Consider the following 87,915-nt stretch of genomic DNA (forward strand, 5'->3'; position numbering starts at 1 on the left):
GAAAAGATCGAATCCATTGGTGGGAATGTTCGACCTGTTACGAGACAACTTAAACAACTTGAAGAAGAGATTCAAGTTGCTCGTCAAACGGTAAATGAATTAGAGCAGTAATAAATAACGTAAATGGAATGAATGTCACCTCGGGGACGTTCGTTCTTAACTAAACAAGCTCGTGCCTATAAACAAAAGGCACGAGCTTGTTTAGTTTTCATAAGAAGGTTGTGTAATTCGTTGTTCGGTCTTGACATCAAAAAAACTGAGCGTGTGCCATATCGACTTTGAATTGAACTTGGTCACCTCGATTAAGGCGATGGGTTGGTTTTACAGTGACTCGTAGCTCTTGTTGTTCGGCTTGTGCATAAATGACGCATTCAGAGCCTGTTAGTTCAATTAGATTTATCTTTGTATGAATGTGGGAAACTGAACGATCAGTCGAATCGACCAAGGACACGTGCTCTGGACGAATGCCGAGTAAGATCTCTTTTCCAATGCAGTGTTGAAGCGAACGATAAATTTCGGTAGGAACTTTAATGAACGTTTCATTGCCTACTTGGAAGTAACCGTTATGCAATTTGCCCTGTACGACATTCATTGACGGTGAACCGATAAAGCTACCAACGAAAATATTGTTTGGACGATGATAAACTTCAGAAGGTGTTCCGATTTGTTGGATAATGCCATCTTTCATTACAACAATTCGACTAGCCATCGTCATCGCTTCTGTTTGGTCATGTGTCACGTAAATAGTCGTTGTCTTTAATTGATGGTGAATTTGCATGATTTCTGAGCGCATTTGTACACGTAATTTAGCATCTAAGTTCGAGAGAGGTTCATCCATTAGGAAAACTTTCGGGTTTCTAACGATTGCGCGACCGAGAGCAACGCGCTGACGTTGGCCTCCAGATAAAGCTCTAGGCTTTCGATTTAAATAATCGTCGAGTCCGAGCAAGTGACTAGCAGAATGTACCCTTTGTTTAATTATATCTTTATTGAATTTTCTTAATTTCAATCCGAATGCAATGTTATCAAACACGTTCATGTGTGGGTATAGAGCATAGTTTTGGAAGACCATAGCGATGTCACGGTCTTTAGGTGGCGCTTCGTTCATTAATAGATTGTCGAGATAAAGCGATCCTTCACTAATAGTTTCGAGTCCTGCAATCATACGTAACGTTGTTGATTTTCCACATCCTGAAGGACCAACAAGAACAATGAATTCTTCATCTTGTACATGTAAATCAAAGTCTTTGACAACAGGGAGATCATTCTCGTAATACTTGTACAAATGTTCTAAGGCGATCTTTGTCATTGTTGATTCCTCCCTTTTATAGAATACATTTAGTGTAATCGTATTTGTGGTAACAACCTAGTTAAAACGATGTAAAGTTCGTAAAGAGAGGCTTACGCGTAGACGGATGAATGTTTCGTCCATAAGAAAAAAACCTGGTCTTAAAAGAGCCAGGTTCTAAGAAAGAATGAAACGTTGAATGGCTTTGGCAACTCCATCTTCATTATGATGAACCGTCGTCTCATCTGTAATGCTTTTGATGTAATCGTCAGCATTTCCCATAGCAATACTAAGGCCAGCAGCCTCAAACATTGGCACATCATTGTAATTGTCACCAATTGCAACGGTATGTTGTTGCTCAATTTTCAAGTGATCAGCCATGAACCGAATACCGCGACCTTTGTCTACATCAGGGGGCATAATTTCAAGGTTGTCTGTACCTGATGTTGTAAATTCGATATGGGGATGGCCTTCCCATGCATTCTTAATATCCTCGAGCTTTTCTGGAAACAGTGATAAAACGAGGAATTTATAAGGAATAAATGAATGCTTAGGAATGTCTTCAGGTGATGGTAATAAATTTAGACCCATCATTTGAATTTGACGATCGGCTTGTGTACGAATCGCTTGCTTAAGCTTCGTTGCATCTGAGTGAGACTCACCATATGCTTCAAGGTCATTCAAAAAGAACTGATACGCATCTTTCGTAGCATAATGACCTTCAGATGTTCCTAAGTGAAAGTAGAATTCATGATCATTAAGCCAATGAGCAACTTTCGTTGCAGTTGGAACATCCATACTAAAACGTTCAAGAATATTTCCATCTTTGTCAGCGATCACAGCACCATTCCCACAAACAAAGCCATCTGCGGCAATGCCTGCATCAGCGACAATATTCATTGCATCTGTCAAACTTCTACCCGTTGAAATGACAAACTTATGGTCTTTCTGAAGTTCCTTAATTGTCTCTGAAGTCGTTTCCGAAATGTGTCGATCAGAGTGAAGCAGCGTTCCATCCATATCAATAGCTACCATTTTCATTGACTTCACCTACTTATCTTGATGTCGGTTCTCTTCTAAATTGTAACGGTTTTCGTCAGATTTTGCAGGCTCTATGGATTGAAGGGCTTGTTCAAGTGTTAAGTAAGTACGTGTGTTTTTGAACCGAATACCAAGGCGTACGATGGTTTGTGAAAGCTCAGGGCGCATTCCAGACAGTACGACTTTGATGCCGAGTAGGCGTAAGGCTTGTATAAGATTCGATAAATGTTGTGCGAACCAAGTATTTATGGAGTTAATTCCTGATAGGTCAATAACAATGCAAGTTAAGCTTAATTCGGTCGCTCGATTTAAAGTTTGGTTTTGTAAGTAAGTAGATCGTTCATCGTCAAGATCACCGATAATCGGCAGAACGGCAACCCCTTTCCAAACTGGAACGAGAGGGATTGAAACGGCATACATTTCTTTTCGAGTAAGTTCAATCGTCTGAACTTGAAAACTCATGTATTGACGGCATACGTTTTCAAATAGTTCTTCCCATCTAGATGCAACATCAATGATCAGTCAAACGCTTGCTTCGAAGATAGAATATTCATTTCGACTTTTTTTTACGAGCAATTGTTGAAAGGCAGTCCGAAAAGAACGGAATAATAATAACAAGTGATCTGATGTAAATCGTTTACCTATACAGAAGTTCACGAATTGGCTTGACCATTGATCAAGGTCGATAGAAGTTGAGCCTATTATAATGTTGAACCAGTCTGTGGCGTACGGTTTAATTAAATCCCGAAACTCATCAAGGTCTCCTTGGTTATGTGAATGGAATTCATGTAACGTATCCTCGTACCATTCATCTAAATGGTCACGTAACGTAGTTAATAAATACTTTGATTGGTCTTCCAAGATGTCTTCCCCCCCTAATCAGAACAAAATATCATTATGAACGGTTCCCTATATCTATTGCGTTTAAACATATTTTGAGGAAGTTACTGGCTTTGTGGTAAAAATGTCTAGGAATTACGTTCGAATTTATAGAAAACTATAACCATTGTGGGAAAGTTTCAAAAGCACTGACAAAGCGCATATTTGTTTGTTAGAGTGGGTATTAATCAAGTAAGCAACAACAAAACGCAACTATTTTAAGGAGGAGAATATACAATGAACAAGAAACTTTTGTACGGAATGCTCTCTGGAGTTTTTGCGGTAGGTATGCTTGCAGCATGTGGTGGAGACATGGAAGGTGAAGATCCACTAGGTGAAGACCCAGCAGGTGAAGATCCAGCGGGTGAAGTTGAAGACACTGAAGATGACCTTTAAGAAAAAGTGGTGCGATGCACCGCTTTTTTTTGCGTAATACGAGAAAAATTCATGGATATTGATGATAGAAAACAGCTGGAATCACGAACCATGATCGTTTGTACAGGGATTTTTATCCAATCCCTGTAATTGGATTGTTACACAATTTAATGGAATATAGTTGGTAATATTATGTCACTGACACGAATGAAATCTCTATGAAATGTTCCTACGTATATTTCCTTTTCATACCTGATATTGCCAGCGGAAAACCTGAAATAGACCCTTTTCAACTCCGTATACACTCGGCATAATGAGTGTCGGAGGTGGAAGAAATGAAAAAAATACTTATTCGCTTTATCCGCATTTCTACTTGTACCTACGGGTGCACTTGCTCAAACTGAGGAGCAGCCTAAAACGCAAAGTTTGGATCATCATAAAAATGTCATCGTGTACAAGGCTGGTCTTTGGAATGGTGAATGGAAGACGTACTCAAACTCTCATTCTATGAAAGATTTAGAAGAGCTTGCAGCGTATTTAAGAGATCAATACAACATCTATTGCCCACCGCTTCAAGATGAATTAGAAGAAGATAAAGAGCAAGAAGAAGCACCAGAAGTGGACGAGCCAACTGAAGGTAACGAAGAAGAAGCACCAGAAGTAGACGAGCCAACTGAAGGTAACGAAGAGGAAGCACCAGAAGTAGAAGAGCCAGAAGAGAATGAAGGATCTGATCAAGATCAATCCGTCGATCAACATGCATTTGTTCAAGAGGTTATTGACCTTACGAACGATGAGCGTACGTCTCGTGGACTTTCACCACTTGAAGCAGATACGCAATTAAACGAAGTAGCAACAGTGAAATCAGAAGACATGAGAGACAACAATTACTTCTCTCACGATAGCCCAACTTACGGGTCACCATTTGACATGATGAACCATTATGGTGTTGAGTACCGCGGAGCAGGTGAGAACATTGCTGCAGGTCAACGCTCGCCAGAAGAAGTCGTCAATGGTTGGATGAATTCTCAAGGCCACCGTGAAAACATCTTAAATGCTGACTACACTCACATTGGTGTTGGATATGCTGAAGGTGGAAGTTACGGTTCTTACTGGACACAGATGTTTAACACGAAATAAATAATGAAACCCGAAGCCAAACGGCTTCGGGTTTTTTTGTACTTATAGTGGTAATACGTATCGGAAGACGGCGAAAAAGTGAGCCATCGAACCTGCAATGACGAATACATGCCATACTGCGTGGTGATAAGGAAAGCTTCGCCATACGTAAAATATGGTTCCGACTGTATAAAAAATCCCGCCTGCAAGTAAAAGCATCATGCCTGAATTCGGTAATACTGCGGCTAGTGCTGCCACACAATAACAATGATCCAACCCATACCAATATAGAATATGGTCGATAAAAATACGAACCGTTTCACAAAAAAAGCTTTAAATGCAATGCCGATGAGGGCAATACCCCAAACAATGCCGAACAATGTCCAGCTTAGTGCTCCTTCTAGGACCAGAAAGAGAAACGGTGTATACGTACCAGCGATGAACAAGTATATGGAAGAGTGGTCAAAGATCTCAAATAAATTTTTTTGTTCCCTTGTGGAAAACTGTGTAGTAAAGTTGAATTTACATAAAGCAACGTCATTGTTGCTCCAAAAATGGCAGCACTTACGATGTGGAGAGCTGTACCGTTGATGGAAGCGTACACGACGAGTAAAACTAAACCTGCAATGCTAAGCAATGAGCCAACGCCGTGTGTAATGGCATTTGCAAGCTCTTCTCGTCTTGAAAAAAAATATGCGTTTGTGACGCCAAATTCCCACCCCATTTATTCTTTTCCTTCATTATAACGAAATTATAGCCTATTGAATACCGTATGCGAAATCAAACCGTTTGGAATACAGCATCTTTAATTTGGAGGTCTTTATATGGATGAACAAAAATTAAAAGTATTGATCGAACGTGATGAGTGGATGATGGACATCCTTCAAACTGTCCAGCAATTGGAATTGCACGATTGGTGGGTGTGTGCCGGGTTTGTTCGTTCGAAGATTTGGGATACTGTACATGCATATACTGAGCGTTCGTCTATAGCTGACATTGATGTGATACATTTTGATAACCGTGAAGGTGGAGTGAGTGAGCAGGTGGATCGTGAACTTGAAGATCGACTTCGCTTACTGCGACCTAATCTGCCATGGTCTGTCAAAAACCAAGTAAGAATGCATGACCGAAACGGTGTGAGGCCATACCTTTCATCGACAGATGCAATGTCAAAGTTCCCTGAAACTGCTACTGCTCTTGGGGTGTCTCTAGACAAGGAAGGAAAACTAATCATCTCAGCACCACACGGACTCTCTGATGCTTTTCAGCTATATGTGAAACCTACCCCTGCTTTCCTTAAGAATCAAATGCTAATGCCGATTTATGAAGCACGTCTTGCTAAGAAAAAATGGCATAAAACATGGCCACGTCTTACATATTGGGAAACAAGTGAATACAAATAAAGCCATTTGTCTTTTGACAAATGGCTTTTCTTCGTTATTTAGCAAATACGTGTTGGCCGATACGTTTTGTTTCGTCACGAGTAGCATTCCAATGGTTCGTCGCAGTGTCAGGGTTGTAGAAGAAAATCGAACCTTCACCTTGTCCTTCAAATGCGAGTGCTTCACGTGCAGCAAGCTTAGATTCATCCGCTGCTGGTTCTTCAATTGTTCCATCAAGAACAGGGCTGAATGCATAGTAGCCATTCACAACTTCATAAATTACATCTGTAATCGTATCTGGATAACGGTCGTCCGCAACACGGTTGAGAACAACTGTACCAACAGCTACTTTACCTGCATAAGGTTCACCTTGTGCTTCAGAGTGAATTAAGCGAGCGAGTAGATCTAATTCTTCGTCAGATATTGAATCTGGTAATTGTAAACGTTCACCGATTGCAAGATTCGTATCAGGCTTTCCGTTTAACTCTTGGATTTCTTGCATCGAGACTCCGTAATCAACACCGATACTCCATAATGAATCACCATCTGTTACGGTATGAACGGAACTTGCTTGAGTTGTATTAGTAAACATAAAGAAAAATGCGAGTGGCATAAGGAAATATTTTAAACGTCTCATAAACTCGTAAAACCTCCTGTGTGATTTGTACGAGTGTTACCATAACAAGTCACTGTGATTGTTGCATTAGGAAAAAGAATCCAAAGGCCTATTGTGATATAACCAATGCTGTCATAATAGTAATTGCACTGCTTTGTTACATTTGCATTACATCTATGTTATCTAAGATATATTTCCTAATAATTAGGCGAAGTGTCTAAAAGAGTCAATTTAGGAAAACTTCCTCTGACTTTGTTAGAGGAGGAGTGAGTCATGGGAATCGGGTAAATAATATTACAAAAATAAAGCGCATGGCAGTACTCCAACGGAGTACTGCCATGCGCTTTTGTTTAGGAAAGCTTTTTAATCTTCGATAGAGTCATATGAGTCAAGGTCTGTGTCCGGTGTGTAAGGTTCGGAAGAATCTACATGGCCGAATACAGTGTCTGCACTTTCACCGTCAATTAAAACGAGCACAGAATCAAAGCCCGCTTGTTGAGCGGTGTGCGCGATTTGATTCATAATGCCAACTTCTAATCCAGAACCGACATTAAGAAAAGCGAATTCTTCTGAAAAAGAAACATGAGCAACACCATCATGGTCTTCTACAGATTGTACAGAAACATCTTCGTCTTCAGTAACCGAGACGAGTGCTTCATGGTCAGGTCCAGCTAGCCATTGTTCTAAAGCGCTCATGAGTAGTCCTTCTTGACCTTCACCGCTGATTGTATGTGTCTCTGTGTACATTTCTAATACTTGATCGTCGTAGAATACAAGTTCAAAGTCTTCTTCCATCATTTCTGCTTCATCAGTATCAGCAGCCGTTTCGTCATCGGATTCAGAACTTTCTTCATCTTCTTCATCAGCTTCTTCTACAGAATCATCCGTGTCATCTTCTTCATCGTCATCTTCATCTATGTCTTCGTCGTCAGCTTCTTCGTCATCTGTGTCTTCATCTTCAGGTTGTTCAGTCGTTGTGTCTTCTCCACCAGTGTCAGCTGGTGCAGGATCATCCTCAGCACAAGCACTTAACATTCCTACAGTTAGTAATGCTGCTGCAGAAAATTGAATCGGTCGTTTCATTCCACAATTCCTCCTTATTATGTAGCTCTCCACATATTCTAGTTTTAAATGTCATTCTTTGTCAAAGATAACCTGTACTTGTCATTTTATATATGAAATAAAAATCACTTCTTTTTCACTTTTTTTACGAACGAGTAAAAAAAGAAACATGCTATAATAATGGACGAACGTAATTAAAGTAGGTGAATTTATGAATCAACGTAGATCGAACCTAAAATGGTTAGCAGGCATTTTAATGTTTGTTGCTTTATATGCTGTTGCTATTGGGTCTTCGTCCTCGCCTTTTCATAATACAAAAATGAGCACGTTGCCGAGTAAGTGAGGTAGCGTGCTTTCTGTCATAATAAAAAAATTACGGAATAAATATGTAACTCGATAAGCTAAATAACGACTACAAAGGGGAACGGTAATCGTGTATGAAACGTTCGACCGCCTTTATGAACAATATCATCAATCGTTGTTCCAGTTCATTTTCTACATGGTTCGAGATCGCCATGTTGCAGAAGAACTTGTACAAGATGTTTATATAAAAGTATTTCATTCATATGATCGCTTTGATGGAAGAAGTAATGAAAAGACGTGGCTGTTTTCAATCGCAAAACATGTCACCATTGATTATATTAGAAAAGAAAATCGTCAAAAAAAGGAAATGGTTTGGCATGGTCGTCTCTGATGAAAAAATTGACATACAAGATCATCAACCTTTGCCTGAGCAAAGGACAATTGCAAAAGAAGAGCTAGAGGTTACTTACCGGGCTTTAGGGAAGTGTTCTGTAGATCAGCAACAAGTTTTGATTTTGCGATTCATTGAATCTTTTACAGTCAAAGAAACGGCAGAGGCATTAGGCTGGTCAGAAAGTAAAGTGAAGACGACACAACACCGTGCCATCTTGAAATTAAAGAAAACGTTGCGAGAGGAGGAAGAGAAGCATGAGTCATAATGGATATGAAGACGAAGAAGTAATCAAGAAGTTAGAAAAGCTTCGCGGTGTAGAAGATGATCGGAATAAGAACGAGATTTATAAAAGTGTAAAAGCTGAAACGATGACACGTTCAAATCGTCCGAAGCGTGATCGTTTTAGTCGACCGGTCATTGTTGGTATGTCTTCAGCTGCAGTATTAATACTTGCTATCATTGTGATTTCTCAAGTTCCTCTCCTTCAAGATGGTAGTGAGTTATCATCACAAGGGGGAAATCAAAATGAAGATCAACAACTTGCAATTACGAATGATGAAGAAGAAGAGTTTGATGCCACTGACAGCGAAGAAGACCAAGCGCAACATTATATAGAAGACTCGGAACAACCAGAAGAAATTGTCCCGCTTGAACCTGAACAAAACGATGAACCGTATGAAAGTCAAGAAGAGACGCCCGAAACAACAGAAGATGACATTGAGTTAAATGGGGAATGGGATCATTACGATTATCCGTTAGCAGCAAGCTCAGAGAGTCCTGGGATGTACACATTGCCATTTTTGGCACCAGATGAGCAGACGGTTGTAAATGTCACATTCACGATTGACGAGCAAAGTATTCTAGATGAAATTGATACATTGCTTAACGGGGTGGACCCAGAGCAATTTGGTTTAAGGGATTCACCAATTCAACGCTTAATTCAAGAAGGCAGTATGGATCGAGTACGTGAAGCTTTACAAGAAGTTAGCCGATTTGAAACGTTTGCTTCATTAGATTTACCGAGTGAAGTTGAAGAAGTGTTAAGTGCAGCCACTGAAGAGCGAGACGAAGCAAATGGTACTATTTATTACCTGTTGAAGATCAATATGTATACCTTGTTACAGGGAAGAGCTTGGATGTTGAGCGAGAAGAGGACCTCAGTTTCGAAGAGACGTTAAAGCGCATGGAGTTGGAAGAACAAGGCGACCGATACTTTTCGGTCATTCCTGAAGAGCTTGATTTGGAATCGGTAACCGAAATTGATGAAGAACGAATTGCACTTGCATATGACGGTCTTGAGGATGTTAATGAACATGAACTCATCATGTTTGTTGAAGGTGTATTGTTAACTGCAGCAGATTATGGCTATCGTGAGATAGAGTTTGAGGGAATTGAAAATCAAGATGTTCGAGACGTTGGTCCATACACGTTAACGAATACGTTGCATCCTCCGGTTGCACCAAATTACCTCGGTCCAATTGAGTTTCACTAAAAAAACACTGAGCAATTTGCTCAGTGTTTACTGTGATTCACTTGGAATACAAAACGTAACTTTGTCACCGAGCGTAATTGTAACAGGCGTTTTTCCGCCATCTTCACCGTCGATGTCGACGTTACCTTCTGGTTCAACATGCAATGTTAAGTGTTTGAGCTGATGGTGAATGAGATTGTTCTCATTTTCGTCGAGTTGGTCATTAAGTTTGGCTTCCTTCCAGGCTGATACTAAGGAAAGTCCACCTTCTTTAACGATGTAGACGTTTAAATAACCGTCATCTAACTCGTGTTGTGCAGGTAATCCGATGGAACCAATGTAATTTCCGTTAGAGACGAGGATCATAACGCTTCTCCAGTTAGATGCAGATCATCACTCGTTAACGTGTACGTATAATAAGTCGGATTCGTAACGGTTTGAAGTGCACTCCAAAAATAACTTAATCTGCCGATTGTTGCTTTTAATTCCTCGTTAATGTTTTCAGATGTGTCTGCAATTAAACCGACAGCAAAGAAATTCAAAAAGTAACGGTCATTCATTTTCGGGACGTCCACCGTTTTGGTCGTTCCGGTACATACTTGATCAATGGCCTCCTCGAGGTTCATTGATATGCCTAACGTGCGGGCAAAGTCGTTACACGTCCCACCTGGCAAAACAGCAAGGTTCGGTCGGTTTTGTAATGAAGGAATGCCGTTTATGCACTCATGAACCGTTCCGTCACCACCAAATATAAACAACGTATCTACGTCTTTGCCTGTTTCTTTTGCAATTCGTTCACCATCACCAGGCTTAGAAGTAGGACAAAGTTTTAATTGGAAGTCATGCGATTCAATTTGTGCTTTGATTTGTTCAATACTTAAGTGATCATTCGCTTGACCTGCGTGCTCATTATAAATGATTGCCGCTCGTTTCATGCGCAACCTCTCCTAAACTAAGTTTGAAAGTAAGCCAATCACGACGAGAATGATAAAAACGATCCCGACAACATTCATGATGGTAGACCCTTTAATGGGCATTCGTCGTTTCTTCTTCCAGCGATTCGGGTCAAACCCAATGTCATTTCCTTCTTTTCGCTCAGGGCGAACGAGTGGGATTGTAAAGAAGTTCCTTGCCTTTAGTAGAAAAGGGGCGGCAAGTGCCATTCCTGCTACGAGTCCAATAATGTGGGCAAGTATATTAATTCTCGGATTAAGAAATGTTAAAATCACGCCAATGACAACCATAACTGTAACGATCTGCCTACTGCTTGCGTCAATCAGTTCTTTTCTAAAGATCATCATATAAACGTACATACCGAGTAACCCATAGATTGCGCCAGAAGCACCAACGTGACTATAGTATAACGGCTGAAGGATAAAGGTTACGATGTTTGCGATGACTGCAGTACCGAGATAAAAACTTATAAATCGCGTGCGTCCAATCATTTTCTCAAGCGGTGGACCGAACAAAAAGAGAGCAAAAGAGTTAAACAACATGTGCATTAAGTCAGCGTGTAGAAAAATCGGTGTGATCAATCGCCACCATTGTCCTTCTGCAATCGCTAGATTTAACCCGACACCTAAATGTTGAATCCAAATCCTGGCGGGAAAATCCCAATTTGACCAAGGAAAACGAGAAAAAATAAAACGATGTGAATGGCAATTAACGTTGTCACGATCGGATAATTGCGTCTAAACGTATAGAAACTTTCATTGCGGACAAACATACAGCCACCTCATTGTACAAGAATCGTATTTAATCTTATCATATTGTGATTCATTCATTCGAATGAATCGATTAGGAGGATTGACGATGATTATTGGAAATGGAATTGACATCGTTGAACTAGAGAGGATTTCCATGCTACTTGAACGTCAACCTCGTTTTATTATGCGTATTCTTACTGCAAACGAACAACGGAGTTATGCTCAATTATCAAAAAGGCGTAAGGTCGAATATGTAGGGGGACGCTTTGCAGCGAAAGAAGCATTTGCAAAAGCATATGGGACAGGAATAGGTTCAGAAATTAGCTTTCAGGACATTGAAATAAATAATAACGAAAATGGCAAGCCAATGCTCACCTGTACCAAGCTTAAAGAGGCGCGAGAAGTGCATGTGAGTGTGTCGCACAGTAAGCATTATGCGATCGCAAACGTCATTATTGAAACGGATGTTTTTTTAGACAGGCTGGAATAACCGCATAGGTTGTCTCATATGATGTAATGCGGTTAGGAGGGGCCTGAAATGTTGGTAAGAACATGTGAATACGAGTGGTGGAGTGGAAAGCTAGAAACTCAATTCAAGAGATTGCGAGGTGGTGTCGTGATGAAACGATGGTTGAACAACACGTAACTTAGACACGCACTAAACATCTAGATTTTTCTTCATCACGATGACTAACGGACGGAACAAAGGCAATCCATCTCTAAACATCCAATGAATAACACTCGTCACTTTCTATGACCACATTTCTTTTTTTACAATGTGATAGGTTCCTCCTTTGTCGTTACATCGAAGACAAAGGAGAGAGGTTTGATGAAAAAGAAGTTCGGATTTTGTACGGTCGCTTTTTTATCGATTGCCTTACTTGCAGCATGCGGAGAAAAATCAGAAGAAGAAGTAGTTGAAGACCTCGGTGAAACACTTCAGACGATGAATGGATATCAAACGTCAGCTTCGCTTACGATGCAGACGGGTCAAGAACCAAGGGAGTACGATGTTCAAATTGCTCACGTTCAAAATGAAGAGAACCGTTATTACAGGGTGGAACTTCAAAATGAGAATGAAGAGCAAAATCAAATGATTTTAAGAAATGACGATGGTGTTTTTCTGTTGACGCCAGCGTTAAACAAAAGCTTTCGTTTTCAAAGCGATTGGCCGAGCAACAACAGTCAAATGTATTTGTATGAATCACTTGTGACCGATATTTTAAGTGATTCAGAGCGTTCCTTTGCGATTGAAGAGGACAAATATGTGTTTGAGACGGTAACGAACTACCAAAATCAGAATTTGCAACAACAAGAAATCGTTTTAAACGATGATCTAACTCCTCATGCAGTGCGGGTATTTGATCAGAATTATGAACCGCTCGTTGAAGTTGCTTTCCATGATTTTGAGTTGAATCCTGCAATTGATAGCAGTGAGTTTGATATGGATCGTCACTTACCTGAAGAAGCAGAAGCTCCAGTATCAACAGATGAGGTAACAGAGGAAGATGTGTTTGGTGTGTTCATGCCGTCGTATGAGCCTGCAAACACTGAGCTCTCAGAAACGTCTGAAGTTCAAACAGACGATGGAATTCGTGTCATCATGTCCTATGAAGGTGAACAGCCATTTACAATTATTCAGCAACCGCTATCGATGTCCACTTCATCAGACGTAACACCAACTAGAGATATGGGTACAGGAGATCCAGTTGACTTAGGTGAAGTGATCGGTATTCAGACTGATAATTCACTTACATGGTCAGTGGATGGTGTGGAGTTTGTGATTGCATCAGACACGCTTCACGTTGATGAAATGGCAGCTGTTGCCAGATCAATGACAGCCACTCACGAAAAATAATGGTGAGTCCACGTACGTGGACTCTTTTTTTTAACGTATTTACTACATATACGATTGACAGTCATAAGAATGCGTAGACATAATGAAGATAGACTAACGAACGCTAGGGGTAGACAGACGATGGAACAATTGTATCGAGAAACTTGGATCGAAGTGGACAAAGAAGCAATTAAACAAAACGTAGCGTCTCTAGATCGATTGCATCATGGTGAACGTCAGATCATGGCGGTTGTAAAAGCAAACGGGTATGGTCACGGAGCCATTGAAGTTGCAAAAGCTGCACTCGATGGCGGAGCAACGGTTTTAGGGACTGCACTTCTTGAAGAAGCGATTGAATTGCGTGAGGACGGAATAGTAGCGCCAATTGTTGTACTAGGACGTACTGATGCAAGTGGGGCAGGCGTAGCTGCAAAGCTAGACATTGCACTCGCAACATTTCAGCGAGAATGGTTAGTTTCGGCTAAGGAACATATTGAACCAGGTCACTCGCTCAAATTACACGTGAAGTATGACACGGGCATGGGAAGAATCGGTGTAAGATCGATTGAAGAAGTTCAAGAAGTTTTAACAGCGATTGATGAAGAATCCTGCTTAGAATTAGAAGGTCTTTTCACGCATTTTGCAACCGCAGATGAACTAGATCTTACCTATTATAAAGAGCAACAACATCGGTTTGACGAGCTAGTCAATGTACTAAGAAGCGAGAATAGGCACATCCCACTCATTCATTGTGCAAATAGTGCCGCAAGTATGAGGTTTAAAGATGCTTGTTATAACATGGTTCGTTTTGGCATATCGATGTATGGATTGTTACCCGCAACGGATCTAGAAGCGGAGTTACCTTTTTCGTTAGCTCCAGCGCTTTCTTTATATAGTCATTTATCACATGTAAAACATGTAAACTCAGGAAGTAAAATCAGCTATGGCGGAACGTACACAACCACACAAGATGAGTGGATTGGAACGGTGCCGATCGGATATGGCGATGGCTGGATTCGTAGTAATGCGAATGGTGGAGAAGTCATTATAGATGGGTTGCGTTTGCCAATTATAGGCCGCATTTGTATGGATCAAATGATGGTGCGCCTTCCCAAGGAAATGCCCGTCGGGCAACGGGTTACATTAATTGGTGAGGATAATAAAGAACGCATTACGATCGAAGAGATCGCTGATCGTTTAGGTACGATTACGTACGAAGTTCCATGTCTCATTACAAACCGTGTCCCGAGGCGATATGTTCAAAAAAACCTTGTCGTAATTTGAAGGAATTATGCGATGGGCGACGAATGGGTAAGAGAGGTATAAAGAGGTTTACTGTACTGTAATGCTTTTGCAATGAAAGACAGTCAATGCTATTATTGATAAAGGACATTACAGGGATTATAGTGTTGGAGGTGTCTTACCTTGTCTAATGATCGTTCTAGACAAATTACGATTAGCCTTCCCCAATATTTATTGCAAGAGGTGGACAATATGATTAAGTATGATGGTGTTGAACGCAACGAATTTATCCATCAAGCCGCAACTAAATATTTGTACGAACACAAAGCTGAAGGTGTTCGTGAACACATGCAACAAGGATATCTTGAAATGGCTACCATTAACTTATCAATTGCTTCCGAATCGTTTGGCTTAGAGGAAGAGTGTGAAATGAAGATGGGGAGAAGGTTAGTCAGCGGTATTTAAATAAAGAGAATTATGGCGTTATTATTCTAGATCTTATCCCATTTCAATAACGTTTCTTAATCGTTGCCAACGTATTTTCGTGTGGCAGCTTTTTCTTATTGGAAAAAGACAAACCAATCAGCAGTTGTGAGTTGATTTCATGGGCACAAAATGGAATAATGAAAATAGCGTACCCTGTGCGTAATTCTGTCAGGTGACAAGATTTTGTTAATGACGGTGGTGTGACTGATTATGCGTTCAATCGTATTACAACATATGATCGATAACAAGGATCACTATATTGAGCTGTGGAGAGTTTCGTTTGATGAGTTATTATTTTCCCGCTCTGAATCCACGATTAAACCTCAATATATTCAAGACGAAATGAAAGAAGAGTTTGTTTCAGTAATTTTCGATACGCTTACTATGGACAGGCATTCTAGGCGAGCGGCTGTAAAGCGTTTTGCAGAACGACTCATTCACGATGGCTGGGTCGTAAGTGAATTTATTATGAGCTTACAAAAGCTACGTCGCATTGTCATGAATGACATGTCCAATCATTACGATAAGGAAAAGTTTGTTGATCTATCAAGAGAACTTGAAGATTGGCTAGATGAACAAATTACCGATTTAACAACCGAATTTGCGAAGAATCACGAAGAAGTGAAAGCCATACAGAACGTTGCTTTAAAGGAGTTATCAGCTCCACTTATACCGGTTTTTGATAAAATCGTCGTAATGCCGTTAATTGGAACGATTGATACGAAACGTGCCTCGCAAATTATGGAGAATTTATTAGAAGGAATTATCGAACATCGTGCTCAAGTCGTGCTCATTGATATTACAGGTGTGCCTCTTGTAGATACGATGGTTGCACATCATATTATTCGTGCATCAGAAGCTGTAAGGTTAGTCGGTGCAGAGTGTCTACTCGTCGGAATTCGACCAGAGATTGCACAGACCATTGTTAATCTAGGGATTGATCTTGGCAACTTCACGACAAAGAGCACGCTTAAAAAAAGGTGTAGAAACAGCGTTGCAAATGACACAGCGCGAAATTATTACAAATGAAGAGCCTGCTACGGGTGGAGGGTTGGATTAATGCGTATTCCTATACTCAAACTAGGTCGTTACTTGTTAATCTCGGTACAAGTAGAATTAGATGACCAAACTGCGCTACAGTTTCAAGAAGATTTATTAAATAAGATCCATCAAGAAGGCTCACTAGGGTAGTCATTGATTTAACATCAGTCGATATGATTGATTCATTTATCGCGAAAGTGATCGGTGATGTTGTTGAGATGTCTAGTTTGATGGGAGCGAAAGTCGTTTTGACAGGTATTCAGCCTGCAGTAGCCATTACTTTGATTGATATGGGGGTTTCTCTTCAGGAAGTGCAAACAGCACTTGACCTGGAGCAAGGTCTTGAGCGATTGCAACAGGAATTGGGGGGTTGACGTATATGAGTAACCATTCCTGTATTGAAATAGCCAATGAATGGGGGATTGTTTCTGCACGCCAGGCAGGTCGTGAGCTTTCCAAAGAAATTGGTTTTGGGAGTGTGGATCAAGCAAGAATTACGACAGCCATCTCAGAGCTTGCAAGAAACATTTACTTGTACACTGAAATCGGTAAGATTGATTTAGAAGAGATTAGTGATAATCATAAAAACGGGAAAGTCCGTGGAATAAAAGTCGTTGCTAGTGATAAAGGTCCGGGAATTGAGAACCTTCGTGATGTTATGATAGATGGCTTTACGACTTCCGGAGGTTTAGGTGCAGGTTTGCCAGGTGTAAAGCGTCTAATGGATGAATTCGACATCGAGTCAATACCTGGGGAAGGAACTACGATTACGACGATTAAGTGGCTCCGTTAGAAGGAAGGATGTTCGGAGATGGACACTTACGAAACGCTACAACAGAGCTATAAAGAGATTTTGTTTAGTTTCTTGCAGAAGAAAAACGAACAAAGCTTATACGATGCTCAACAGTTCAGTAAAAAAAAGTGTTAGAGGAAAAAGTTTCTCCTGAAGAAATCGTTAGTATACATCTCGAGGTGATTCAGGAGCTCTATCCGGATATCCCCCTGAGACACAAGAATCATTTGAGTTTCTACTTGAAGTGATGATCGGTTATGGAATGGCTTATCGAGAGCATCAAATTCTTCGTAATCGTCAAAAGGAATTGGAATCTGAGATTGATGTTGCTGCGAACATGCAACATACCCTTTTACCAAGTGAGATTCCAGATGTCAAAGAACTCGATATTGGTGTAATTACAGTGCCAGCATCAAAGATGAGTGGAGATTATTATCACGTCATTAAGGATGCGAATGGGTTTATCGGTGTAGCCATTGCAGACATTATTGGAAAAGGAATTCCTGCTGCACTTTGTATGTCAATGATTAAGTATGCGATGGACAGTATGCCGAATTCGATCTTACAGCCAGGTGAACTTCTCGAATCGTTAAACCGCACCATTGAACAGAACATTGCTTCACACATGTTCGTAACGATGATGTATGGTAGTTATGATCCGAAGTCCCACATCTTTTATTACGGCGGAGCAGGTCATGAACCAGGTTTTTATTACAGCGAACAACAAGATCGCTTTGAAGAGCTATATGCAAAAGGATTAGCACTTGGATCTCAAAGGATGCGAAGTATCGTGAGTTTAGTCGTGAAATGTACGAAGGTGATTTTGTCGTTCTCCTTTCAGATGGCGTAACCGAATGCCGCACAGAAGAACGATTTATCGAACGTGAAGAAATTACGGCTCTCATTAGAAAATATAAGCATTTAAGTGCCCAAAAATCGTCGATCACGTCTATCGTGACTTAGAACGTTGGCAAGAATTCCAACTTCGTGACGATTTTACTTTAATTATAGTAAGAAGAAAGTTTAAAAAGAATACGTGATGGGTATATAATAACTGCGGCCTTAGGCCGTTTTTATTTATCATAAGATGATTAAGCATTCATTATATATTTCGTACGATTGATCGGGGAGGGGAATAACGTCATGAAACTTGACTTAAGAACAGAGGATTTGAAGGAAGCTAATGGTAAGAAATTATATGTTGCAGGAGAAATTGACGCTTATACAGCACCGCAACTTAAAGAGGCATTATCACAATTAACATCAAGAGATCAAGGCATTACAGTCGTTGATCTTGAAGGTGTAGACTATATTGATAGTACGGGACTCGGGATTTTTGTAGGTGCACTTAAAGATACGCATAGTCATGAGGGACAATTCAAGATCGTTTCCTTAAACAGTCGCGTGAAACGGCTCTTCTCAATTACAGGACTAGATGAGGTTATGGACATCGATGAAAAAGAGGAGGCCAATCAATGAGCTCGAAGAATGACAGCATAGAAATGAGCGTACCTGCGAAAGCAGAATATATTGGGATCCTCCGCTTAACTGCATCAGGGATTGCGAACCGGGTAGGCTATTCTTACGATGTAATTGAAGATATTAAAGTATCGATGGCAGAAGCGTGTACGAATGTCGTTGATCATGCTTACAAGGACGGAAGCGGCGATATTAAAGTGAAGTTCGATCTGTGTAATGATTATCTTCAAATCCAAGTTTCAGATGAAGGAACGGAGAAGAAGACGCTCGCAAAATCAAATGGTCCAGTTGATGCGAACAAACCAATCGAGGAGTTACAGGAAGGAGGCCTTGGGCTCTTCCTTATAGAGGCATTAATGGACGAAGTTGAAATCACACAAGATAATGGTGTAACTATTACAATGAAGAAGTTCGTACAAAGGGATGAGGTGGCTCAAGGTGCCGATGGAGTCGAAACGACAGCCAACAACTAAGGCTGACGAGCCTATTTATGACTTGATTGATCAATATCAAGCAGGCGCAGACGAAGAAGTTCAAACGAAGCTCGTCTTGCACTATGAGTCGCTTGTCCAGTCTCTAGCTCGTAAGTTTTCGCGAGGACAAGGTCATGATGATGATTTATACCAAGTAGGTATGATCGGACTGTTAGCAGCATTACGGCGTTACGATGCTTCTTTTAATCGTTCGTTTGAATCATTTGCTGTACCAACAATTGTCGGAGAGATTAAGCGTTTTATCCGAGATAAAACGTGGAGTGTGCACGTACCAAGAAGAATTAAAGAGCTTGGACCGCGAATTAAGAAGGCGGTTGAAGAGCTTACAACGGAATTGCAACGTTCGCCGCTCGTGAACGAAATTGCTGCTCGGTTAGAAGTGACGGAAGAAGAAGTGTTAGAGACGATGGAGATGGGTAAGAGCTACCAAGCCTTATCTGTCGATCGATCAATCGAAGCTGATTCAGAAGGAAGTGCTGTTACACTTCTAGATTTGGTCGGTAGCCACGATGAAGGATTTGAACAAACAGACCAACAGTTATTGCTCGAGAAAGCATTTGCTGTACTCACTGACCGCGAGAAGGAAATTCTTAAATGCACGTATTTTGATAACTTAAGCCAGAAAGAAACTGGCGATTTGCTTAACATCTCTCAAATGCACGTTTCAAGACTTCAACGAAGAGCTTTGCAAAAGCTACGCGAATCCATTCGTGTTGAGCCATCGGAGTGTTATTGAATGGGAAAAATAATCGAGGAACAATATGAGAATGCAGTAACTGCAGCATTTCAAGCCGGAAAAGGCGGCAATCCAGTTTGTGGTGATATGTTCATTACTGTTGAAACCGATCGTTACTTTCTCACTGCGCTTGCAGATGGACTAGGGAGTGGCAAAAGTGCTAGACGTTCATCGGAACTTGCGATGAACGTCATTGAGAAGCACTTTGATGCTCCAATGGAAGAATTATTCGCGAACGTTAATCAAGCGCTCGCACATGAGCGCGGAGTCGTACTAACTGTCATTCGAATTGACTATGAGCGAAATCAGATTACGTGTGGGAATATCGGCAATGTTGAATGTTTATTGATGATCGATCAAAAGGACGTCATGAGAATTATCCCAACGACAGGTTTTCTCTCAGGTAGATCTTTTAAGGCTCGTGTTCATCATTTCAGCTTTAAACAAAACGTCGGCTTCCTTTTACATTCTGATGGCGTTTCAAAGCAAATGCATCGCTATGAACTTCAAGCTTCTCGCCTTTCACCGACAGCCGTGGTTGAACGGTTGAAAGAAGAGATGGCTATTGATAAAGATGATGTGACCATAGTGTCAGGTTATGTACATTGAAACGCAGCGAGTGACGTTGCGTTTTTTTTTTTGCTTTCAAAAATATGGTAAAGTACAAAGTATAGCGACTCAGCCAGAGGAGCAATGGACATGTTCAACTACGAGCAAGAAGAGATTGTATCCAGAATTGCAATAAGCACAGGGGTAAATGAAAAGTATACGAATGCGATTATTCAGCTTAGTGAGGAAGGCAATACAATTCCATTTATTGCTCGCTATCGTAAAGAGCAAACAGGAAATGCCGATGAAACCAACATAAAAGCAATCTTAGATCTTTTCCAATACGAGAACCAATTGGAAGATCGAAAGCAAGAAGTCTATCGCTTAATTGACGAACAAGATAAATTAACGCCTGAATTATCGAAGAACATACATGAGGCGAGAAAGTTACAAACGTTAGAAGATCTTTATCGTCCATATAAGCAAAAGAAACGCACACGTGCGACGATTGCGAAAGAGAAGGGGCTAGAATCGCTTGCTAAGCGAATTTACGAGCATCCTAAGGAGATGAATGTAAAAGAAGAAGCAAACGGCTACTTAAGTGAAGAGCATGAACTAAACGACGTAGACACTGTGATTGCCGGTGCTTTAGATATCATCTCCGAGTGGATCTCAGATGAAGCAACGATTCGTCAGAAAATCCGTACGTTCACGTATACGAATGGTACGTTAAAAACGTCAATGAAGAAAAATGCAGAAGACGAAGAAAGTGTCTTTGAAATGTATTATGAATTCGAGGAAAGAATTAAAAACATCCCATCGTACCGTGTACTTGCAGTTAATCGTGGGGAGAAAGAAAATGTCTTGAAAGTGACGATTGATGTACAACGGGAGCGAATTGAAGAATTAATGGAAAAGCACATCATCAAACGCTTCGGCTCTCCTGCTGTTGATTATCTAAAAGAAGCAATTGCTGACAGTTATAAACGTCTACTAGCACCTTCAATTGAACGTGAAATTCGAAATGAGCTTACAGATGCTGCTGAAGATAAAGCGATCCAAGTTTTCTCAGGTAACTTAAAACAGCTCTTGCTGCAACCACCATTTCTTAATAAAGTCGTTCTCGGTGTAGACCCTGCCTACCGAACAGGGTGTAAACTTGCCGTTGTTGATGGTACTGGTAAAGTCTTGGACACTAGCGTCATTTATCCGACACCACCAAGAAATGACACCGCTAATGCCGCGAAGAAAGTGACACAGTGGGTACAAAAGTACAAGGTCGATATGATTGCCATCGGAAACGGGACGGCTTCTAGAGAGACAGAAGCGTTCATCGCAGATGTGATTGCAGACCAGCAATTGGAGCTTCACTATTTAATTGTGAACGAAGCAGGAGCAAGTGTGTACTCGGCTTCTGATCAAGCGCGATCAGAATTCCCGCAATTAGAAGTTGAAGAGCGAAGCGCAATCTCCATTGCAAGGCGACTACAGGACCCGTTATCTGAACTCGTTAAAATCGATCCGAAATCAATTGGGGTCGGTCAATATCAGCATGACGTACAAGCAGGGAAGCTATCTGGGAGCCTTGATTTTGTCGTAGAGTCTGCGGTAAACCTCGTTGGGGTCAATGTAAATACTGCTTCTTCAAGCTTGTTACAATACGTTGCAGGTCTTAATCAGAAGGTTGCTCAATTGATTGTGACGTATCGTGAGGAGAACGGACAGTATCGTACGCGTAAGGATTTAAAGAATGTACCTCGACTAGGTGCGAAAACGTATGAGCAAGCCGCAGGATTCCTACGTATTATTGAAGGTGAAGACCCACTTGATCAAACACCAATTCACCCAGAGAGTTACACGGTGACACGTAAGTTACTAAAAGACATGAACATTAACGTTCAAACATTGGGTAAAGCCGACACGAAAGAAAAGCTACAATCACTAAATCGTACCGAAATCGCGGAAAACTTAGACGTCGGTTCAATGACGTTAAATGACATTCTTGATGCCCTAATTCGACCGAATCGGGACCTCGAGAAGATATGCCTAAGCCAATCTTGAAATCAGGGGTAATGGCTATGGAAGACTTAGAAGAGGGAATGGAACTCGAAGGAACCGTTCGGAACGTCGTTGATTTTGGGGCCTTCATTGATATCGGGGTAAAGCAAGATGGCTTGGTTCATATTTCCAAACTTGCCGACCGCTTCGTGAAAAATCCACAAGACGTTGTGGCAGTTGGTGATATTGTTACCGTCTGGGTTGAACAAGTCGACCAGAAAAAAAGGCAGAATCGCACTTACGATGTTAGCACCTAAAAAAAGCCGTCCAATCCTAAGAAAGAAGCCAAAGTTACGATAACTTTGGCTTCTTTCCCTTCATTGTTATGATTGAAAGAACGTATCTTGGTTTTTTCTGAGGTATGAATACCAGCATTGATTAAGCATGACAATTTCATGGTGGTTTTTTTCGAAATAAGCTTTTTCAAGCTGTTTTCTAAGCCAATAAGGCATGATTCTTTTCCCCTCCTTGTGGTAAAATCAGATTCACAGAAGGCGTTTCACTAGTATATGTTCTTTAGCTTGTATACGTTGACGGTTAATTCGAGAGGTGATGTGGTTATGACAAATGAAGAACTTCAACAGTGGACGGAACAGTTATCAAAGGATCGTTTCCAGAAACCATTTCGCCACACGATCACATTCAATCGTCGCTTAAGAACGACTGGAGGGCGTTATTTGTTACATTCGCACAACATCGAAATGAACCCGAAGCAACTGGAGCACTTTGGAATTGAAGAATTTGAGAAGATCATTCTTCATGAGCTCTGTCATTATCACCTACATATAGAAGGAAAAGGCTATCAACATAAAGACGCAAGTTTCAAACAGTTGTTGAATCAAGTTGGAGGAAGCAGGTATTGTAACCTTGTCCCTGGAACGTACAAACCATTGGTATATAAGTATTTTTATCAATGTGTGAAGTGCAATCAAACGTATCGACGCAAACGGCAAATGGATATAAATCGGTATGTTTGTGGACGGTGTAAAGGGAAATTAAAAAAAAGTTAATGAAAACCGTTGACGGTATTTGATAGCCTGTGCTATATTATAAAAGTCGCCAAGAGAGAAACACAAAACGACAGCAACACTTCAAAAATTACATAAAAAAGTTGTTGACATAACAACAACGACCATGATAAGATATTACTTGCCTGTTACGAAATGAACGGACAAGCAAACAACATTCCACAGTAGCTCAGTGGTAGAGCAACCGGCTGTTAACCGGTAGGTCGCTGGTTCGAATCCTGCCTGTGGAGCCATTCGGAGAAGTACTCAAGCGGCTGAAGAGGCGCCCCTGCTAAGGGTGTAGGTCGCGAAAGCGGCGCGAGGGTTCAAATCCCTCCTTCTCCGCCATTGAAACTTTGTGAATTAGACAAGCATGGCCCGTTGGTCAAGGGGTTAAGACACCGCCCTTTCACGGCGGTAACGCGGGTTCGAATCCCGCACGGGTCACCATTTATCGGAGGGTTAGCTCAGCTGGGAGAGCATCTGCCTTACAAGCAGGGGGTCGGCGGTTCGATCCCGTCACCCTCCACCATTTTCACTTTAACGAGTGAATAGGAACACTGCATTTGCAGAAGTTAATAGAGAGAATTTTTATAAGTGGGCCTGTGGTGTAGCGGTTAACATGCCTGCCTGTCACGCAGGAGATCGCGGGTTCGATTCCCGTCAGGCCCGCCATTTATAGAAAATCCAATCCTTGTAAACATAATGGAATAGTGGCCATAGCCAAGCGGTAAGGCATCGGATTTTGATTCCGTGATGCGCTGGTTCGAATCCAGCTGGCCCAGCCATTTTAATTACAGTTTGCCTAAGTAACATTTACACACATGCGGGTGTGGCGGAATTGGCAGACGCGCTAGACTTAGGATCTAGTGTCCTTGTGACGTGGGGGTTCAAGTCCCTCCACCCGCACCATATTTATACCAAGACGCGGTTGTGGCGGAATGGCAGACGCGCTAGGTTGAGGGCCTAGTGGGAGTTAAATCCCGTGGTGGTTCAAGTCCACTCAACCGCACCATATAAAACCTCAGTAATACCAACGCTTTTAGCGAATTTGGTATTTTTTTGTGCGCTCATTTCCGATAAGGAAATGGGCGTTTTTAGTGATCAAATGTCCACAAAATGACCAATTGCTAAAAAAAGGTCGTCTAGACGGTCGGCTGTTTCTCGTTGTTTGTTCGGAAATAGGTGACCGTATACATCAATTGTTGTTTTGATTGAAGCGTGTCCTAAGCGTTCTTTTATTGTGGTGTGGTCTTCTCTTTGGTTAATTAATAAAGCTACATGTGAGTGCCTTAAATCGTGTAGGCGTATAGGTTCTACATCTCCACGATTGCAAATGGTACGTATACGTCGGCTGAAAATGTCCTTGGTTGGAGCTTTTTCTCTGTACTGAAAGATATACACGTTGTCGGAGTGCTGTATTTTTAGCTTAGAAAAAAAGGTCTTTTTGCTTTTCTTTCCATTCATCAAGTAATTTTATGAGTTTTTTTTGTTGATGCTGATACGTCTTATGGCGTTTTTTTGTTTTGGGACGTGTAATGATGATCTCTTTATTTAAATAAGTGAGTGACTTGTAGACATCAACTTCTGACTTGTATTTGTCGATGTCCACCCAAGTTAAGGCGAGCATTTCTCCACAACGCATTCCTGTTAGATATGCAAACGTGTAGAAAGTTTTGAACAAGAATTCTTTTTCATCGATAAAGGATATAAAATCCTTAAATTGGTCTGGTGTCCAAAATTTCATTTTCTTTTTGTCGATGCTTAAATTTTTGATGGTGCTACATGGATTAGATAAGATTACTTGTTCCTCGACAGCTTTTTCAAAAATGCCACTAAGAATAATCATTATGTTATTGATGGATTTATGATTTAAACCTGAGAGTATTAGCGTCTGTTGATAGTCGCGAATGTCGTTAGGTTTGACCTTCTGAAAGTTGCAGTTTTTAAAGTACTCGCTAATGTGTTTGTGAACCGTGTATTCTTGAATCTTATAATAGTTTGGTTTGCTGTGAATTCTACATTCTTCCATGTACAGAGCAATTATTGTTGCAAAGGTGATTTTGTGATTGCTAATGGCTTTTTTTGCAATGTAGGTCTGTGTTTGCTTAGCGTCATATTCTTCTGCTTCTTTCTTTGTATCAAAAATTTTTCTTACTCTACGTCGTTTTCCTGTGATCGGATCAAATGATGCGCTAACATCGGAAAGATAACGTCCGTCTTCTAATTTTTTTAACTGTCATTTTATGCCTCCTAGAACATATGTTCGATTTAAAGGTATGAAAAAAATAACCTTGCTATTTGGAACACCATTCATTTTAATCAGAATGGAATGAATTGGCAAGTTAAAGAAATTTGAGGTTTCTTCTATTGTAAGACTTTTAATCGTATTTAAATCAGTAAAAAGCATTTCATCAGTTAGAAGAAGTTCTGAAGCAAAAACATTGGATTTTTCATCGTTTAATCTGTCAAAAAGAACAGAATGGTCTGGGTTAAAATTAAAGAAGAAATAACCCAATATATAAGCAATATAGTAGTCTTTGTAATTTGCTTTAGGATTAATGTGGATTAATGGTATTGCATTGTAATAATGAAGAAACCCTGTGGCCTGTCCGAGATCGTTTTTTTTAAAATTTTAATGTGAAGATAATCGCATAGTTCGTAAACGTTATTTGTTTGATAGTGGTTTATGATCATCTGTACTTCCTCTTTGATCGCTTCATTGGTAAAGATAATACCACTCCTTGAAACAAGTTTTTGTGCTAGAAAATATGTTTTTTTGCTATTATATATGAAAATTCTGTGTTGTTGTATTCTTTTTACGGTATTAGTTTTCACTACGTTTCATTTCATCAATAAATTTCATTCCGTTTTTTATTGCTTTTTTAACAAGTTTTATTGTTTCCTCATCTAAGTTACCTTGATCTATATAAATGTTTGAATCGTTCTCGCTAATTATTTCTTGAATTACTTCACCGAATGCTGTATCTAATTTTGTTTGTTTCTCATAACCGTTTTTGCTGGGATAATCGGTCAACCCTAAGAGAAAGTCAGTAGAAACATCGTACAATTCACTAAGGGATCTTAGCATTTTTGTATCTGGGTCCCTAGCGTCTCGCTCATAAGAAGAGAGGACATTATTTGAGATATCCAATTTTTTTAGCGGCCTCTATTTGGGTGTAGCTTTTGCGCATCCGTGCCAAGCGAAGTCTTTCCCCCAAAGTCATCTTTAAGGTCATTAGTCATCACCTATTCTACGTAACGTTAAATTTTATAATTATTTTATCATTTAAAGTGAGAAACATCTCAATTTTGGTCAATAAGATTATTTTTATACAAAATCACACTATTAGTTAAATTAATACACTTAAAGTTAAAAGTAGCTGTTGACTTTAACTTTAAGTTCACTTAAAATGAGAATATACACAGAGAGATAAACATTAGGAGGTGATATGCATGTTGTATGAGTTTTTAACACCTGATGATATCCAGAAGATTCTTAAAGTAAAACAGGCAAAAGCATATGAAATTATCAGGATATTGAATGCCGAAATGAAACAAGATGGGTATATGGTTATTCCTGGTAAAGTGAATAAAGAAAAATTTGAAGAACGTTACATTTATAAACGCACTGTAGAAGTAAGTTAATTCGCTAAATGTATTACTTTAAGGTGGTGATTCATGGAAGCCAAATGTTCGAGTATTACGTGAAGGGTGAATGGTCTTTGAAAATTATATATAGAAAGAAAGCGCACCTGACAATTAAGCCAGACACGCCATATAAAACTTAGGAACTTTTATTATAGCGTACTTTGCTTAAATTGTCACATGGCGTGAGTATTAAGTGTACACAGCTAAGCACTTTTGAAAATGCTGTAGCAGGTAAGAATATGCGTGCTAATGGTTATAAACATAACCTACTAGGTTGCGATGATCAATAGAATGGGAGCGACTGATAAGCGCCAGGACGGATTGGATTCCCGAGCGGTCTATACTTTAAAAAAATGAAAATTGACCAGAAATTATAAATAGCTTTAACTAAAAGGAGACGTAAAATAAATGAAATTTAAAAGTGGAATTAAACCAGATGCAGCGATTACTTTTGGAAATTTAATTTTTATGGGGCTTGATCGTGAAAAGATGTACTTTGATCGTGACAAAGGAGAGCGTACAAATATATTAGAATCACGTATTTATAACCTTGGTTCTTCTGCACAAAAAGAACAAATTGAAGTGACATTACCTGATTATGTCGATCTCAAAGAAATTGATTTTCAACAACCTGTCGAGTTGAAAAATCCAATCATTAAAGCTCGCGCACAGTCAAATGGGAACTTTGCGAATGTCGTGTGGACATTAGAGGCCGAAGATATTATAGAAGTCGGTCAAGGCTCTTCAATCGGGAAGAAAACGGATGCGGTCAAAGACAAAGAGCCAGTGGGTACGGGTGCTGATAAAAAGTAAAAGAATGGAAGCGTGCTAGTTACCGAAACAACTGGCACGCTTTTTATATTTGGGGTGAGCAAATGGATCATTCAGCTGACGTGCTTAGCTGGATTGAAGAGAATTTCTTTGTAAGTGAAATAGAAATTGAGAATTACCCACTTTTTCCGTATGGAAAGTTAATAAGAGATGCGAACGGTGATACCATGATTGTTTTTTTGGGATATTTTATCAGGGCAAGTTGATTATAGGTTCCCTTGATCGGTAGGTGATGCAAAACGATGGAGTTCATAAAGCGCCGTCTATGGAAGTATCGAGGACATCGCATAAAGCCAAGTATGCAATATGCGATCTTGCAAGCAGGGTTAGCCATATTCTTCCCTGTGTTTTTAGCTACACTTGCCTTTTATTACAGAGAAGGCATGGTTAATTTAAATGAATGGTTTCAGTGGGAAACGTTACGTAGCATTAGTGAATGGAATTGGCCGTTATTAGGAAAAGGGTTTGGTATAGCGTTAGTAACTGGGCTTGTTGCTGTAGCGACGGCTTATTTTTGTTTTTATGAAAATTTCAAGCGTATTTGGCACAAACAAAAGATCGCACGAATGTTTATTTCAAATCGCTTTATTGAAAAGGAGAATGTAACCACTGAATCGGTTTGGAATCCGAATGATAAAAAGGTGACGAAAACAAAAGTCACTTATTTTCCACGTGCGTATTATCAAGTGAAAAAGGGTTATATTTTTGTCAGAATTGCCATGGATATGAGCCGATTTCAAAAACGTTTTTTGGAACTTGGGGAAGAATTAGAGAATGGGTTGTATTGTGATTTAGTTGAACGGGAAATCGAAGAAAACTTTGTTTGCTTTAAGTTTCTCTATGACGTGCAAAAGAACCGTATTCCCATTGATGATGTAAAAGTTGAAAAGGGATCAATGAAGTTAATGAAACATGTCGAATGGAAGTTTGATTCATTACCTCACATGCTCATTGCGGGTGGTACGGGTGGAGGTAAAACGTATTTTATCCTAACAATGATTGATGCATTGCTAAAGTCGGGTGCTGACGTGCGAATCTTAGATCCGAAAAATTCTGACCTTGCTGATTTAGAAACGGTGATGCCAGAAGGTACTGTCTTTTCGAAAAGTACAGGTATCATGATGACCCTGCGTAAATCAGTGGAAGCGATGTTACAACGATCAGAGGACATGAAGAAAATGCCCAATTATCGAACAGGTGGGAACTATGCGGATGTAGGGTTACCACCTGTTTTTCTTGTCTTTGATGAGTACGTGGCTTTTATGGAAATGTTGAAGCGAGAAGACCAAATGAAAGCCTTGGAGTACATGAAACAACTGGTGATGCTAGGTCGGCAAATGGGTTACTTTCTCATCTTAGCTGCCCAACGTCCAGATGCGAAGTATCTGCTGATGGTATACGAGATCAATTTAATTTTCGAGTAGCATTAGGGAAAATGTCTGAATCGGGTTATGGCATGATGTTTGGCGATACTGATAAGTCATTTATCTTTAAGAATATTAAAGGTCGGGGCTATGCAGACACAGGACATTCTGTGATCTCGGAGTTTTACACGCCTCTTGTACCCAAAGGATATGACTTCTTGCAGGAAATCGAGCGCACGGTGTCGGGAGTGCAGGGAGCGCAGGCGACGGCAGTCGCCAGCGGCAGCGTAGCGACCGAAACGGGAGAGTGGGAGGAGTGAGCGAAGCGAATGACGACCCAACAAGAACCCCCCTAGCTAACAGGGGGTAGTAATCGAAAAAGATACTGAAAACCCTTTAACAGCCATGGTTGACTATTTACGAGTATCATTCAAAACCCATGATGTTAATTTAATCTTGGAAACGTTGTTCATTTGCAAAAAGATTATATGCAGGAGTTGGAATCAGGCTTCTACGGCTACATTGGCACGTTCCAACTTGATTTTATAAAAGTTTATTACTCGAAACCTGGCGATAATCGAGGCATACTCGTTGAAATGTCAGGGAAAGGGTGCAGGCAGTTTGAAACGTTTTTGAAATGGCGTAAGAAAACATGGTTCGACTTCTTTCAAGACTGTATGAATCACGGTGGTAAATTTAGTCGCTTTGACTTAGCGATTGATGACCGGAAAACGTATTTTGCTGTTCCCATGTTGCTTGAAAAAGTGAAGAAAGGCGAAGCCATTTCACGGTTCAGAAAATCAGATTTTAACGGATCATTGGATATTGCTGATGGTACGAACGGTGGAACAACCCTTTACTTTGGTTCCAAGAAATCAGAAGCGTATCTTTGCTTTTACGAAAAAAACTATGAACAATCGGAAAAGCTGAATGTACCATTAGAAGAATTTGGCGACTGGAATCGATATGAACTAAGGCTTAAAAACGATCGAGCGCAAATGGCTGTTCAATCCTTAATTGAAACAAAAGACTTGTTGAGCATTGCCATGCAGATCATCAATAATTATCTTCGCTTTGTAGATATGAATGATAAAGTTTCTAGGGAGCAATGGAAAACGAGTGAGTTTTGGTTAACCTTTATTGGTGATGTCGGTCGTTTGAGTTTATTCATGAAGCCAGAAGATGACTTTTATGAAAAGTCCAGAAAATGGTTACAAAATTCATGTGCGCCAACGATGAAAATGGTTTTAGAAGCTGATCATACCCTTGGAACACAAGATTTGTCTGATATGGTTGTCAATGCAGAGATGTCGTCAAAACAAGAAAAGATGCTCGATGTTCTTCTTGCAGATGTGGGGGATATGGTTTGTTAGCCATTGGATACCTTAAAACGAAATTTATAAGCTGTGAGTACGGTATCTGTCAACTATAAATGTCTGACCGAAGGGAATTTATGCGTTGACAGATTCTCGGAATTTCACCCTCTTGGCATTGAAGAAAAATACTTTTTTTTCTTCTTGCTACCGGCGAGGGAGCCCCCGATTGAAATCGGGGGTTGGGGGTTAAAAAAAATTGCGGTCAAGCTAGCTTAGCTTGCAGGTTTGGACAGCGTCCAAAGTTTTATAATTCAAATGAGGAAGGTGATTTGGAATGGCGGGGATCATTCTTAACAAAAATCAGTTGGAGGAAGACTTACGAAGAAGGGGCTTGACTAGTCATGTCGATTCTGTTTATGAGCAAGCGTTAGAGATGGGTTCAGGTTGTGAAGATGGTGAGGGTTTTCCTGTTGTTGTTAAAGAGCCTTATGAAAGTCATGATGCGAATCATGGCTTTTATTTTACGGTTTCTATAATGGAAGATTTCTCTGAAGATCATGAGGGGCAGCTAAAGTTCATTTCATATGATTTCTATCATTATGAAGATGGTTGGAAGTGAGGGGGTGGTTATTGTGAAAGAGGTTAGGATTTGGGGCAATGCCATGTATAAAGACTTGGATCGACGCGGGCTGATGAACTATATCGACCAGGTGAAAGAAATAGACCGAGGTAGGGGCATATACGGAAGAAGGGGAACAGTTCTTTGTAGAAATTCCAGGATGTGATGGAAACCGGGTTCATCACTTTTGTTTTGTGGTTTGGTCGAACGAGGATAGAGACGAAGATTCAGACTATTCCATTCAATGGATTAAGTATATGTTTTATCATGATGGAAGGTGATGGTTTGAAAACGTCGAGTAAGGTTTGTATAGATATTTATGATGGCCTGGAATGTGCTTTGGATCGTTTGATGATTGAAAGTCATGTAGAAGGTGATTGGACCCGTCATAGTGAAAATCTATTCGTGAGTACAAAAGAGGCATTAAGGTGTATCCATCTTCATTCTGACGAGGTGTTTGGTGGACTACAGGTGAAAGTGGAGGTTGTGGAGGAACAACTGCAAAAGAATAAAAAAAGGAGAGTGTTTTCATGAACCATGTAGAAGTTCTCAATCGCCCGTATCTTGAAAATGAGTTGGATCGTTATGGAATTTTGGATATTGCAGAAATGATCATTGAACGCGTGAAAGAAGAAGTCAGGAATTTAGCTTCCAATGTGTATGAACAATTTGCCATCGATGCTCGTGTTCTTGTTGGAAACGTCTATAAAACCATTACGGCAAGGTTCACGATGCTTGAAAATGAAGAACCGCCAGAGGACGGAGAACCCTCCAATACTGAAATTAAATATGTTGAATTTCTTTCACTAGACCAAACGGATAAGGGCTAGTGTTTTTTTATGCTTACCCTAGATCAGCGTTTTAAACGGTTAGGTTTTAATGTAGGCATATCTTATCAAGTATTCATCAAAGATTTATCAGGAAGCACTTCGCTCGTTGTTGAAGGAGCTAGAATAACGGGTTATCCCACGTATCGATATTCATTTTACAAAGTGACTTATTTACCCGATGGGGCAAAAGCGAGAGAAAAAATCTATGTAGAAAACGAATCTGCGTCTAGGGTGTTACGACGAGTAACATCCTTTTTAGATTTTATGGAAAGGAGTGAAGCGAGTGGCGAATGATAAAGGAAAACAGAGTTTGAAGAATCGTATACGTGAACGAACAAAGCGAATTAAAGTTCCGAGAAGAGAAAAGGGTTTTATCAAAAAAGATCACTCAAAGCGAGTAGCTACGGCTGTCTGGACGCTTTTAGCGAGTATTTTATTGATTTCAGTTTTAACCATCTTACTGAGTGTGAATACCCGTTCTGTTTTGAATGAAACGAATGCTCATGTTTATTTCGAAGATGAAACCGATCAACAAGAAGAACTATCCATTCCGAGTGCTGAACAATTTTTATCAAGGTTTATTTCACACTACGTGAATGTGGAAAATTCAAGTGAAGCACTGGAAGAAAGAAAAACTGAATTGAAAAGTTTCATGATTCAGTCCGAGGAATTTATGAGGGATAACCATGAGCTTTATCAAATGCCCGGTATTGAAGGGGAACGAATGTTAGATGACTATTCTCTTTTCGATGTGAAAGAGGAAGAAGAATATACGCTTTTTCAATATCGTGTACAGTTCACGAATCGCATAGATGCAGATGAGACTGATACTGATGAAGATAAAGAAGATGAGGAAGAAGCGACAACGGAGGAATCAAGCCAACGATTATTGTTGAATATTCCACTCGTCACGGATGGTGAAGTTTTTGCGGTGGCTGCCACACCTTATTTTACGGGTGAGTATTCGTTGAAAGGTTCCATAGAACCAAATGAACCTGAAGAACATGTAGAAGAGTATACAGGTGCGGAACAAGAAGCCATTCAAGCCTTTCTGGTGAACTTTTTTTGAACGGTATGCTTCAGAAGAAAAAGAAGAACTGACGTATATGATGAGGGAACCGAGGGTTTGAACGGGGCATTTGTATTTGATGAATTGCTGAATGTAGAGATTTCGGAAATGGAGTCAGGATTTAACGTTGAAGTTGATGTTCGTTTTCGTGAGGAACTGACAAAGATTCCGCATGTCAATGCAATGGAAATGAAAATCGAAAATAATGAAGGCAATTATTTTGTAGAAGAACTGAATTATGAGTAAAGGGGATGAGTATTTATGAATTGGTTGAACACGGTCATCATAGGCAGCGCAAATTTGCCAACACTTGACGGTGTCGAAAGTTGGGGGCTTACTGTTGTCGTTCAAGTCATTACCTTGATTGTTTTATTCCTCATCACAAAGCATTTAGCACGTTTCAAAATTGGTGGGATTATTGCAACCTGCGTGATTGGTGGCGTAGTGGCTTACGTTGTTCAGAACTGGGATCAAGTAAGCTCATGGGTTGAAGCCATCATTGACACGTTTTAAGGAGGGGAGCAAGTGAGAACCGTCTTTAATTACCGGAAAGCCCTTCGTGAACCTAAAAAGATTCAGCAATTAACGGAAAATTATAGTTTGCCGTTTCCCGTTGAGTTAATCCCGGTGATTAACTTTTTTATTTTCTTGGGAATGACCTTTATGATCGGATATGTCATTCGCAGGGGCTTTCCCCATGCGTTTGATCATACTTGGTTTGTGTTTTTGGTAGGAATTCCGTTATTACTCACCTATTTCGTGACGAAAATAAAAATTGAAGGCAAAAACATCTACTTGTATTTTATCGATGTGGCAAAATATTATGTGACCATTAAACTCCCTAAAAAGCGCTACTGCAATGATCGAGAAGTCGAATGGATGAAGGACTCGACAATCAAATTTAGAAAATGTGTAAAGGTGGTGGATCAATCGAATGAGCACCTTAAAAACGCCAATGAAGACGATGAAGGGGAATTTACTATTAACGAGAACGGGCGACGTGTGGGCGTATTACCGCATCAAGAGTCAGTCCATTCCCATGCAAAATAAAAAAAGTTGTGGAAGGCTATAAACGAAATTGGAAACGTTTTTTTTGAAGAACTGACCCAATACAAAGATTTTCATTTGATGATGTATCCACAAGAATACCGGTTAGAGGAACGGTTTGAAGATTTAGGATACGATGTTGCCACAGATAGTGAACAAATGGCGGATTATTATTTAGAAGAGACGGTACAAATTCTAAACGGCCGTCTAGGTAAAGTAACGAAAAATGATTTCATTTTAGGTATGAGGTTGAAAACAGAAAGTGTGAAAGTCGATGCAGAACTAAAAGAGAATGTATTTTCCATGTTTTCAACCGCAACCGATACAATCATCAACCTATTGGGGTGGGAACAAGATGTTTCCGCCTCTTTTTTTTCAGCAATATCAAGAGGCAGAGGATCAGGCGGCAAGTGTGGTTGCAAGCGTAAACGGAATGAGGTTAAGAGAAGAAGAATTGATCTATGTGAATCGATATAATTTCCTTCGAGGATTAGATCATCAAGTCGGTGAGGAAATTGAGAATGCGTCCGTCAATGCCATTACAAACACATTAATTGATCCAACTTCGCCTTCTGTTTTAAAAGTGAACAGTGATCAAGACCAAGGCTATCTATCCTTTGTCGTGATTGATGAATTTCAGCACAACATGGCAGAAAGTGAATTATTTTATGAAGCGCAATCGTTGCCTTTTCCAGTAGAGGTCGAAATGAAGGTGCAGGCTGAGGGAAAATCAAAAACGAAAATGGATTTAAACTTGAAACATCAGCAATTAAAAGAATCATCAAATGAGCAAAATAAAACGGGAGATCGCACCGATTCATCGGTCAGTGCCAGTCAACATTTAGTGCGACATTTGCAAGATGAAATCAAGAAAGATGATGTCAGTATGATGAACTGGCTTTCCGTCATCATTGTGACTGGAGAAGATAAAAACCAGTGCATGCACCGAGCGAAGGTCGTCACCCGACACATGAAACAGGCAGGGATTACGTGCAGAATACCTTTAGCTGATCAATTGCAACTTTTTTTATAAGTTTCTACCTGGCGAAAAGTTAGATGTAACCAATCGCAATTGGCTGCAGAAGACGACACAAGATGGATTGGCCGAAGGGTTGTTTGGCGTGAATGCAGATGTAGGTTCTAAGGTCGGTTTCTTCATCGGGTGGATTGATCGCTTCAATAAACACCAAGATTTAGAATCAGCGATTGCTTCAAGTCGTGACCCTGTTTTATTTCATCCCTTTTTGGCGAATCAACAGGTGAAGGGTTCAAAAACAAGATCACCGCATGTATTAATTACGGGGGATACTGGAAATGGAAAATCGTATTTAGCCAAGCTATTGTTCATCTACATCAGCATGTTAGATGTAAAGTGTTTGTATATTGACCCGAAAAAAAAGAACTCAGAAAATGGATCAATAAAGTTATGCGTGATCCGTTGGTGAAAAAGGATTTTCCTCTGTATATACAGCATTTAGAGAAATTCCATTTTATCACGTTGGATTCAGAGGATAAGAAGAATTGGGGTTCACTTGATCCAATTGTGTTTTTACCGCCAATGCAAGCCAAAGAAATGGTTCAAGTGGTCTTCTCACAAGTCTATGATTTTCGTGGGAAGGATGATGTTCATACGGCGTTTCTACGAGCGATAACAACCGTTCTGGAACAACGAGAAAAGGGGAAACAGATCGGCTCAATGAACATTATCCAATTAATGCAGGAAGATGATGAACCATCCGTCCAAAAGGCGGGTGATTTTTTGTATGAAGTTGTCGCAGACAGCATTTTAAAGCTGTGTATTCATGATGGTTCAAATGAATCCTTATCATTGGATAAGCGAATTAATATCATTGAAATTGAAAATTTGGATTTGCCAGAAGCGACAGATCCGATTGAAAGCTATACAAACTCTCAATTGAAATCGAGTGCGGTCATGTTTGCCTTAGGGAAGTTTTGTGAACTCTTTGGCAGCAGCGATAAAGAAGAGCGAACGGCGGAATTTATTGACGAAGCTTGGGTTATCACGTCCAGTCAACAGGGGCGAAAAGTGGAAAAACAAATGCGACGAGTAGGGCGGAGTTACAATAATGCATTGTTCTTTATTTCTCAAAGTACGAAGGATGCGATTAGAGAGGAAGAGTCCGGTAACTTTGGTGTTGCATTTGCTTTCGATGAACCGACAGAAAGAAAAGACGTTCTAAAATGGGTGAATATGGAGCCAAGTGCGGAAAACGAAGAGATGTTAGAAGGGATGTTCCAAGGTCAATGTTTGTTTAAGGACTACTATGGAAGAACAGCAAAAATCAGTATTGAATGCCTTTTTGATGAATGGTACGGAGCATTAGAAACGATAGAAAGAACAGAAGTTGCCTATGCAGAAGAAAAATATTTGTAAAGAGCCGTCTTTTATAGATGGCTCTTTTCGGTGTAAGAAAGGAGTATTTGATGACGATTGCCATATTAAATTCACTAGTCATTACAAACCCAGGCTTCTACAAAGCGGAGCGTATCACGGTATTAGAAGCGAGAAAGTTGATGTTTGAAAATGAAGCGAACTATGAAAGTTTTGTGGGTCATGAATCATCAGCAAGAGTATTAGAGGGTTTACTTGGCTTCCCGATCCCTGTTAATCGTATACGGTTTAGACAAGAAAAGTTTCAACGAGCAATTTGTTTTAAGCTCTATGATCGCTACCAAGAATATCGGACCTTGACAGAGAATGAACTCCAGAAAGTAAGGTATGACTTTTATTTATTAACCCGAATGGATTAGAGAGGGGTGAAAATGTGGGATGGAAGAAAAGAACTGTCTGTATTTTAGCAGTTGCATTCCTTTTATTCTCAACAGCTGGTACAGCATTAGCCTTTTTTTGGAAGCACTGACTCTGACCCTGAAGACCATATGGTTGAGCCTAATATTGAAGAACAAGGAGGTGTAGAGTTACAAGTTAAACGGTACCCTGTTTCACGATATATGGCAAATAATGAGGATGCAGATGGAATGATCAAAGGGGCGTTTGTTGGCATGAACAATGTTATCTTTTCGGTTTCTGGATACATTGTTCTTGTTGTTGATACGGCCATGGATAGGCTCTATTCATTGCAGCCCATAGATGAATTCTCCGATACCTTGACCAGTATCTCAACAACGATCTATGACACGTTGAGAGAACACTTTGGGCAGATGTTGTTCATCTTTGCGTGTGGGTACATTCTATACCTTACAATGGTTCAAGGAACGATCAAAGAAGCGATGAGGCGTTCAGTCTTGTTTCTCATGGTGTTGATATTTGGTGGCTACTGGATGTTGAATGCAGGTTTCTTTATGCAGTCATTAAATGCTTTATCTGTAGAAGCACAAGGATATTTGTTAGATGCAGGCAATGGATTAGTCAGTATGGCCGATGGAGAAGGGATCTATGCAGATACAGAATTGATCGATGAAGATAATAAACTTGAAGGTACAATTGCGGTAATGAGAAATGTGTATTTTGACTTAGCTCTAAAAAGACCCTATTTGCTTGTGAATTACGGAGAAACGAATGAAGAGGCTGTCAATGATCATGATCCAGGGGAAGGATTACCAGGTGGAGATCATTATAATAGGGTTGATCGATTGCTTGCTTTTGATCTCACGAATGACGGACAGGAACATCGATTAAGAGCAGTGAGAGATGAAGTTGAAGACTATAATAATGAGAATATGGGTGGCGGTAATGTATTTAGCCAGTTTGGCCAAGCATTAATTTCATTTGTCGGCTCGTTATTTTTAGGTATCCCATTTCTTCTATTATCACTCTTTAACTTTCTACTGCAATTAGTTGCACTGGCTCTTGCATTTTTTTATCCCCTTTGCGTTCATCCTTTCCTACATTCCACAGTTTGCGCAAAGTGGTTTTGTGGCATTAGGAAAGTTACTAAGTGTTTTTGTGATAAAGGCAATGCTGGGGATTTTGATCCTTTTTGTTTATGTACTCACATTTATTGTGGATGCAATGCTACCTCCTGATTCATTGGGAATGTATTTATTAAACCTCGTGGTGCTCATAGGTGTTTTGATTTTTATGATTTGGAAAAGAGATTCAATTGTTAAATTAATGACGGCAGGAAGAGTTCAATCGTTGGATGGGAACATGATGAATAATGTCAAAAATTCAATGGTGAATCCTGCGATGAATGCGGCTAAGAGTGGAATAGGGATGATGAATCCTGCTTTGTATGCGGCGATGAATAAAGTGGGGGGACTACGAGAATCAGCGTCGGCAGAAGGACAAAATGCACTTCAAGAAGGAAGTAGTGGTAATGCTCATGAGAAGGAACAGCGGACAGCACAAACGAACAATCATGAAACTCCAAAAAGTGCTAGTACTGCGAACAAGAACACTATTGAGAGGACGCCGCAGGATAAAAGCCAGCATGAAAATGAAAAAGAAAGTAAGGTGAAAGAACAAAATATTTCTAGAGGGGATGGAGATTTTAATCCAGTAAGTAAAAGAAAAGAAGAGCACTCACTTCCCAAGGATGAAACGAATACTCATCCAGTTAGACATACTCAAAACGTGAGTGAGAATGAAACGAGTGACCAGAATAGTCACCTGCGATTGGTTGAAAAAGAAGATTCATCGTCATCAGTACGTGGAGGGGATAAAAGAAACCGGGGAATTGAACGTACACTTCAGAGTGACGGGAAAGGTTCAGATTTGGAGCCATCTGTCAGGTCTGGGGATAAACAAGAGTATGGTGATGACAATCGTGGTTCTCGGGTCGAAAGAAGTCAATTGAAAAACCACTCGTCAAATGATAAGAGCTCAAGAAAGGTTAAAAATGTAGAAACAAGTTCTCATCAGAAGTTAAAAGACGACGCAGAAAGGAAGACAGAAAAAGAAATTCAAACAATAGATAAAGATAAAAATCGTCATGCGTAAGGAGTGCCTTTGATTTAGGCATTCCTTTTTGTTTGTTTAGAGGGGAGGAAGCAATGAAAAAGCTTGGTTGCTTAATGTTGATCCTGGCGATTCCGATATTAATTCTTTCTATGTTAATGGTGGGCGTAATTATGGTGGCGACAAGCGATAACGATACAATGGCAAATGATTCAGACAGTGAGTTTGCGGATATTGATGGGGAATATCGTTTTAATGCTATGAACGAAGAGGTTGAACGTTTTCGCCATATTTTGAAAGGTATGCAAAGGAAAATGGTATTGAAGACCATGTAGAAATATTAATGGGGATGACAATGCAGGAAAGTGGTGGACGGTTAGCAGATGTTATGCAGTCCTCGGAGTCTTTAGGTTTGCCACGCAATACCATTACTAATCCCGAGGAATCGATTAAGCAAGGGGTTTCTTACTTTGCGGACGTTTTAGAACTAGCAGGTGGAGATACAGAATTAGCACTACAAGCTATAACATGGGTCACGGCTTTATTGATTACGCTCATGAAAATAATGGTGGGAATTATAGTCAGGAATTGGCTTATGAATTTGGTGAAATGATGGCGTCCCGATTGGGATGGAAAAATTATGGAGATGAAAATTACGTTGATAATGTCATGCGCTACCTGGATAAAAATGAAGAAACAGAGTATACAAGGGGGAATGGGGAATGGTCGTTACCCCTTGAAAATATTCGAATAACCAGTGAGTTTGGGCCAAGGACACACCCTGTTACAGGAGAAGTGAACCGATTTCATGGAGGGCTGGATTTTGGGTGCACGCCTGCAGATGATATTTTGAGTGTTGCAGATGGTAAAGTGGTCGAAGCGATTCATAGCAATGTTGGCTATGGAAACTATGTAACGGTGCAACATGGAAACGATGAATATAGTCGTTATGCTCATTTATCATCATTGGCGTTTCGCAAGGTGATTTAATATCTCAAGGTGATTCATTAGGTAAATGTGGAACAACAGGTTCGAGTACAGGTAATCATCTTCATTTGGAACACATTACTGATTTGGGGCAGCCACCAGAAGCTAAAACTGACCCAAGGGAAACGTTAGGTTTATAGGAGAGGATTTTATGAAGAAAATGTTTGTCGTGTTAGGTGTAGCCGTTGCTATGATTATCTTTTTATTAATACAAAACTCACATTTGAAAAATGAATCTCAGTCGTTTGAAGAGAAACTAACAGATGTAGTGGATTCAAATGAGACCTTGCATATTGAATCTGGAGAAAATGCTAAACAATTTATTAATCACTATTTTACGTATCAAAAGAAGCCGAATCGAGAAGAAGTTGAACCTTATGCAACCAGCCAAACATTAGATCAATTGCAGTTTGAAGAATCAGAGGGTATTGAGGAAGAATATGATGATGACCTTGAATCCGTGCAATCAGATGTTTCAAATCTGCATATTTATTATGGTCAATCTATAGATGATCGACAAGAAGTGGTTGCCATGTTTGAAAATGAGATCGAGGTGAATGGGATAAGTAGCTCCGCCATATCAATTATGCAATTGGACATGGTGCAAAATGAGGGGGTGTGGAAAGTTGATAACTTCACGTTCCATCAATATTAATGGCATGTTACGATTAAGAAAATACGGAAAATTGCCATATGAACACTGTGAGGAAAGTTTATTTAAATAGAGGAAGGGGATGAGAGGATGAAAGGGTTTCTGAGGTTAATTTTTGTAGTGCCCTTTTTATTAATTGTAGTTGGTTGTGGTGAAAATGTAAGCGGAAGTGAATATGATGAGCTTCTTGATGCAGTAGCTGAATATCACTACGATAGTTATTCTGGAGCAAATTTTGAAGGTGACCCAAGAGAAAATGCTGATTTAACTGTTTGGGAAAACGGACGTTATGTACGAATTGGTTTTTTTAGTGAAGAGGATGGAAGTTTAATGTACAAAACTTATTATGAAATCGTTGAAGATAATATTGATAGAATGGATGGGTACGGCGAGAATGCTGTGATGTCTATGGAACCTGAATATCAAGAGCGAATGGGAAATGAATTATGATGTTATAGAAAAGCGTCTATTATGGCGCTTTTTTTGTGCGAAAAATTTGCTTGGTATACGGTAATCCAGGAATAACAAATTAATTCAATGAAATAATTTTTGTGCAGTGGTACAATTTAAAGGGAAAGTGGTGATTAAAATTACTGAGGTCAAAATTTATAATCAAACAGAGGAATTACATGTTCATAATAAATCAGCTATATTACATCCAATGGCAGAGATACCACATATAATTAAATACATGGGTTCAAAAAGATCAATAGTTGATTACGTGGTAGAGGGTATTAATGATGTCTATACGGGTGGCCAAATAGTAGATTTGTTCTCAGGATCTGCAGTTCTATCTGGTGCTTTGAGAGGGCAAGTTCCTATTTTATCAAATGATATACAAAGGTATTCTAGTGTATTATCCAATACCTATTTAAGGAGTTATGATTGGAGTTCATATGAAACTATTCGTAATGAAATAGTAGAGAAGGCTTATGGTAAAGTGAATAAAATACATAATGCCTTTCCAGAATTGAACTATATATATGAAAAAGAGATGGCATTAGAACAATTTAATAAAGTTGAGAAAGAGCAACAAGAGCTTATAAACTATGATTTTAGTTTTGATGAATATCATTTATTTAAAAAGTATTATTCTGGCACTTATTGGAGTTATGAACAATGCGTTTGGATTGATGCTATCAGAGAAATAGCAGATGATTATAAGAACTATAATATTTACTATCCTATCCTCTCGAGTTTGATGTTTGCCATGTCCTACAACTCACAAAGTACTGGTCATTATGCTCAATTTAGAGATGCAAGTAATGAAAGTTCAATGAAAGATATAATGATTTATAGAAACAAGGATATTCTATCTTATTTTTTTAAAGAAGTTTGATGAATTTCGTAACACATTAACTCAGCACTGTCAGGATACACAAGTAACATCATTGGATTATATAGATTGCTTAGACATTATGAAGGAAAATTCAACCGTTTATGCTGATCCACCGTATTGTTTTGTTCATTATTCTAGGTTTTATCATGCAATTGAAACACTGGTACGATATGATTATCCAGATGTTAAATATAAAGGGCGTTATAGAAGTGATCGTCATCAGTCACCTTTTTGTATTAGAACAAAAGTTGAATCTGCATTTATAGAGTTATTCAAAAGAGTTAATAAGAAAAATGCCAATTTGGTATTAAGTTATAGTAACACAGGTATGATTGAACTGGATGAATTAATAAAATTGGCAAAGAATAATTTTGATAAAGACTACAAAATTGAGGTGCGCATTCAGGATTATATGCATAGTACCATGGGTCGTAAAGAAGACAAAAGTAGAAAAGTACAAGAAGCTCTTATATTAATAAATTGATAATCACACGGCACATTTTGTATATGCCGTGTGATTTATGTATTCAAATATCCTCTACATACAAACTATCTTTTATCCCGAAAGCTAAGATCGGACATCCACCCCCACCACCACCTTGAACTCTTGGTACAAGTTTATCCATATGGGTTGTAGAAGAACCGTATGAGTTTTTTTTACCAAGTTTATTAAAAATATCTTGAAGATGAGTCGCTCTTGTAATTATTATTCCTACACTAATTGCACGCAGTTCATGTAATAAACGAAAGTTGTTTAAGTCGCGATCGAAGAAAGGGTCTTTATTGTTCCATTCAATTTCTAACGCGATACCATTCTTAAAACAATCAATTTTATGAGTTGGGGAATCTAATGAAACCGTATCAATGATAATAGAAGTTTCAAAAGACTTTTCTATCCAACCACGCTCATAAAGGTAAGTATCAATATTTGCAGAAATAGGTGATTTTCTTCCACCAGCTGTTAAGATGTCACTCTTTAATAATCTAAAACTTGTTAATAAAGAGGTAAGGTTTTCAAATTCATTTGGGAAATCGCTTTGTAAGATAGCACATGCATGTCTCCATTCATGTACTTCATAGTTCTCATTAATAAAATCAGGTAATAGTGATGTTGACATTTTATTTCCTCCAAAATCATTGTTATTGTAAATTCTTGAATAAATTATTTCTTTATCTAGTGTATTACACCTGGTAAAATAATACTATGACTACATGGTGCACAAGAGATAGTATTTATATAATTATCGTAAACATACTAGTTTTCAAAATATAATAGCGAGATTTATCGTGAAATTTTATAAATCTAAATGGAGGAATGTTATGAAACTGTCTAAAATTTTTCTGAGAAATTATCGGAACTTTTCTCAAACCGAGATTAATTTTAATGGAAAATCATTAATAATTGGAGCAAATGATGTCGGGAAAACTAATTTAATTGATGCAATCAGGTTATTGTTAGATAAAAGCTTTTCCGAGAATGATTTGGAGCCTGTTGACGAAGATTTTTGTGCTTTAAGAAAAAGTAATTCATTTGAGGTGATACTGTTATTTAATGAAATAGCTGAAGATTGTATATGGGCTATACTTGGAGAGTATATTAATGATGAAACTAATGAACTTTATTTAGGTTATTTTGCAGAGCGTGATGTAGAAGGTGGAACGAAGAAATATCGGTTAAAAAGTGGTCCGTCTATTGAAGAGTTAAAAGAATTAAAAGGAAGGCACTATCTTAAGGTATTAAATTTAAGATATGTAGGTGCTAGTCGGAATATAGATAATTATTTAAGAAGTCAAAAGAATAAGTTACTAGAAAGTTTTAAAAGCCAGAGAAATGAGGAACAAATTTTACAAGATAATAACTATATGGCAAAAGTTAAGGCTTTGATGTCAGATGTTCAAAGTGAAATTGATAGTCTATCGTATATTAAATCAGGGGGAGAAAGTTTAAACACAGAATTAAGTAAGTTGGCAGAACATCACATGCTACAAGAAGTCAAACTTGGTGTTGACATTCCTAAGAGTAATGATTTTTTTTAAAAAAGTTCAGCTGTTATCTTATATTAATGAACAATCAATACAATTGGGAGGGGAGGGGAGAAAAAACCAAGCCTTTATTGCACTATGGTCCGCCTTAAATGAATTGCAAAAGTTTGATGGGGAAGTTGATGAGGTATCAATATTATGTATAGAAGAACCAGAAGCCCATTTACATCCACATCAACAAAGAAAACTCTCAGAATACTTAGCAGCACATTTAAATTCCCAGGTGTTATTGACGTCTCATTCTCCGTATATTGCTTCAGAATTTAATCCATTATCTATAATAAGATTGTATACATCAGAAAATAAATCAACTGTCGCTGCAAGTGGAGGGGTATCAAGAGAAATTGGAAATAAAGTTACTAATTTGGAGTTCCGATTAAACGTAATTTCAGCAGAGGTTTATTTCAGTGATTGTGTACTATTAGTTGAAGGCTCTTCAGAGGTAATTTTTTTACAAAGCATTAGCTAAGAAGCTAAATATTGACCTGGACAAGTTAAATATAAATATTCTTTCGGTGGAAGGTGTAGGTTTCAAGCGATATATTGAACTATTTGAGGTTTTAGATATTCCTTGGTTTGTAAGAACTGATAATGATTATGTAAAAAATACTAGAAAGAAAAAAACACCTAAAGAAGTATACAGATTAGCTGGTATTCAAAGAGGAATTGATATTTCACTACTTAGAAAAGATTTAAACCCATCCTTATCTATAGAAAAACTAGAAAAAGTTATTCAAGAATCAGAGGGTCAGATAAAAGAACTTTTGGAGCCAAAGGAATCGCATAGAAGTGAAATGTACTCAAAATTTTATAAGGAGTTAAGGAATAACAACATCTTTTTGGCAAAAATAGGCCTAGAAGAGGACCTGTTATCATCTTCGGAAGAAATTAATCAGGAGATTAGAAAATATTTTAATCAATTAGATGATGAATATGATAATGAGGATGTGCTTCAGTCTATGCAAAAGAATAAGTCAACATTTATGTTTCATTTTGTTCAAAATCATTTAGATAGTTTATCGAATATTACCGATGAATTAGCGGAACCTTTGCATCAATGTAAAAAAATAATTGAGGAACTACGACATGTTTAATCCTTCTAAACAGCAAAAGGATATTCTTAATTGTAATGATAACTGTGTTGTTATAGCCGGTCCTGGAAGCGGGAAAACAACAACAATCGCTCATAAAATCCATTCAGTTATAGAAGATTTACGCTGGTTTGAAGGTGTCTCAGCTATTTCTTATACAAATAAAGCAAGTAATGAACTTAAGGAGAAAACCTTAGATCTTTGTTCAAATTTAAAAAAACTCGTCTTTTGGTACAATAGATTCATTTTATATAAGCAATATTATTATCCCTTTTGGCAAACGTTTTTTTTGGAGTTCCGAATAATCAAATCACAGTAGAGAAGTTTGAAGATGAATTTTATCATGATTATATCGAGAAAATTGTTGCAGACGTTGACAAAGTTCTAGAGAATTCCAAGGATGTTACTATTGAAGAGTTAGAAGAAAACAATACCAGGCCAATTTACGAAATAGATGATGGCTACTTTCATTTTATGGCAGAAAAATTTAGGGAAGGAAAATTTGATTTAAGATTAGTTGGGGGAATAGCAAATATTATTTTTTTTAAGTTCAAAAGCCTGTAGAAATTATTTTAAATCTCGATTTAAATATTTATTTATAGATGAATTTCAAGATTCAAGTAAACATCAGTATTACCTATTTTTGCGTATCTCAGAAATAAATATTATATGTTGGGCTATTGGAGATGTGCAACAATCAATTTTTAGATTTGCAAATAAGAGTTCTAAATATTTAATAGACCTTTTATCTATCAAGAAATTCAAACAGTATACAATGAATATAAATTATCGGTGTCATGCATCTATTGATTTATATGGTAGAAAGTTATTAGGTTATGATGTAGAACCAATAAAGGATAGCAGAATTTACAAAATTGGTATTGATGGAAATGAAACCGATATTGGCCTTTGGTTTGAAAGAAATATAAAACAAATGATAAGTAATTTTGGAGTAAATAAAAATTCAGAGATAGGTATTCTGTCTAAGAAAGATTTAACTTTAGAGCTATTTTTAGAAAAAGTAAATTTGCCACATAAAATATTCAAAAAAAACGATTTTGGACGATCACCAATCACTTTGTAGTCGGTTTTTATCAAAATTATTATTTTTAACTTTCGATGCTGAACAAACAGTTTATAATTTTGTAAATGAATATTATGATAGGGAATATTCTAGTCATCAAAGGATAATTAAGGTTATTACGAATTTAATTAAACAATTCACAATAGAATTGAAGGACTATACAAATGGTATATTAAAAGATATTGATTCTATAATTAATTTATTTAAAGAAATTTTATCTTACGTTTATCCTAATATGAAAAACGACCTTACTGTAGAAAACTTAATATATTTATTAGAAGATAAGGATAGATTAAATTCTTTCATACCAGCTAAAGATAATGAAATTCAACTTATGAATTTATATAAAGCCAAAGGATTAGAATTTGAGGTTGTTATCCATTTAGATTTATATCAGTATATTTTACCTGAATACGAATGGATAATTAATAATGATATGGAAAGTTATAAGGATACTTTAAACCTTCATTATGTAGGGGTAACTAGAGCTAAAAAGGCAATATTCTTAATGAGCAGTACCAAAAGATATCAAGTCAAAAATGACCGTTTTATAAAAGCTCAGAAATCGGAATTTTTAAGTGGAGATATGGAACCTTTTCAAACTAAATGGAATGGACAATCTAACTAGGTGCTGCTTAATGTGAAAAGTTTGGCATCAATGCTTCCTCACAGTTGATCCCAAATTTAGTGAAAGGATATTACCGTTAAAGCTTAAAAGCCATGCAAACTTTAGCCCAATCACATTCCGTTCCGTCGTTAATGAAGAGAGCGAAGAATCTGCTCAATCTGTTCATTTTGACTCATTTAAAACGCTTTGCTAAGGTGTGAAACATTATAGATTTTGACATAAGTAAAATCAAGTTCCTCATTAAGAAACGAACATTAATATGTATATAATTATTAATGTTCGTTCATTTTAAAATTTGTTCGTCAATAATCATGTCCACAAAATGACCAAAATGAATGCAAGATGCAATAATTATATGTAATATATGCAGTTGAGATGTTTGAATCCAAGGATTTGCACTAGATGATATGTTATCACAACATTGAGGGCCTAGTGGGAGTTAAATCCCGTGGTGGTTCAAGTCCACTCAACCGCACCATTCATATAAACGAAGCAATACCAACGCAATTGAGCGGGTGGTATTTTTTTTGTGTCTTCATTTCCACTTGGTATTGAAGTTGCTGACTTAGGTAAGATAGCATTGATTCTGAAAAAGCGTGGCTCTTCGTAAAATTGAAGAATCACGCTTTTGCACACTATTTATATACAAGCTTGCGCATAAGAGAATCTAATGGACCAGGTATTCTTTTTACTGCCATTATCGCCGCGATGACTAAACTTAATAGCCAGACGAACAGTGCGATTAGTAAAGCACCAGTACTGTGTATTGATGCTCCTAGGCCAAGAACAACTGGAGATAATAAGATGACTAACAATGTTTCATTGAAAACATAAAAGGTCAATGAGCGGCGTCCTAACGCTTGGAGGGATCGTGTGATTAGACCTGCTTGCTTTACAGACGATCCGATCAGCCCAAATATTCCCATATAACCTAATCCGCCTGCGATTCCTGTTATGATTTGCAAGAAGGTCATGAATCCTTCCATTTGAGGGGTTGTGATCCACATACCAACACTAATCAATGCTAAAGGCAAGGCACCAACAATCGACACGGTTGTTCCGATTATAGCCATACCCTTCAACCAATTGCGATGCAGTTTCGCATCCAGTAAGTTTCTACGCCCTGCCCAGACGCCAATCAAAAGAGTTAGTAGCATGGGGTACATCACAAGCTGTCCGAGCATACCGATTGGTAAATCAATAACGTTATAGAATAGTGCTTCAACATAAGTCCCTGGCGTTAAGCTTCCACGACTTGGTGTTTCTACATTAGTGATATCTGTAATCACAGAGAATATCACCCATATAATAGGCAAAACGATCACAAAAAAACAAACTCATACAGACCAATGCATAGGTAAGAACTTTATCTTTCTTAAACAAGATCCACCCAATAAGGAAGGTTGAAATCCCGTAGACGAAGAGAATATCAATCCCGCCAATAAATACAGCATGTATGATACCAAAGAGTATAAGAAATAATGCTCTTCGTGTTATTAACTGTTTTGATTTTTTTTCTAACATTCCGTTTTCAGTTTGTCGTCTCACCATCATTGCGAGTCCATAACCAAACAAAAGTGCAAATAAAGGCAAACCACGGTTGGCGACGAACAAAGTACTGAAAAAATTGGTTACATCATCTACAATTGTTCCACCAAGAGGACGACCGATTTGTGTTGTTTCAGTTGCGACCACCCACAACGTTGCATGTGCGATCGCAATAATAAGCAGCATGAATCCCCGGGCTAGATCAGGGGCTAACAAACGTCCATTTGTACTTCCTTGTAACGAGTGCTGAGGAGGGGGCGGCTGCTTTACAGTTGATTTAGGATCTTCAGGTCCAGACATCCTTACATCACTTCCTTTAAATAGTAAACTTTCAGCGAATGACTTGTTTTTAAGTATCGTGGAAAGTACAACAGGATTCAGCTGTTTTGTCATGAAAGGGGGGAATTTAACACTGAAGGGGGTCATACTCTGTAACTTTGGTTTGCTTTAATGCCCTTAAACAACAAATACGGTGATCATTTGCAAAATGTTAAATTCCCAACTAAAAGAGTTAGAAGCTCTTGCCTCATTTCAAATTTGAAATGAGGCCTTTTGTATTTTTAATTCTTCTTTTTACATCATTCAAAGTACTTTTTTTTAAATGTAAGCGAAGGATTGATGGATAAGGATTTCTAGCGATCGCTTAATTCGCTGATTAAAAAAAAGTAATTGACACGAGAGGGAAAGTTATTTAATGTATAAATCGTAATCATTACGATTTAAGAAAGAGGTGCTGAACAGTTTGGCAAAAAAAATCTAAAGTCGCAAAAGAACGTCAGCGTCAAAAACTAATTGCAGCCTATGCAAAACGTCGAAGAGAACTCAAAGAAAAAGGAGATTATGAAGCATTGAGAAATTTTCCGAGGGATTCTTCTCTTACTAGGTTAAAGAATCGATGTGAAATCACCGGTCGCCTAGGGGATACATGAGAAAGTATAAGATGTCTCGCATTGCCTTTCGAGAATTAGCTCATAAAGGTCAACTACCAGGAGTTAAAAAAAGCAAGTTGGTAATAATTTAATATCCGATACTTATTGCTGTTTGCAAAAGCCATATGAATCAAAAGAATACAAGAGGAACGAAGGAGAACGTAACATGAAAAAAAACATACAGAGAAGCGTAGCACTGTTAGCTGCTTCAGCACTATTTGTCGCATGTGATGCCTCAGAAAATGGTGATGAGTCAACGTCATCGGATGGAAGTGAACAACTAGAAGCAAGTCATGATGGCGATGATCATGATCACGATGAACATCAAGATCCAGGTCAACATGTACCAGAGGACGTAGACATTGAAGGATTGGCGGATCATTATCACACTGGAGACAATGTAGAACTTATTGCACATTATGACGATGATACTAATTACGATCATTGGCATTGGTATACAAGAGATGATGATCATGCTGAGTGGGAAACGGTACCTGACCATAGTACGGACCAGTATACGGGCGAGGCTACGGTGAACGGTCAAGAAATTAAAGCGGTGCTTTTTGATGATGATCATGAAGCGCATGTACAATCCCCTGTACTTGAAGTTGTTATTGATGATCATGACCACGGACACGATCATAGTCATGCTCACAATGAAGAAAGTCAAAGAATTTATGATGGTTTCTTTTATGACGACGATGTAGAGGATCGTTCATTATCAGATTGGAGTGGCGATTGGCAATCTGTCTATCCGTATTTGCAAGAGGGTGCGTTAGATGAAGTTTTTGAACATAAAGCGAATGAAGCAGAAAGTGACATGACTGCTGAAGAGTATAAAGCGTACTATGAAGTCGGTTATGAAACGAATGTCGATCGCATCGTTATTGATGAAGATCGCTTTACCTTTTTTTGAAGAAGATGGAGAGTACACAGCTGAGTACGAATACGATGGTTTTGAGATCTTAACGTACGAGGCGGGTAATCGAGGAGTACGATTTGTTTTCGAGAAATACGATGGAGACGAAGAGATGCCACAATTCATTCAGTTCAGCGATCATGAGATTTCTCCGACAGACTCGCACCATTTTCATCTCTATTGGGGGATGACCGTGAGGAACTATTAAATGAAGTAACGAATTGGCCAACGTATTATCCATCAACGATGAATGAAGAGGAAATTGTCCATGAGATGATTGCTCATTAAATAAAAAATTTAATCTACGAATACTTGTTTCACCACACTTATATTTAGTTCATACCGTAGCTATTTTCACATATGTTAAAAAGTGGAGGTATCAAATTCCTCAAGGTGGTGATGCAAGTCATGTGTACGTCGGCAACAGTCAATACAAAAGAAGGGCATCATTTTTTTATCGAGAAATCTTGATTTTTATGATTTACCTGTTGATTATAGTGTTTACGTGCTACCTAGGAAATATAAATGGCTGAACCAACAAGAAAATCGTACGGTAATGAGTCGCTATAGTGTTGTTGGAATGGGCATAGAAACAGAAGATCAACTTGGATTATTTGACGGGTTAAATGAGCACGGTTTGATGGGTGTTGTTCACTATTTAGAAGGGTTTGCAGCATTTAACACGCGGTTACGTAGAGATAAATTGAACATCTCCGCGTATAACTTTATGTTGTTTGCATTAACACAATTTCGCTCTACAGATGAGATTGTCAGTCATTTGAAGACGATTAATTTAATGGCTAGTGATCTTGAACTGACCGATGGACCACCGCCACTGCATTGGATTTTTACGGATCAGGAAAGAAAAACAGTTGTCATTGAAAGTACAGATGATGGACTTAAAGTCTATGATAATTTAGTGGGTGCGTTTTCGAACAGCCAGATTTCCGGTGGCATCTTATTAACTTAAATCAGTATTCTTCACTATCTTCTGAACAACCGAGTGAAGATGTCATTTGGGGAGATTATCACCTCGTAAAGTCGCCAGACTGGTAAGTGGTAACTTTGGTATTCCAGGTGATTATTCATCACCTTCGCGTTTCGTAAGAGCTGCTTTTCTTAGAAATCACATTGAAGAAGCCATAACAGAGATAGACGGTTTACGAAACGCAATTCATATCCTTGATTATTGCAATGTGGCTAGAGGAGCAGACATAGAAGCTGGTGAACCTTCGTATACACTTTATACAAGTGCCATGTGTAGTCAAACAGGTACTTACTATTACTATCCATATTCCAACAACCAGATAAATGCTGTGAACCTTTTCAACGAAGATTTAAATGGAACAGATCCTATACGCATCAAGGTCCCGCTGATCCAAACGATTAACTACCAAAACGAAAAGTGAACAAAAAGACAAGCGGGGAATCGCCTGCTTGTCTTTTTACATGAATGAGAGCATGGTACGTTATTAACTCAATTCGGAAAGGTTAACGATAGTAAACTCTTTATCTACTACAGCTAACCTTTTCACTAATTGGTATAATGATAAAACGAGCATCTTTAACTAGCTTTAAAGTGATATTATGTGTTCTGTATATAAATTTCTAAATAAACAAACTCTATTTCATTAAATCAAAGAAGGTGATTCAAGTGAGTTTACATATAACAAAGCCTGCATCTACGAGAGAGCTTTCTAACTTCTTGGAAACGATGAACAATCAACCGAGGCATCACATCGGATTTTGCGGGGAGGACAGTGGTGAAATTTATGATACGCTCGTGAACGATTTTTCAGATTTACTATTCGAAGACTCGTTTGTGGTTGCTTACAAAGAGGATGCGATCGTTGGCGCACTTGGACTAGATGTTGATTTACCGAGGGGAGTTGCCGATGTATGGGGACCATTTATACATGAAGAAGAGATGGGACTTGCTGTTGAGTTGTGGAATCAATTAATTCAAAACGTACCTAAAGAGGTAAGTAAATTCTCTTTCTTTATAAATAAGGAAAATACGTTTGTAAAGCAATTTGCGATCGACCGTGAAGGGACTGAACGTGGTTCAGATCTCGTTTTGCAAAGAACGAGAGAGAGTTTCAGTAAGCAGGAAGTTCAAGTAGAACCGTATAGGAACCCCTATTGTGATTCCTTCTCAAATCTTCATAATCAGCTATTCCCGAACACGTATTTCGATGCGCAAACGATCCACAATCGCTTGAATGACGATAACCAATTAATTATCGTTACAGAGAATGAATCAACCATTCAAGGGTATGTATACTTCGAAGCAAACCCGAAGCATAGTGAGGGAACCATTGAGTATGTAGGTGTAGCAGAAGCATTTAGAAAACAAGGGGTTGGAAAAAGGTTAATCCGTTGTGCACTCAACGAGCTATTTTCTTATGAATCAATTAATGAGATAACCATTTGTGTAGAAGCAGACCACCAAGCAGCAATTGCACTCTATCAGTCGGTCGGTTTTGAAGTGAAATACCAGTTGCAGAGCTATAATGTAGGTCTAGGTTCTTAAACCCTTACGCCTTACCACGATTATACGAAGGTGTTTAGTAGACCAAGAAAAAAGATCTGCGACGTGCGCAGATCTACCCAATTTGCCACGGACGTGATGTGGGCTTGTTTTGTTTACGTTTTGTGCCTTGCAGTTGGTCTTTTTGTGTGACGGTCGGGGTTGCACCTTGGTCAACCTTTTGTTTGATAGTGCTATTCATTGAAAACGTGTTTGGAGCTTTGAAGATTCGATTTGATAGTTCTTTGCAAACGGGACATACGGATTTTGTCTTGTCGCCATGTGATGATGTGTGTCTTTCTTCAAATGGTCCGCACGACGGACAAGAAAAAGAATAGATCATGTTGGTTTTATCATTCCTTTTTCGGGAGGATATCTTTGTTGAAAATCGCTGTTGGAATGGATACTGTACAACACGCATTCGGAATGTCAACAATTCCTGCGACTCGACCTTCAATCGGCGCTGTTCCTAAAATCATATACGCTTGTTCAGCTGTGTAGCCGACTGTCTTTAAGTAATCAATCGCATTGAGCATGCGTTGCGATAGGCAATATTTGCATCAAGATAGCTCTGTTTGCCAGACGTGTTATCAACGCTTACGCCTTCGAATGTGAGAAACTCTGTGTAGTTCGGATCCATTGGACCAGGTTGGAACACTGGGTTTTGAAGAATGTTATATTTGTCCATTCCGCCTTTAATGACATCAACATGCAAGTCAATCCATCCTGGCATTTCAATTCCACCACAAAATGTAATTTCACCGTCTCCTTGAGAAAAGTGAAGATCCCCAACTGAGAGCTTGGCGCCTTCAACAAACACAGGGAAATAGATGCGTGAACCACGAGAGAGGTTTTTGATGTCACAATTGCCTCCGTTCTCTCTAGGGGGAACAGTTCTAGCACCTTCTTTCGCTACGCGATCGAATTCTTCTCCTTGAAGCGTACCGAGAACAACGCTTTCAGGATTAGGGAGTTCTGCAAGAGGAGGAACACGCTTAGGGTCTTCATCAACGAGTGCGGTTTCACGTCGATTCCATTCAGCGAGCAATTCGTGTGAAGGAGCGACTCCGATTAGACCTGGGTGAATGATACCCGCGAACTTCACGTCAGGAATGTGACGACTCGTGGCGTAGATACCGTGAAAGTCCCAAATCGATTTCTGGGCATTTGGAAAATGATCAACAAGAAAGCCACCGCCATTTTCTTTTGCAAAGATGCCATTAAAGCCCCATTCGTGATCTTGGAAGGCACCTACATCGAGAATGTCAACGACAAGTAAATCTCCTGGTTGGACCCCATTCACATGAGCAGGTCCACTTAAGACGTGTACGCGGTCTAAGTCAACGTGCTCAATATCACTAGGATCATCGTTGTTTGAGATCTGCCCATCTGTCCAGTCTAAACATTCCATTCGAAACGATTCACCTGGGTTTACGCTAAAGGCAGCTGGGATGTCAGGATGCCAGCGGTTATGTCCGGGTACAGCTTGCTTGTCCATCTTCTTCGTAAGGTCAACTTTAAAGCGTGTTTCAGGCATTTCGCTTCACTCCTTTAGAAAAGGTATAGGATAATTCTATTGTTAGATAAAATAGTATGAATTGTCAAATATATTGTCATCTTATATAACAACGAGTCGTTTCGTAAGTTAAAGATGTTGATTCAATTGATAATGCTTTAGAACGTAGTCAAGTAAACAAAGAATTAGTCAGATGAATTTGACGTTAAGCGCTTTCAACTTTATACTAAGCGTATTAAATGATGAACTGATCAGTCATACGTGACCTAGCCATGGTAATCCTCTATGACGAAAAGCCAGTTTACTTTACCGGAGTAGATGGGCTTTTTTTTCATGCCCAGATCAAATTGAATACGGGAAGTGAAATGATGTGGTTTAGGAAATGGTATTTTGGCTGGAATATTGTAGCGGCAGCGACAATCATTACGTTATTAACGGTTGGAATGAGAATGGGGATGGGACCGTTCGTTCTTCCAATTATGCAAGACTTGAATTTTGATCGTACAGAGTTATCGACAATGATTGCTGTCGGGATGATTGTTTATGGAATGGGGATGCCACTTGCAGGTTACTTAGTCGAACGTTATAGTACCAATTTTGTCTTACGATTAGGAATTCTAATCGTTACAGTCTCTTGTATTTGGACCGTTTTAGCGACACATCCGTTTAATTTCTTCATGGCATTTGGTGTGTTTTTGTCATTGGGACTTGCGTTTACGAGTCCAGTCGCTTTAACACCAGTCATTGCAAAGTGGTTCACGAGGCAGCGGGGGCGAGCTTTATTTTACTTATCTACAGGTTCCATGCTGGAATTGCAATTATGACGCCTGTATTAACGATCGCAATTAATCAATTTGGTTGGCAAGCGACCATTCTTTTGTTTGCGGCCGCATTTCTTCTAATTATTATTCCAATGACAATTTTTATCGTTCGTGATGAAGCGCCTGAGAATACCGATGAATTGGAATCAGAGAAACAAAACGTTACAAGTCGGAAACCAGAGCTGCGTTTAACGTGGAAAGAAGCGATGACAACGTCGCCGTTTTGGTTGATTACATTTGGGTTGTTTGCTTGTGGGTTTAGCATGAATTTGCTTGGAACACATGGCGTACCGATGTTACAAGATCACGGGTTCGATGCAATGACCGCTTCCTTTGCAATCGGTCTAATTGGTCTCGTTGCGATTCCAAGTACGTTAATCTTAGGGGCGCTTTCTGATAAGATGCCTCGTAAATATTTGCTCGCGCTCATTTATTTAGTGAGAGGGTTGGGTCTAATTGCATTGGTGATGGTTGCATCTTTATGGCAGTTGTATGTGGTTGTCATTGTCGCAGGTTTTGTCTGGGCAGGAAGTATTGCGCTCTCATCAGCGATGTTGTCCGATGTATACGGTGTAAAGCTTGTAGGGTTGCTCTATGGTTGGGCATACTTTGGTCATCAAGTGGGTGCAATGTTCAGTTCTTGGCTCGGGGGTTGGGGATACGATCAGTACGGAACGCACTTCATTTCGTTTGCGGCTGCTGGCGTAATATTATTTCTTGCGAGTGTAGCCTCATTAAACGTACGTATCATCTTGAGAATAAGAAACGTCTACCTAAGCAGTCGATAGAAGTGTCAAACTAGCATTTCGTTAAGTGTGAGAATAGCTTAGAAGTAAAGTCATGCAATCGAGGTGAAGAAAGTTGGACAATAATCCATATGATCAACCGTCTCTTTTCCAGAAGTATAGTGAGATGGAACGCTCTCAAAAAGGTCTCGCAGGAGCAGGTGAGTGGAATGCCTTGCAGCAAGTGTTGCCTGACTTTAAAGGGAAATCGGTGCTTGACTTAGGCTGCGGTTACGGATGGCACTGCTTGTACGCCGCTGAGAATGGAGCAAGCAATGTAATCGGTGTAGATCAGTCGCTTAAGATGCTCGACGTTGCTAAATCTAAGTCAACTAAACATACATCAATACAGTACGTTCACTCTTCTATAGAAGACATCCAGCTAGAACGAGAGTCATTTGATGTTGTTCTTAGCTCATTGGCTCTACATTACGTCCCTTCTTTCAATGATGTAGCGCAAAAGGTACACAACGCATTAACATGTAAGGGGCAATTTATATTTTCTGTAGAGCATCCAACGTTTACCGCTGAAGGTAGCCAAGATTGTTTATACGAGTCAAGGAACGGTTCAACACTTTCCTATTGATCGTTATTTTGAAGAAGGTCGAAGAGAAACAAATTTCCTAGGTGAAACAGTTATGAAGTATCATAAGACGTTAACGACTTATCTTAACGGTTTGTTAATTAATGGTTGGGTGTTAAATCGTGTGATTGAACCTTCACCACCAGCTTCAATGTTAGTAGATGTGCAAATGCAACATGAGCTTCGTCGTCCGATGATGCTGATCGTTGCTGCAACGAAACAATGAGACGTCCTCCCGGCCTGCACTAGTGTGCAGGCTTTTTTTATAGAAAAGAAACACGTTGGTTTTCTAAAGCTCATATTATTTTAGTTTATAAATACTTTAAATCTAGCTTTTAGTACATAAGTTCCATCTAAAGTTACAGTTACGTAACAGCTAAATTAAAGCTGTTTTTTCCTATAAAAAAATGTGACTATGCTTTGCTTATTTATTACTTTAATCTACGAAAGACTTGGCTCACTAGATCAAATCACACCTTATCGTATAGTGCCTCATCCCTATGTTTTCTTTCTCGACATCGTTTTACATAAAATAATAAAAATTGCGTTTAATCGTTTCGTAACAGTTTTTAACTTTGCTGTGATGGTGTCATTATTTTTCACCTTTATACTAACGGATGGTGTTAGCAATTCTAATTAAATTATGCATTCATAAACGCTAACAAAGGAGTCGAATTATGCTATTCATCATCACCATTTGTCTACTTTCTTTACTCGTATTCGGTTTTCTTGAACATCGAAAACATAACCGAAATGTTGAGGCCATTCCGGTTCGAATCAACATTAATGGTGTTCGTGGGAAATCTACCGTTACTCGACTAGTCACAGGCGTATTAACGGAAGCGAATTACCAAACCGTTGGGAAAACAACAGGTACACAAGCACGAATGCTTTATTGGTACAAGGATCAAGAAGATCCAATTGTCCGCCGCCCAGAAGGTCCGAACATTGGTGAACAAAAAGGAGTAATGAAAAAAAGTGGCGGAAGAAGACGCCGATGCGCTCGTCAGTGAGTGTATGGCTGTTACACCGGACTACCAAACCGTTTTTCAAGAGAAGATGCTAAAAGCGAATATCGGTGTGATCGTAAACGTACTTGAAGATCATATGGATTTACTCGGTCCGACACTAGATGAAGTTGCTTATGCATTTACAGCTACCATTCCTCATAACGGTCACTTGATCGTGAATGAAAGTCCTTACGTACCGATGTACAAAGAAATTGCAGAAGAGCGCAATACGAAAGTGATCGTTTGTGATACATCTAGAATTCCAGAAGCTTTCTTACTTCAGTTTGATTATATGGTCTTTCCAGAAAATGCAGCGTTAGCGTTAGCAGTTGCCGATGCATTAGGAATTGATCAAGAAACTGCGTTTAAAGGTATGTTAAATGCTTGGCCAGATCCAGGTTCTCTTCAAATTACACCACTCGATTTAAATCAAAAACAACCATCGTTTCTTGTGAACGGGTTCGCAGCGAATGACGCAACGTCTACGATCAACATTTGGGAAAGAGTACAAACACTCGGTTATCCAACGAATGATGCGGTTGTTGTTATGAATTGCCGTAGTGATCGTTATGAACGAACGGAACAGTTTGCACACGATGTACTTCCTTATCTTCCATGTCGAACGCTCGTTATTATCGGGGAAACGACTGCTCCAATCGTTGATAACTACAATAATGGCAACATCCCAACAGAACACCTCCTGAATTTAGAAGGGTATTCAACAGAGGAGATCCTCGAAGAAATCAAACCATACATTCAAGAAACTGTCATTTACGGCGTTGGTAACATTCATGGTGCAGCTGAACCACTCACTCATGAATTAAAGAAAATGCAAATGCCGATTGAAGAAAAAGTTGCAGCAATCAATTAAAAACAATCGTAATTAAGGAGTTTGATCATGGATATCGCAGAAATAACCGTAGCACTCGTTGCCGGTGTAACACTCAGTTTATTCTTCGCTGAGAAAACAGGCATCGTTCCCGCGGGCTTAGTCGTACCAGGATATATCGCACTTGTCGTAGCGACACCAGTGTATGCAATCTCTATTTTATTTATCAGCTTCGCGACGTACCTCGTCGTTATGCACGTGATTAATCGATTTACAATTTTATACGGTCGTAGGAAATTTGCGGCCATGCTTTTAACCGGAATCATATTAAAACTAGGGTTTGATACGTTTTTTTGGATTTACTCCACAAGAAGTAGCACATCTTCAAGCGATTGGTTTGATTGTGCCAGGTTTAATTGCCAATACCATTCAACGTCAAGGATTCGTGGCAACGATGGCCAGTACAGCACTTTTAAGCTTGACGACGTTCGGCATTTTACTCGTATACCAACTATTCTTCATGTAAGGAGAGAACAGAATGTCACAACTAACATTTAAAGAAAAATGTATCAAAACGGTTAAATACCAAAAAGGTAGTGCTTCTACGCACTCAATCATCGGGTTTATTCTTACTTTGATGGTATTACTCGTATTCATGTAAGGAAAAAAGGGCGTGATCGTATGTCTTCGAGCCGTAATCAGAGCTTATTCGTCGTGTGTCTCCTATTGATTGCTGTTCTGCTCCTGTTCATTAACTCACTAGACACAGATCAGGAGCGTCAAGCGACGGACTATGATGCCCTTGAAGTCGAGAGTCAGAAGAAAAGTCCCGGATTTGGTGTTGCGACGGATAATCCAGAAGCAACAGCGATTGGGATGGATATATTAAATCAAGGAGGAAACGCGATCGATGCTGCGATCGCTGTTTCTTATTCTCTGGGTGTTTTAGAGCCACAAGCGTCAGGTATTGGCGGAGGCGGGGTTATGCTCGTGCATCCAGCAGGAGAGTCACCCGTTGCATATGACTATAGAGAAGTGGCTCCAGACCAAGAAGAAATACCAGATTCAAGAATTGGAGTCCCAGGCTTTGTTCTTGGCATGGACACAGTTCATGAAGAATATGGTTCATGGTCGATGAATCGCTTACTCGATCCCGCGATTCAACTCGCAGGAGACGGTGTTGAAGTCTCTTACTCGCTTCATTCGCACCTTCAGAATGCTTACAACTATATAGAACCTGAAGCGGCTGAGCAATTCTATCCGAATGAACGTGCCATTGATGTCGGAGACACGTTGAAACAAGAGGATTTACAAGAGACGCTTAAGCTAATTCAAGAAGAAGGACCATCTGCTTTTTATAAAGGCAAAATTGGAGACAACATTGCATTGCACACGAACTCCATTGATCGGCACGACCTTGCAAATTATAATGTTGATGTTGTGGAACCTGTGCAATCAACGTTTTCGGATTTTGATGTGTACGCTGCTCCGCCACCTGCGGGTGGAACGATGTTGCTACACTCTCTACAAATGGCCGAGGAGTTATCAATTGATCGATGGAGTGACCAGTCTGCAGAGTTTATGAAATGGACCGGGGCAATTACACGAAAAGCATATCAAGATCGTGTTCAAATGATTGGCGATCCCCGGTTTGTCGAGATCCCTCTTAATGAAATTTTAGAAGAAGAATACGCGGAGGAACTTGCCAATGACATTTCATTAAAAGCTGAAGACGAGGAATTTCCAACCGATCTTGAAGGTGGAGAGAAAGATGGCAATACGACACATTTTGTTATTGTCGACCAAGACGGTACGATGGTGTCAGCAACAAACACGTTAAGCAGCTTTTTCGGTTCTGGAAAATATGTAGATGGTTTTTTTCTTAAACAATCAACTGGACAATTTTTCAGTGAGTGCAACGTCACCGAACCGTTACGAGCCGAATAAGCGACCGATTAGCTATATTTCACCAACCATTCTTGCTAAAGATGACTACCCGATTATTGGAATCGGAAGTTCTGGGGGCAGGAGAATAACATCAACACTTACACAAGTTCTCGTGCGTCACTTAATGTTTGAACAGCCGATTGAAGAAGCCATTGAAGAAAACCGATCGTATTATGATCTTCATAATCCAACGATTCAAATTGAAGGAAGGCTCTCTACGAACGTCTCAGAATCGCTTGAAGAGGACGGCTACACGATCGATAATTCCCGAAATGCGGTCCACTTCGGAGCGGTTCAAAGTCTGATCGTTGATTATAACGAAAACACCATAAAAGGTGGAGCTGATCCGAGAAGGTTTGGCGAATGGGACTCGAGGTCGTAACGTGTTGAGAAAAAGCTATCTCACAAAGTCAGTGTCTTTGTTGAGGTAGCTTTTTTGTGTCTCAATAGGTTGAATAATTACGTCATGTAATCAAACGCTAATGAGTAGTGAACTTCATAAAGAGGAAATCTTTTCTTTTGAAATACTATAGGGGGGTATAGTAGTATGTAATCACACAGAGGAGGAAACGAACATGAGTATTGCAGATCGTACGTTGCAAGAGGGCTTACGAACATCTGAAAAAATCAAGATTGTCCTCGTTCTCGCAATGCCGGCAGTGATTGAGAATTTCTTTCAGACGTTGCTCGGTTTTGTTGATACGTTGTTTGTCGCCCAAGTTGGCTTAGAAGAAGTGACTGCGGTTGGTGTTACGAATGCCATACTTGCAATTTACTTTGCAGTATTTATGGCAATTGGTGTCGGGGTTAACGTACTCATGGCCAACGCAAGAGGTGAAGGCAACGACCGAAGAGCATCTAAAATTGCTCAACAAGGAATGATTCAAGCAGTTATTGTAGGATTATTTCTTGGATTCATTACGCTATTTTTTTGCAGAAAACCTTATTCAGTTATTAGGTGTAGAGCCAGAAGTACTACAATTAGCAACGGTTTACTTTCAAATTTTAGCGATCCCTTCAATTATAATGGCGCTAATGTTTGTTTTAAGCAGTATTCTACGGGGTACAGGAGATACGAAATCGCCAATGAAGGCGGTCATTATCGCAAACGTCGTAAACATGGTGTTTGATTACTTGCTGATCTTTGGATTTTTATTCATACCCCCTTTAGGTATTGTAGGTGCGGCGATTGCCGGTGTTCTGGCAAGAGTTGTAGGGGTCGGAATGCTACTCTATTATGTAAGAAAAAATGATGCCATTGATCTTAAGAAGAAGCAGTTTCGATTTAACCTTCAAAATCAGAAAGACTTACTCGGTCTTGGAGCACCAGCAGCTGGTGAACGTCTAGCAATGCGAATTGGACAAGTGGTTTATTTCGGATTTATCGTTGCTTTAGGAACGAGTACTTTTTCGGCACATCAAATCGCGGGAAACATTGAAACGTTCTCTTATATGATCGCTTACGGGTTTGCGGCAGCTGCGACAATTATCGTTGGAAGGCTCGTCGGAGCGAAGCAATATGAACAGGCAAAAAGCTACGCTAAGCTCATTGCCTTGATATCTGCGAGCTTTATGGTCTTCATGGGAATCTTGTTATTTATCTTCGGTGAATGGATGGGAAGCTTCTTTACAGATGACCCAGTCGTTCAAGCAGAAATTGGGACAGCGTTAAAGATCGCAACGTTCTTTCAGCCATTCTTGGCAATTTTGTTGATTCTAACGGGAGCTTTCCAAGGGGCGCGAAATACGAAATTCCCGATGTATTTGACGACGATCGGAATGTGGTTGATCCGTACCGTCTTCGTTTATATTTTAGCCATTCAATTTGAGTTAGGCATTGCTGGCGTGTGGCTAGCAATCGGAATTGATATTGTTATTCGAGCGGTTGTACTATGGTACCGCGTTGAGACGGATCGTTGGATTAAACCAGAGAAGAAACGTAGTCACAAAGAGGAGTTAAGGTGCCACTGTGACCCGCAAACAAAGCAAGCTCAAGTGAGTGGCTGTGTGAACAATTATTAATCGTTGACATACCCCACTGGGGTATTGTATTATAAAGATAACAACAGCAGGAAAGACTATAAAAAAATGTTAACTGTTGTACGTAGGAGGGACAGCGATGGCGAAGCAAGAAGTACAAATTCCGATCCAAGGAATGACGTGTGCCGCTTGTGCCAACCGAATAGAAAAAGGTCTACAACGCATGGACGGCGTTGATGAGGTTAATGTGAATTTTGCCGTTGAAAAGGCAAATGTAACGTATGATCCTGAACAATTAGACGTCCAAGCTTTCGAAGATAAAATAGAAAAGCTCGGATATCATGTGCAACATGAGAGCATTACGTTTGATATATCTGGAATGACATGTGCCGCTTGTGCGACCCGGATTGAAAAGAAGCTTTCCAAGACAGACGGTGTTTCAAAGGCAAATGTAAACTTTGCATTAGAAAACGTTACAGTTGAGTACAACGAAGGCACAATTAACAAACAAGCTGATTGATTCAGTTCAAAAGATTGGTTACACGTTGCAAGAGCAACAGTCGAAGGAAGACACGGTGGATGCGAAAGAAAAAGAGATTCGTCATCAGACAGGTAAATTCATTTTCGCAGCGATTTTAACGCTTCCCTTGTTGTGGACGATGGTTACACATTTTGAATTTACATCCTTTCTTTATATGCCAGAGATGTTTATGAACCCTTGGGTACAGTTAGCGTTAGCAACACCCGTTCAATTTATCGCAGGTGCTCAGTTTTATGTAGGAGCATACAAAGCGTTAAAAGGAAAAAGTGCGAACATGGATGTGCTCATCGCATTGGGTACAACTACAGCGTATTTTTATAGTATTTTTCTCGGGTACGAGTGGCAAGCAGGTGGCGGTCAAGGTATGCCAGAACTGTATTTTGAAGCAGCGGCTGTCATTATTACACTCGTCATTTTAGGGAAACTCTTTGAAGTACGGGCAAAAGGACGTACTGGAAAAGCCATCGAGAAGCTGCTTAACATGCAGGCAAAAACAGCACGGGTTGTACGTGATGGTGTGGAAGTAGAAATTGCTGTCGAAGACGTACAAGTCGGCGAACAAGTCATCGTTCGCCCTGGAGAAAAAAATCCCAGTTGATGGTGTCATCATTTCAGGATCTTCTGCCATTGACGAGTCAATGATTACGGGTGAAAGTATTCCAGTTGATAAGAAAAAAAGACGACAACGTAATCGGTTCAACGGTGAATAAGAACGGTAGTTTAACGTTTGAAGCAACCCGTGTTGGAAAAGATACAGCACTCGCACAAATTGTTAAAGTCGTAGAAGACGCACAAGGAAGTAAAGCGGACATTCAACGAGTAGCCGATCGAGTGTCTGGGGTATTCGTACCGATCGTCGTACTCATTGCAATTGGATCATTTCTTGCATGGTACTTTATTATCGAACCCGGCGATGTACGTTCAGCTCTCGTTCCATTAATTACGATCTTAGTCATTGCTTGTCCATGTGCACTAGGTCTGGCTACACCAACCTCAATTATGGCTGGTTCAGGTCGTGCAGCAGAGATGGGCGTTCTGTTCAAAGGTGGCGAACACCTTGAGAATACGAAATCAGTGACGACAGTTGTACTTGATAAGACTGGAACCATTACGAAAGGCGAGCCAGAACTTACGGATGTCATTCTCGCTGAGGGATTAGACGAAGAAGAAATTCTTAGCAAAGTGGCTTCAGCAGAGAAGAACTCAGAACACCCACTTGCAGCAGCTATTGTAACGGGTATCGAAGATCGTCAGATTAAATTTGAGAATCCAACAGACTTTGAAGCTTTACCAGGAGCTGGAATTAAAGCGACGGTACATGACGAACAAATTTTCGTTGGGACAAGAAAGTTAATGCGTCAATCTAACCTTAACTTTGATGCATTCAACAAAGAAATGGAGAACCTTGAATCTGCTGGTAAAACGGCAATGTTAATCGCTATTAATGAGCAAGTCGTCGGAATTGTAGCGGTTGCAGATACGATTAAAGAAACGTCTGTAGAAGCTGTTAAACGAATGCAATATTTAGGCTTAGAAGTACTCATGTTAACAGGTGACAACCAAAAAACCGCAGAAGCAATTGGAAAGCAAGTTGGGATCAATGACGTGATTGCTGAAGTGGTGCCAGAACAAAAAGCAGAAGAAATTAAGAAGTTACAGCAAAACGAGAAATTCGTCGCGATGGTTGGTGATGGCATTAACGATGCGCCAGCGCTTGCCGTTGCAGATATTGGAATGGCAATTGGAACTGGAACAGACATTGCCATTGAAGCGTCAGATGTAACGTTAATGCGTGGCGATCTTCATAGTGTCGCTGACAGCTTTGTCATTAGTAAGAAGACGATGCGAAACATTAAGCAAAACCTATTCTTCGCATTCTTCTATAACTCTGTCGGAATACCAATTGCTGCAGCAGGGTTATTAGCTCCATGGGTGGCAGGTGCCGCGATGGCATTCAGTTCAGTATCGGTCGTTGGGAACGCCTTGCGATTGCAACGAATGTCTTTTAAAGGAGTGAAACGGTCATCATGAAAATACGCACGTGGGTGATTAGCGGACTTGTTTATTTGACAGTTGTGATTGTAGGTTACGCAGTCATTACGGGTAATTCAATTTTAGAGGGTGGCGATCATGAAGAACATCATGCTCATGACACCACTCAAGAGGAGGAAGAACTCATGAACAATCACGATCATCATGACCATCATCATCATTCAATGCATTCAGAAGTAGAAGTGAACGTGGACCAAAATGAAGATAGTCTCACATTTACGTTGGAAGATCCAAATGGAGAGCCGCCTGAACTTGCTGTGAATCATGAGAAAGAAATGCACCTCATCGCAGTTTCGAATGACCTAAAAGCGTATCACCATCTTCATCCCGAACGCCTGGCAGAAGGGTATATGAGGTTGAACACTCCCTTCAGTCAGGAACGTATCATCTCTTTGTAGACATTACTCCAAAAGATTTCGCTTATGCACCAGAAGCGATTCCGCTTCAAGTAGGTGAGGCAGAGACAGAAAAGGCAAGCTTAGAAACCGATCGTGAGCTTGAAAAAGAAGTTCAAGGTAAGAAAGTGCAGTTAGACGTAGAAGGAAAAACGATTGAGGAAACGACATCGCTCACGTTTAGTACCGATTACGATAACCTTGAGCCATACCTTGGAGCTCTTGGGCATGTCGTAGTCATCGATGAGGACGTTGAACAATTTATTCACGTGCATCCAACTTCTAACGATGCAACGACATTTGAAGCTCATTTTGAAAAACCAGGCACGTACAAGCTTTGGGCAGAATTTAAGTATCAAGATGCAGGCGTGATTGCTTTTCCATTTGTAATTGAAATTCAGTAATGGAGGGAAGTCGCATGTATCACTTAACAATTTACACACGTCCGATGTGTTCTGATTGTGCAAAAACAAAAGAAAAGCTTCAAGATGCTGGTGTTCAATATGTTGAGCATGATCTAAGTAATAATGAAGAAAAAGAAAGTGAACTAAAAAAATTAACAGGATCAAGAGTCGTTCCAGGCTCGTATTTAAACGTCGCGGGCTCGTTGGCTCATTAAAAAAGCCAATTGTGTATACAGGCTACGAGCGTAATCAAAAGAAAGCTGACGACTTGATCTTACAAATGCAGGAGGAAAATTAAAATGAAAACCATTCAATTAAACGTAACAGGAATGTCATGTGGTCACTGTGTTTCATCCATTAAAGGCGGGGTAGGGACACAAGCTGGTGTAGAAGAGGTAGACGTTGATCTAAGTAACGGAACAGTAGAGATTAAGTTTGATTCAAGTAAAGTCCAAGAAGCAGAATTAAAAGAAATGATTGAAGAACTAGGTTACGACGTCGCGTAAGAACAAAGCTGCAACAAGACAGATCATGTCTTGTTGCAGCTTTTATTTTGCGTTCTAGAGGGTGTATTTTCGCATCTTAGAAAATAAATGAAAAATACGTTGACACCGCTTACATATAAGAATATAATGCTCTTAGCAAAAGTGAAACGCCGTTCCATAATGAAGAACAGGAGGGGGAGATATGTTACAGTCAATCGATCGTGCTATGCGTGTATTAGACTTACTTAAAGAACATCATTTCGGTCTTGGTGTTACAGAATTATCCCATCGTTTAGGGGTAGCGAAGAGCACTGTGCATCGAATTGTAAGTAGTCTAGAAGCACACGGATATGTCAAGCAAGAACCAGGAAATGGAAATTATCGATTAGGGTTGAAATTTTTAGAAATGCAACAATATGTTCTAAAGCAAATGGAAATTACTTCAATTGCTAGACCGTTTTAGATGAATTGAGTAGAGAAGCGAATGAAATTGTGCATCTCGTTGAACAACAAGATTATGAAGTTGTTTATCTAGATAAAGTTGAACAACACTCAAATACCATTCGCATATACTCTCGCGTAGGTAGACGTGCTCCAATGCATTGTACAGGCGTTGGGAAAGTATTGTTATCGCACTTTAGCGAGGCAAAGTTAGAGCAATATTTTCAGCAAGTACCCAATCGACAGAAATATACAGATTACACAGTGACAACAGAAAAAGAGATAAAACATGCAATTACACGTATCAAAGGTGCAGGATATAGCATTGATAATGAGGAACATGAACGAGGCATTCGTTGTGTCGCGGCACCAGTTTACAACCACGTAGGTGAAGTGAATTATGGGGTTAGTGTCACGGGTCCACTCGATCGTATGGACGATAACAAAGTGAAACACGTTGTTGAATTATTAACAAATTCATGCCATCAGATCTCTAAGGAATTAGGCCATCATTAAGATGTATAGCTAATATAAAGAACGTTGTTCCACAATTAGGAACGATGTAAGGCGGGTTTAGAAGTACATTCAGTTTTTGAAAGTTAAAAAAAATGAGCATTAAAAGGGGAGTATCATTAATGAAAAAGTACTTATTGGGTATGGGTATGATTGTTCCACTAATGGCATTAGCAGCATGTGGAGATGACAGTTCAACGGAAGCAAATGGAGAAGAGGCTGCAGAGAATTTCCCTGAGAAATCATTGGAAGTGATCGTTCCTTATGCTGAAGGTGGGGGAACTGATTTAGTCGCTCGTGCATTTGCAGATAACTTACAAGAAGAACTTGGTGAGTCGGTTAGCGTGTCAAACCGTGAAGGCGGTGGCGGTGCTGTCGGGATGCAAGCAGGTGCAAACAGTAGTGCAGATGGTCATTCAATGACACTTGTAACTGTAGAATTGCTAACGCTTCCACATAGTGGACTCGCAGAATTAAGCTATGAAGAAGACTTTAAACCGGTTGCACTTTTAAATGAAGACTCTGCTGCCATTACGGTACATGCAGATTCAGAGTACGAAACGATCGAAGACTTTATTGATGCTGCAGAATCAGGTGAAAGCTTACAAATTGGTAACTCAGGAACAGGTGCAATTTGGCATTTAGCTGCTTCTGCACTTGAGCAAGAAATCGACGGTTCATTCAACCACGTTCCTTTTGACGGAGCAGCTCCTGCGGTTAACAACCTACTCGGTGGACACATTGATGCAGTAAGTGTAAGTCCAGCAGAGGTCATTAACCAAGTAGAAAATGGGGACTTACGAGTATTAGCAGTTATGGCTGATGAGCGTGTTGATGCACTTCCAGACGTGCCGACATTATCGGAAACAGGCATTGAGTTATCGATTGGTACGTGGAGAGGAATCACTGTTCCAGCAGACACACCAGATGAAGTGGTCGATGTGTTAGCTGATGCTGCAGCAACAACCGCACAAAGTGATGACTTTATTGAGCGTATTGAAACCTTACAACTTGGCTATCGTTATGCAGATCCAGCAGGATTTACGGAATTAATGGACGATCAAGATGCATTGTTTGGAGAACTAATTCCTTCCTTAGATTTAAACTAGTTGAAGGGGACTAACCGTATGAAAAGACTTCATGCTAACCACATCATTAGTTTACTATTATTGGTTTTTGCGGCTACGGCTTTTATTATGGCGCAAAGCTTTACTCCATCAAGCGGGGCTGCACCAGGTCCCGCCTTTTTTTCCTCAAGTACTAAGCGTGTTGTTGTTTGTACTTGCAATTATTTTAGCTTTTCAAACTCCAACGGATACAGATAAGAGACTCAATTTAAATGTTGTTTTTATTATGATTGCATTTGGCGTTTACGTCTTTCTTGTTGAACCCATTGGATTTGTCGTTTCGACGGTGATTTTTACAGTAGGTTATTTGCTACTTCTAGGAGAACGTCGTTGGTACTTTATCATACCGGCAGCTATTCTTTTGCCGTTAATTGTTTCGTATTCATTTGAACATCTACTACATGTTCCTATTCCTCATGGGTTGCTTTATTAAGGAGGGCTTTGTATGAATCTATGGGAAGGCTTTCTCGGTTTAGCAGATCCTATGATTTTAATTTTACTCGTAACAGGCGTTTTACTCGGGGTCATTATCGGTTCATTACCTGGATTAACTGCTACGATGGGGGTAGCACTGTTTTTACCTGTTACGTTTGGAATGGAAGCTATACCAGGATTGTTATTACTCATTGGAATTTATTTCGGTTCGATCTATGGTGGTTCCATTGCAGCGATTTTATTAAATACACCAGGAACTCCAGCCGCTGCTGCCACAGCAATGGACGGTTATGCAATGACAAAGCAAGGGGAAGCGAGAACGGCATTGAATATTGCTGTCATAGCTTCAGGATTTGGCTCGATTATTAGTGTTCTGATGCTTATTTTTCTCTCGCCTCAACTAGCAAACATCGCACTTAATTTTAGTGCACCAGAAATGTTCGGTCTCGCTTTGTTTGGTTTGAGCATTATTTCAAGTATAGCAGGGGCATCGCTTGTTAAAGGGTTAATTGCCGGTGTGGTTGGTTTATTAATTGCAACAATCGGTATGGATCCTATGACAAGTTATCCTAGATATACATTTGACCAACCTGTATTGCTTGAAGGATTTAACTTTATTCCGATTATGATTGGTCTCTTTGCTGTTTCAGAGGCTTTTATTATGGCAGAGGATTATTTCAAGGAAAAAGGTGGACCAATGAAGGTTGCCGCAAGGCTTCTCAAAACGAATTGGCGTCTTATGCCTAAATTGTTCCCGACGATGACGAAATCATCATTTTTAGGTTCCATTATTGGAATTATCCCTGGTGCTGGTGCAGATGTGGCTGCGTTTGTTTCGTATAATGAAGCCCAACGTTTTGCTAAGAAAGAAGATAAGGCACTCTTTGGCAAAGGGAATCCGAAGGGAATCGCTGCTGCAGAAGCTGGAAATCAAGGGGTGACAGGTGGCGCAATGGTTCCACTGCTCACATTGGGTATTCCTGGTGACGCCGTTGCCGCAGTCATGCTCGGAGCTTTTGTCGTACAAGGAATTCAACCTGGTCCACAAATTTTCCAAACGAGTGGAGAATTAATGTACACTCTGTTTGCAGGGATGCTTGTCGCTGCAATCGTTATGGTCATTATCGGCTTACTAGGCATTCGCTTATTTACGAAAGTATTGCTTGTACCAAAAACGTTAATGATTACGATTATTTTAGTCTTATCAACGATTGGTGCATTTGCGATTAATAACAATATGTTTGACGTTTACGTCATTCTCGGTGCTGGAATTATCGGCTATTTCATGAAAAAGCACGGCTTCCCAGCATCACCAATTGTGTTAGCATTAATCTTAGGACCGATGGCGGAAAGTGAATTTCGTCGTGCATTAACAATGTCAGAAGGTAGCTTAATGATCTTTGCTACCAGACCAATTGCTGCCACATTGATTGCTTTAGCAATTTTGTCTTTATTTACACCATTACTTGTGAAGTTCTTTAAAGATAGAAAGAATAGAAAAGGCTAGGAGGCTACAATGGATGTTATAACCATTGGAGAGACGATGGTCGTTTTTGAAGCGTCATCACAAGGCCCTCTTCGATATACACATACGTTTACGAAACGCCATGGAGGTGCTGAATCCAATGTGGCGATTGGAATTCAGAGATTAGGTTACTCATCTCGTTGGATGAGTCAAGTTGGTGACGATGAACTTGGTCAGTATTTACTCCAAGCGATTCGTGGAGAAGGCGTCGACACAAGTTATGTACAAACGACAGCCGATGCACCGACTGGACTATTCATTAAAGAATTCCGACGACCAAATGAAAGTTCCGTTCATTATTACAGAGCAGGTTCTGCTGCAAGTCTCATGAACAGCGAACAGGTAGAAGAACAACTGTTTAGCGATGCGAAAGTATTGCACATTACTGGCATCACACCGCTTATTAGTCCTGAGTGCGATGACGTTCTTACAACGGCAATTTCCTATGCAAAAAAATTAGGATTGTACGTTTCGTTTGATCCGAACTTGCGTTTTAAAATCATGGAGCATTATGGAGAAGAGCGAGCAAGAATTCGAATGCGGGAACTCGCTGGTTTAAGTGATTTATTTTTGCCAGGAGCGGATGAGGCAGAGTGGATGTATGGGACTGACCAGGATGATGAAATTGCAAAGCTCGCATTTATAGACGGCGCGAAACGAATCGTCATTAAAAGCGGTGCATCGCATTCGTATTATGCCGAACAAGGCGGAAGTTCAGGTTACGTAAAAAGCCACACTGTGAATCAAATCGTAGATCCAATAGGAGCAGGCGATGGATTTGCTTCAGGTGTTATTGTAGGATTATTAGAAGGCAAGTCTTTGCATGATGCAGTAGATTTAGGGGCTGCCGTCGGTGCGCTTGTCGTCAGTTCACCTGGAGATATTGAAGGTCTCCCAACTCGTTTAGAAGTTGAGGCATTTTTAAATAATACGAACAGTGACGTATTACGCTAGGAGGAGAGAACATGAAGAATATTGACAAATTACTTGAGTCTGGCGTAGTAGCCGTGATGCGAAAGCTCCCATTTGAACACATTGAAGACATTGCTATAGCGCTCGTTGAAGGCGGAGTTACAGGACTTGAAGTCACCGTTGATTCTGATCGAGCTTATGAAGCCATTCAAAAATGTAAAGCAGTTGTCGGTGATCGTGCGATTGTAGGTGCTGGTACGGTTCTTAATGGGGAGCATGCTGAAGAGGCCATTGAAGCAGGGGCAGAGTTTATTTTTGCACCAATTCTTGATGAAGAGACGATTAAGGTTGCAAATAAGCATCAAGTGATTGTAATCCCTGGCGTATTTACACCAACTGAAGCCCAACAAGCGTATCTGTACGGTGCGGATATCGTCAAAGTATTCCCAGCAGATTCATTAGGACCTGCATTCATTAAAGGTCTTCAGGGACCACTTAGCCATATCCCGATGATGCCAACAGGCGGAATTGATGAAACGAACATTGCGTCATACATCAAAGCTGGAGCGGTTGCCGCAGGAGCCGGCGGATCTCTTTTAAAGAAATCTTTGATTGAGCAGCAAGATTGGCAAGGTCTTCGTGATCATGCAGCTACGTTTGTTGAAGCGGCAAGAGTTTAACCGAAAGAACGGTGCGAGTAGGGGTAAACCTTACTTGTGTCGTTCTTTTCTTTTTATGAGTGTTGGAAGGCGTATAATCAATGATATAATCTGATTATTCTGTGCTGGGGGTTATTGTTATGAATCGTTTCTGTGAACGTTTTGGTGTGGAAGTACCAATTGTACAAGGTGGGCTTGCGTATTTGGCGTATGCAGAACTAGCAGCTGCAGTGTCGAATGCTGGTGGGCTTGGTCAAATTACAGCTACGTCACTTGGGGATCCTGAATTATTAAGGGCAGAAATTAAGAAAATCAAACAACTTACGAAGAAGCCGTATGCGATTAATTTTTCTTTAGGAAGAGGGTCTGTTGACGAGCTACTTGACGTTGCTATTGAAGAAGAGGTACCCGCAATTTCAGTAACGGCCGGTAATCCTGCTCCTGTATTTGAGCGTGTGAAGGATAAGAACATTAGAAAACTCGTTCTTGTCGCAGCGGTGAGACAAGCACAAAAAGCAGAAGAGCTTGGTGCAGATGCAATTATTGTCGTCGGTCAAGAAGGAGGCGGCCATCTTGGGCGAGATGATGTTGGTACGTTTGTGCTCGTTCCCCGTGTCGTTGATTCAGTGTCGATTCCAGTACTTGCAAGTGGCGGGATTGTGGATGGGAGAGGCTATGCTGCAGCTCTTGCACTCGGCGCAGATGGAATTGAGATGGGCACACGTTTTATTGCAACACAAGAATGTATCGCTCATTCAGCTTATAAGGATGCGATTCTTAAAGCAACTGAAGCAGATACGATTGTGATTAAACGAACGATTGAAAGACCAGCAAGGGCGTTACGGACAAAGGCGACGGACCGAATCAAAGAACTTGAAGATGAAGGTGCTGATTTTAATGCACTCCAACCGTACATAAGTGGTGCGTCGAATTTGAAGTTAATCGAGAAAGGCGACCATGAACAAGGCTTTGGCTGGGCAGGACAAGGCGTTGGGCTTATACAAGACATTCCAACAGTCAAAGAACTCATCGAAACGATGCAAGCTGACTGCAGGCAAGCCCTCACGGGGGACAGGCCCCCGGCGCGTTAATGCGTTACCTGTGTGGGGGACAGACCCCCGGTGCGTTAATACGTTACCTGTGTGGGGGACAGACCCCAACAGTGACGTTTTGGAAATTTTACTTGCGCCTCACGTTACGTGATCGGCTAAGCTGAATGTAACGAATAGAAAGGGTGATCGTTGCATGAAGTTGACAATTAGTGAGTTTGGGAGAAGAGCGAACGTATCGGTTCGTACATTAAGGTTTTACGATGAAGTGGGGATTCTAACGCCAAGTAATTACAATGAAGCGGGGCATCGACTTTATGGACTTGAAGAGCTCTCGAAATTGCAGCAAGTTCAATCGCTAAAGTTTATCGGGTATTCGCTTCAAGACATTAAAGGCTTATTAACGAGTGAGAGAAATACATTGGACGATTTCAAAGACTCGTTAGCGTTACAACTACATTTGTTAGAAAACAAACGTAAGGAAATTGATCAAGCCATTTCCGCAATTAAACGAACACAAGCAATCACTGAGAGTGGTCACCCAATTACATGGACGCTATTGTCTTCCATTCTATTTCAAGAAGAGCATATGGATGATCAAATGCAATGGGCAAAAGAAAACCTCTCCGAGGAAATTGTTGAAAGCTTCATTGATGTCCCGTCAGCAGATTGGGAGCGGTGGGACAAAGAGATGTTAGCCATTTCAACAGAGGTAAAGCGGTTAATTGCAAATAACGTACCACCGAGCTCATCAGAGGCATTTGCAGTGGTTACGAAGCTTACACTGCTCTTTACAGAAAACGTTGAAGATCTCGAAGCTTTTAGCAAGCAGCTAGAGGATATGCAAAAGCATTTCGATGACAACCCTCTAGAAATGGAGTTTCGTTTTCCAAATACGTTTACACAAGAGGAAGCGGACTATTTAGAGCTGATTACTCAAGAAATGGAGAATCAAGCAGGGGACAGTCCCCCAGGACGTTAAAGCGTCACTCTGCTGGGGGACAGACCCCCGGCACGTTAATACGTCATCTGAATGGGGGACTGTCCCCCATTGAGTTACGAAAATGACATCAAGATGTTGGAGGGCAGCTATGAAATGGAAAATTGGTTTAATAAGTGCAATATCTTACTTACTGGCTGCGAAGAGGCATCAGACGTAGACGAGGAAAACCCTGAGATCTTTATAATGGCGGCAGCTAGTATGACCGATGCGGTCAATGATTTACAAGATTTATATAAGGAAAGTCATGACGTGGAGTTTGTCGTTAATTATGGTTCTTCTGGTCAACTTCGACAACAGATCGTTCAAGGGGCACCGGCGGACTTATTTCTATCAGCGTCATTAGGTGACGTTGAACGATTAGAGGAAGAGATTGATATAAGAGCATCTGTTGAGTTAGTAGAGAACCAGTTAACACTCATTTCAACCCCCGGTGTTGAAGCCCAGTTAGACGATTGGAGTAGCTTAGCTGATGCCGAGCTTCAAAATATCGCAATTGGACAGCCGGATACAGTTCCAGCAGGCCAATATACGATGGAAGCGTTAGAAAATGAAGGTTTATGGTCAGCAGTTGAACCAAGCGCCGTATATGGTTCTGATGTCAGACAAGTACTCACGTACGTCGAAACTGGCAACGCTGATGCAGGGTTTGTGTATCATACCGATGCACTAACTTCTGAAGATGTTGTGATTATTGATCATGCACCAGAGGGATCACACTCACCAATCGTCTATCCGATCGCACAACTTACTGACGAAGAGGCTGCACAAGATTTTTTTTAATTGGTTACAATCAGACGAAGCGATCGCAGTTTTTGAGGACTATGGATTTCAAGGTGTAAATTAATGTTCGCAACGTTTTGGACACCAATCATTGTCTCTCTACGTGTTGTAATTGTAGCAAGTATTCTTGCATTTTTACTTGCGTTGTTCTTTGCTTGGTTCATAAAAAAGAGGCAGTTTAAAGGGAAGCTCTTCGTAGAAACGGTACTAATGTTGCCGCTCGTGTTGCCTCCGACTGTTATTGGGTTTGGTTTACTCGTCGCATTTGGCAGAAATAGTTGGGTCGGTCAATGGTATGAAGCATTATTTAATCAACCGATTGTATTTACATATATAGCGGCGGTGATTGCAGCAGCCGTCGTTTCGTTCCCGCTCATCTTCCAGATGCTCGTAAATGGGTTTGAAGGTGTTGATGATGAACTCGAGGCGGCAGCCCGGCAAATGGGAGCATCGGAATGGCAAGTATTCTGGCACGTAACGCTACCGATTGCGTGGCGATCCGTTGTGACAGGTTACATGTTAGGGTTCGCACGTGCACTAGGGGAGTTTGGAGCTACGATGATGTTTGCAGGCAGCATTGTCGGAGTTACGCAAACTTTACCTGTGAGCATTTATCTTGCTGTAGAAACTGGGAATACAATAATGGCGTATTATTGGGTCATCTCAATTGTAATTTTTGCGATGGTTCTCTTAGGGACGGTTCAGCGATTAAAACGTGCATAAAAAAAAGTAGACTTTCAGAGAGGAGGAAGTCTACTTTTTGTTGTAGACGATGTGTGCATTTGTAATTTATAGCGAACTAATATTCATAAAAATTTAACGAATTGAGTCGTTCTTACATTCTATACAAGCTATGCAACCATTCTGTCTCGTTTCGTCACGAATAATTCGAAAATCTAAAACTTAGGTACTTTAACTTGTCGTAATTTGACCGATATAGAAGTAGTATAAGCAGTATAAGAGACAGACATTAGCATTTAGTATAAATAAAATGGAGGGCAACCATGCCTAAAGTATCAGAAGTTATAGCGAAATTTGTAAAAGATTTAGGATGTCATCAAGCATTTGGTGTTCCAGGAAAACCAATCTCACCACTCATTTTTGCGATGGATGATCATCAAGTAGAATTCATTCTAGCGAAACATGAGACTGGTGCAGGATATATGGCTACAGGCTATGCGCTTGAAAATGAAACGATAGGAGTGGCAATCGGGACGTCTGGTCCTGGAGGCACGAACCTCATTACCGCTGCTGGCCAAGCTCAAGCGTTTAATGCGCCAGTATTATTTCTAACAGGTCACCCGCCGCTAGAAGAATCAGGTAGAGCTTTATGCCAAGACTCTAGCAGCTTCGGCGCTGACCTTGTAAATCTATTTCGTCCAGTGACGAAGTTTAGCGCAAAAGTAGAAAATAAACAGACGTTAAAACGGTACTTGCATCATGCGATTGAACAAGCGTTAACGGGCGCAAAGGGGCCTGTTCACTTATCGATACCAATGGATATATTGCTAGAAGAAAGTGAGTATTTAGATGTGTCAGATGCTGTCGTACAGGACACTTTAATCTCTAGTAATTTAACAGAAGTGATGTCCAAATTAGAAAACGCAAAACGACCAGCTATCTTAGCAGGGAAAGGTGTTCACTTCTCCCGGGCTTACGAGGAACTCGAAGCGTTCGCTACTTTATGTAAAATTCCGGTCATGACAACGCCAGGTGGAAAAGGGACATTTAAGAGCAATCATCCGTATTCACTTGGAAGCTTTGGCCTCGGTGGTTCTGAAGTGTCATTGCAATACGTTAACGAAGGAATCGATGTGCTTGTCGTCATCGGTTCTAAGCTTAGTGACATGTCTACAGCAGGGTTTCGGGCTGATAATGAACCTGAGACAGTGATTCAATTTGATCTTGAGCCTACATTTGTCGGAAAGTCATTATCTGCAAAAACGCTATTCGTACAAGGTGATGCAAAAAGAAACCTAAAGGAATTACTCAAACATCAACCTTCAGCTGAGATTGAACGAGACCTCCCATCCTATGAGTTAGATGTCCCGGAGCTTCCTGAGCATACAGAACGTCTTGCGGCAGGCAGAGCAATTGAGGCCATTCGAAAAGTGCTGCCTGACGAAACGGTCATCTATGGGGATGATGGCAGCCATACGTTTTATGCAATTAAGCACTTTGAGATTAAACAACCTGGGACGTTCTACTTTGATGACGTATTTGGTGCAATGGGTCATGCCATCGGACTTGCGATTGGTGCAAAAGCGGCAAACCGGAATAAACCGATGGCCGTGTTCACTGGAGATGGTTGCCTAATGATGCATGGCACCGAGCTCTCTACGGCCGCGAGTGAGGACTTACCAATTCTCTTCTTTGTTTTTAATAATGGAATGCACGATATGGTTGATAAAGGAATGAAGAATTTAATTGGGCGTTCTGTTGGATCAACGTTCAAAAAGGATATGAACATTGCAGATTTTGCAATTTCTTTAGGGTGTCATGGGCATCGTTGTTACACGGAGGATGATGTTGCACAAGCGACGAAAGCAGCGCTAACAGAAGCATCAACCCCAACGGTGATTGAATTAATGGTACGTCAAGATGAAGTGCCTCCTACTCAACTACGTGATCAAATGAAAGGGTTGAATCAACATGGATAAAAACGAAGCAGGATGGAAACAAATTGAGGAATTAGCAGGAGAACGTGGCATTCAATCTATGAAAGCAGCGGAAGAATTCTCTCCACGCCTTGCGCGCCTTGCAGTAGAGTTTGGCTACGGTGATGTGTATGCAAGTGATGCATTAACGTTAAAGCAACGTTCGTTAATTACGTTGTCTTCATTGATTACACAAGGTGATCCTGGAACTGGTTTATCGTATCATTTTCGGGCGGCACTTCGAATTGGTGTGACGAAAGAAGAGATTCTTGAACTGATTAACCATTGTACAGCTTATGCAGGATTTCCAAAATGTATCAATGCGTTGTTTATTTTTAAAGAAGCCTATGAAACTTACGAAGAGGAGAACAAATAATGAAAAACATAGAATTGAAAATTGAAGGTAACGTTTTGCATTTCAAATACTTAGAAATGGCAACTACGGTTGAAGAAGCAAAAGAACAAGCAGACTATGTAAAAAACGAGCTGATGAAGCCTTCTGTCCGTTTTTTTCCTTAACGACAATAGTGAAATTAATCAAGTGGCCAAGCCAGAAGTAAATGAAGTCTGGGGAGAGCTCATGGGTTGGGTCGCTCAAAATATCGAAAAGACAGCAACGATTGCTCCAGGAGCAACGCTAAAAATGCAATTAAATCGATTATCAAGAACGGCAGGAACATATGAGCATGTTCGTGCGTTCACAAACAAGGAACAAGCGTTAGCGTTTATCGGTTCCGCAAATTAAGCAACGAGTAGGGGGGGACGGAATGTCTAACAAGAAGACAACATACCAGATGCTTGTGAAGACTGTTACGCTCGTTTCTGTTGTAGCCGTAATGATTCCTGTGTTAATAATATCGATTACAGCAATCCTAAGTCCGAGAATTCAAATTGCAAGTCCTTGGTTTTGGATCGGTATTGTAGCGAGTATCGTGGTCGTAACGGGCGTTACACATCTACTAGCGAAACGTTTCTTTATGCCTTTTCATCAAATGGAAGAGGTGCTAAAAGGTTCAGCGTTAATGTCTAGCTTTAGAAAAGACAGCGATCATCCGATCGACAAGCTGCTATCACAACTTTATGAAAAGAATCAAGCACATGCAAAAGAATCGAAAGATCAAGCGGTGCAAACGTCAGAGGTTGCAGCACAATTAGAAATCTCAACGAGCGAGACAAGCCAAGGAATCGAAGAGATTTCAGCAACGATGCAACAAATCTCTGCGGGCAATGAAGAACAATTAGGTTCGATTCGAGAAGTCAATGGCTATACCGACGGGATGTTATTTAGCTTGCAAGAAGTCACAGAAAGCACGAAGTTTGTCGTTGATGCTTCTAAGCATGCCATTTCTAAAACAGATGACGGCAGACAAGCTGTAGAAGATATTACGGAGCAAATGAGTGTTATCGGTGATGGGGTACGACGTTCAAGTGAAGTCGTTCAAAAGCTCGGTGTAAAAACGGATCAGATCACAGAAATTCTAAATCTTATTCGTGGCATCTCAGAACAGACGAATTTACTTTCATTGAATGCTGCAATTGAAGCGGCAAGAGCTGGTGAGCACGGCAAAGGTTTTCAATCGTTGCTGATGAGGTCAGAAAGTTAGCGGATCAAACGAATGGCGCGACTGAACAGATTGCAACGCTTATTGAAGAGATCGGTGCAGAAAGTCGTCACGTTGTAGAAGTGATTGAAAGCGGCATTCAGTCTGTGGATAAAGGAATGAACATGAACCAGCAATTAACGACAGTATTCCAAAGTGTTCAAGATAACGTTGTGGAAGTTGATGATATCGTTCAAGATGTCAATGCAGCAATAAGCGAAGTGACAACGAATATGAATGAAGTTACGAATCATATGCGGAACCTGTCATCAATTGCAGAGCAATCAAATGACGGTGTCCAAAGCGTAGCTGCAATCATTGAGCAGTTAAGTGCAACGATGCAACAAGTCGCTTCTTCAGCAGTATTATTGTCAGGTACAGCAAGCACATTACGAGATCGAATGAATGAAGCAAGTTAAAAAGCGATAAAGTGTAATTATAAAGTAGTGAAGAAACCTTGGTTCTGTAACCGAGGTTTTCTTTTTTTAGGCTTAGGTGTTGATCTGAGCAGTTGATTCCAATCGGATGGAATTCGATTTCCGTATGGGGTATTTAAATGCTCGTGTAAAATCATCACAATTCTCACATGCTATCTCCTGTTGCCGTAGCTTTATCATTAAAGTTGTCATTCACATTTGTTTTATTTTAATTTTTAGATAAATACCTTTACTCTATGAGAGGTTAGCGTTACACTAATAAGAAATTTTAGTAAAGGCGTTGAAGAGAAGAGTAAGCATGGGATTGATGGACAGAGACCTCTGGGAGCTGAGAAGGAGGCATCGTGAACATGTTGAAGCAAGTCTCGGAGCTTTGCATCGGATTCTTCGGATGATAATGCAACGGGATCTCCCGTTATAGAGATAGGGTATCGCTACGTTCATTTGTGTAGCCGTACTTGAAGAGGTCTTTGTAGCAATACATCGACAAACTGGGGTGGCACCGCGATTCGACTCGCCCCCAAGACGACAATCTTGGGGGTGAGTTTTTTTTCGTTTCATGACATCATGAAGAAAGGTGCCGGTTCCCATGTGGAAATATGCGATGTTGTTATTACTAGGTTTAGGGGTTTCAAATATTGGTGGTTGGGTATATTTAATTGCACTGAATTTAATTGTGCTGCAAGAAACCGGATCACCGCTCGCTGTTGGCTTGCTGTATATCATTGCGCCAATCGCTGCCCTACTTACAAATACATGGTCTGGCAGTCTCATTGATCGCGCGAATACTCGAAGGTTGATGATTGTCCTTGATGTGATTCGGGCTGTGCTTATTATCATCATTCCACTGTTACCTTCAATTGTATATATTTACTTCTTTGTTCTGCTGATTAACCTGGCAAACGCGATTTCAGCACCAGCTTCAGCTGTATACATTACGAAGTTAATTCCAAAAGAAAATCGCCAACGGTTCAATGCGCTACGAGGATTTATTCACTCTTCTGGGACGATGTTAGGCCCAGCGATTGCAGGTATTCTTTTCTATGTCGGTTCCCCGTATATGGCCATTTATTTGAATGGAGTTGCGTTGTTGCTTTCGGCAGCGTTGCTATTGTTGCTACCCGTTGTAGATGCACCCATCGAACGTGCAAAATCAACACGCCGGTTTGAACAAATTCATGCAGACATCAAAACGGTTGTCTCTTATTGCAAACGTTCCGTTTATGTTTTCTATGTCTATGGCTTATTTGTTCTTGTAACGGTGTTCATGACTGCCATTGATTCTCTTGAAGCGTCGTTCGCTAAATTAGAATTAATGCTCAGCGATGCTGAATATGGATTTTTACTTAGCTTCTTTGGGATTGGCATCATTGTCGGGTCGCTAATCAATGTTCGGTTTGCGAAATCTTTGAAGGTAGAAACGTTAATTGGTTATGGGACCGTCATGACAGCGGTGGCTTATGTGACGTTGTATGTCGCTACAGATCAAGTAGTAGCAATCATTGGTGTTACACTGATCGGTTTTTTTGTGACCTTCCTCAATACGGGCTATTTAACGTTTTATCAAAATGCAGTTCCTACATCATTGATGGGAAGGTTTATGAGTTTGTTTGGCTTGTTTGAAGCGCTAGCCATTATCTTTTTCACCGTTATCTTCGGGGTTATGGCGCATGCCATTGGAATTCGACTTGTAGGGCTTGTGGGTTCTGCTTTATTTTTCACTGTAGGACTTGTTGCGATTCATGTTACGAAACGAAAAAAAACGCCACTCCGGAGTACGAAATGACGAATCGTTTGATTATGAATAAAAGAGTGTTCCTAAAACGATTCCTGTAAGAACGATTACCCAAGGTGGGCGTTTCCAATACATGAGCATAAAGAAAAGAAGTGCAGCAATGGCAAAATCAAATCCATTTTGCACACTCGTTACCCAGATCGGATGGAAGAATGCCGAAATTAAAATACCGACGACCGCTGCGTTAACACCTAGAAAAGCACCACGTAATTTCTCATGATGACGGACGCTTTGCCAAAATGGTAACACGCCGAAGATCAGTAAAAATGCTGGTAAAAAGATGGCGACTGTGGCAAATAAACCACCAAGACTTCCGGCGATAACGGTGCCGATGTATGCAGCAAACGTGAATAACGGACCGGGAACGGCTTGAGCAGCACCGTATCCTGCTAGAAATTCATCAGCAGAAATTAATCCAGTCGGTACAAATTCGCGTTCGAGCAACGGTAAGACGACGTGGCCACCGCCGAAGACGAGTGCGCCTGCCCGGTAGAAGCGATCGAATAGATCTAGCCACATTGAGCTACTGACTTGTGCAAGAAGTGGGAGGCCGACAAGCAATACAACGAACAACGTTAAGCAAGCGGCACCAAATCGTTTGCTTAACGGAAAGCTTGTCGTTTTCGTCTGTTCTGCTGGATCACGAAACATGACAAACCCAACGATTGCAGCAAGGACAATGACGCCTACTTGTGCGAGTGCATGGGGAATTAAAACCGTAATCATGAGGGCAACAAGTGCAATCGTTTGTCTAGATAAATCAGGCGTTAAATTTTTCGCCATGCCGAGGATGGCGTGTGCGACAACAGCAACAGCAACAAGCTTTAGACCGTCAATAAAGCCAGCATCGGTTAATCCGAACGTACTTGCAAACTGAGCGAAGAGAATGAGCAAGAAGACAGAAGGCATTGTAAATCCGAGGAATGAAAGGAAGCCACCAAAAATGCCTCCTTTTATCACACCAATGCCTATACCAACTTGGCTGCTGGCAGGTCCGGGTAAGAACTGACAGAGCGCAACGAGATCAGCATAGCTTTTCTCATCTAACCATTTCTTTCGTTTTACATATTCTTCATGAAAGTAACCGAGGTGTGCGATTGGACCTCCGAATGACGTAAGTCCAAGTCGTGTAGAAATAAGAAAAATTTGTAGTAGATTTTTGAGTTGATTCAGAGGGTTCACCTACTTTACGTGAGTATTCTATTAACGTTACGTAGCATACAGGAATAGAAGGAATAGAACAATAAAATCGCGAAACTTTCTTTATTAACTTTTCGTAAAGATAGTACTTATAGCGTAGTGAATCTCACAAACTTCATAAAGAAAGGGGGGAACCTGTTACCGTAAAAATAATTACTCTTATAAAGCCTATAACAAGGAAGCGGGTCATGAATAAGGTATTAGGTTTGTAAGTGTTGCGTAACGGGTGGCTGCGATGTGGAAATACTTTCGAAGACTAGTAGCTGTAGTCGGAATCATCGGTTTATTGAGTAGTTGTGATTCGACAGTAGACGAATCAAAGGAAAGCTCAGAACAAATGGAAGAACGAGACGTTGATGATGTTCAAAAATTGAGTGAAGCTCATGGAATTGATGTATCATCTCTTTCGACGACAAGGTTTGGAGATGAAGTTGGTCTTACATTTCAAAATCCGAGGTATGCTTCTTTTGCTACAGAAGGGACATTAACGATCGAAGGTAACGTATCACGACACGAACAGCTTGCTGAAGACTATGTTTGGATTCAATTGACGTCATTAGCGAATAAAGATGATGTGTTTAATTATTATGCAACGTTTGATGAGAGTGGCGATTTTGAGTATGATGTGAAGTTCCATTATGGAGCAGATGAATATGAAATTGATATTTACGCGCCGAGTGATCAAGTAGGTGAGGAAGGTCAATTTTATGAAGGTGCATCGATAACTGTACTTAATGTAAATGATGAACGTCAACGCGAGATTGAATACACGCCACTCGGGTTGGAGAATGACTTAAGCTTTGCTGCCCCTTTGGATGGGTTTCTAGAAGCGGATCGGAGTGTCGTTGTTCAAGGAACGGTGAATAATGAACGTGATGATGAGCTACTTTTAATTCATGTTACGTACGAACAAGATCAAGAAGAATTTCTAGTACCTATTAACAACGAATCCTTCGAAGAGGAAGTTCCTCTGCAATTCGGAGCAGGGGAGCATAAAATTACAGTGTTGCTCGACACGAGTGATGATGATCTTTATTATGAGGCAGCCTCGTTTATTGTAAATCGCACAACAGATGAGTCGTTAATCTCGATCGACCATTTTGATCAATATTATGAGCGAGGGGTAACACTTGAAGCTCCAGCAGTGACGGATCTTTTGAACTATGAAGGACAAGAGTACGAAATAGAAGGTACAATTGACTCCACGATCGCAGGTAGTGAAGACATTAGCCATATGATCGTGACGACTGAACATGAATCTGGGGTTGAGGCGCATTATTATGTGCCTGTAGAAGACTATCAATTTAAAGGAACGATCTACTTTCGGTTTGGGGAAGGGGAATATGACGTAACGGTAAGTGTCCCCGATCCATACGAAGAAGGGGAAAACTATTTCGTGTTCTATGGGACATCGTTGTTTACTCATAATGTAGAAGGTGCAGAAGATTTAAGGAGTCTTTTGCCTTCGGTTGGTATTGAGTCGGATGATCCGGTCATTATTTCTTTAGCAAATCAATTAACTGACGGAATTGAAAACGACCGTGATCGCGCAAAAGCCATTTATGATTATGTTGCAACGACGATTGTTTACGACGTAGATAAATTAGAGAATAATGCATTTGAAATGGATGATAGCGCAGTAAAGACATTAGAAACGAGACAAGGAGTTTGCCAAGATTATGCGTTTTTAACGATTGCGCTTTTACGTGCACTGGATATGGAAGCTAATTATGTGGCAGGAGTCACCTCAACGGGTGAACGTCATGCTTGGGTTGATGTGTCTGTTGATGGCGAATGGCTTGAAATGGATCCAACGTGGGGAGCGGGATTTATCCAAGATGATGAGTTTCACTTTCAATACAACCCTGATTACTTTGACCCTGATCCAGCTTTTCTAAGTGAGACACACACGAGAGAAGAGATTATTTATTAAAAGAAGCTGATTAAAACGAATCAGCTTCTTTTTTATATTCATAGTTCCATGCGAGTAAAAGTGTTTGTAAGGCTTCTTTTAACTCATCTTCTGGTATACCCGCAAATCCGAGTACAATCCGTGGAGGATTAGACGGTTCAGAGCTAACGGTGTATCTCGATAGTGGATAGACGAGAAGTTGATGAGACAGAGCGGCTTCAACGAGTTCGGTTTCTGTCATTCCATTCGTAATGACGAGTACGACATGTAGACCAGAACGTTCTCCAATAATAGTTAGGCTATCTTCATAAGGTTTTAGTTCTTGCAAGACAATGTCTAATTTACGACGATAAATTTTTCGCATACGATTTAAATGTTTAGCAAAGTCCCCTTGTTTCATAAACTCTGTGAGGACGACTTGGTCAATGCGAGAAACCGTAGAATGATAAAACGAAAACACTTCTTTGTAATGCTTTAGAAGGTCATTCGGTAATACCATATAACTGATTCGAGCAGAAGGAATTAAAGATTTGCTAAACGTCCCGAGATAAATAACTTTACCGAAATGATCCATGCTTTGTAAGGACGGAATCGTTTTCCCGCTATATCGAAATTCACTATCGTAGTCGTCTTCTAAAATATAGCGGTCTCGTTTTTCGTTTGCCCATTGAAGCAGCCGCTTTCTTCGATTGATGGACAGTACCGTTCCATACGGAAAATGATGTGAGGGTGTTGTACAAATAACATCAATTGATGAGTCAAGTATTGAATCAACGACGATTCCTTCTTCATCAACAGTAAGCGGTACGTACTGATTGGCACTATTCGTTAGCAGGTTACGCATTAATTGATAGCCAGGATCTTCAATACCGTATGTTTTTGAACGCCCGATTAATTGAAAGAGTTGTTGCATGAGCACTTCAATCCCTGCACCGACGATAATTTGTGAAGGTTCACAAGTGACGCCTCTTGAGTGACGCAAGTAGTGAGCAATCTCTTCTCTAAAGGCTAGTTCCCCTTGATGATGACCAAGAAGAAAAAGATGAAGGTGATCATGGTCTAACGTATCCTTCATATGTTTGCGCCAACGGTCAATTGGAAAATGATAAGGATCAATGCGTGTTGGGTGAAAGTCATAGCGAATCTTCTCATCAATGAGCGGTTCTATGGAACCAACATCTTTCTCAATGTCAACATATTCGAGGTTTTCGTATGCTTGTACGAAGAAGCCTTTTCTTGCGACAACTTCAACATACCCTTCAGCTACGAGCTGTTCGTACGTACTTTCTACAGTATTTTGACTTATCTTTAGATAATCAGAAAGCTTTCGTTTTGAAGGCAGTTTTGTTCCATATATAAGCGCGCCACTGACAACTTCCTTTTTTTATATGTGAGTACAGTTGTTCATATAGCGGTGTTTCACTTTCACGATCTAACGAGCACCATAAGATTTCCATAATAAACTCCTTCCATCTATACTCTGACACCATCAAAAGAGTAGAAACTGACACTTTTAATCATATCAGATGTTACTTATACTAATGAAAAAGTCATAACAGTTCAATAAAGGAGTGGGGAAAATGGAGAAAAGATTAGGAACAGATCGTGTAAAGCAAGGGATGGCGCAAATGCAAAAAGGTGGCGTCATTATGGATGTTATCAATGCGGAGCAAGCGAAAATTGCTGAAGAAGCTGGAGCCGTAGCGGTTATGGCTTTAGAGCGAGTACCGTCAGATATTCGTGCTGCAGGTGGCGTAGCGAGAATGGCAGATCCAACGATTACCGAAGATGTTTTAAATGCTGTATCGATTCCAGTGATGGCAAAGGCAAGAATTGGACATATCGTAGAAGCTCGCGTCCTTGAAGCGATGGGAGTCGATTATATTGATGAAAGTGAAGTATTAACACCAGCTGACGAAGTTTATCACCTAAATAAACGGGAGTTTACTGTACCATTTGTATGTGGGGCACGTGACTTAGGCGAAGCAGCCCGCAGAATCGGAGAAGGTGCTTCAATGATTCGAACAAAAGGTGAGCCAGGAACGGGCAATATCGTTGAGGCTGTTCGTCACATGCGAAAAATGCAAGCTCAAATTAAGCAAGTGATGCACATGTCTACGGATGAGCTAATGACCGAAGCAAAAAAATATCGGTGCACCGTACGAACTTTTACTTACGATTAAAGAAACAGGTGAATTCCCTGTCGTTAACTTCGCGGCTGGTGGTGTGGCTACGCCTGCGGATGCGGCACTCATGATGCAACTTGGTGCAGATGGTGTATTCGTCGGATCAGGAATTTTTAAATCTGATAATCCAGAGAAGTTTGCACGTGCAATCGTTGAAGCGACAACACATTATACTGACTACAAATTAATTGCAGAGCTATCTAAAGATCTCGGTACAGCAATGAAAGGAATAGAGATTTCAAACATTGCTCCAGCTGAACGTATGCAGGATCGTGGTTGGTAATGGTTACAATAGGTGTTCTAGCTTTACAAGGTGCGGTGGAAGAACATGTGCGTTTTCTTGAAAAGAGTGGAAGTAATGCCGTGCGAATTAAATGGCCAGAACAATTGAAAGACATTGATGGGTTGATTATTCCTGGTGGGGAATCAACAACAATGAGAAAGCTCATTGATCATTATGAATTTCTTCAACCTCTTCAAGCATTTGGTGAAAGTGGTAAACCAGTGTTTGGGACGTGTGCTGGAATGATTCTTATGGCAGAGCGATTATCAAATGACGAAGAACCCCATCTTGGCTTCATAGATATGACAGTAGAACGGAATGCCTTTGGACGACAGAAGGAAAGTTTCGAAGCTATAGTGGAAATCAAAGATGTAGCTGTCGATGTAGAAGCCGTTTTTATTCGCGCGCCACTCGTTCAAGAAGTGGGGCATCACGTAACTGTGCTCAGTGAATATGACGATACGATTGTTGCTGTTCGTGAAGGGAATTATCTTGCTTGCTCGTTTCACCCGGAACTCACTTCAGATTATCGTTTGCACGAAGCTTTCGTTCACATGGTAGAAGAAGCCGTTCAAGGTTGAGTATATGAACTCAACCTTGAACGGCTTTTCTTTGTTAACCTTAATTGCAAGAGAGTTTATATATAATAAGAAGAAAGTAGAAAATCAAAACCGATTTAAAATAAAAAAATGAATCGAATTTAGAAAAGGGGGTTGCACTTAGTCCAAATCCTATGCTATATTAATTCTTGTCGAAACGGACAACAGCACGACAGCAACAAACGACATAACATACGATGCGCCCGTAGCTCAATTGGATAGAGCGTCTGACTACGGATCAGGAGGTTAGGAGTTCGACTCTTCTCGGGCGCGCCATTTTTATTGATTGACTTACTTATAACCGTTTAATCTTTACGGGAAGTAGCTCAGCTTGGCAGAGCACTTGGTTTGGGACCAAGGGGTCGCAGGTTCAAATCCTGTCTTCCCGACCATTTTAAGACCTTAACTTTATATGCGGGTGTAGTTTAGTGGTAAAACCTCAGCCTTCCAAGCTGATGATGTGGGTTCGATTCCCATCACCCGCTCCATCTTACAGATGGGCCTGTAGCTCAGCTGGTTAGAGCGCACGCCTGATAAGCGTGAGGTCGGTGGTTCGAGTCCACTCAGGCCCACCATCTAAAAAACTAGTAAATTAAGTATTGACTCTAGTTAATAGAATATGGTATATTAGTTCTTGCGCTTGAGAGATCAGCGCGAAACACACCGAAAAAAAGAATTAAAAAAAAGTTGTTGACACAGCAAACTAACGGTGGTAAGATAGAAAAGTCGCTGTCAC

The 87,915-nt window shown here is 40.2% G+C and carries 98 protein-coding genes, 12 tRNA genes, 20 pseudogenes and 1 other annotated feature (1 of these 131 only partly in view); of the genes and pseudogenes, 106 read left to right on the plus strand and 24 right to left on the minus strand.

Annotated elements, in window-relative coordinates:
- Positions 1-111, plus strand: the final stretch of a protein-coding gene (locus tag JCM19055_RS10870) for an SE1832 family protein (protein ID WP_265182032.1). Its footprint begins 126 nt before the window's first position; the window shows 111 of its 237 coding nt (coding positions 127-237); its start codon lies beyond the left edge, outside the window; it ends in the stop codon at positions 109-111.
- A 90-nt stretch (positions 112-201) separates the two neighbouring features.
- Here JCM19055_RS10870 and JCM19055_RS10875 read toward each other — a convergent pair.
- The 4 genes and pseudogenes from JCM19055_RS10875 to JCM19055_RS10890 all read right to left on the minus strand — a co-directional run bounded on the left by JCM19055_RS10875 (position 202) and on the right by JCM19055_RS10890 (position 3,190).
- Positions 202-1,309 (minus strand): annotated as a pseudogene (locus JCM19055_RS10875) (ABC transporter ATP-binding protein).
- 156 nt (positions 1,310-1,465) lie between these two features.
- The gene (locus tag JCM19055_RS23655; RefSeq protein ID WP_052366220.1) at positions 1,466-2,329 is read right to left on the minus strand and encodes a Cof-type HAD-IIB family hydrolase; all 864 of its coding nucleotides are present in this window, start codon (positions 2,327-2,329) and stop codon (positions 1,466-1,468) included.
- 9 nt (positions 2,330-2,338) lie between these two features.
- Entirely contained in the window at positions 2,339-2,791 is a 453-nt protein-coding gene (locus JCM19055_RS10885; RefSeq protein WP_052366221.1) for an STAS domain-containing protein, read from the minus strand.
- Positions 2,792-2,851: 60 nt separating this feature from the next.
- Positions 2,852-3,190 (minus strand): hypothetical protein, encoded by a 339-nt coding sequence (locus tag JCM19055_RS10890; RefSeq protein WP_042359746.1) that lies wholly within the window; start codon positions 3,188-3,190, stop codon positions 2,852-2,854.
- Between the two features lie 255 nt (positions 3,191-3,445).
- Here JCM19055_RS10890 and JCM19055_RS27335 point away from each other — a divergent pair, with 255 nt between their 5' ends.
- Both JCM19055_RS27335 and JCM19055_RS10895 read left to right on the plus strand, forming a co-directional pair.
- The gene (locus tag JCM19055_RS27335) at positions 3,446-3,604 is read left to right on the plus strand and encodes a hypothetical protein (protein WP_169966017.1); all 159 of its coding nucleotides are present in this window, start codon (positions 3,446-3,448) and stop codon (positions 3,602-3,604) included.
- A 405-nt stretch (positions 3,605-4,009) separates the two neighbouring features.
- Positions 4,010-4,723, plus strand: a complete 714-nt coding sequence (locus tag JCM19055_RS10895) for a CAP domain-containing protein (protein ID WP_052366222.1) — start codon at positions 4,010-4,012, stop codon at positions 4,721-4,723.
- A 42-nt stretch (positions 4,724-4,765) separates the two neighbouring features.
- Here JCM19055_RS10895 and JCM19055_RS10900 read toward each other — a convergent pair.
- A pseudogene (locus JCM19055_RS10900) lies at positions 4,766-5,426 on the minus strand (hemolysin III family protein).
- 100 nt (positions 5,427-5,526) lie between these two features.
- Here JCM19055_RS10900 and JCM19055_RS10905 point away from each other — a divergent pair.
- Positions 5,527-6,105 carry a nucleotidyltransferase family protein gene (locus JCM19055_RS10905; RefSeq protein WP_042359747.1) on the plus strand — a complete coding sequence of 193 codons (579 nt, stop codon included), beginning with the start codon at positions 5,527-5,529 and terminating at the stop codon, positions 6,103-6,105.
- Between the two features lie 34 nt (positions 6,106-6,139).
- Here JCM19055_RS10905 and JCM19055_RS10910 read toward each other — a convergent pair whose 3' ends face one another.
- A complete protein-coding gene (locus tag JCM19055_RS10910) occupies positions 6,140-6,721 on the minus strand; it encodes a cell wall hydrolase (protein WP_042359748.1) in 582 nt (193 codons plus the stop codon).
- A 342-nt stretch (positions 6,722-7,063) separates the two neighbouring features.
- Positions 7,064-7,783: a GerMN domain-containing protein gene (locus tag JCM19055_RS23660; RefSeq protein WP_052366223.1), complete on the minus strand. Its 720-nt coding sequence runs from the start codon at positions 7,781-7,783 to the stop codon at positions 7,064-7,066.
- A 478-nt stretch (positions 7,784-8,261) separates the two neighbouring features.
- Between JCM19055_RS23660 and JCM19055_RS10920 the strand changes: the two are divergent.
- From JCM19055_RS10920 to JCM19055_RS10930, 3 genes and pseudogenes are all read left to right on the plus strand, one after another.
- A pseudogene (locus JCM19055_RS10920) lies at positions 8,262-8,724 on the plus strand (sigma-70 family RNA polymerase sigma factor).
- On the plus strand, positions 8,714-9,637 hold the full coding sequence (locus tag JCM19055_RS10925) for a hypothetical protein (protein ID WP_042359749.1): 924 nt from the start codon (positions 8,714-8,716) through the stop codon (positions 9,635-9,637). Before JCM19055_RS10920 ends, JCM19055_RS10925 begins: the two are co-directional and overlap by 11 nt.
- Complete coding sequence (locus tag JCM19055_RS10930) at positions 9,592-9,951, plus strand: hypothetical protein (RefSeq protein ID WP_152549842.1); 360 nt, start codon at positions 9,592-9,594, stop codon at positions 9,949-9,951. The genes JCM19055_RS10925 and JCM19055_RS10930 overlap by 46 nt, the downstream gene beginning before the upstream one ends.
- Positions 9,952-9,978: 27 nt before the next feature.
- On the opposite strand, the gene JCM19055_RS23665 is transcribed toward JCM19055_RS10930, so the two are convergent.
- From JCM19055_RS23665 to JCM19055_RS29355, 4 genes are read right to left on the minus strand one after another with little or no spacing between them, the layout of a single operon-like run.
- A complete protein-coding gene (locus JCM19055_RS23665) occupies positions 9,979-10,296 on the minus strand; it encodes a hypothetical protein (protein ID WP_052366224.1) in 318 nt (105 codons plus the stop codon).
- Positions 10,293-10,865, minus strand: coding sequence for a diacylglycerol kinase family protein (locus tag JCM19055_RS23670; protein ID WP_052366225.1), 573 nt, complete (start codon positions 10,863-10,865; stop codon positions 10,293-10,295). The genes JCM19055_RS23665 and JCM19055_RS23670 overlap by 4 nt, the downstream gene beginning before the upstream one ends.
- A gap of 12 nt (positions 10,866-10,877) precedes the next feature.
- Entirely contained in the window at positions 10,878-11,465 is a 588-nt protein-coding gene (locus JCM19055_RS10940) for a rhomboid family intramembrane serine protease (RefSeq protein WP_052366226.1), read from the minus strand.
- A 44-nt stretch (positions 11,466-11,509) separates the two neighbouring features.
- On the minus strand, positions 11,510-11,656 hold the full coding sequence (locus JCM19055_RS29355) for a hypothetical protein (protein ID WP_265182033.1): 147 nt from the start codon (positions 11,654-11,656) through the stop codon (positions 11,510-11,512).
- 86 nt (positions 11,657-11,742) lie between these two features.
- On the opposite strand from JCM19055_RS29355, the gene acpS reads away from it, so the two are divergent.
- From acpS to JCM19055_RS11005, 13 genes and pseudogenes are all read left to right on the plus strand, one after another.
- Entirely contained in the window at positions 11,743-12,126 is a 384-nt protein-coding gene (gene acpS / locus JCM19055_RS10945) for a holo-ACP synthase (RefSeq protein ID WP_042359751.1), read from the plus strand.
- 339 nt (positions 12,127-12,465) lie between these two features.
- Entirely contained in the window at positions 12,466-13,494 is a 1,029-nt protein-coding gene (locus tag JCM19055_RS10950; RefSeq protein ID WP_042359752.1) for an outer membrane lipoprotein carrier protein LolA, read from the plus strand.
- A 120-nt stretch (positions 13,495-13,614) separates the two neighbouring features.
- Positions 13,615-14,757 (plus strand): alanine racemase, encoded by a 1,143-nt coding sequence (gene alr / locus JCM19055_RS10955; protein WP_042359753.1) that lies wholly within the window; start codon positions 13,615-13,617, stop codon positions 14,755-14,757.
- A 141-nt stretch (positions 14,758-14,898) separates the two neighbouring features.
- The gene (locus JCM19055_RS10960; RefSeq protein WP_042359754.1) at positions 14,899-15,180 is read left to right on the plus strand and encodes a CopG family ribbon-helix-helix protein; all 282 of its coding nucleotides are present in this window, start codon (positions 14,899-14,901) and stop codon (positions 15,178-15,180) included.
- 231 nt (positions 15,181-15,411) lie between these two features.
- A complete protein-coding gene (locus tag JCM19055_RS10965) occupies positions 15,412-16,230 on the plus strand; it encodes an RsbT co-antagonist protein RsbRA (protein WP_265182034.1) in 819 nt (272 codons plus the stop codon).
- 30 nt (positions 16,231-16,260) lie between these two features.
- Positions 16,261-16,616, plus strand: a pseudogene (locus JCM19055_RS10970) (STAS domain-containing protein).
- A 5-nt stretch (positions 16,617-16,621) separates the two neighbouring features.
- Complete coding sequence (locus JCM19055_RS10975) at positions 16,622-17,035, plus strand: anti-sigma regulatory factor (protein ID WP_042359755.1); 414 nt, start codon at positions 16,622-16,624, stop codon at positions 17,033-17,035.
- 18 nt (positions 17,036-17,053) lie between these two features.
- Positions 17,054-18,075, plus strand: a pseudogene (locus JCM19055_RS10980) (PP2C family protein-serine/threonine phosphatase).
- 103 nt (positions 18,076-18,178) lie between these two features.
- Positions 18,179-18,514 carry an STAS domain-containing protein gene (locus JCM19055_RS10985; protein WP_042359756.1) on the plus strand — a complete coding sequence of 112 codons (336 nt, stop codon included), beginning with the start codon at positions 18,179-18,181 and terminating at the stop codon, positions 18,512-18,514.
- Complete coding sequence (rsbW, locus tag JCM19055_RS10990; protein WP_042359757.1) at positions 18,511-18,987, plus strand: anti-sigma B factor RsbW; 477 nt, start codon at positions 18,511-18,513, stop codon at positions 18,985-18,987. Before JCM19055_RS10985 ends, rsbW begins: the two co-directional genes overlap by 4 nt.
- Positions 18,959-19,744, plus strand: a complete 786-nt coding sequence (gene sigB / locus JCM19055_RS10995; protein WP_042359758.1) for an RNA polymerase sigma factor SigB — start codon at positions 18,959-18,961, stop codon at positions 19,742-19,744. Before rsbW ends, sigB begins: the two co-directional genes overlap by 29 nt.
- Positions 19,745-20,353, plus strand: coding sequence for a SpoIIE family protein phosphatase (locus JCM19055_RS11000; protein ID WP_042359759.1), 609 nt, complete (start codon positions 19,745-19,747; stop codon positions 20,351-20,353).
- A gap of 90 nt (positions 20,354-20,443) precedes the next feature.
- Positions 20,444-22,651, plus strand: a pseudogene (locus tag JCM19055_RS11005) (Tex family protein).
- Between the two features lie 23 nt (positions 22,652-22,674).
- Here JCM19055_RS11005 and cmpA read toward each other — a convergent pair.
- Positions 22,675-22,803 (minus strand): cortex morphogenetic protein CmpA, encoded by a 129-nt coding sequence (cmpA, locus tag JCM19055_RS26405; RefSeq protein WP_152549492.1) that lies wholly within the window; start codon positions 22,801-22,803, stop codon positions 22,675-22,677.
- 108 nt (positions 22,804-22,911) lie between these two features.
- Between cmpA and JCM19055_RS11010 the strand changes: the two genes are divergently transcribed.
- The 9 genes from JCM19055_RS11010 (at position 22,912) to JCM19055_RS11050 (ending at position 24,373) form a co-directional block, all read left to right on the plus strand.
- A complete protein-coding gene (locus JCM19055_RS11010; RefSeq protein WP_042359810.1) occupies positions 22,912-23,361 on the plus strand; it encodes a SprT family protein in 450 nt (149 codons plus the stop codon).
- Between the two features lie 176 nt (positions 23,362-23,537).
- Positions 23,538-23,612, plus strand: a tRNA-Asn gene (locus tag JCM19055_RS11015).
- 3 nt (positions 23,613-23,615) lie between these two features.
- Positions 23,616-23,706, plus strand: a tRNA-Ser gene (locus JCM19055_RS11020).
- A 27-nt stretch (positions 23,707-23,733) separates the two neighbouring features.
- A tRNA-Glu gene (locus tag JCM19055_RS11025) sits at positions 23,734-23,808 on the plus strand.
- A gap of 6 nt (positions 23,809-23,814) precedes the next feature.
- A tRNA-Val gene (locus JCM19055_RS11030) sits at positions 23,815-23,890 on the plus strand.
- A 67-nt stretch (positions 23,891-23,957) separates the two neighbouring features.
- Positions 23,958-24,033: transfer RNA gene (locus JCM19055_RS11035), tRNA-Asp, on the plus strand.
- A gap of 39 nt (positions 24,034-24,072) precedes the next feature.
- Positions 24,073-24,146: transfer RNA gene (locus tag JCM19055_RS11040), tRNA-Gln, on the plus strand.
- 38 nt (positions 24,147-24,184) lie between these two features.
- A tRNA-Leu gene (locus JCM19055_RS11045) sits at positions 24,185-24,270 on the plus strand.
- A gap of 15 nt (positions 24,271-24,285) precedes the next feature.
- Positions 24,286-24,373, plus strand: a tRNA-Leu gene (locus JCM19055_RS11050).
- Between the two features lie 89 nt (positions 24,374-24,462).
- On the opposite strand, the gene JCM19055_RS29360 is transcribed toward JCM19055_RS11050, so the two are convergent.
- The 3 genes from JCM19055_RS29360 to JCM19055_RS11065 form a co-directional block, all read right to left on the minus strand.
- Positions 24,463-24,762, minus strand: a complete 300-nt coding sequence (locus JCM19055_RS29360) for a tyrosine-type recombinase/integrase (RefSeq protein WP_265182035.1) — start codon at positions 24,760-24,762, stop codon at positions 24,463-24,465.
- Between the two features lie 25 nt (positions 24,763-24,787).
- Positions 24,788-25,390: a tyrosine-type recombinase/integrase gene (locus JCM19055_RS29365; protein WP_265182036.1), complete on the minus strand. Its 603-nt coding sequence runs from the start codon at positions 25,388-25,390 to the stop codon at positions 24,788-24,790.
- A 795-nt stretch (positions 25,391-26,185) separates the two neighbouring features.
- Positions 26,186-26,512: a helix-turn-helix domain-containing protein gene (locus JCM19055_RS11065; protein WP_265182037.1), complete on the minus strand. Its 327-nt coding sequence runs from the start codon at positions 26,510-26,512 to the stop codon at positions 26,186-26,188.
- A gap of 302 nt (positions 26,513-26,814) precedes the next feature.
- On the opposite strand from JCM19055_RS11065, the gene JCM19055_RS11070 reads away from it, so the two are divergent.
- The 26 genes and pseudogenes from JCM19055_RS11070 (at position 26,815) to JCM19055_RS29380 (ending at position 42,429) form a co-directional block, all read left to right on the plus strand.
- Entirely contained in the window at positions 26,815-27,006 is a 192-nt protein-coding gene (locus JCM19055_RS11070; protein WP_042359761.1) for a hypothetical protein, read from the plus strand.
- Positions 27,007-27,417: 411 nt separating this feature from the next.
- Complete coding sequence (locus JCM19055_RS11075) at positions 27,418-27,822, plus strand: DUF961 family protein (protein WP_042359762.1); 405 nt, start codon at positions 27,418-27,420, stop codon at positions 27,820-27,822.
- 260 nt (positions 27,823-28,082) lie between these two features.
- Positions 28,083-29,264: an FtsK/SpoIIIE domain-containing protein gene (locus tag JCM19055_RS11080; RefSeq protein ID WP_305047340.1), complete on the plus strand. Its 1,182-nt coding sequence runs from the start codon at positions 28,083-28,085 to the stop codon at positions 29,262-29,264.
- Between the two features lie 11 nt (positions 29,265-29,275).
- The gene (locus JCM19055_RS30895; RefSeq protein WP_305047341.1) at positions 29,276-29,524 is read left to right on the plus strand and encodes a hypothetical protein; all 249 of its coding nucleotides are present in this window, start codon (positions 29,276-29,278) and stop codon (positions 29,522-29,524) included.
- 85 nt (positions 29,525-29,609) lie between these two features.
- Positions 29,610-30,577, plus strand: a pseudogene (locus JCM19055_RS11085) (replication initiation factor domain-containing protein).
- A 277-nt stretch (positions 30,578-30,854) separates the two neighbouring features.
- Positions 30,855-31,139, plus strand: coding sequence for a hypothetical protein (locus tag JCM19055_RS11090; protein ID WP_042359763.1), 285 nt, complete (start codon positions 30,855-30,857; stop codon positions 31,137-31,139).
- A gap of 165 nt (positions 31,140-31,304) precedes the next feature.
- Positions 31,305-31,673, plus strand: coding sequence for a hypothetical protein (locus tag JCM19055_RS11100; protein ID WP_042359765.1), 369 nt, complete (start codon positions 31,305-31,307; stop codon positions 31,671-31,673).
- Positions 31,670-31,969, plus strand: a complete 300-nt coding sequence (locus tag JCM19055_RS11105) for a hypothetical protein (protein WP_042359766.1) — start codon at positions 31,670-31,672, stop codon at positions 31,967-31,969. The genes JCM19055_RS11100 and JCM19055_RS11105 overlap by 4 nt, the downstream gene beginning before the upstream one ends.
- 9 nt (positions 31,970-31,978) lie before the next feature.
- Positions 31,979-32,263 (plus strand): hypothetical protein, encoded by a 285-nt coding sequence (locus tag JCM19055_RS11110; protein WP_042359767.1) that lies wholly within the window; start codon positions 31,979-31,981, stop codon positions 32,261-32,263.
- Complete coding sequence (locus JCM19055_RS11115; protein ID WP_042359768.1) at positions 32,253-33,038, plus strand: conjugal transfer protein; 786 nt, start codon at positions 32,253-32,255, stop codon at positions 33,036-33,038. The genes JCM19055_RS11110 and JCM19055_RS11115 overlap by 11 nt, the downstream gene beginning before the upstream one ends.
- Before the next feature lie 57 nt (positions 33,039-33,095).
- Positions 33,096-33,284, plus strand: a complete 189-nt coding sequence (locus tag JCM19055_RS11120; protein WP_042359769.1) for a conjugal transfer protein — start codon at positions 33,096-33,098, stop codon at positions 33,282-33,284.
- A gap of 15 nt (positions 33,285-33,299) precedes the next feature.
- Positions 33,300-33,551, plus strand: coding sequence for a hypothetical protein (locus JCM19055_RS11125; protein ID WP_042359770.1), 252 nt, complete (start codon positions 33,300-33,302; stop codon positions 33,549-33,551).
- Positions 33,552-33,563: 12 nt separating this feature from the next.
- Complete coding sequence (locus JCM19055_RS11130; protein WP_042359771.1) at positions 33,564-34,088, plus strand: conjugal transfer protein; 525 nt, start codon at positions 33,564-33,566, stop codon at positions 34,086-34,088.
- Between the two features lie 78 nt (positions 34,089-34,166).
- A complete protein-coding gene (locus JCM19055_RS30900) occupies positions 34,167-34,562 on the plus strand; it encodes a hypothetical protein (RefSeq protein WP_305047342.1) in 396 nt (131 codons plus the stop codon).
- Positions 34,498-35,118 (plus strand): hypothetical protein, encoded by a 621-nt coding sequence (locus JCM19055_RS30905; protein ID WP_305047343.1) that lies wholly within the window; start codon positions 34,498-34,500, stop codon positions 35,116-35,118. The genes JCM19055_RS30900 and JCM19055_RS30905 overlap by 65 nt, the downstream gene beginning before the upstream one ends.
- A gap of 88 nt (positions 35,119-35,206) precedes the next feature.
- Complete coding sequence (locus JCM19055_RS30910) at positions 35,207-35,530, plus strand: ATP-binding protein (RefSeq protein ID WP_305047344.1); 324 nt, start codon at positions 35,207-35,209, stop codon at positions 35,528-35,530.
- On the plus strand, positions 35,512-36,480 hold the full coding sequence (locus JCM19055_RS30915; protein WP_042359775.1) for an ATP-binding protein: 969 nt from the start codon (positions 35,512-35,514) through the stop codon (positions 36,478-36,480). The genes JCM19055_RS30910 and JCM19055_RS30915 overlap by 19 nt, the downstream gene beginning before the upstream one ends.
- 50 nt (positions 36,481-36,530) lie before the next feature.
- On the plus strand, positions 36,531-36,857 hold the full coding sequence (locus tag JCM19055_RS11155; protein ID WP_042359776.1) for an STIV orfB116 family protein: 327 nt from the start codon (positions 36,531-36,533) through the stop codon (positions 36,855-36,857).
- Positions 36,858-36,986: 129 nt separating this feature from the next.
- Entirely contained in the window at positions 36,987-38,093 is a 1,107-nt protein-coding gene (locus JCM19055_RS11160; RefSeq protein WP_052366227.1) for a CD3337/EF1877 family mobilome membrane protein, read from the plus strand.
- Positions 38,071-39,009 carry a hypothetical protein gene (locus JCM19055_RS23675; RefSeq protein WP_265182038.1) on the plus strand — a complete coding sequence of 313 codons (939 nt, stop codon included), beginning with the start codon at positions 38,071-38,073 and terminating at the stop codon, positions 39,007-39,009. Before JCM19055_RS11160 ends, JCM19055_RS23675 begins: the two co-directional genes overlap by 23 nt.
- Before the next feature lie 53 nt (positions 39,010-39,062).
- A complete protein-coding gene (locus JCM19055_RS23680) occupies positions 39,063-39,302 on the plus strand; it encodes a hypothetical protein (RefSeq protein WP_052366229.1) in 240 nt (79 codons plus the stop codon).
- A gap of 2 nt (positions 39,303-39,304) precedes the next feature.
- A pseudogene (locus JCM19055_RS29370) lies at positions 39,305-40,094 on the plus strand (lysozyme family protein).
- An 11-nt stretch (positions 40,095-40,105) separates the two neighbouring features.
- Complete coding sequence (locus JCM19055_RS11170) at positions 40,106-40,609, plus strand: hypothetical protein (RefSeq protein ID WP_042359777.1); 504 nt, start codon at positions 40,106-40,108, stop codon at positions 40,607-40,609.
- Between the two features lie 87 nt (positions 40,610-40,696).
- Complete coding sequence (locus tag JCM19055_RS11175; protein WP_042359778.1) at positions 40,697-41,056, plus strand: hypothetical protein; 360 nt, start codon at positions 40,697-40,699, stop codon at positions 41,054-41,056.
- A 106-nt stretch (positions 41,057-41,162) separates the two neighbouring features.
- A complete protein-coding gene (locus JCM19055_RS29375; RefSeq protein ID WP_265182039.1) occupies positions 41,163-41,945 on the plus strand; it encodes a hypothetical protein in 783 nt (260 codons plus the stop codon).
- Positions 41,946-41,997: 52 nt separating this feature from the next.
- A complete protein-coding gene (locus JCM19055_RS29380) occupies positions 41,998-42,429 on the plus strand; it encodes a DNA adenine methylase (RefSeq protein WP_265182040.1) in 432 nt (143 codons plus the stop codon).
- Positions 42,430-42,472: 43 nt separating this feature from the next.
- On the opposite strand, the gene JCM19055_RS11185 is transcribed toward JCM19055_RS29380, so the two are convergent.
- The gene (locus JCM19055_RS11185) at positions 42,473-43,063 is read right to left on the minus strand and encodes a BglII/BstYI family type II restriction endonuclease (protein ID WP_042359779.1); all 591 of its coding nucleotides are present in this window, start codon (positions 43,061-43,063) and stop codon (positions 42,473-42,475) included.
- Between the two features lie 202 nt (positions 43,064-43,265).
- On the opposite strand from JCM19055_RS11185, the gene JCM19055_RS23695 reads away from it, so the two are divergent.
- The 7 genes from JCM19055_RS23695 to JCM19055_RS11210 are packed head-to-tail and all read left to right on the plus strand — an operon-like array spanning position 43,266 to position 46,791.
- On the plus strand, positions 43,266-43,982 hold the full coding sequence (locus tag JCM19055_RS23695; RefSeq protein ID WP_052366232.1) for an AAA family ATPase: 717 nt from the start codon (positions 43,266-43,268) through the stop codon (positions 43,980-43,982).
- Positions 43,969-44,457 carry an ATP-dependent endonuclease gene (locus JCM19055_RS23700; protein ID WP_052366233.1) on the plus strand — a complete coding sequence of 163 codons (489 nt, stop codon included), beginning with the start codon at positions 43,969-43,971 and terminating at the stop codon, positions 44,455-44,457. Before JCM19055_RS23695 ends, JCM19055_RS23700 begins: the two co-directional genes overlap by 14 nt.
- Positions 44,458-44,494: 37 nt before the next feature.
- Positions 44,495-45,082: a TOPRIM nucleotidyl transferase/hydrolase domain-containing protein gene (locus JCM19055_RS23705; protein ID WP_370543089.1), complete on the plus strand. Its 588-nt coding sequence runs from the start codon at positions 44,495-44,497 to the stop codon at positions 45,080-45,082.
- On the plus strand, positions 45,075-45,398 hold the full coding sequence (locus JCM19055_RS31640; protein WP_042359780.1) for a UvrD-helicase domain-containing protein: 324 nt from the start codon (positions 45,075-45,077) through the stop codon (positions 45,396-45,398). Before JCM19055_RS23705 ends, JCM19055_RS31640 begins: the two co-directional genes overlap by 8 nt.
- Entirely contained in the window at positions 45,353-45,643 is a 291-nt protein-coding gene (locus JCM19055_RS11200) for a hypothetical protein (RefSeq protein ID WP_042359781.1), read from the plus strand. Before JCM19055_RS31640 ends, JCM19055_RS11200 begins: the two co-directional genes overlap by 46 nt.
- A 34-nt stretch (positions 45,644-45,677) precedes the next feature.
- Positions 45,678-46,163, plus strand: a complete 486-nt coding sequence (locus tag JCM19055_RS11205) for a UvrD-helicase domain-containing protein (protein ID WP_370543090.1) — start codon at positions 45,678-45,680, stop codon at positions 46,161-46,163.
- The gene (locus JCM19055_RS11210; protein WP_042359783.1) at positions 46,138-46,791 is read left to right on the plus strand and encodes a 3'-5' exonuclease; all 654 of its coding nucleotides are present in this window, start codon (positions 46,138-46,140) and stop codon (positions 46,789-46,791) included. Before JCM19055_RS11205 ends, JCM19055_RS11210 begins: the two co-directional genes overlap by 26 nt.
- A 635-nt stretch (positions 46,792-47,426) precedes the next feature.
- On the opposite strand, the gene JCM19055_RS23710 is transcribed toward JCM19055_RS11210, so the two are convergent.
- Positions 47,427-48,080, minus strand: a complete 654-nt coding sequence (locus JCM19055_RS23710) for a DUF418 domain-containing protein (RefSeq protein ID WP_052366235.1) — start codon at positions 48,078-48,080, stop codon at positions 47,427-47,429.
- Positions 48,061-48,732: a DUF418 domain-containing protein gene (locus JCM19055_RS23715; protein ID WP_265182041.1), complete on the minus strand. Its 672-nt coding sequence runs from the start codon at positions 48,730-48,732 to the stop codon at positions 48,061-48,063. The genes JCM19055_RS23710 and JCM19055_RS23715 overlap by 20 nt, the downstream gene beginning before the upstream one ends.
- 398 nt (positions 48,733-49,130) lie before the next feature.
- On the opposite strand from JCM19055_RS23715, the pseudogene rpsN reads away from it, so the two are divergent.
- The 5 genes and pseudogenes from rpsN to JCM19055_RS11230 all read left to right on the plus strand — a co-directional run bounded on the left by rpsN (position 49,131) and on the right by JCM19055_RS11230 (position 52,720).
- Positions 49,131-49,360: pseudogene (gene rpsN, locus JCM19055_RS25445) on the plus strand (30S ribosomal protein S14).
- Between the two features lie 530 nt (positions 49,361-49,890).
- A pseudogene (locus JCM19055_RS29385) lies at positions 49,891-50,475 on the plus strand (ZinT family metal-binding protein); the annotation flags it as partial.
- A 160-nt stretch (positions 50,476-50,635) separates the two neighbouring features.
- Complete coding sequence (locus JCM19055_RS23720) at positions 50,636-51,157, plus strand: linear amide C-N hydrolase (protein ID WP_265182052.1); 522 nt, start codon at positions 50,636-50,638, stop codon at positions 51,155-51,157.
- Positions 51,158-51,203: 46 nt separating this feature from the next.
- Entirely contained in the window at positions 51,204-51,596 is a 393-nt protein-coding gene (locus JCM19055_RS23725; protein ID WP_052366238.1) for a linear amide C-N hydrolase, read from the plus strand.
- Between the two features lie 245 nt (positions 51,597-51,841).
- Entirely contained in the window at positions 51,842-52,720 is an 879-nt protein-coding gene (locus JCM19055_RS11230; RefSeq protein WP_042359784.1) for an N-acetyltransferase, read from the plus strand.
- A gap of 73 nt (positions 52,721-52,793) precedes the next feature.
- Here JCM19055_RS11230 and JCM19055_RS29390 read toward each other — a convergent pair whose 3' ends face one another.
- From JCM19055_RS29390 to fmdA, 3 genes and pseudogenes are all read right to left on the minus strand, one after another.
- Positions 52,794-52,919, minus strand: coding sequence for a hypothetical protein (locus JCM19055_RS29390; RefSeq protein ID WP_265182042.1), 126 nt, complete (start codon positions 52,917-52,919; stop codon positions 52,794-52,796).
- A 12-nt stretch (positions 52,920-52,931) separates the two neighbouring features.
- A pseudogene (locus JCM19055_RS31645) lies at positions 52,932-53,138 on the minus strand (FmdB family zinc ribbon protein); the annotation flags it as partial.
- A pseudogene (gene fmdA, locus JCM19055_RS11235) lies at positions 53,071-54,254 on the minus strand (formamidase). The pseudogenes JCM19055_RS31645 and fmdA, both read right to left, overlap by 68 nt.
- A 251-nt stretch (positions 54,255-54,505) precedes the next feature.
- Between fmdA and JCM19055_RS31650 the strand changes: the two are divergent.
- The 32 genes and pseudogenes from JCM19055_RS31650 (at position 54,506) to JCM19055_RS11365 (ending at position 80,990) form a co-directional block, all read left to right on the plus strand.
- Positions 54,506-55,057 carry an MFS transporter gene (locus JCM19055_RS31650; RefSeq protein WP_370543083.1) on the plus strand — a complete coding sequence of 184 codons (552 nt, stop codon included), beginning with the start codon at positions 54,506-54,508 and terminating at the stop codon, positions 55,055-55,057.
- On the plus strand, positions 55,054-55,842 hold the full coding sequence (locus JCM19055_RS31655; protein ID WP_370543084.1) for an MFS transporter: 789 nt from the start codon (positions 55,054-55,056) through the stop codon (positions 55,840-55,842). The genes JCM19055_RS31650 and JCM19055_RS31655 overlap by 4 nt, the downstream gene beginning before the upstream one ends.
- A 73-nt stretch (positions 55,843-55,915) precedes the next feature.
- Positions 55,916-56,648: pseudogene (locus JCM19055_RS11245) on the plus strand (class I SAM-dependent methyltransferase).
- A 451-nt stretch (positions 56,649-57,099) separates the two neighbouring features.
- Positions 57,100-58,303 (plus strand): annotated as a pseudogene (gene pgsB / locus JCM19055_RS11250) (poly-gamma-glutamate synthase PgsB).
- A gap of 27 nt (positions 58,304-58,330) precedes the next feature.
- A pseudogene (gene pgsC / locus JCM19055_RS11255) lies at positions 58,331-58,787 on the plus strand (poly-gamma-glutamate biosynthesis protein PgsC).
- 12 nt (positions 58,788-58,799) lie between these two features.
- The gene (locus JCM19055_RS29405; RefSeq protein ID WP_255343394.1) at positions 58,800-58,922 is read left to right on the plus strand and encodes a hypothetical protein; all 123 of its coding nucleotides are present in this window, start codon (positions 58,800-58,802) and stop codon (positions 58,920-58,922) included.
- Positions 58,923-58,942: 20 nt separating this feature from the next.
- A complete protein-coding gene (locus tag JCM19055_RS11260; RefSeq protein WP_052366239.1) occupies positions 58,943-60,208 on the plus strand; it encodes a gamma-glutamyltransferase in 1,266 nt (421 codons plus the stop codon).
- On the plus strand, positions 60,171-60,590 hold the full coding sequence (locus tag JCM19055_RS23730; protein ID WP_052366240.1) for a gamma-glutamyltransferase: 420 nt from the start codon (positions 60,171-60,173) through the stop codon (positions 60,588-60,590). The genes JCM19055_RS11260 and JCM19055_RS23730 overlap by 38 nt, the downstream gene beginning before the upstream one ends.
- A gap of 268 nt (positions 60,591-60,858) precedes the next feature.
- Positions 60,859-61,068: pseudogene (locus JCM19055_RS31660) on the plus strand (MATE family efflux transporter); the annotation flags it as partial.
- A 49-nt stretch (positions 61,069-61,117) separates the two neighbouring features.
- A complete protein-coding gene (locus tag JCM19055_RS11265; RefSeq protein WP_370543085.1) occupies positions 61,118-62,230 on the plus strand; it encodes an MATE family efflux transporter in 1,113 nt (370 codons plus the stop codon).
- A 97-nt stretch (positions 62,231-62,327) separates the two neighbouring features.
- Positions 62,328-64,760: pseudogene (locus tag JCM19055_RS11270) on the plus strand (heavy metal translocating P-type ATPase).
- A complete protein-coding gene (locus tag JCM19055_RS23735) occupies positions 64,757-65,179 on the plus strand; it encodes a hypothetical protein (protein ID WP_052366241.1) in 423 nt (140 codons plus the stop codon). The pseudogene JCM19055_RS11270 and the gene JCM19055_RS23735 overlap by 4 nt, the downstream one beginning before the upstream one ends.
- A 125-nt stretch (positions 65,180-65,304) precedes the next feature.
- Complete coding sequence (locus JCM19055_RS23740) at positions 65,305-65,580, plus strand: hypothetical protein (RefSeq protein ID WP_052366242.1); 276 nt, start codon at positions 65,305-65,307, stop codon at positions 65,578-65,580.
- A 14-nt stretch (positions 65,581-65,594) separates the two neighbouring features.
- Positions 65,595-65,795, plus strand: a complete 201-nt coding sequence (locus tag JCM19055_RS11280; RefSeq protein WP_042359785.1) for a glutaredoxin — start codon at positions 65,595-65,597, stop codon at positions 65,793-65,795.
- 84 nt (positions 65,796-65,879) lie between these two features.
- Positions 65,880-66,086, plus strand: a complete 207-nt coding sequence (locus JCM19055_RS11285) for a copper ion binding protein (RefSeq protein WP_042359786.1) — start codon at positions 65,880-65,882, stop codon at positions 66,084-66,086.
- 181 nt (positions 66,087-66,267) lie between these two features.
- Positions 66,268-66,528 (plus strand): IclR family transcriptional regulator, encoded by a 261-nt coding sequence (locus JCM19055_RS23745; RefSeq protein ID WP_052366243.1) that lies wholly within the window; start codon positions 66,268-66,270, stop codon positions 66,526-66,528.
- A 5-nt stretch (positions 66,529-66,533) separates the two neighbouring features.
- The gene (locus tag JCM19055_RS23750; protein WP_152549844.1) at positions 66,534-67,022 is read left to right on the plus strand and encodes an IclR family transcriptional regulator; all 489 of its coding nucleotides are present in this window, start codon (positions 66,534-66,536) and stop codon (positions 67,020-67,022) included.
- Positions 67,023-67,141: 119 nt separating this feature from the next.
- Positions 67,142-68,128: a tripartite tricarboxylate transporter substrate binding protein gene (locus JCM19055_RS11295; protein ID WP_052366245.1), complete on the plus strand. Its 987-nt coding sequence runs from the start codon at positions 67,142-67,144 to the stop codon at positions 68,126-68,128.
- A 31-nt stretch (positions 68,129-68,159) separates the two neighbouring features.
- The gene (locus tag JCM19055_RS23755) at positions 68,160-68,579 is read left to right on the plus strand and encodes a tripartite tricarboxylate transporter TctB family protein (RefSeq protein WP_052366246.1); all 420 of its coding nucleotides are present in this window, start codon (positions 68,160-68,162) and stop codon (positions 68,577-68,579) included.
- Between the two features lie 12 nt (positions 68,580-68,591).
- Positions 68,592-70,088, plus strand: a complete 1,497-nt coding sequence (locus JCM19055_RS11305; RefSeq protein WP_042359787.1) for a tripartite tricarboxylate transporter permease — start codon at positions 68,592-68,594, stop codon at positions 70,086-70,088.
- 9 nt (positions 70,089-70,097) lie between these two features.
- Positions 70,098-71,060, plus strand: a complete 963-nt coding sequence (locus JCM19055_RS11310) for a sugar kinase (protein WP_042359788.1) — start codon at positions 70,098-70,100, stop codon at positions 71,058-71,060.
- A gap of 11 nt (positions 71,061-71,071) precedes the next feature.
- On the plus strand, positions 71,072-71,698 hold the full coding sequence (locus JCM19055_RS11315) for a bifunctional 4-hydroxy-2-oxoglutarate aldolase/2-dehydro-3-deoxy-phosphogluconate aldolase (RefSeq protein WP_042359789.1): 627 nt from the start codon (positions 71,072-71,074) through the stop codon (positions 71,696-71,698).
- A gap of 119 nt (positions 71,699-71,817) precedes the next feature.
- Positions 71,818-72,768 carry a nitronate monooxygenase family protein gene (locus tag JCM19055_RS11320; protein ID WP_042359790.1) on the plus strand — a complete coding sequence of 317 codons (951 nt, stop codon included), beginning with the start codon at positions 71,818-71,820 and terminating at the stop codon, positions 72,766-72,768.
- 154 nt (positions 72,769-72,922) lie between these two features.
- Positions 72,923-73,708, plus strand: coding sequence for a MerR family transcriptional regulator (locus JCM19055_RS11325; RefSeq protein WP_042359791.1), 786 nt, complete (start codon positions 72,923-72,925; stop codon positions 73,706-73,708).
- A 114-nt stretch (positions 73,709-73,822) separates the two neighbouring features.
- Positions 73,823-74,509 carry a molybdate ABC transporter substrate-binding protein gene (gene modA / locus JCM19055_RS11330; protein WP_193745396.1) on the plus strand — a complete coding sequence of 229 codons (687 nt, stop codon included), beginning with the start codon at positions 73,823-73,825 and terminating at the stop codon, positions 74,507-74,509.
- Between the two features lie 63 nt (positions 74,510-74,572).
- Positions 74,573-75,232: a molybdate ABC transporter permease subunit gene (gene modB, locus JCM19055_RS11335; protein WP_042359792.1), complete on the plus strand. Its 660-nt coding sequence runs from the start codon at positions 74,573-74,575 to the stop codon at positions 75,230-75,232.
- 281 nt (positions 75,233-75,513) lie between these two features.
- A complete protein-coding gene (locus JCM19055_RS11340) occupies positions 75,514-77,169 on the plus strand; it encodes a thiamine pyrophosphate-binding protein (RefSeq protein WP_042359793.1) in 1,656 nt (551 codons plus the stop codon).
- Complete coding sequence (locus JCM19055_RS11345; RefSeq protein ID WP_042359794.1) at positions 77,162-77,542, plus strand: carboxymuconolactone decarboxylase family protein; 381 nt, start codon at positions 77,162-77,164, stop codon at positions 77,540-77,542. The genes JCM19055_RS11340 and JCM19055_RS11345 overlap by 8 nt, the downstream gene beginning before the upstream one ends.
- Positions 77,542-77,685, plus strand: a complete 144-nt coding sequence (locus JCM19055_RS29410; protein WP_265182043.1) for a hypothetical protein — start codon at positions 77,542-77,544, stop codon at positions 77,683-77,685. Before JCM19055_RS11345 ends, JCM19055_RS29410 begins: the two co-directional genes overlap by 1 nt.
- A 22-nt stretch (positions 77,686-77,707) precedes the next feature.
- Positions 77,708-77,911: a hypothetical protein gene (locus JCM19055_RS29415; RefSeq protein WP_042359795.1), complete on the plus strand. Its 204-nt coding sequence runs from the start codon at positions 77,708-77,710 to the stop codon at positions 77,909-77,911.
- 532 nt (positions 77,912-78,443) lie between these two features.
- Positions 78,444-79,186 (plus strand): annotated as a pseudogene (locus JCM19055_RS29420) (methyl-accepting chemotaxis protein).
- A 289-nt stretch (positions 79,187-79,475) separates the two neighbouring features.
- Positions 79,476-79,729, plus strand: a binding site (T-box leader).
- Positions 79,730-79,793: 64 nt separating this feature from the next.
- Complete coding sequence (locus tag JCM19055_RS11365) at positions 79,794-80,990, plus strand: MFS transporter (RefSeq protein ID WP_042359798.1); 1,197 nt, start codon at positions 79,794-79,796, stop codon at positions 80,988-80,990.
- Positions 80,991-81,002: 12 nt separating this feature from the next.
- Here the strand turns inward: JCM19055_RS11365 and chrA are convergent, their stop codons facing one another.
- On the minus strand, positions 81,003-82,181 hold the full coding sequence (gene chrA / locus JCM19055_RS11370; protein WP_265182044.1) for a chromate efflux transporter: 1,179 nt from the start codon (positions 82,179-82,181) through the stop codon (positions 81,003-81,005).
- Between the two features lie 253 nt (positions 82,182-82,434).
- Here chrA and JCM19055_RS11375 point away from each other — a divergent pair, with 253 nt between their 5' ends.
- Entirely contained in the window at positions 82,435-84,132 is a 1,698-nt protein-coding gene (locus JCM19055_RS11375) for a transglutaminase domain-containing protein (RefSeq protein WP_042359799.1), read from the plus strand.
- 10 nt (positions 84,133-84,142) lie between these two features.
- On the opposite strand, the gene JCM19055_RS11380 is transcribed toward JCM19055_RS11375, so the two are convergent.
- Both JCM19055_RS11380 and JCM19055_RS31665 read right to left on the minus strand, forming a co-directional pair.
- Entirely contained in the window at positions 84,143-85,186 is a 1,044-nt protein-coding gene (locus JCM19055_RS11380) for a PLP-dependent aminotransferase family protein (RefSeq protein ID WP_370543086.1), read from the minus strand.
- Between the two features lie 204 nt (positions 85,187-85,390).
- A pseudogene (locus JCM19055_RS31665) lies at positions 85,391-85,468 on the minus strand (hypothetical protein); the annotation flags it as partial.
- A 223-nt stretch (positions 85,469-85,691) separates the two neighbouring features.
- Here JCM19055_RS31665 and pdxS point away from each other — a divergent pair.
- From pdxS to JCM19055_RS11410, 6 genes and pseudogenes are all read left to right on the plus strand, one after another.
- A pseudogene (gene pdxS, locus JCM19055_RS11385) lies at positions 85,692-86,580 on the plus strand (pyridoxal 5'-phosphate synthase lyase subunit PdxS).
- Complete coding sequence (pdxT, locus tag JCM19055_RS11390; protein WP_042359800.1) at positions 86,580-87,161, plus strand: pyridoxal 5'-phosphate synthase glutaminase subunit PdxT; 582 nt, start codon at positions 86,580-86,582, stop codon at positions 87,159-87,161. The pseudogene pdxS and the gene pdxT overlap by 1 nt, the downstream one beginning before the upstream one ends.
- Before the next feature lie 217 nt (positions 87,162-87,378).
- Positions 87,379-87,455: transfer RNA gene (locus JCM19055_RS11395), tRNA-Arg, on the plus strand.
- Between the two features lie 39 nt (positions 87,456-87,494).
- A tRNA-Pro gene (locus JCM19055_RS11400) sits at positions 87,495-87,571 on the plus strand.
- A gap of 22 nt (positions 87,572-87,593) precedes the next feature.
- Positions 87,594-87,667: transfer RNA gene (locus JCM19055_RS11405), tRNA-Gly, on the plus strand.
- Positions 87,668-87,677: 10 nt separating this feature from the next.
- Positions 87,678-87,754, plus strand: a tRNA-Ile gene (locus tag JCM19055_RS11410).
- Positions 87,755-87,915 lie beyond the last annotated feature (161 nt).

Source organism: Geomicrobium sp. JCM 19055 (assembly GCF_000698185.1).
Classification (GTDB): Bacteria; Bacillota; Bacilli; order Bacillales; family Marinococcaceae; genus Geomicrobium_A; species Geomicrobium_A sediminis.

Excerpts from the sequence above, each read along its gene's own strand:
- JCM19055_RS23655 (WP_052366220.1), bottom strand. The coding sequence starts at position 2,329 with ATGAAAATGGTAGCTATTGATATGGATGGAACGCTGCTTCACTCTGAT.
- JCM19055_RS10885 (WP_052366221.1), bottom strand. The coding sequence starts at position 2,791 with ATGAGTTTTCAAGTTCAGACGATTGAACTTACTCGAAAAGAAATGTAT.
- JCM19055_RS27335 (WP_169966017.1), top strand. The coding sequence starts at position 3,446 with ATGAACAAGAAACTTTTGTACGGAATGCTCTCTGGAGTTTTTGCGGTA.
- JCM19055_RS10905 (WP_042359747.1), top strand. The coding sequence starts at position 5,527 with ATGGATGAACAAAAATTAAAAGTATTGATCGAACGTGATGAGTGGATG.
- JCM19055_RS10910 (WP_042359748.1), bottom strand. The coding sequence starts at position 6,721 with ATGAGACGTTTAAAATATTTCCTTATGCCACTCGCATTTTTCTTTATG.
- JCM19055_RS23660 (WP_052366223.1), bottom strand. The coding sequence starts at position 7,783 with ATGAAACGACCGATTCAATTTTCTGCAGCAGCATTACTAACTGTAGGA.
- JCM19055_RS10925 (WP_042359749.1), top strand. The coding sequence starts at position 8,714 with ATGAGTCATAATGGATATGAAGACGAAGAAGTAATCAAGAAGTTAGAA.
- JCM19055_RS23665 (WP_052366224.1), bottom strand. The coding sequence starts at position 10,296 with ATGATCCTCGTCTCTAACGGAAATTACATTGGTTCCATCGGATTACCT.
- JCM19055_RS23670 (WP_052366225.1), bottom strand. The coding sequence starts at position 10,865 with ATGAAACGAGCGGCAATCATTTATAATGAGCACGCAGGTCAAGCGAAT.
- JCM19055_RS29355 (WP_265182033.1), bottom strand. The coding sequence starts at position 11,656 with ATGTTTGTCCGCAATGAAAGTTTCTATACGTTTAGACGCAATTATCCG.
- acpS (WP_042359751.1), top strand. The coding sequence starts at position 11,743 with ATGATTATTGGAAATGGAATTGACATCGTTGAACTAGAGAGGATTTCC.
- JCM19055_RS10950 (WP_042359752.1), top strand. The coding sequence starts at position 12,466 with ATGAAAAAGAAGTTCGGATTTTGTACGGTCGCTTTTTTATCGATTGCC.
- alr (WP_042359753.1), top strand. The coding sequence starts at position 13,615 with ATGGAACAATTGTATCGAGAAACTTGGATCGAAGTGGACAAAGAAGCA.
- JCM19055_RS10965 (WP_265182034.1), top strand. The coding sequence starts at position 15,412 with ATGCGTTCAATCGTATTACAACATATGATCGATAACAAGGATCACTAT.
- JCM19055_RS10975 (WP_042359755.1), top strand. The coding sequence starts at position 16,622 with ATGAGTAACCATTCCTGTATTGAAATAGCCAATGAATGGGGGATTGTT.
- JCM19055_RS10985 (WP_042359756.1), top strand. The coding sequence starts at position 18,179 with ATGAAACTTGACTTAAGAACAGAGGATTTGAAGGAAGCTAATGGTAAG.
- rsbW (WP_042359757.1), top strand. The coding sequence starts at position 18,511 with ATGAGCTCGAAGAATGACAGCATAGAAATGAGCGTACCTGCGAAAGCA.
- sigB (WP_042359758.1), top strand. The coding sequence starts at position 18,959 with ATGGAGTCGAAACGACAGCCAACAACTAAGGCTGACGAGCCTATTTAT.
- JCM19055_RS11000 (WP_042359759.1), top strand. The coding sequence starts at position 19,745 with ATGGGAAAAATAATCGAGGAACAATATGAGAATGCAGTAACTGCAGCA.
- cmpA (WP_152549492.1), bottom strand. The coding sequence starts at position 22,803 with ATGCCTTATTGGCTTAGAAAACAGCTTGAAAAAGCTTATTTCGAAAAA.
- JCM19055_RS11010 (WP_042359810.1), top strand. The coding sequence starts at position 22,912 with ATGACAAATGAAGAACTTCAACAGTGGACGGAACAGTTATCAAAGGAT.
- JCM19055_RS29365 (WP_265182036.1), bottom strand. The coding sequence starts at position 25,390 with ATGGAAGAATGTAGAATTCACAGCAAACCAAACTATTATAAGATTCAA.
- JCM19055_RS11070 (WP_042359761.1), top strand. The coding sequence starts at position 26,815 with ATGTTGTATGAGTTTTTAACACCTGATGATATCCAGAAGATTCTTAAA.
- JCM19055_RS11075 (WP_042359762.1), top strand. The coding sequence starts at position 27,418 with ATGAAATTTAAAAGTGGAATTAAACCAGATGCAGCGATTACTTTTGGA.
- JCM19055_RS11080 (WP_305047340.1), top strand. The coding sequence starts at position 28,083 with ATGGAGTTCATAAAGCGCCGTCTATGGAAGTATCGAGGACATCGCATA.
- JCM19055_RS30895 (WP_305047341.1), top strand. The coding sequence starts at position 29,276 with ATGTCTGAATCGGGTTATGGCATGATGTTTGGCGATACTGATAAGTCA.
- JCM19055_RS11090 (WP_042359763.1), top strand. The coding sequence starts at position 30,855 with ATGGCGGGGATCATTCTTAACAAAAATCAGTTGGAGGAAGACTTACGA.
- JCM19055_RS11100 (WP_042359765.1), top strand. The coding sequence starts at position 31,305 with ATGGAAACCGGGTTCATCACTTTTGTTTTGTGGTTTGGTCGAACGAGG.
- JCM19055_RS11105 (WP_042359766.1), top strand. The coding sequence starts at position 31,670 with ATGAACCATGTAGAAGTTCTCAATCGCCCGTATCTTGAAAATGAGTTG.
- JCM19055_RS11110 (WP_042359767.1), top strand. The coding sequence starts at position 31,979 with ATGCTTACCCTAGATCAGCGTTTTAAACGGTTAGGTTTTAATGTAGGC.
- JCM19055_RS11125 (WP_042359770.1), top strand. The coding sequence starts at position 33,300 with ATGAATTGGTTGAACACGGTCATCATAGGCAGCGCAAATTTGCCAACA.
- JCM19055_RS30900 (WP_305047342.1), top strand. The coding sequence starts at position 34,167 with ATGATGTATCCACAAGAATACCGGTTAGAGGAACGGTTTGAAGATTTA.
- JCM19055_RS30915 (WP_042359775.1), top strand. The coding sequence starts at position 35,512 with ATGCGTGATCCGTTGGTGAAAAAGGATTTTCCTCTGTATATACAGCAT.
- JCM19055_RS11155 (WP_042359776.1), top strand. The coding sequence starts at position 36,531 with ATGACGATTGCCATATTAAATTCACTAGTCATTACAAACCCAGGCTTC.
- JCM19055_RS11160 (WP_052366227.1), top strand. The coding sequence starts at position 36,987 with ATGGTTGAGCCTAATATTGAAGAACAAGGAGGTGTAGAGTTACAAGTT.
- JCM19055_RS23680 (WP_052366229.1), top strand. The coding sequence starts at position 39,063 with ATGAAAAAGCTTGGTTGCTTAATGTTGATCCTGGCGATTCCGATATTA.
- JCM19055_RS11170 (WP_042359777.1), top strand. The coding sequence starts at position 40,106 with ATGAAGAAAATGTTTGTCGTGTTAGGTGTAGCCGTTGCTATGATTATC.
- JCM19055_RS11175 (WP_042359778.1), top strand. The coding sequence starts at position 40,697 with ATGAAAGGGTTTCTGAGGTTAATTTTTGTAGTGCCCTTTTTATTAATT.
- JCM19055_RS11185 (WP_042359779.1), bottom strand. The coding sequence starts at position 43,063 with ATGTCAACATCACTATTACCTGATTTTATTAATGAGAACTATGAAGTA.
- JCM19055_RS23695 (WP_052366232.1), top strand. The coding sequence starts at position 43,266 with ATGAAACTGTCTAAAATTTTTCTGAGAAATTATCGGAACTTTTCTCAA.
- JCM19055_RS23700 (WP_052366233.1), top strand. The coding sequence starts at position 43,969 with ATGATTTTTTTTAAAAAAGTTCAGCTGTTATCTTATATTAATGAACAA.
- JCM19055_RS31640 (WP_042359780.1), top strand. The coding sequence starts at position 45,075 with ATGTTTAATCCTTCTAAACAGCAAAAGGATATTCTTAATTGTAATGAT.
- JCM19055_RS23715 (WP_265182041.1), bottom strand. The coding sequence starts at position 48,732 with ATGACAAAACAGCTGAATCCTGTTGTACTTTCCACGATACTTAAAAAC.
- JCM19055_RS29390 (WP_265182042.1), bottom strand. The coding sequence starts at position 52,919 with ATGAATAGCACTATCAAACAAAAGGTTGACCAAGGTGCAACCCCGACC.
- JCM19055_RS31650 (WP_370543083.1), top strand. The coding sequence starts at position 54,506 with ATGGTAATCCTCTATGACGAAAAGCCAGTTTACTTTACCGGAGTAGAT.
- JCM19055_RS31655 (WP_370543084.1), top strand. The coding sequence starts at position 55,054 with ATGACGCCTGTATTAACGATCGCAATTAATCAATTTGGTTGGCAAGCG.
- JCM19055_RS29405 (WP_255343394.1), top strand. The coding sequence starts at position 58,800 with ATGTCACAACTAACATTTAAAGAAAAATGTATCAAAACGGTTAAATAC.
- JCM19055_RS11260 (WP_052366239.1), top strand. The coding sequence starts at position 58,943 with ATGTCTTCGAGCCGTAATCAGAGCTTATTCGTCGTGTGTCTCCTATTG.
- JCM19055_RS23735 (WP_052366241.1), top strand. The coding sequence starts at position 64,757 with ATGAAAATACGCACGTGGGTGATTAGCGGACTTGTTTATTTGACAGTT.
- JCM19055_RS11280 (WP_042359785.1), top strand. The coding sequence starts at position 65,595 with ATGTATCACTTAACAATTTACACACGTCCGATGTGTTCTGATTGTGCA.
- JCM19055_RS11285 (WP_042359786.1), top strand. The coding sequence starts at position 65,880 with ATGAAAACCATTCAATTAAACGTAACAGGAATGTCATGTGGTCACTGT.
- JCM19055_RS23745 (WP_052366243.1), top strand. The coding sequence starts at position 66,268 with ATGTTACAGTCAATCGATCGTGCTATGCGTGTATTAGACTTACTTAAA.
- JCM19055_RS11295 (WP_052366245.1), top strand. The coding sequence starts at position 67,142 with ATGAAAAAGTACTTATTGGGTATGGGTATGATTGTTCCACTAATGGCA.
- JCM19055_RS23755 (WP_052366246.1), top strand. The coding sequence starts at position 68,160 with ATGCTAACCACATCATTAGTTTACTATTATTGGTTTTTGCGGCTACGG.
- JCM19055_RS11305 (WP_042359787.1), top strand. The coding sequence starts at position 68,592 with ATGAATCTATGGGAAGGCTTTCTCGGTTTAGCAGATCCTATGATTTTA.
- JCM19055_RS11310 (WP_042359788.1), top strand. The coding sequence starts at position 70,098 with ATGGATGTTATAACCATTGGAGAGACGATGGTCGTTTTTGAAGCGTCA.
- JCM19055_RS11315 (WP_042359789.1), top strand. The coding sequence starts at position 71,072 with ATGAAGAATATTGACAAATTACTTGAGTCTGGCGTAGTAGCCGTGATG.
- JCM19055_RS11320 (WP_042359790.1), top strand. The coding sequence starts at position 71,818 with ATGAATCGTTTCTGTGAACGTTTTGGTGTGGAAGTACCAATTGTACAA.
- JCM19055_RS11325 (WP_042359791.1), top strand. The coding sequence starts at position 72,923 with ATGAAGTTGACAATTAGTGAGTTTGGGAGAAGAGCGAACGTATCGGTT.
- modA (WP_193745396.1), top strand. The coding sequence starts at position 73,823 with ATGGAAAATTGGTTTAATAAGTGCAATATCTTACTTACTGGCTGCGAA.
- modB (WP_042359792.1), top strand. The coding sequence starts at position 74,573 with ATGTTCGCAACGTTTTGGACACCAATCATTGTCTCTCTACGTGTTGTA.
- JCM19055_RS11340 (WP_042359793.1), top strand. The coding sequence starts at position 75,514 with ATGCCTAAAGTATCAGAAGTTATAGCGAAATTTGTAAAAGATTTAGGA.
- JCM19055_RS11345 (WP_042359794.1), top strand. The coding sequence starts at position 77,162 with ATGGATAAAAACGAAGCAGGATGGAAACAAATTGAGGAATTAGCAGGA.
- JCM19055_RS29410 (WP_265182043.1), top strand. The coding sequence starts at position 77,542 with ATGAAAAACATAGAATTGAAAATTGAAGGTAACGTTTTGCATTTCAAA.
- JCM19055_RS11365 (WP_042359798.1), top strand. The coding sequence starts at position 79,794 with ATGTGGAAATATGCGATGTTGTTATTACTAGGTTTAGGGGTTTCAAAT.
- JCM19055_RS11375 (WP_042359799.1), top strand. The coding sequence starts at position 82,435 with ATGTGGAAATACTTTCGAAGACTAGTAGCTGTAGTCGGAATCATCGGT.
- JCM19055_RS11380 (WP_370543086.1), bottom strand. The coding sequence starts at position 85,186 with ATGAAGGATACGTTAGACCATGATCACCTTCATCTTTTTCTTCTTGGT.
- pdxT (WP_042359800.1), top strand. The coding sequence starts at position 86,580 with ATGGTTACAATAGGTGTTCTAGCTTTACAAGGTGCGGTGGAAGAACAT.